The sequence below is a fragment of the uncultured Methanobrevibacter sp. genome (assembly GCF_902771435.1).
Taxonomy (GTDB): Archaea; Methanobacteriota; Methanobacteria; order Methanobacteriales; family Methanobacteriaceae; genus Methanocatella.
This window is the reverse complement of the sequence record NZ_CACXXB010000005.1, coordinates 1-88,498: the sequence shown is the minus strand read 5'-3', so window position 1 is coordinate 88,498 and position 88,498 is coordinate 1. Positions and strand designations below refer to the sequence as shown.

Here is an 88,498-nt window from a genome sequence, read left to right as displayed (position 1 = left end):
ATGCAAAGTGAGAGTATACAGGAAATTACAACAGACTTTGAGTTTTAGTAAAATTCACATCAATAAAGTTAATATTAAGCAAAAAATAGATTTTTTTAAGATTGAATAAGGATAAATTTGTTAAACAAATTTTGACACATCCTCATTCAAGTAAGGATACTGAAGATTCTGATATTGGTATTTTAATAGTTTATGATTATTGGGAAGAAATTGATTCATTATTTACTGATATGTTGGTGATGTTGTTTTACTGATTTGATATTTAATATTTCTGAATAGAATATTTTTCTTTAAACGGGAATATTATTTTTTTCCTGATAGCACTCTATAAACGCCATAGAAAATTAATAAGATTGGAAATATAAATGTAGTAACTTTTTTAGTATAATAAAATCCAACAATTGCAACAATTAAAGCCAATATTCCGCCAATAAGCCATTCCATTCCTCTATCCATTTTTCAACCTCCATATATATGATGTCTTGTTATATTATATATAAATTTTTCTTAAAGTTTAATGTCGATCATTTTTAATCATAATTTCTTTAGATAATAATCACATTTTGAATCATTTATTTTTAAAACATTAAACTAAATCTTAAATTTTATTATATATTATATTCAAATATTTTAATATGAAGTTTAAATACCTGTTTATAATGAGTTTAATCCTAACTATTCTTATGGTTGGTGCAGTTAGTGCAACTGACACCATTTCTGAAGATATCGTCTCGGATGCGGATGATATTCCTTTAGAAAGTACAGACAATGATGTTTATACGACAGGAGAAAGTTCATTCAGTAACTTGACTGATGAAATAAAAAACACGGGCACGTCTTTAGATTTAAATCGGGACTATGCTTTCAACAATGAAACTGACAACAAAAACGGAATTGCTATTGCTAAGGACAATTTTGTACTTAATGGTAATGGCCGTACAATTGACGCAAAAAATCATTCAAGAATATTCAACATTACTGCAAACAACGTGACAATAAACGATTTAATCCTAATCAACGGTAATGCCGAAAAAGGTGGGGCAATCTATACATCTAAATCATTAACATTAAACAATGTCACATTCATAAACAACTATGCAAGTAAAAATGGTGGTGCTGTAGCACTCTACGAAGATATGGCTATTAATTGTAACAATTCCAAATTCATTGACAATTATGCTGGTGAAAGCGGATCATCAATTGCAGTTGCGACAGGAAAACTAAATCTTTACAATTCATACATTACCTCAAAAATATATGCTAAAGCGGGTCAGGTCATGGGCACCCTTGCCCAATTGTATCTCGAAAACATTACCTTTGCCAATACCACTGCCACATATTCGCCGGCAATATATCTTGTAGGTTCCAAGATTAGAATAATTGATTCCAGATTTATTAATTTAAAAGCTAATATTACTGCAGGTGCAATGAGCCTTAGGGAAGGCGGTGAACTCTACATTAAGAATTGTGAATTCATAAACACTACATCTTCCAGAAATGCTGGTGCCATCTATGCAGATATTACTGGATATGTGGCGAGCAATGAAGGTAATGTGACAATAATCGATTCCAAATTTAAGGATGCCTCTTCTGAATTTGCTGGAGCATATGTCCAATTGGGTGGACAGTTCTGGCTAAACAATTCAGAATTCATAAACAATCATGCTACCATCAATGGTGGAGCAATTTACCTTTCATTTACAGCAACTGAAATCAACAACTGTACTTTTGAATCAAATGGTGTTGACTTGATTGACGATTATTCAAGTTATGGTGGAGCAATATTCTCCGATAACTCTACACTAAATATAACTGACTCCAAGTTTTTCAATAATGTTGCAGGTGCAGGAAATGCAATCTATGCATATGATACCTCATTCAACATTAAAGGTTCAACATTCAAAAACAATACAAATGCCATTTTCAGCGTCTTTACTAAAAAATACAATATAGATGCAAGCAATGTTTTCAATAATGATACTGTTTCAACCAACAATACATTCTATGCAACAATAATGGTTGGAGAAGGTATGCAGTTGACTCCGGTTAACAATAGCATTAATGTTAATGTTATTCCAAGCAAATTTGATTTGCGTGACTGGGGATGGGTGTCACCAGTCAGAGATCAAGGATGGATGGGTGCATGCTGGACATTCGGAATGTCTGCAGCATTAGAATCAGTATTATTAAAAGCCACAGGAATTCCATTTAACGTTTCTATGAATAACATGAAAACTGTTATGAGATATTCCCCTTATGGAGCTATGGATGTATTTGAAGGGGGAGCCAATCTTGCTTCTGTTGGTTATTTATTGAGCTGGCTTGGAGCAATTCCATATGGCGTAGATACTTATGATGAGCTTGGAAAAATTACAATGCCAATCACAACAGGCAAGGACATTCATGTTCAGGACGTGATATTCATACCTAATAATGAAATTCCTAACGGTACACAAATTAAATTGGCAATCCTGAAATACGGGTCTCTGGATGTGTCCTTTTTCGGACAAGCTTCATTCGATGATGAAGCTCAGTATTATAATCCGAAAACCTGTGCACAATATGCCGATTTGCCTGAAACTGCAAACCATGAAGTATCCATTATCGGATGGGATGATAATTTCCCAAAAGAAAAATTCCTATACACTCCTCCGGGCAATGGGGCATGGATTATCAAAAACAGTTATGGTTCTGACTGGGGAGACAACGGAGTCGTCTATGTTTCATATTATGACAGATCACTTCTGGCATATAAGCCGGGCAAGGTCACTGATTACGCCGCCATACCTATAATCGAAAATACTGTACCATACAATAAAAACTATCAATATGACATTACATGGCTCTCTCATTTTGCGAAAAGCAATGGAACTATAAGTTATATGAATGTCTTTGAAGCATTGGATGACGATTTGATTGCCGGTGTTGGAACATACTTCAATGAGAGCGGCGTCAATTATACAGTCAAAATTTTTGTAAACGATGAATTAAGATTGACTCAAGAAGGAGTGTCTCCATATGTTGGTTATCACACTATCAAATTAGGTAGTTACGTACCAGTCAAAAAAGGTGATGTATTTAAAGCGGAAATAACATCAAATTGGGCGCCATACACTCTTTTAGAAGATACTAGGGTTCATTATACTCAAAATATTTCATTTGTCTCATTTGATGGAAAAACCTGGAAAGATGCTTATGACTTAGGTTATATTGCTTGTCTAAAAGTCTACACCGTTGCTGATGACACCAAAATCATCAACAATAAGGACATTTCTGTTGATTATGCGGGTGGCAAATACTTCTCTGTTAAAGTTGTAACTGCTGACAGTCGTGTTGCTGTTGCAGGTGAAAAAGTCACATTCACAATCAACAAAAAGACAAAAACAGTAACAACCAACAAAAACGGAATAGCTAAAATTAAAATAACAGACATTCCTAAAAAATACACAATAACAACCAAATTCAAAGGTAAAACCTACAAAAACACTGTCACTGTAAAACAGGTACTTAAAACTAAGAAAGTCACTGTCAAAAAGACAGCCAAGAAATTTACCTTACTTGCAACACTTAAAATTAATGGAAAACTCATTAAAGGTAAAGTCATTAAATTCAAATTTAACGGCAAAACCTACAAAGCTAAAACCAACAACAAAGGTGTAGCAAAAGTTACCATTAAAAAGAATGTTATCAAAAAGCTTAAAAAAGGTAAAACATACACTGTCAAAGTGACTTACGTTAAAGACACAATTAAAACAACTGTTAAAGTTAAGTAGATAATTTTTATCTACTTCTTTTTTTTATTTACAGTATATTTCATTCTTCTACATTAGAGCTATATTCTGATGCCGTTTCATGGTGGATGGGTGTATTATCGTGTAGGGCTAAAAGTACATTTTCTCAAAGGTTAAAATAGTAAAAAGTAGTATATGTGTTTAGAATTTTTCTAAAATTCTGGCATACACTGCTTTTAAATCATCATCTGATTTTTCATATATTCTTTTTAGAATCAATTCGGGGGTACTTTTTGCAAGGAAATTCATTTTGGGTGTTCTATCAACAATTAAATTGTAATCTTCATCCAGTCCCTTAGCTTCAATACCGTCTACTCGGATATCGGTGTAATTCATCAGCTCTCTGGCCATATGAGTTACAATAACTCCGTAGGAATTGGATTCTTTTATCATATCTATGAATGTTGATATGATTTTAACTGCCGCATCAAGTTCTGTTATTCCTTCAAGTTCATCTAGTAATACTAACTTTTCACTATTGGTGGTGACGATTGGTATGAACACATTTAAGAATGATTCAAATGCACCTGCATCGAGGGAACGTTTTTTAGAGAAATGATAAATTTCATCAAATAATTTTATCTCAGCACTGTCTGCACTTACAGGAAGTCCCATCTGCGCCATTATGGATATTTGTGTCAATGTTTCAAGAAGGGTGGTTTTTCCTCCACTGTTTGCTCCGGTTAAAAGTGCAATGTTTTCATCTTTTGTTAGCTGATAGTCTACTGTCTGAACATAATCTTTGTCTTTTTTAAGCGCAAGCTCCAGATGTAGAGCTCCGTTTAATTTTATTTCATCGCTGAATTGTGGTCTGCATAATCCGTATTCATATGCAAAGCTTCCCAGACTGAATTCATAGTCGAACCTTATTGCATCTTCAACTTCCTCAATTGCTTTTTTCTTAATGGAATTAAGTTGTATTGCAGCACTTTTCTTGATGTCAAAAATGTCGTTTTCCTTTTTGGATGACTGTTCCAGAGTCACCCTTTGGATTTCTGTTTCATCAATTTCAATCGGATATGTTCGAAGATATGGGTCAAAACTTATGCCTGTTTTTTCACGGATTATATCTTTGCGTTTATTTATAATTTCATCAAATATTTTACTTATCTTTGGAGGGAAGTTATTGTTTAATAAGTTAAGTATTTCATCTCCTTCAAGATCAATATTTTTTATAGATTTTTCCAACTCTTCATCCATCTCATCTTTCAGGGATAAGACAAGTTCTTCAATATCCACTTCCCTTTTGTCGATGATATTCAGTTCATCGATGATTGGGATTATGTCGCCCAGGACACTTTCCTTATTTCTGATTTTTTGAATTTCATGAACCCTGCTGAACAGGTCCTTGTTCTGGATAAAGAAATTGATTATTTTTTCTGGAACGATTTCATAATCATTTTCCTCAATGTTGATCATTACGAGATTTGGCATGCCTTCAAAATCAAGGATTCCCTGTGAGTAGACATAAAATACCAAATCGTAATTCATCATTTCTTCCTGAAGCAATGGTGAATCGCTTGCAGTAATGATTGGGTAGTATTGGTTCAGGCCGAGGTCTGTAAGGTAGGAATTATCCTCTTCACGTTCAACCAGAATGGCTTTGCTTGGATCATATTCGGGTTTGGCTTCTTCAACTTCCCTTAAATTTTTCATAAGGCCTCTTAATTTGATTATTGGAAGCTGTGAAACGTGTTTTTTGGCATCCATTACAAAATCAAGCTGGGAATTGATTTTATCAATGTCTTTTGTAGGAGAAAGCAGCAATATTCTGTTTTTTGAATATGTTGTATTTGAATAGGACAGGATTTTGTTAATAATGTCTTCATAAAGCTCCATAGCCCTTTCACTTTTAATGAATTCATAAGTTGGATTGTTCAGCAGTTGGTTCATTATTTCAATTGCTTTTCTCTGACTTATTCCTTCAATGTTAGCTATTTTTTCAACATCAACATTATCAACTATTTTTTGGAGTTCTTCCTCTCCTCCAACGCTGTTTAATATTTTTTCAGAGATTTTATCTCCTATTCCTTTTATATTTTGCAATGTGATTCTTTCTCCTTGCATTTTTACCAAACCCTTTTGTAATATAATTTAGTATTTAAGTATATATTCAATATTTGCCGAGAGCATTTGATGAGTATTATTTGTAGTTTCCAAATGTATTTTTTGGACTGTATTTCGGCAGTTCTTTTTTGCCAATATTTCCGTTCAATGCCTGTTTATAGATGTCAATAATTTTATAATGATTTTCATCTTTGTACCTGCCGTCAATTGCGAAATTGCAAAAACCGATGCTTTTAAGATGACTGATTTCATCCAGAAGTGAGAGCTCGCTGTCATTGAAGATAATTATCTCCTCATTGGATATGCTTTTGTGAATCGGGTATATGTTGTTTTTCCGGTCAATCAATTTGTTTTCATAGTTCCTTTTAAGTTCGTTTTCATTTAATAGGGCATATCTGCTTTTCATCAGCTCTACTGATCCCTGAACCAGAATTTCAATTTTATTTGGATTGCTGCAGCAGGTAATGATGTCCTCATAGTCCTTTTTGGTAAGTTCAGGTGACAATGTCACAATCTTGTAGTTTTCAAGGCTTTCAATGGTCTGTGTGTTTGTAATGTTCATGGAATAAGGTCCGTATTCTCCGTTGAATGCATTGCTCATGATTGGGATGCTGTAGTGCATCTTATTCAGTATTCCTCTAACTTTATTCAATGCCTTTATTAACCTGTCGTGGGCAATGTCGGGCCATTTCCAGATTAGTTCATAGTCCTTTACAAGTGATATTTCATAGGCTTTCCTCAAAAAGCTGATCATATAATTCAGATTATAGCTTTCCTCGAATTTCATGTCCAGATTGTCGTTGCCGTTTGGAATTTCCAGATAAACTCTTTTTATGCCTGAAATATTTTCCAAATCTTTCAGACTATTTGTATAATAGCTTATGTTTGTCTGATTGCAGTCGTTAATGTTGGTTTTATTTTCCAGTTTTATTTTCTTGGATTTGTGCCTGTACAGCTCATTTACTCCGTTTTCCAGGCTTTTAAATAAGTTTCTCCTAAGTTCATTTATCTTGCTGATTGGGATGAATAATGTTCCGTCATAGTTGACGTTAATCTGTGTGATTTCATACGGATAACTGTCGGTTTTTGAGAGCTGCTTTTTAATTGTATCCACATCGACTGCCTTTTTAAGGGGCTTTTCAAATGGGGTGTTTCCCCTCACTTCACATTGTATTTCCTTCCTGTTTGCCAGCGTCAGCCTTCCTTTAAGTACAGGAAACCTGTTTTTAACAGAAAAAGTAAGAATCAGTTTGGATTTGACAAAACTGTTGCCTTTGCTTTCTATTTCCTTAACCTTTTTGGCAAGTTTGTTTCTTTTGGTCAGGTACACGTCAGACTCATTTAAATTAAAATTACTTTTTTTGTTTTGCCATACCTTTTTAACAATCATGACTCTGTCTTTTCGATTCAGGTCTTTTATTTCCTTATTCTTGCCTTTTTTGAAGTGGTTCAATGTTGTTATTGTCGGGTTCTGGGATATCTCAAGGCCGTAATCCTGATTATTTTTCACAATCAGAAGGCCGTCTCCCTTTTCTGGAATATTTTCAAGCCTGTCATTCAGCCTGATTGCAATCCTGTTTTTATGCGAATCAATGACACGACCTATTTTCAGCCCGATGTGGCCTGCCCTCAGGCTCCTTTTTGATTGGTGGCTGAATTGACCTTCGATAAATCCTCTGTTAAACACCAAACTTATTTCTTCACTTTCTAATTCTTTTTTGGCTTTTAATTTATTTAGAGCCTTTCTGTAATTACTTATTGTGATGGCAAGATATTCCTTGCTTCTCATTCTCCCTTCAATCTTGATGCATGCTATATTCAGCTCGGCAATTTCTTTCAGTCGGTTGAATAGGCTCAAATCGCAGGGGGAGAGATAATAATCCTCTCTTTTGATACCGCCTATCCTGTATTTTTGACGGCATGGTTGTGCACATGTTCCTCTGTTTCCGCTTCGCCCGCCCTTAAAGCTGCTCATGAGGCATTGTCCTGAATAACAGTAGCATAAGGCTCCATGGGCAAAAATCTCAAGTTCCATATTTGTCTTGAGTTGCATGATTTCCTCTTTTCTCATCTCACGGGGGAGGACAATTCTTTTAATTCCCTTCTCTTCAATGTAATCAAGTTTAAGCTGGTTTTCAGCGGTCATCTGTGTGGAGGCGTGAATATTTAGATTGGGCAGATGTTTTCCTATCAAGTCGACCAGGCCCAAATCCTGAACTAAAACCGCATCAACTCCCATTGCATACAGCTTGGAGAGATAATTCATGACGTCCTCAAGCTCATCCTGCTTGATTAACGTGTTCACGGTAACATAAACCTTAACGTTGTGCAGATGGGCTATATTCACGGCTTCACTGATTTCATCTAACGTGAAGTTGGCTGCATATTTGCGGGCTCCATAATCCTTTCCGGATAAATAGACGGAACTGGCTCCGGCATTAATCGCCACTTTCAGATGGTCCATTGATCCTACCGGCGCCAACAATTCGGGAATTCTCATTATTTGTCCTCGTGTAATCTTCCTTCAATAAAATTGCCTTTGTTAATGTATGATTGTGAGAAATCCATAATCTGATATTTGTATTTGGTCAGTTCTTCGTCGTCCTTGTTTTTAAGGCTTTCATTATAGATTGATAAAATTTGGGTGGTATACTTTTCATTTGAGTATCTGCAGTCAAGTATCAGTGAATCAAGACCCATTTTTTTGATTTCATTTATCTCCTCAATTAAACACAGGCAGTCCTTGTTTATGATGTGGCTTTGTTTGTTGTAGTCGAAAAATATTTTGTACTTGAATTTTTTCCTTTTTTTATCTTCTAGGGTCGCATAATCAGCATCATTTGAAATTATGAAGTCCTTGCCGTCATTCAGGTTGGTAAAGTCATCCTTGCTTACAATAACTTCCAGGTTTCCGTTTACAATCATTTCCAAATCAATGTTTCTGTCGTGGTTTCTCTGAACCAGCTGTTTTATCTCGTTGCCTGAAAGCTCTGATGAGAGTATCAATGACTTGAATCCTGAAGAGTTCAGGTTTCTCACACAGAAGCTGTTCCACACGTTCAGATTATGATTCCCATAAATCGGACAGTCGAATATCTCTTTCATTCCAGGAAAATCGCCCATTACTGAGATGATGATTCCTTCATTTTCCAGCTCTTTTATGATTTCATTGCATTTTACGGCTTCCTCTTCAGATATGAATGATGATAGGACCCAGACGAATTCTGTCGGGGCGGCCATCAGGCTGCCTTTTTTCAATGTTTCCTTTATGTTTTTGAAATAGTCATCGGGGTTGTTGTAGTGGCAGTTTCCATCAAAGTAAATTCTTTTCAAATCAAAGCCGGATGTTGCCTTAATCTGGGCAAGATCATCTATGAATACTGACAGTTTAGGTGTTTTTTTCTTGATTTTGCCGGGATTGTTCTCATAGTCTTCAAAGAATTTGGTCAAATCTTTGCGAACAGCTTTGACGGATTTTTTGGTTGGGGTGTAGTGATTCTCCAGCAGTTCAGTGGTGGTATCCAATATTTCACGCCTGATCTGGTTGATTTCACGAATAGGTATGAAGATGTCGCTCGGCATGTTGTTGAATTTGATGCTGTCAATGTAAAACGGTGTTCCTCCAGTCTTGTTGAGCTGGTTTTCAATAACCTCTTCGGTTACCGGTTTGTTTTTGGCCTTTTCGAATTTACCCAAAGTCTTATGTCTGAAATTGATCAGCTCATCGTCAATGTTGAATTCCACTTTGGTAAAAAGGTTCAGATTTTCATCCCATGTCATGGACAGATTAATTGGAACATTGTTTTTGACGGTTTCCTTTTCAAACTGTTTTAGATAATCGTGGGTGGCTTTGGAATAGCTGATGAATACTTCTGTTCCGACCTTGACGAGACGTGTTGTGTCAATGATGATTTCATTTTCATCCTGTTTTATGATGTTTTCCAAATAAATCCCTTTGATTTTTCCGTTGTATTTGAATGCAATGCCGTCACCAGGCTCCAGAATGACTGGAATTTCCTTGTTTTTGATTTCAATTGTGACTTTGGTGTTTTCAATGTTTGTGATGTCTCCAATGTAGAGGCCTTCATGGCCGGAATGGCCTCTTCCCATCACATCTCCAGGTTTGTCTCCCATCATGTATCCGTCAGTGAACTGTCTGTTGAAGACAAGGTGAAGGTCCTTTTTATAGTCTCCCGGATTTCCGTCGATGAGATTTCTGTAGCTGTTGACTATGGTTCCTATATAGTCTCCGGATTTCATTCTGCCTTCAAGCTTAAGGGATTTCACTCCCGCATCAGCAATTTCGTCCAGATGGTTGTAGGTTGCAAGGTCATGTGTTGAGAGAAGATATCCGTTTCCAATATTGTATCCTCTGTATTTGAGACGGTATTCCCTTCTGCATGGCTGTGCGCAGGCTCCTCTGTTTCCGCTTCTTCCGCTGTTGTATGATGACATGTAGCATTTTCCGCTGACACAGTAACACAGTGCCCCATGTCCGAACACTTCAATGTCCATATCGATATTGTCTTTTTTAAGCTGTTCGGTGGTTTGTCTTATTTGTTCGATGCTTACTTCCCTTGGAAGCACCACTCTTTTTATGTTGTTTTTGCCAGCCCATTTTATTGATGAATAGTTGTTCAGTCCCATCTGTGTTGATGCATGAACTTCCAAATTGGGAATGAGTGTTTTCAAAAGCCATATCAGACCAAAATCCTGTACGATGACCGCATCAACCCCAATTTTGTACAGTTCAAAGAGATATTTCATCACATCGACAATTTCGAAATTGTTTATTAAAGTATTTACAGTAACGTGGACTTTAACGCCATTCAAATGAGCATATTTGACAGCCTTTTCAATCTCATCCATCGTGAAATTTTTTGCATAAGCTCTTGCTCCATAATTCTGACCTGCAATATAAACAGCATCGGCACCTGCATTGACAGCAATCACCAACACTTCATAGGAACCTGCCGGAGCCAATAATTCTTCTAAAACCATTTTATTTAAACACCTTGCATTGATTTATTCATTTATCTTTTTGTAATTAATTATATATTAAATTAAAACATATTCTATTTTATGTATATAGTATTTGAAGGAATAGACGGTGCTGGAAAATCAACCCAAATTGGAATGCTTAAGGAATGGATTGAAGCTAACGGATTTAAAGTTGAGCTTCAGGTTGAACCGACAGATTCTGAAGTCGGAAAACTGATTAGGGAGATTTTGCAGCGTCCTGATGCAAACACTGAGAGGGTTCAGAGAGTATTGGGGCTTCTTTTTGCAGCAGACAGGCTGCTGATAATGGATAAATTGGAAGACAAATCAAAAATAATCCTTTCAGACAGGTCATTCATATCATCCCTGGCTTATCAGGGGGATGCTGAGTGGATTGAAATTTTAAACAGATATGCCAAAAAACCGGATCTGTTGATTTTGCTGGATTTGGATGTTGAAAAATCCGTTGCAAGAACTTCAGGTGAAGACACATTTGAAAACGTGGAATTTTTAACAGGAGTCAAAGAGAACTATCTGAATTTGGCTAAAAATTATACCTCTGAAGTAATTGATGCAAACAACGGTATTAACAAAGTATCTTCAGATATCAAAAAGGCAGTGGCACCATATCTTGGAATCTGTCCTGACTGCATACCTTAAACGGGATGCGAAAGTTGGGATTTGCAATACTCTCAAGCAGATTTAAAAAGCCAAAATATAACTTAAAATGAGAAAAAATAGATAAAAGAATAATTAATTAAATAATTATTCTCCTTCAAGTTCATTCAATCTTTCCTGAATTGCATTGGCCAGGAATTCCTTAACTTTTACAAGCTCATCATATTCTCCAATTAGCATTGGACCGAATTCGGTCTGTTCCAGTTTTATGTCGAATTTCTCATATGCATGAGCAAGCATCTGTTCGCCAACACCATTCGGCAAACCCATTTGGTATTCTTCTTTTTCTTCCATTTAATTTTCCTCCATGAATTGCCTTACAGGAGCAAAGAACTCAATTAAGAAATCTTTAATTCCATTTTTCAAATCCATCGGGTGCAGGTTTCCTTCACTGAAATCCTTAATAAGTTCATCATGTGTAAGTTCAATGTCCCCTCCGAATTTTTCAGGTCTTTTGATAAGTAAAGTATCTTGATTTGGGAAAACGAATGTTTCTGCAATCTCAATCATAGGGTTTCCTTCAACTTCTCCCTGAGGACAGAAACTTTTCTTGATTTTTTTGGTGATTTCTTCAACGGAATCATCCACAGCAATGTAGTTTCCTTTACTTGAAGACATTTTAGCATCACCGTCAAGGCCGTGAAGCAGTGGAGTGTGAATGCAGACAGGCACATTTTCACCTATCTTTTCCAAGTTTTCACGTGCAAGCATTTGGATTTTTCTCTGTTCCATTCCACCAAGTGCAATATCAACTTCCAAGGCAGCCATATCTACGGTTTGCATAATTGGATAAAGTACGCTGGCCACTTTTGGATTGTCATCTGCACGGCTTACCTGGTCCATACTTCTTCTTGCTCTTTTTAAAGTGGTCATTGTAGCCAACTGATAGACCTTGTCTGTGTAATCTGGTTCCAATTGGAAAGATGATCCTAAAACAAATTCAGTTGTTTCATCAAGGCCAAGTGCCTGGAAACATTTTTTGTTGTATTCAGCGGTTTCGGCTATTTCTTCAATAGTTCCTTTTCCATTTAAAAATGCATGATAATCTGCTAAAAGGATTTTAATTTTAAAGCCTAAGCTCTGTAATTGTTTTAATTTTTGAACGGTTACTGCATGCCCTAAATGGATTTTTCCAGAAGGTTCATAACCTGTATAAGCTATAGGTTGTTCCTTTTCAAGAACATCTTTCAATTCTTCGGTATCTATAACTTCCAAGGTTCCATTCTCGATTAACTGAATTTTTTCTTCAATATTCATTTTATCACTTAAATCAATAAATAAACGTTGTTGTCAATTCTGATGAGCTTCACTTCCCCACCAACATTCAAATCCGCATATTCCTCTTTCATGTCCAAGTCAACTGCGGAATAATCAACAGGATCCAAAATCTGTATGAACTGTGGAGATTTTGAAATTATTGATGCGGTTTCAATCTCTTCCGCTTTTTTGACAAGTTCAATGTCCTCCATGTTCTTCATTGGAATGTTGTGTTTCTTATGGGTTGTAATTTCCACTCCGACAAGACTGTTTTTGCTTATGCTTTTCACCTGCATTGTCTTGCCTTCATATCTGATGAAATCTCCGATTTCAAACTCTGGAATTCTGACTGAAATCCAGATTCTGTAAAGTCCCTTTCCGGTGGATTTGTCTTCACTTATGAGTCTTGGAGATTCCTTTATGATTCCTCCAAACTCTTCCTTCAATGCTTCAGCCACTTTTTTACCGGTTTTAAAGGAACCTATATAGTAATCATGTCCCTCTTTGAGCTTGGCTATTTGAGGGCAGTATGCCAGTTTGTCCACTTTTGACTGCTTTATGAGTGTTCTTTCAACAACCTCATCTGCTCTGGCATATTCTTCAGCTTTTATTTCTCTTTTGTCTGCCCTGAACTGGATTACTGTTTCGTAATATCCTGCCTGAATTTTACTGCAGGTTGGACAGACTGTTTTTTTAATCTTGACCTGGCTGTCATGTGTCTCTTCAATTCCAACACCATGAACCTCGCCTGTGACTTCAACAAAACATTCGGCTATTGTGCCTTTAATCTGGTCAATTTCAAGGTTGATGATTTCATTTGAAACTTCATCTGCGATTTTTATATTTCTCTCAAGTGCTCTGTATATGATTTCGTCTTCAGGAATGAATTCGTCACTCCACTTTCCTTCTTCCAGTTTGCTGTTGCAGTGACTGCATATCTGAACTTCAATGTTTTTAGGTATTTCAATCATTTGAAATTCCTTTAAAAAACAGTCGATACAGATATCGCCAACCATTTCCTTATCTGTACTTCCACACTCTGGACAAAACATAGTATCAATAAAAATAAAATAAAAAAAGTAGAATTATAATGATTTTAAAGGTGCTGTAGCACCGCAAGCAGCACATTTAAGCAAGAATATTCTACCTTCTCTGATAATTCTGGTATCTGGTCTGTTGCACTCGTGGCAAATTACATATTTGTCTACGTAATCTTCAATTCTTTCGTTGATTAGGTAATGTGTAAATTTACCCTGCAATATTGCTCTTTGACCTTCGATGTTTCCTGCAGTACCTAACTCTCTCATTAAGAATTTTAATAGATGTTGTGGGTCTCTGTTTAAACCTTCTGCAACATCCTTGAAGTTTTTAATAAAGGTTCTATTACCTTGGATATCTGAATAAGCTTTAGGAATTTTGAATCTTTTATGTTCAAATACTTCAGGAGGTAATTGGTCTATTGCTCTTTCTAATAAATCTTCATATTTGTCCATGTTATCTCTCCTTAAAAAATCAGTATAAGTATAATATATTAATTTTAGTTTTAATCCTTTATTAATGTATTGTATTTTTGGGATTTTTCATGAAATTTTTAATAGGATATGAAACTAATGTTTAGACATTAATGTCTGAAGAATTTCAAAACTGAAGAAAACTAATGGCTTTTGATTATAATGTTTTGTCGGGTCACATTAACATTAACGGCAGCCATTTGTTGTTTAAAACTTGTTTTTGAAAATGGCTATTTTCACATTTTTTCTATTGGTCTTAAAAAATAATGGGGAAAGATTAAGCACGCTTAAGATATCCTGTGCTTGGGAAGTAAATCAATCCTTTTTGATTCAAGTTTCTAACAATTGTTTCGACCTTTTCTTCACTCATGTCGTATTTGTCTGCCATATTGGAGACCAGTACGTTCATCGGTGCCTGGTCACCGTATTCCTCTTCCAAAAGGCCGACTTCTTCCATTACCTTTTGCATTTTTTCTCTCTCGGAAGTAGGTGTTCTTCCTTCCATAACTTCGATATCGATTTCTCCGGTTTCAGGATCCACTCCAACTTCCCTAAGACATGCCAGTTGTAGTCTTACAGCTTTTTCAGCATCCTCTTTATCGACGGTGTCTTTAAGTTTGATTTTGGCGCTCGCTTCAGCCAGACGGATGATAGCTTCCAGCTGTCTTGCAGTAATCGGAACTGGAGCCTGCTCTTCTGAATTGCTGTTTCTTGTGCTTACGTAGAATTCCCTTAAGACAGTATTTGCATCATCGGTTAGTTTCGGATTGACATTTTTACGGGCATAAGCAATATATTTTCTGAGCAGTTCCGGTTCAATTTCATAATCGACAGTATTTGACTGGTGTATTTTCAAAATGTGGTCTGCTAATTTTGTATCTCCTTCGACACTTGGTTTGTCTTCAATTACAAAAATCAAATCAAAACGGGAAAGGATTGGTGAAGGCAAGTCAATCTGTTCTGCAAGCACTTTGAACCTGTCAAACCTTCCGAATTTAGGGTTTGCAGCTGCAAGAACGGAACACCTTGAATTTAAGGTAGCCATGATTCCGGCTTTTGCAATACTTACGGTCTGCTGTTCCAGCGCTTCGTGAAGTGCGGACCTGTCTTCGGCCCTCATCTTGTCCAATTCGTCAACACAAACATTACCCTGGTCCCCAAGTACCAGTGCACCTGCTTCTAAGGACCATCCTCCGAGTTCGTCCCTGACTGCCGCTGCGGTCAAACCTGCACCACTTGTACCCTTACCACTGGTATAGATACTTCTTGGAGCAAGCCTTGAAACGTATTTCAATATCTGGGATTTACCAATACCTGGGTCCCCTACAATCAAGATGTGAATGTCTCCCCTGAGTTTGGTTTCATCTTCAAGCTGTTTTGCAGCTCCTCCAAATAACTGAAGAGCAATAGCTTCTTTTACATCGCGGTATCCTCTAATTGAAGGTGCGGTTGATTTGATTATCTTATCGTAAATGTTAGGGTCTTTGGACAGTTCGATAATCTTTTCTTCATCCTCTTCTGAGAGCTGAAGTTCTTCAAATTCCTGTTCCAAAGGTTCGATATGATTTACATAAATGTAATTTTTAAATTTGCCGCTTCTCTCTTCCCTGAAGGTTTTCAATGTCCCGGTAATTCTTACTTTGTCTCCGGGATTCAGTTCATCCACCAAATCGTCTTCAAGAACCATCAGCATCTGTTTAGGTTCGGTTCCTCCGGATAGATTTTCCAGAGGTTCCTGCATTCTGGCGGTCTGTGTGTCAATGTATTTTGATTCCTCCTGAAGCAGTCTGAATGATCTTCCACCACATTCACTACATAGTGAAGGTTCTATAATTCTATTTCCGGAACTCTGTTCGACCTCATGCAATCTCATACATCCTCTACATTCAAAAACACCTGTCTCTATACGAGGTCTTATCTCATCAGTTTTTCTAACGATTCCGTCTGCTGCAACAAAGGTCCCGATATATTTGCTTAACAAATCCTTTAGCTGGATTACGTTGGAAAGATTTTCGAAACGGATGTTTAAATCGGCATCCTTCACCAGGGGGTCTATGTTTTTGATGGCTGTTTGAGCGGCCTCAATAACCTCTTCAGGTTTTTCTATCAATAAATCCGCCAAGTCAGGATCGAACAATTCCAGTGTATTGTAATCCACATTGAGTGAACGTTCATCGGGGTATTTTTCCAGTATTTCGAACACATCATCCTTGTATGATGTTGCGAAAAATTCTTCAAATTTTCTTATTGATGTTTGAGATTTTGCAGTAGAATTCATTATATTCTTATTAATATTTCACACTATAAAAAAATATTGTATGATGTATTGATAGGTAAAAAATATATACTTAGAGTAATAAAGTTAATAGTTACATAAACCATATGTAAAATTGAGGTTATTATGAGAAAATCAAGATTAAGCTTATTCAAATCCACTTCTATGTTAATTTCTGTTGTTGGAATTATCATGATAGTTTCAACAATCATAGTTGTAGCGTATGTGGGTTATAGTACTGTTTCATCAGGAATCACTAATGAAATATCTTCCGGAAATCAATATGATGAGCTTGCACAGCTGAAATCATCATATTCAGACCTGGCAGTTAAGTTTGATAATGTTAAGGCCACTTATTATTCCGGCAGTGCTGATGATGTACAAACATACAACAATGCTAAAATCGAATTGACTCGAGCAGAATCTGCAATTGAAAACGTTCAAAGTGCATTGGATGCAGGAAAACCATCCAATGAAGTAGACAGCAGAATCAGTTTTGCTAAAGAGAAATTGGATGCAGCCAATACCGCATACAATAATCTTTAATTTTTATTTTCTTTTCTATTTTTTTTAGGCCTATATCCAAGGCCGACAACGTACATTTCAGAACTTTTTTTACGTGATGATGCTGGTTTTGTAGTTTTAACCTGTCTGAATTTGCCTTTCAGTGAATCCAACATTGACTTGTATTCAGGGCCCTGAAATACTTTCATTACCAGGTTTCCTTTCTCTTCAAGGATATTTTCGGCAATTTCAATGACTGCATTTGTCAAATCGATTGACCTCAGCTGGTCGATATTTTTAATTCCGCACAGTGACGGCGATGCGTCAGACATTACAACTTTTGCTTTTCCTCCAATCAGTTCGATAATTTTTTCCTGAACTTCCGGTGTTGTAAAGTCTCCTCTGATTCCATAATAGTTCTCTTCATGGAATTTTTTAAACCTGTTTAAATCAACGCCGACAACGATGCCGTCTTCACCAACTTTTTCCAAAGCCACCTGTGACCATCCCCCTGGGGCGGCTCCTAAATCTACAACAGTATTTCCCTGTTTTATGAGTTTAAACTTCTTGTCAAGTTGTTTAAGTTTATATGATGCTCTTGAACGATAATCTTCCTGTTTTGCTCTTTTATAATATGGGTCCTTATGCTTTTCCACTTGCCATCTGCTTCCCATTTCAATCCCTCTTGAATTTGTCAAAATCCAGTGCACTGCACACTGGTGATCCGATTTTAACGATTTGCACGTCCACTTCCTTGTTGTGTATTTCAAGAAGCATTACTGTCCTGTCGGCAAGTCTTGGAACAATCGGACTTCCAGGATTAATCAGCAGCACTCCATCTGTCTGCTCGATTTTTGGCTGGTGTGAGTGACCGGAGACTAATATGTTAACGTCAAGTTGCTTTGCCAAATACACCAGCTGTTGTGTGTCTGCTCTCGGATAGACTTCTCCATGAACCATTCCGATTTTCACACCTTCAACCTCCAATGTTTTGGCTTTTGGCAGATTAATTCCATTGGCTCTGTCCATATTTCCCTGAACGGCCATGACCGGTGCAATATTTTCCAATTCTTCGATAACGTCAAGTGAAGTTAAATCTCCTGCATGTAAAATCAAATCAACATCGCTGAATGCATCAATAACATTTTGTGGTATTATTCTGGCCCTGTCCGGGATATGGGTATCTGAAATTAAACCGATTAACATAATTATCTTTTCCTTAATAATTCAATTTATTATTTGTTTATTATCATTTTTAAATTTAAATAAAAAATATTATAAATTCATAAAAACATATATAATATCATCATTCTTTTAGGAGAGATATAATGGGAGAAGTTAAAAAGGAAGACATATTGGATATTTTGGCTAAATACGACAAAAGCGAAATCACAATAGCCACCCTTGGAAGCCACACTTCTTTACACATTTTGCAAGGTGCTAAGGAAGAAGGATTTAGAACAGCTATTGTTTGTGAAAAAGGAAGAGAAGTTCCATATCAACGTTTTGGTGTAGCTGATGAATACATCATAGTTGATGAATTTAAAGACATTGTAAATGAGGATGTACAGCAACAGCTTAGAGATATGAATGCAATTGTCGTCCCTCACGGATCTTTTGTTGCATATGCCGGACTTGATAATGTTGAAGACAAGTTCAATGTTCCGATGTTCGGTAACAGGGATGTACTCAGATGGGAAGCTGAAAGGGATAAAGAAAGAGCACTTCTTGTAGAAGGAGGCGTAAGAATCCCATTCAAATACAACGACCCTTCAGAAATCGACAGACCTGTAATGGTTAAATTCCCAGGTGCAAGAGGTGGAAGAGGTTACTTTGTAGCATCATCTACCGAAGAATTCGATGCAAAAATCGAAGCAATGAAAGCACGTGGATGGTTGGAAGACAGCGATGTAGAAGCAGCACACATTGAAGAATATGTTTCAGGATGTAATTACTGTATACACTATTTCTACTCTGCACTTGACGATAAAGTTGAATTAATGGGTATGGATACAAGATACGAATCAAGTATTGATGGTTTTGTAAGAATGCCTGCTAAAGATCAGTTAGACATTGACTTAAGCCCATCTTATGTTGTTACAGGTAACCACCCTGCTGTAATCCGTGAATCTTTACTCCCACAAGTATTTGACATTGCTGATAAATTAACAGAAAGTGCTAAAAAATTAGTTGCTCCTGGATTAAACGGCCCATTCTGTATGCAAACCTTAGTAAACGATAATTTGGAAGTAATCTGTTTTGAAATCAGTGCAAGAACTGATGGTGGTACAAACACATTTATGGACGGTTCTCCTTACTCCTACTTAACCTACGGTAAACCGATGAGTATGGGTAGAAGGGTAGCTGTTGAAATTAAAAGAGGAATAGAAAGAGATGAATTAGAAAAAATAATAACATAATTTTGTTATTATTTTTTAAATATTTTATCTACAAAAGTTGTTTTTTCATTTGTTTTTTGAACTTCAGCTTTTTTCTTTTTCTTTTTATTTTTATTCTTGCCGATTTGTTGTTGTTTTTCAAATTCTATTTTTGCTTTTTCACGGCTTGCTCTTGTCCATGCGCCAACAAGACCAACCATTGCCCCAACAAGAATAATTAAACCCACAACGGCATATATTCCGTTTTCACTCACAAAAAATCCGGTAGGTTGGCCAAAGTATCCTTCCAAATATAATATTGCAATAGGTGTTGATGCAAGTGCACCCATCAATGTTCCCATTTTAAGGTTTCCTTGTCCATATCCTGCATATAAAAGTCCTATTGCTGAGAATGGGTATAACCAGTCATTATATTGATATCCGAATAGTATAAATGCCGCAGCTATTGCTGCTCCGAATACCAATGCCTTCATATTTAATCCTAAATCATATTTCATTATATGTCTCCACGAAATTTAATTTCTATTTTTAGAGGATATTGCTCCTCCGATTGCTCCTGTAATTCCCATGACAATTGCATAATAAATCAGTTCAGATATGACTGCAAATAAACTGGAAATTCCTGCGATTGTAAATCCGGTAATGCCTCCGAAGAGTCCGAATAAGCTTCCGCCTAATGTTGCAGATAAGACAAATAATATTGCACAGACAATTGTGCCGAACGCTCCTGCAACGGCCGCATTCCACATTCCTCCAAAAATTCCGCTTTTGGCAATATATCCTGTGATAAATCCTACAATCAGCAATCCTACAAATTCGTAATGTGAAAAGAAAGATTCCACAATCACTGCCAATATAAATCCAATGATTACTGCTCTCCACTTTGTCATGGTATCACTTAAAAGATAAATTTATATTTGTATTTATTCATTTATTATTATTACTCTTTTGTTTTTTTGTTCAGTATATGTCTTTAAGTTTATCTTTTATCTGTTCAAGTATGGCCTGATGCATTCTTTTTGTAAATTCTCCTCGGTCATTCTGATTTAAAACATCAAGATATCCCTGTGAAACCAAATTAAATGCAAAAGGACTTGGTATTACTGTATCTATTGTTTTTATTTCCATTTCTTCATTTGCAACCATTTCAATTACTTTCAGGGCATTTTTTATGTCCATGTAATCCTCAAGGGCTTCCCGCCTTGCTTCGTTTAAAATCGGAAAGTCATCATCCATATCCTGAACAAATTTAAGCAGGATTTTTCCTCGAACCTGCTGGCGACCCACGGACTTGGACTCTCCCTTGTATCTTCGAAGTGTCATCAGTGATCTTCCTGCGCAATGCCTAAATCTGGAAGCGAGTGTTTCGGTTTTATTCAGGGATTTTGTAAGAATCGTTTCGAAATTTTCTGGGGTTAATTCCTTAAATGACTCCAGACCTCCAATTTTACCGTCTGAACTTAAATAAAATCCGTTGTCAGAAATGGATATTGTAACGTTAATGTTGTATCTTCTTGCAGCTACATATGCGACCGCACGGGACAGGGCATCATTTACTTTTCTTCCAAACAGGGAATGGAATATTACGAATTTTCTTCCTCCGAATCCCTTGTAGTATTCGATTAGCAGTCTTCGGTTGCTTGGAATGTGGGCATATTTGAATTGCTCCACAAAGTATTCATAAATGGAGTTTGCTGCAAAGTCATCGACATACAGGTATTCATAAATAAATTCCATTATCTCTTCTTTGCTTCGACCATATCTGAATTTAGCATCCATATGTGCTCTGAATCTTTGAATATCCATCGCAAGGTCGAAAGCCAGCGGAAGCTGTTGTGAAAACCATGAAGGTATTGTTGGAGGTCCGCTTGCGGGGGTTACATTGATGGTCATTCCCTTTCCGTAGTTGAATCTGTAGGTTCGACCTCCCAAAACGAATGTGTCTCCCTTTTTCAATCGTTCCATAAATGTTTCTTCTATTTTTCCGACGGTTTCCCCATCACATTTTACCAAAACACCTGAAGAATCTGGAATTGTTCCGATATTTGTTGAATAAAGCATTCTGGCTAGTTTTCCACGTTTTCCAAATGTGTTCTCTTTATAGTCAATCCATATTTTCGCATATACGTATCTCTCTTCCAGTTCAGGATATTCTCCGGCCATATAACTTAAGACGTCCTCGTAATCGTCCCTTTCAAGGTCCTTATAACAATAGCTTTTTCGTATCACGTCATATGCATAATCAATGTCCCACGGATTTTCAATGCTCATTCCGTAGATGTGCTGTGCAAGGACGTCCAAACAGTTTGTTGGTATTGAAATTTTATCTATCTTTCCCTCTTTTGCATTTTTTAAAAGGACAGAACACTCCACTAAATCGTCACGGTCAGTAACGATGATTTTTCCTCTTGATTTTTCATGCAACCTGTGTCCGCTTCTTCCGATTCTCTGAAGGGCTCTTGCAACGGATTTCGGGGAATTGATTAAAACAACCAGGTCAATGTATCCGATATCTATTCCGAGTTCAAGGGATGTTGACGAAATCACTGCTTTCAGTTTTCCCTCTTTCAGCTTATTTTCAGTTTCAAGACGCACTTCCTTTGAAAGTGATGAATGGTGAGCCATGATGTTTGAGTCATTGTAATGCATTGGATACATTTTCTTTAAATTGTAGACAAAGCGTTCCGTTCCGCTTCGGGTATTTGTAAATATCAGGGTGGTTTTATTTTCCCAAATCAAATCATCCAGCAGGTCATACATTCCAAGGCGGGTGTCCTCTTCATCAGCCAGCACGATATCGCTTACAGGACACATCACCTCCATGTCCAGTTCCTTTAGATAGTTTATGTTGACGATTTTGCAGTTTCTCTCAACGCCATATTCATATCCCACCAGATATCTTGCAATCTCTTCAATAGGACTTACTGTTGCTGAAAGACCTATTCTTGTATAATGGCCGATTAAATGCTGCAGTCTTTCTAAAGATAAGCTTAAATGAACTCCCCTTTTATTTTCCGCCAGTGAATGGATTTCATCAACAATGACATATTTGACGCCGCTTAGCTTTTCCCTGAATTTTGGAGCCACAAGCAATATTGAGAGTGTCTCTGGTGTTGTAATCAGGATATGCGGTGGCTTTTTAAGCATCTTCTGCCTTTGGTACTGTGAGGTGTCTCCTGTTCTGACAGATTTTCTGATGCCCAGGTCTTTTCCAGCTATTTTTTCTATTCCCTTCAAGGGTTCGTCCAGATTCTTTTCGATATCATTGTCCAATGCCTTGAGCGGCGAGATGTAGATGCAATAAACCTTGTCCTCCAGCTGGTCCTTTTCGGCAAGGGTTGTAAGTTCACTGATTATTGATAGAAATGCTGTTAATGTTTTTCCTGATCCTGTTGGTGATGAGATAAGTATGTTGTTCTTTTTGTGAATGTCTATGATTGACTTTTTTTGTGCTGGAGTAAAATCATCGAATTGTGAATCAAACCATTTTCTCACCCAAGGGTGTAGTGTTTTAAAAATTTGCTTTTTTGAGTAACTTTTGGTTTGTTCTTCAATCATATTTACCACACTTTTTTTGTTAATCTGTAAATAATATTTCTAGTATATTTTTTATTTTTATTTTTTTATAATTTATTATAATTTTTGTATCAAATTAGTGTACAGTTTTAGTATTTTATTTAGATAATTTGACCAGTTAAATTAACATTATTGGATATTTTTTATAATTTTATATAATTTTTTGAAAATATATTAAAAAAATCATATGATAATAGTTAAATAGTTTATTTTTTAATATATTTAATTATAGGCTCATGCCTAAGGTGGTTATAAATATGAAAAACTATTTTGATATTAAAGACAAAGTTGCAGTTGTAACTGGTGCTTCTTCTGGTCTTGGTTGGCAAATTGCTCAAGCATACGCAAGCCAAGGTGCAAAATTAGCATTATTTGCAAGAAGAGAAGACAGACTACAAGAAAACGTTGCTGAAATTGAAAAAGAATTCGGAACTGAAGTTATCTACGCAGTTTGTGATGTTGGTGACTACGACAGTATCACCGCAGCAGTTCAAAAAACTATGGATGCTTACGGAAGAATTGATATTTTAGTTAACGCAGCAGGTATGGGAAACAACAAAATGGTCACCGACCAATCCAACGAAGAATGGGAAAGACACATCCACATCGACTTAAGCGGTGTATACTACATGTGTAAAGCTGTCGGTGAAATCATGATTGAACAAGAATATGGTAAAATCATTAACATCGGATCCATCCACTCCAGAGTAATCTTCCCTGGTGGTGGAATTAGTGCATACTCCTCAGCTAAAGGTGGTGTAATGAACTTAACCAAAAACTTAGCTGTAGAATGGGCAAAATACAACATTACTGTAAACGCAATCGGTCCTGCAGTATTTGAAACCGAATTAACTGTAGATTCAATTGAAATGGAAGGATTCATGGACCTTATTGCTGCATACTGTCCTGCAGGTAGATTAGGTAAACCTGGTGAATTAGACGGTATTGCAATTTACCTTGCATCTGATGCATCCAGTTTCTGTACCGGTCAATTAATCTGTATTGACGGTGGTTGGACTGCTATTTAAATAAGAGATTTTTTCTCTTATTTTTATTTTATTTTTTTCATCAATTATTTTGATACTTGTTTTGTTTTCGATGATATTTTTTTACTGGTTTTTACATTAACGTTTGCCATTCTGTTTTTTGAACCTATTTTTTCAGGAGGATATACATCTGCATTAATTTTTGGAATCATGTTGTGAAATCGTTGATGTTAATGTAAAAAGATTATATATGCTTAAAATCTAATTAATATCATGACAAATTTAAATGAAGCTATTAACAATTTATCAGATGATGATGTTAAAGTTAGAAAAGAAGCTGTTGAATCATTGGTTGGAACTACCGATGAAGAAGCTATTGAACCATTAATTAAAGCAACTACTGATGATAATGCTCAAGTCAGATTCAAAGCGGCTGAAATTTTAGGTAGCATGGGTGATGTGGCTGTTGATAAATTAATTGAAGAATTTAAAAATGCCGAAGGTAAAAATAAACGTTTCCTGGCTTTTGCACTTAAAGAAACTGAGGATGAAAAAGTCATTCCTTATTTTGTTGAAGCATGTGAAGATGAAGATTTTGGAGTTAGAAAAGTTGCAGTACGTTCACTTGGAGAGCTTCAGGCGGAAAACGAGTTGGCCACCATCGAAAAATGCCTTGAAGATGAGGATTGGGGTGTAAGATTGGCGGCAATTCAGGCTTTGGGTGATATCGCCACTGATGATGCAATCGATTTAATCAAAAAAGCAAGAAAGGCTGAAGATGATAAGGACTTCAAAAAATCTTGTAACAAAGCAATTAAGAAAGCTCAAAAAAGACAAAAAGCCAAAGCTTCAGGTGAATCTGTTGTAAAACTCATTCCTATGAGCACACTTAAGGAAATGGAAAAAACCAATGTGCAAAAGGCTATTAAAGAATATGAAAGGTATGTTGAAACAAAACAGAAAAAAGATGCACCATATAAAAGATTATGTATTCTTTACAGAAAAGCCAACGATAGGGACAATGAAATTAGAGTTATAGAAACTGCAATTGAAGTATTTGACGGTACCAAAAAGGTCGATTACTTCAAAAAGAGATTGGAAAAGCTAAAATAATTACTTTTCAATGACTTCGTAGAGATCTTTCCTTTTGTTTTTCAAAAGCGGAAGTTCTTCCCTTACTTTTTTTATTTCATCCAAATCAATTTCACAAAATATTATCTCTTCTTTTTGACCGGCTTCAGCCAGTACTTCTCCCCAGGGATTTGTAACGATTGAATGACCGTAACTGTGATAGCTCGCCGCTTCATTCAATGCAGGAGCAACGCCAACACAATAGACCTGATTGTCAAGTGCTCTTGACCTGAAAAGCAGTTGCCAATGTGCGGGACCGGTTGTCATGTTGAATGCTCCGGGATAAAATAGAATTAAAGCACCATTTTCCACCATAATTCTTGCCAGTTCAGGAAAACGGACATCGTAGCATATTCCAATACCTATTTTTCCAAATTCAGTATCTGCCAAGGTAAATTCATTTCCTGCAGTCAGCACATCAGATTCCTTAAAAGTGATTTTATCTTTAACGTCAATGTCAAAAAGATGCATCTTTCTGTGTTTGGCTATTATTTTTCCACATTTATCAAAAAGATATGATGTGTTGAACAGTTTATCATCTTCCTTTTCGGGAATGGAACCCGCTAAAATATAGATATTGTTTTCACAGGCAAGTTTTGAAATTTCATTCAAAGTATGGCCGCCATCTTCTTCTTCACCATATTCAATGAATTTATCATTGGAATATGGACAGTTAAACATTTCAGGCAAAACAATAAAATCAGCTTTTTTTGATGCGTCAGAAATCATTGAAATGGCTTTTTTTATATTTTCCAGCTTATTATCAATAACATTCATCTGACAAAGAGCAAGTTTAAGTTTAGTCATAATAACACTTTAAAAAATAGAAAATAAGTATGAATTGAATCATACTTAAGCAATATCTGCTGAATTTATCACATTATTAATGCTGTCTGATGTGATTGAGTTAATTGAGTCTCCAGTTACTTTGAAAACATACAATTTACCATCAGTAAACATTGAAACGTATCTTGTGTAATTTCCATCAGCATTTTCCATAATTATATTTGAACCATTTCTTCCATCTAATGTTACTGTTTCAACAAGTTCAACTGCATCGCCATTGCTTATTGCGTTGCTGATCCTTTGTTGATTTATATCTTTCAGAGATGTAGCACTACTGCTAATATTATAGTGCTCAATGATTGTATTATTATCATTTTTGAAAAATATTGCAGTTTCATGGTCTGTATCGGTGAGATTTACCTTTTCCCAATTATTAGGATATTTAAATGAGAAATCTCCTGCGTTATATTCAGCCAAATCACTAGATTGGATTGGTGTGCCGGTTTTGTTTGAGCTTGTGAGGACAATTCCACAAATAACAATTAAAGTAATAAGCAATATGATTCCAATAATAAGTTTCTTTTCTTTGATAATATCCATTACACTTGGTTCATTGGAAGGTTTTTTCACTTTTTGTTTCTTTTCTACTTTAGGTATTTCTACTTTTGGTCTTTTTTCGACAATTGGCTCGCTATCAAAGATACTTCTTTCTCTTTTTTTACCGCCAACCTTTGGTTTTGGGAATTTATATCCACAATTTCCACAAACAGGAGCACCATCATAACTAGGATTTCCACATTCTGGACATTTTTTCACAGCCTAACCTCCATTGAAATTTACATTTTTTTTAAAGAATGTATATTTATAATAATGTTTTTATTATTATAAAAATATATTTATATCCGTGATAGCATGTCAAATGATGAAATTGTTAATGTTAATGATATAAATTATGCAATCTATAAAATTGGTGATTGGAAAAATGACTATGAAATAAATCAGATTGGGTTATCAAACGAAATTCCGGTCACAAAAAACACTGTATTTCATGTTAAAATGTCTATGGACGAAATTAGAAAATCTGAGTTTGCCTTTTCTGACAAGACTGTCAATGGATTTGTTGCAATTGCAACTCAATTAAATCCTAAAATCCTGGAAATGGATGTTGATGACATCATTTCTCTTGAAAAAAAAGAGTATGACAATATAATTAATGAATTGGATGGTTTGGAATTGTTAGCGGAAGATGACACCATTCCTCTTGACAGTGAGGAGTATCTCATTTATAAGTTACAGAAAGAATGTCATGTCACAACAGCCACACCTGCCAATGAGTACACTTTAAAGTTCCATGCAAATGAACTTAAAAAAATTGAAGATGCATTGAACTAAAATGCATCCAATGTTACTTTTTTGTCTCTTTTTAACTCGCGGGGAGGTTCAATTGAAACAAACTCAATGCCTTCCTCTTCAATCATTTCCTGAGCATCCTCCATTATGGAAGGTGCAACAAGTAATCCTCTGATTTTTTTCTTTTGGGCTTTGCAGTCTTTCAGGTAATCGTTTTCGGTATTTTCAAAGTCCTGAATATATCGTTTCAATTGCTTTACTGCATTAACGCCGGCTTTACGGGCTTTAAGCTCAAGTATCATTAAGTTATTGTCACTGTCCTTACCTAAAATGTCAATGAATCCATGTTCCACACTGTATTCTCTTGCGGTCGGTGTAAATCCTTCTTCAATCATGTGTGGCTTGTCCATTATCATGTCGCCCATGTCCTTTTCATATCCTGCCTGTTCAAGCTCTTCAAAGTCTTCGATATTGGCGAAATTAATGAATTGGATTTTCTTAACTTCAACAGTCAACAGCTCTTTAGGTGTTCTTCTGTGGCTTTCCAAAAAGAGATTGTCATTTTTAATGTATGTTCTTGTTCTTGATTTTGGAGGCTGCCAGTTGACGGGTTCCACCTTTTTTTCCTGATGGATTAAGAATGCTCCATCTGGTTTTATCATAATTATTCTTTCTCCCCAGTTTAATTCACTTAGTGCACGGCCTTCATAGTTGACTTTACAGCATGCAAAAATCAGTATTGTGGCCTTTTTTCTCAAAGCCTCCTGAACTAAATCGTATGCTTCATCACAACTAGGTTTTTCTAAAATTTTATATTTCATCACAATAACATTGTTTAGTTTAATTTAAATACTTTGTTTTTAATTATATTAATTAATCAATCAAATAGATAGGAGGGAATTTAAATGTTTGATGAAGAATTTTTTGAAAACGAAAAAAAGCAATTTATAATGGATTCATTCAAATTTCAAAATGGTGAAGTACTGAATGATGTTACAGTAGAATACATGACTTACGGAACTCCAAAATATGATGAAGACGGTTTAATCACTAATACAATTCTTTATTGTGGTGGTTCTCTGGGAAGTTTTGCAGGAATCAGCAAAATTTTGCCTCTGACATTCGAAAATTGTCCTTTTGATGCTGAAAAATATTTCTTTGTAAGTATGACTGCTTTAGGTTCATCAGGTTCATGTTCTCCATCATTGACTGGTTTGAAAAATAAATTCCCCGAATATACTATGGTGGATGTTGTCAATTTCCAAAAACAGTTTTTGGATGAGAAATTTGGCATTAATCATGTATTGGGATTGGTGGGCAATTCAATGGGGGGTTTTGTAGGCCTGACCCAAGCTATTGAATATCCCGAATTTCAGGACTTCATTATCTGCGGCGTAAGCAGTTACAAGGTTGCAGGTCATGATTTCATTCTTTCAAGGTTTGTAGATGAAATAATAGAGTCAGACCCTGATTACGCTAGGGGTGAACTGACCTACTCATTAATCAGGACATTGAGAATAGCCTGTCTTGCAGAATTCAATTTCGGCCTTTCAAAGGAGGCAATGAGAGCCAAAACTAATGAGGAATTAAGTTGTGAGTTTGAGGAATTCGGAAATGAAATGATTGAAACTGATATCTATGATTTAAAATACTGCAACAGGGCAAGCATGAATTTCAATGTTGAGGATGATTTGGGCAAGATTAAATCCAAGGTTTTAATCATTGCATGCAACCAGGATCCTCATTTCCCTCCTGAACTGGATGCGATTCCAATGTCTGAAATGATTGAAAACTCTGAACTTTTGATAATGGATTCTGAATTGGGTCATTTATGCTTCAATGAACTTGAAAACATATCTTATGAGCTAAAAGATTTTTTAAGTGGTTTTGATGATAGTTAACATAACAGATTACGGCAAAACGGACAGCAGCAATTTTGTCGAATATTCAGTAAGCGACTTGACTTTGAGTCAGATGGAATTTTTAAACGATAATTTGGGTGAGGAAACTGAAATAGATGGCAATGTTTTCAAATTAAAAATGTATTTTGATGACCGATTATATCCTTTTCAAAGCGATGTTGCCCAATTTAGGTTAGATGACTTCATAGCACGTGAAGAAATAGAAATGAATGTGTTTTTGTCTAGTTTTTTAGAGGATATGTGATGAAGCATTATTCGTACATGTCCGAATTTTACTAAAATTTATATAGTTAATTTAGATTAACTATTATATGCTAGGTGATTATTATGAAGTCTGATGCGGAGCATGGCATTCATGTTATGGAATCGTTTGAATTTGAATCAGGACAAATTTTGAAAAATGTCAATGTTGAATATATTACTTCAGGGTTCCCTAAATACGATGAAGAAGGAAATATTATCAATGCAATCATCTATTTCCCTACTTTAAAGGGAGGTCACTCCATTTTAAACAATTTTCATAACATTATTTATAATAGTCAGAAAGATGAATATTTTTTTATTAAAGTTACTTCACTTGGAACTCCAGATTCATGTTCTCCGTCTTCAACAGGCTTAAAACATGAGTTCCCATCATATACGTTTAGGGATAGGGTTAATTTTAAAAAACAATTTTTGGATGAAAAATTTGGCAATATTAAAAAGATATTGGGGTTAATTGGTGAAGGTACTGGTGGATTTGATGTTTATACATGGGCTAGCGAATATCCTGATGACATGGAATTCATTATCATTTTAAATTCAACTCACAGTAATTACGGGCACCGTTATGTCATGCTTAAGGCTGTAGAGTCAATGATTGATTCTTGTGATGATTTTTATAATACCGAGGAGTATAGTGTTTCAGTATCCAAACTTATTGTAGCAATTGCGAGAATAATGTTCATGACAATTCATTCAAAAAGGGTTTTCGATGAGTTGTCTAATGATGAAATAGATGTTCTGTTGGAGGATTATGTTGATGAGATATTATTCATGGACATATATGATTTCAAAACAAAAAACGACTGTCTTTTATCGTATAATGCTTATGATAAGTTATCCAATATTAAGGCAAAAGCATTGATTATAGGAATTGAGGATTATTTATCATTCAACACTAGTAAGGACATTTTGCCTTTAAAGGATATTATAAAAGATTCAAGAATAATTACAGTTGAAGGTGAAGAAAGCTTTTATCAGGAATCTGATTATTCAGAGGTGGGTTCAGAAATAGTTTCATTTTTAAAACAGTTTAAAACAAATGATGCATAGTTTATTTAATTATTATTTGAAGCAGTTTTCTCATGATTTTTTATATTGTGGAGTTATTCATGAGTTAAACTCGGATAATCTATTTTTTGATTATAAAAATGATTTTGTATAATGGGGGCATTTTTTGGAGTTTGATGAGTCATTTTTAGGGTATGGTATGTATACATTGGAAAGCTTCGAATTTGAAAGCGGTGAACAGTTGGATGATCTGGATGTGGAATATTTCATTTCAGGCACACCAAAATATGATGATGAAGGCAATATAGTTAATGCGATTGTTTTTTTCCATTCATATATGGGAACCTGTTATTCGATTAATGAAATGTATAATATGACATCTCAATGTGGTCCTTTTAATAAAGATGAATATCTTCTCGTATCAGTAACTGCTTTAGGTGTTCCAGAATCATGTTCCCCATCAAAAACAGGTTTAAAACAGCATTTTCCAAAATATTCTGTTTTGGATTGTGTAAATTTTCAAAGACAATTTTTGAAAGAGTTTTTGGGTATTGAACATGTTTTTGGAGTTACAGGTAGGGGAATGGGAGGATATGAAGTTTATACATGGGCTTGTGAATATCCCGATGAGATGGATTTCATTATCGTTTCTGACAGTTGTTATAAGACTGGCGGTTATAGGTATGCAATTTCAAAAGTTGTAGGAAGCATCATCGACTCTTCCGATGCGTTCTACTCTGACACTTATGACAGTTCATTATCCCAATCAATGGTTTCCATTAATAAATTGGTCTACTCAAATTTCTTTTCCAGAAAGGTTTTTTATGAAATGACTAATGATGAAATCGATGTTTTAATGGATGATTTTGTGGAAGAGGGTTTATTCATAGACATTTATGATTTGAAATTCAGAAACGATTCTGTTTTAGAATATAATGTTGAAGATAAGTTAAAAAACATAAAGGTCCCGACATTGATTTTAGCCAATGATGATGATATCTATTATTATCATGAGTTTGATACTCTTCCCTTAAATGATTTGATTGAAAACTCGGAGATTGTTTTATACAAATCCCCTGAAAATCCTGAAGAGTATTGGGACGTTGAATTTTTCATCGAAACCTTTGATAATTTTTTAAAAAAAGTAAAAAATAAAAGCTAGTTAAACTAGCTATTTTGATGCGTTAAGCATGTGTTCAACTGCTTTTCTGGATTTGTCTGCAACTTCTTTAGGCAAGACCACTTCAGGAGCCTCATTGGCAAGTGCATCCCTTATTTTTTCCAGTGTATGAAGTTTCATTGTATTACAAATAGCTCCTTCAAGCAGAGGATACAATTTTTTTCCAGGAACTTCGGAGTTGATTCTTGTAATCATGTCTATTTCGGTCCCGATTACAAATTCCTCCTTGTCGCTTTGGGCGATGTATCTTAACATTCCTCCGGTGGACATTACTTTATCGCAGGCATTCTGAACTTTCATGTCACATTCAGGGTGGCAGATGATTTCTGCATTAGGATACTGTTCCCTTTTAAGCTCTACATCTTCAACGTGGAATAATCTGTGAACATAGCAGTGGCCGTCTTTAGGGACGTGGATAATTTCCTTATCTAATTTTTCTGCCACATGGTTTCCCAGGTTTTTATCAGGTCCAAACAGTATTTTGTCATGAGGTAAACTTTCAGTAACTTTCACGGCATTGGCAGATGTACATAATGTGTCTGCATGCTGTTTGGCTTCGGCAATACTGTTCACGTAAAGAATTACGCCGGCATCGGGGTGTTCTTTTTTAGCTTCCAGGAGAACATCTTCAGGCAGCATATGTGCCATCGGACATTCGGCTTCCAGTGTTGGTATTACAATTTTTTTATCCGGATTTAGGATATATGCAGTTTCTGCCATAAAGTCAACACCACAGAATACCACCAAATCCTTATCATCAATTTCTGATGCTTTAATACACAATTCTAAAGAATCTCCAAGAAAATCAGCTATTTCCTGTACTTCTTTTGGCTGATAGTTATGTGCCAGTATTATTGCATTTTTTTCTTCTTTCAACTTTAAAATTTCTTCTTGTATTGTGCTACTCATTTTTTTTCACCAACCGTACGTATGTATTTTCTAATATCGTTAACAATTATTAATTTATATTTGTCTCTAGCATTTATTATTAATTGCCATCTGTTTTCACTGTCAACATCTTTTACCCAAAATGATACTTTAACTTCAACTTCCCAAAAGTCGGTTTTATTTGCAAAAACCAATGGTCCGCGAGTGTTGTCTATTGCATCATAGGTTACAATTTTCTTAGTAATGTATTCTTCAAAGTCCACCACGTCAACGTATAAAGGCAATCCTATACAAACATCAACCCGACGCAGTTCGTCAGGTTTAAATTCATAATATGGATTATTTGTTAATGTGGAGTTTGGAATATGATCCCTTACTCCTAAATTATCGACGATAACTGTTGATCTAAATGCAATACTCTCGACAGTTCCTTTTTTACCATCAATTTCAATGGTATCTCCAACTTTAATGCTTTTTCCAAGTATTAATATGATTCCTGAAAATAAATTGGAAATTATGTCTTTGGCTGCAAAACTCACAGCGATACCTACAATACCTAAACTCAACAATGTTCCTGCAAGGTTTACTCCAAAGAACTGCAAAATATACATTAATGCAACAAAATATATGCTGTAAGTTATAATGTCTTTAATGAGATACGCCGCAGTCATATCTTTGTCATGGGTTTCCCTTCTTTTCATAAAATAGGAAAGAATGTGTGTCATGACGGTAATTAAGACAATAATGATTATTATATAAAATATAATTTGTAGCTCTTTATTTGTTATAATGAAGTCCATAGTATCATTTAAGTTCAATTTCCATTAAATCGTAAGCGATTTCAGTATTTTCAAAAATTTCTCGTGCTTCATTCAATAGGATTTCAGAAAATTTCCCGTTATAGCGTGTGCTGATATGTGTCAATACTAACTCTTTGCAGTTGGATTGCTTTGCAACATATGCAGCATCAGCCGCTGTTGAATGGCCATGCTCTTCAGCATTCTCTTCATCCTGACATGTAAATGTTGATTCATGAATTAGAAGAGTACTGTCTTTTGCAAGATTAATCATTTCCTCACAGGGTCTGGTGTCCCCGGAGTATGTGAGTTTAATTCCTTTTCTAGGTTCACCGAGAACCTGTTCGGGCTTTATGATTTTCCCGTCAATTTCAACTTCTTCTCCGTTGTGCAATTTGCCGAAAAGAGGGCCTACGGGAACTCCCAATTCAATGGCTTTTTCCCTTAAAAACCTTGGCTTTTTCTTTTCTTCAATTGAATATGCAAGAGAGGGAACATTATGTCTGACGGATTGGCATTTGATAATGTATTCTTCAGTCTCGTTAATGATTCCTGATTCTATTTCAACGAATTCAAGAGGGTATTCATATTTGCAATAACCGAAGTTTAATATTGCATTTCTGACTTTATGCAATCCTTTGGGACCGTATATTGTTAATTTTTCTGTTCTTCCATGCAGTCCAAGGGATTGTATGAGTCCCGGAAGGCCTAAAATATGGTCTCCGTGAAAATGTGTGATAAATATTTCGGATATTTTCATGGGGCTTACTTTTGTGTGGAGCATTTGTCTTTGAGTTCCTTCTCCGCAATCAAACAGCATCACTTTTCCGAATGCCTTAACGGCAATTGAAACTTGATTTCTCTCTTTTGAGTGAACTGCTGAAGAGGTTCCTAAAAATATTATTTCCATATAAATCACTTAAATTATATTATAGATTAGATATATATTTTAAATAATATTAAAGTTTAGGTGATTTTTTGGATAAGATTATAGAATACATGTTGGCCGAAGATGAGGGATTTGGTGATATTACTTCAAATGCTGTTGTTGAAAAAGGTTTGGTAATATCTGCTCAGATAGTTTCAAAAGATGAAGGAATTTTAGCAGGAATGGACGTAATCAGAGACGTATTTGAAGAATATGGTGTTAAAGTCAATTTCTGGTTGAAGGATGGTTCATCAATATCTAAAAATGATTTGCTGATGTCAGTTGTGGGGGATGCAAGAACTATTCTGCTTCTGGAAAGGACAGTCTTGAATTTATCCATGAGGATGAGTGGGGTGGCCACTGCAGCCAGTCATTATGTTAAACTTGTTGAGGATTATGATGTGAGGGTTGCCGGAACACGCAAGACTTCACCCGCAATCGCCAAATTTGATAAATATGCGCTTCAGGTTGGGGGTGCAGATACCCATCGCTTTAGTTTGGATGACATGGTTTTAATTAAGGACAATCACATTGCTACATGTGAAAGTCCTTTGGATGCTTTGTTAAAAGCTAAAAAGAATACCAGTTTTTCTAAAAAAATAGAAATTGAAGTGGAAACATTGGATGATGCAATCGAATGTGTAAAAAATGGGGCAGATATTGTAATGCTTGATAACATGAATCCAAATGAAGTCAGTGATGTTATTGACAGGTTAAATGAGTTAAATATTCGTCAAAATTCATTAATCGAAGTGTCTGGAGGCATTACTGACGATACTATTGCAGATTATGCCAAGTTAGGTGTGGATATCATCTCAATAGGTGCTCTGACACATTCTTCAAGAAGTCTTAACTTCAGCATGAGGTTTTAAGACTTATAATCTTAATTTTAAAACTTCTTTCAGCTCTTCGTTGGTCATTTCAGTCAGAAATGTTTCATCGCTTACGATGGATTTGCTTGCCAGATCGGTCTTATGTTTGCTTATGGCATCAATTGTTTCTTCAAGGGTTCCCTTTGTAATGAATCGGTATACCATGACGTCGTTTTCCTGACCGATTCTATGCACCCTGTCTGTTGCCTGATTTTCAACCGCAGGATTCCACCATAAATCATAATGGATAACATTTTGAGCAGCGGTCAAATTCAAACCGGTTCCCCCAGTTTTAAGTGTCGCAACCAGGATTTTATAGTTTTCATTCTCCTGGAATGTATCAATTACGTTTGCCTTTTCAATCCTTGTCTGTGATCCGTGCAGGAACAGTACCTCTTGCTTGAACTTTTTGGAAATTAATTCTTGAATGAGCTTGCCCATTTCAACATATTGGGTAAAAATCAGAACCTTTTCATTGGCATCTAAAATATTGGACAGTATATCAACTAAAAGTTCCATTTTTCCGGATTCTGATATTTTGGGATTTTTAATGTCTAAAAACTGTGCAGGATGGTTGCAGGTCTGTTTCAGTGCAGTCAATATCTTAAGGATTATTCCTTTTCTCTGAATACCTTTTGAATTTTCAATATCAAAGAATATCTCGTCTAGAATCGCATTATATAGTTTTATCTGCTTTTTGGATAATGTGCAGTAAATGTCATTGATGAATTTCTCCGGCAGTTCCTTTTTAATGTCATCATCGGTTTTCAAACGCCTTAAAACGAATGGTTTGGCTATTGTTCTCAAATCATCTAAAGTCTCTTCATCTTCCAGTTTTTCTATTGGCATAACATATTGCCTTTTGAAATCATCCTTTGTTGACAAATATCCTTTATTTGTAAAATCAAATATTGACCAGTAATCCATAAGTTTGTTTTCGATTGGAGTTCCGGTCAATGCAACTTTTGACCTTGCATCAACGCTTTTGATGGCTTTTGTCTGTTCGGTATTTGGATTTTTAATATTTTGGGCTTCATCTATGATGCATAAAAACCATCTTTGGTCAACAAACATATCCAAATCAAGCCTGACAACGCCGTAGGAGGTCAATATGATGTCATATGTCTCCAGGGGAAATGTTCTGTTGGACCCGTGATAAATGAAATATGTCAAATCAGGTGTGAATTTTTTAATTTCATTTTCCCAATTGGATATTAGTGTTGGCGGAACGATTATCAAAGCTGTTTTGTCTTCCAGGAGATTATTTTCCTTATAATAAAGGATTGCAGATAAAATCTGTATTGTCTTTCCAAGACCCATGTCGTCAGCCAATATGCTTCCGAATCCATATCTGATGTTTTGAACCAGCCATGAATAGCCAATTTTTTGATAGGGCCTTAAATCCCCTGTCAAGCTATGCGGGACATCATAAATTTTATTTTCCCTGATTAATTTTTTAAATTTGGCAAAATCCTTTGCATTCAAATGTTTTTTAACTGAATCTTCTAGTTGGTTGGCCATTTTATATTCTCTTCAGATTTAATTAGTGATATTTTGTTGTTAATCGAATATTAATTTATGTTTCACTTTTAATTATATTCAAATATGATGATTTTTTTTCTTTAATTTTGAATATTTGTCTGAAAAACAATAATTTAATAATATAGTAAAATGATATATATTAAAGATAGAGATTATATTTTTTTATAATGGTGATTTAATGGTAAAAATAGCTAAATTGGCTTTGGAAGATGGAACAATTTTAAAAGGGGAAGCTTTCGGTTATGAAACCACCAAATTGGGAGAACTTGTTTTCTCTACTGGTATGGGTGGATATACTGAATCTTTAACCGACCCGTCTTTTAAAGGAGAAATTTTAATGTCTACTTATCCTTTGGAAGGAAATCATGGGGTAAGTGAGAAGTGGTATCAATCTGATAACATTCAGGTTGAAGGATTTGTTTGTCGTGAAGTTTGTCGTGAAGTATCCAACTTTGGACCTCAAAAAACTTTGGATGAGTTTTTAAAGGAATTTGAAACTCCAGGAATCAGCGGAATTGACACCAGAGATTTAACATTAAAAATTCGTGAAAGAGGTTCACTAAAAGCAGCAATCACAACAGAAGACATTGACGATGATAAATTGTTGGAAATGGCAAAGTCACAACCAAGCATTGAAGATAGGGATGTTGTACCTTTAGTTTCAACAAAGGAGATTAAAATATTCAATGAAGATGCCGACAAGAAAGTTGCATTGATTGATTGTGGTGTTAAAAAGAATATCATTAACTCATTTTTAGAAAGGGATATTGGTGTTGTATTATTCCCTTATGATACTGATTATAAAACTGTCCTGGATTACTCCCCAAGCGGTCTGATGATTACTTCCGGACCTGGAAACCCAGACAGAGTAACTGAGACAATTGAAACCATGAAAAAACTCTCCAGCAGATTGCCGATTTTCGGAATTTGTATGGGACAACAATTGATTGCTAAGTCTTTTGGAGCAAGGTCTTACAAAATGAAATTTGGTCACCGTGGTGAAAACCAGCCGGTTAAGGATTTAGCTACTGGAAAAGTGTTTATCACATCTCAAAACCATGGTTTCACAATTGATAAGGAATCTTTAAAAGAGACAGACTTAGAATTAGCTCAAGTTAACTTAAATGATGGAACTCCAGAAGGAATTTCCCACAAGGAATTACCTTTAAAATGTATACAGTACCACCCTGAAGCGGGCCCTGGTCCAAATGATACAAAAAGCATTTTTGATGAGTTTAATCAGATGATGGAAGATTATTAAAAAATTAATGAGGATTATATATGCCAGTTGATAAGGATATTAAAAAAGTATTAATTATTGGTTCAGGACCTATTCAAATCGGACAGGCAGCAGAGTTCGATTATTCAGGTTCACAAGCATGTAAATCACTAAGAGAGGAAGGTATTGAAACTGTTTTGGTTAACAGTAATCCGGCTACAATCCAAACTGACATTGACATGGCCGACACAGTTTATACTGAACCATTAACTCCAGAAGTCGTTGCTAAAATTATAAAAGAAGAAGAAATTGACGCTATTTTACCAACTATGGGTGGACAAACCGGATTAAATATTGCAACAGGTCTTGGAGATTTGGGATTGCTTGAAGGAATTAAGGTCATAGGTTCTGATGTTCAAACAATTAAAGATGTGGAAGACCGTGATTTATTTGCAAACCTGATGGAAGAAATTGGAGAACAGATTCCGAAATGTCAGGCTGTAGAAAGTGTAGATGCAGCACTTGAAGCCGTAAAAGAAATAGGTTATCCTGTAATTGTAAGGCCAGCATTCACCTTGGGTGGAACTGGTGGTGGAATTGCACACAATGAAGAGGAATTAATTGAAATCGCAAATCACGGTTTGGATATGAGTTTCATCAATCAGGTTCTCATTGACGAATCTGTTTTAGGATGGAAAGAAATTGAATTTGAAGTAATGAGAGATAAGGAAGACACCTGTATCATTGTATGTACCATGGAAAACATAGATCCTATGGGTATTCACACAGGAGACAGTGTTGTAGTTGCTCCAATTCAAAACCTATGTGACGAAACCATTCAAAAAATGCGTGACGCATCAATCAAGATTATCAGAGCATTAGGAATTCGCGGTGGATGTAACATTCAATTTGCGCTAAACCCTGAAACCGACGAATACAAAGTTATTGAAGTAAACCCTCGTGTATCAAGAAGCAGTGCGCTTGCTTCAAAAGCGACAGGTTATCCGATTGCAAAAATCTCATCAAAAGTTGCATTAGGAATGACTTTGGATGAAATCAAAAACGACATTACCAAAGAGACTCCTGCATCATTTGAACCTGCCATCGATTATGTTGTTATTAAAATCCCAAGATGGCCGTTTGACAAGTTCAAAGGAATAAGCCGCCAGGTAGGAGTTCAAATGAAAGCTACCGGAGAGGTAATGGCTATCGGAAGAACCTTCGAAGAAGCATTCCAAAAAGCATTAAGATCTTTGGACATGGGCTTTGACGGATTTGAATATGTTGAATGGACAGAAGAAGACTTGTCAAATCCGACTGATTTAATTTATTTCCAAATCTATTCCGCAATCAAGGACGGAATGGACATCGATAAGATAAGGGAACTTACAAAAATCGATAATTTCTTCCTATACAAAATCAGAAACATCGTTAACTTTGAAAATGATGTCACTGTTGAAAAATTGGATGATGAATACTACTTGAGAAAAGCAAAACAGTTAGGATTCTCAAATAAGAGATTAGCTTCACTGACTGGCCAGACAGAAGAATATGTCAGAAACTTGCTTTCAAGATACAACATCAAACAATCATATAAGATGGTAGATACCTGTGCTGCAGAATTTGAGGCAAAAACCCCTTACTACTACAGCAGCTATGATGTTGGAAACGAACTGGTATCAACCACTAAAAAGAAAGTTGTTATTCTTGGAGCGGGTCCGATCAGAATTGGTCAGGGTATTGAATTCGATTACTGCTGTGTACATTCATCTTTGGCTTTAAAAGAGGATGGAATCGAAACAATTTTAATCAACAACAACCCTGAAACCGTAAGTACCGATTACGATATTTCGGACAAACTGTTCTTCGAGCCATTGACCTTTGAAGATGTAATGGGTGTCATCGAACAGGAAAAACCTGATGGAGTCATCGTGCAGTTCGGTGGTCAGACATCAATTAATTTGGCAGTACCTCTGGCTAATGCAGGTGTTAAAATTTTAGGAACTCCTTATGAAAGTATTGATAGGGTAGAAGACAGGGAATTATTCGCTGAACTTCTGGAAAAACTACACATTCATCAGGCACCATATGGAACTGCAAACTCTTTTGATGAGGCAAAGGAAATTGCAGAAAGAATCACATTCCCAGTGCTTGTACGTCCATCATATGTTATTGGTGGAAGAGCAATGGAAATTGTTTATGATGTAAATGAGCTTGAGGAATATATGAAAGAGGCAGTAAAAGTTTCACCTGACCACCCGATTTTAGTGGACAAGTTCCTCGAAGATGCAATTGAATTGGATGTTGACCTTTTATGTGACGGCGAAGACGTATTCATAGCAGGTATCATGGAACACATCGAAGAAGCAGGTGTTCACTCAGGTGACTCTGCATGTGTAATACCTCCTCAAACCATTCCTGCACATATTTTAGATGTCATTCGTGAAAACTCCACTAAATTGGCTCTGGAATTGGATGTAAAAGGTTTAATGAATATTCAATATGCAGTCAAACTTGATGAGGAAATGGTATACATTATTGAAGCAAACCCTCGTGCAAGTAGAACAGTTCCATTTGTAAGCAAAGCTATTGGCGTGCCTTTGGCAAAAGTGGCTACCTGGATTATGCACGGAGCAAAATTAAAAGACTTCAATTTAACCAAAGAAATCAAGATTGACCATGTCGCTGTAAAAGAGTCTGTATTCCCATTCCTTAAATTACCTGAATCAGATACTATCCTTGGTCCTGAAATGAAATCCACTGGTGAAAGTATAGGTATAGATGAAAACTTCGGAATGGCATTCTACAAATCCCAACTTTCAGCGGGAATGGAACTTCCTAAAGAAGGAAAAATATTCCTCACTGTTAAAGAACAGGATAAGAAAAAAATCAGGCCTATTGCAGAAAAGGCTGCCAATTTAGGATTTGATATTGCCGCAACTAACGGTACTGGCCAGGCCACAGGTTTGACAGATATTGAAATAATCAAAAAGGTTTCACAGGGATCCCCTAACATTAGGGATGCAATACTTAATAAGGAAATTGATTTGATTATCAACACTTCTGAAGGAAAACAATCTGCTAAAGACGGTTATATTATCAGAAGATTGGCTATTGAACTTGGTATACCATATGTTACCACATTGGCTGGTGCAAGAGCAGCTTTAAATGCTATTGCGGCTGTACAAAACAGCGAAATTAATGTAAAATCATTAAACGACTATGCGGATGGAGAATAATATTTCTTTATCCTTTTATTTACTTTTTTTTTTTAAAAATAGAATTTCAATTATTGCATTCTCTATGATGAGTTCAGTAATTGCCGAATAGGTATTCTTTGATATTGATACCGCAGGATGGACATTCCTCTTCGCCGATTTTTAACCTTGTTTTACATTTAGGACAGAAGTTTAATTGAACTTCATATTCTTTGTTTTGATTAATGACGATATTGACGTCAATTCTTTCAGTGATGTTGCTTTTAAGGACGCTCATGTCCCAGGCATTGTCCATCAGGAGTTTTTTATAGTAAAACGCTTCTGTCATCGTATCGTAATAGCCGATAATCTCACCCATTCTTTTGATATAAAAACCTTTAACCTTATGATCAAAGAGGATTTCCCCTTCTCTTTCCTTTTTGTTAAATTTTGTTCCCTTTATACGTCCTCTTGGCCGTTTTTCGGGAAAAGGAGGCAATACCATATTTTCATACTTGTTTTCAAGGTCGCATTCAACAAGCAGGTCATAGTCGAAATTACAAAAAAATAGCGCATCTCGCTCATATAATGCATCAGACAATTTTCTAAACTCTCCATAATCTTTATTATTGTGTTTAACTCTATATACATCACCAGTTTTCACAATGTTTCGGTAAAAGTATCTTATTTCTTGAGAGTTAATTGAAATCATCTCCATTATCTTAAAAAAGCGAAGTGTTGAATTTGTGCAAAAATCTTGATTGCACTTGGTTTAATATTATTTTTTTAAATCTAATAAAGTTAATGAAAAATTATTTTAATAAAAAAAATTAGATTCTAGATTAATGTTTACTATATCAAACGGAATCATTTTAAAAGGTCAGAATTTAATTCCATCAAAGGAAAACATCGTTGTAGATGACGGTAAAATCATTCAGATAAAAAAAGATGCAAAAGAAGGTAAAATCATCGATGTTGATGGTGCTGTTGTCTGCCCTTCATTTATCAATGGCCATATTCACATTGGCGATTCGATAATTAAGGATGAAGGGTATGGTTTGTCCTTAAGTGAAATGGTCAAGCCTCCGGATGGGGTTAAACATAAGGCACTGGCAAATGCAACCGATGAAGAGCTAATCCATGCCATGCAGGAGTCAATGTGGGATATGGTTAACTCAGGAACAACCCATTTCATCGATTATCGCGAAGGTGGAATTAGGGGAGTTGAACTTTTAAGGGAGGCTAGTAAAGATATTCCGATTAAACCGATTATTTTAGGTCGTGACGATAGTTTTTATGGGGACGATCCTGATTTGGGTAAAGTCAAAATAGCTATTAGAAAGCTTTTAAAGGTTGCTGATGGAATTGCACCAAGTGGCTTTGGTGAAATTACACAGGACGTTGCAAATCTGATTGTCGATGAATGCAGTAAACAGGGTAAGATTTCATCAATTCATGTTGCGGAATCAGAATCAAATCAAATAGAATCATTGAATGAATTTAATAAAACCGAAATCGAAAAGGGCATTAACAGTAACTTTTCCCAGCTGGTTCACCTTACAAATCCCAAAAATAATGATTTGGAGCTGGTTTCAAAATCAAGTTCCAACATTGTAGTTTGTCCGAGGGCCAATGCAACATTGAATGTGGGGGTTTGCAGACTGAATGAAATGCTGGGACTGGGAGTAAGGCCGCTACTTGGAACTGATAATGTAATGCTAAACTCTCCAAATATGCTTAGGGAGTTGGAATTTACCTTAAAATTAATGTCTGTTTATTATAAATCTTATATTAGTCCGCAGCAGTTGTTACAAATGGCTACAACTAATGTCTGCAGCAATGATGTAAATAATATTGTACAAAAATCCTTTATAGATGAGGGTTATTTCGCCGAATTTATAATTTTCAAATCTTTTTCTAAAAATCCATACCTTAATATATGCAATAGGCTAGAAACGAAAAATATATTATATATCATTAATAAAAAATGTATTGTATAATATCATGGATATAAATCTATATGATATGGGAGTTGATAATGATGTATAAAAAAATATTGGTTCCGACTGACGGATCAGAATTTGCAAAGAAAGCTCAAAAGCATGCATTATTTTTGGCAGGTGTCACTGGCGCTGAAATAGTTGCCGTAAGTGTCACAGAGAACAATTTTGTCAACGGACTTCCATTGGATGATGAAGTGTACCAGTTAAATCAGGTCTTAAAGGAAAGATCTCAAGAGAATCTTGAAGAATTTGACAAATTAAATGCAGATAATATAAAAATATCTCATGTAATTAAAGAAGGTTCTCCTGCAAGATGTATTTTAGAAGTGGCAGCTGAAGAAGATATTGATTTAATAGTCATGGGAAGTTCAGGTAAATCTGGATTTGATAGATTTATAATGGGTAGTGTAGCAGATAAGGTTGTAAATTCGGCCAAATGCGCAGTACTTGTAATCCATTAGATTATTATTAATTTATTATTATAATTTTGTTAATATAGGTGTTTTTATGTTAGTTAAAAGAACAATGTCTAAAAATGTAGTCAGTGTTTCCGTACCAGGTAACAGAGAAAAAGTTTTAGACTTAATGAGAAAAGAAAACAAAGCAGTACTTCCTGTAGTTAAAGAAGATACTGATATTTTAGTAGGACTAGTAACCCGTTCTGATTTAATTAATAATCCTGACGAAGAACAAATTGCAATGTTGATGACTAGAGATTTAGTTACTGCAAATCCTAGTGAGGATGTAATAGATGTTGCTCGCAAAATGATTGAAAATAATGTAAGAAGGGTTCCTGTAGTAAATGATGACGGTGAACTTGTTGGAATTATCACATCTTTCGATTTGGTGTCCAAAGCATTAACTAAACTTACAATCAATGATGCTGTTGAAAATTATATGATTACTACTGTTCCAACTACATGGGATAAAGCTCCATTAAACGTTGCTTTCGAATCCATGAATCAATTCGGTTTAAAATCTATTTTGGCATTGGATGACAATGCAAAATTATCTGGTATTTTAACTGAAACTGATTTCATCTCTGAAATTGAAATTATTTCAGAAAGAAGTGAACACAGTTCCACTGTAGGTACTGAAGGAGATAAATGGTCTTGGGATAGTACTTCCATTTTATACATTGAGAAAAACCATTTGAAATTCACAGACAAAGTAGTTGGCGATGTTGCTATCGGCAATGTTGAAGTAGCTAACTCCAAAACTAAAGTTTCTGACTGTGCTAAAAAAATGAAATCCTTAAACATTGAGCAAATTCCTGTCATCGGTGTTGAAGGAGACTTAGTCGGTCTTGTCAGAGCTAGTGATTTGATTAAAGCTTTAGTAGAATAGCTGTGATAGGATGGCTGTTAGTCCGGTTTTAGTGATTAAAACAGTTGACGATAGTGTTGTAGGTGTTCGTGCAAGATTATATGATGATTTTGTCGAACACGAAATTGTTCTTAATTCTGTTCTTACTTATTGGTGGGCTAATAATATGTCCCCTGCTTTAAAATTTTTGGAACTTTTCGAATCAGTTATCAAAAGAACGATTAATGAATTGATGCCTCATAAGAATTTGAAACTTAAATATGAGGTTAAAGCCGATGATGTATTGGAAAAGGCTTCTGAAATAGAGATCAGTTTAATTGAAATAGAAGCTGATGATGTTGGCTTTAAGATCGAGGGTAAACAAGTGATTTTGAAAGGTTTAGTCAAAACAAGCGAAGATTTTGAAGCAAATGAGTTTGCTAAAACTATTGAAAAGACTATTGAGACTCCAGACATTGTTTTAAAAAAATACTTGGAAATGAACAAGTGAATTTAATTGCGTGATGTTTGATGGTAGTGTTAACACTTTCATTAACATTGATACTCAATCAATTAAATTCATAGTTTTATCTTATTTTTATAATTTAATTTAATGAATTTTTATTTTGATTTGTTTTGATTAAAAATTCCAATAAAATGGTTTGCCAAATCTATATCTCATTTTTAATACAGTGCAATAATTTTTTTGCATCTTCTTTTTTAATGTCTGGGGATTGGCGTATGAAATCAATGAGCTTATCCTTTTTGGAGGCATCCAGATTTGATGCACTTAAGGTTTGGGCATAGTTTCTTTTCGGATAAAACGTTTCTTTAGCAATTGCAAGTAATTCATCCTTTTCATCTTCAGTTATGATGTTTTCTTCAACTGCATTTGTAAAAACGTATTTCATATTTATCAGAGGTTCTGAAAGTGCCTCTAAGGTATCAGAATCAAGCATTACTGCAACATCATCATCAGAATCAACTTCACCGCTTGCATACTGGTTGTAGACATAACCTATTCCAGTCATTCCCAAAACATCCAGCTCGGATGCTCTTAAAGCACCCATGCTTGAAGCACCATAAACTTTGATGCCTTTTTTAATTGCATTTAAGATTTCCTTATGTCCGACAGCGGAGCTTTGGTGAAATACTCCGTCAATTATTCCGATAATGTCGGGATTTTCTTTTAAAGCAAGATTCAAATCTCCTCTTTGAATAGGTCTTTTATAGATTACTTCAACATCTCCGTGGGAGTCCAAAATCTCCTTCGCTTCGCTGAATGGAAGGGACAGTCCAGTATAAATTATGATTTTTGTCATGGTATCATACTTTTAAAAATCTATATCCTGCTCTGCTTTGGTCAAGTGCATAAAGCTCCATTTCCGGAATGATGACGCGAACAACGCTGATGTCCAATTCGGGTCGTGTCAAATCAGTGTATAGAATTTTACTGATGTCATTGGATATCAGTTCATCCTTAACGATTTCAATATCTTCTGTGATTGAAGTTGTAGCTTTATTTTCAATATCTGACAAGTTGATTTTATTTTCCTCTTCTTTGAAATAATACTTGTTGATTCTTTTCATTCGCTCATAGCCAGCTTCACGTGCAAAATCAGCTCTGACAGTATCTTCACGTGCGCCATTTATTTGGGTTGCCCTGCTTTGAGCTACTTCTGTCAATGCTCTGAGGATTGCAACTTCAGGATCAAGGTGCGTTCCCATTCCCAATGTCAGAAGTCCGGCATCTTTTGATACTGTATCGTCTGCTGAAGCTGCTATTGTTGGAACATTGATATCTGCAGTAAAATCCATTAGTTTTATCTTTATCCCTTCGGATTCGAACTTGTCAACGGTGTCATTAACGATATCACTTTCAATAGTGTCCAAATCTATTTGGGCATAATTTTTATGGGTTAACTCAAATATGCTCCATGCATCTCTTTCAATTACTTCAAACATTCCATGCAGAATAGCTTCATCAAGTACATTTCCTGATGCCAAACCGTTGGTATTTGATTTAAACAGTCCGTCAATGGAGTCCTCATGGATATAAGGGTGGTATACTGCATTTGACGGAACATAATATTCCTCACCTGAAATTATATCGAATGCCAGATTCCATTCCAACTTAAATTCGCTTAAATCCTGCTTTTCCAAATTCTGACCTAAATTCAGTGATTTCGGGTCAATATAGTTTCCTTTTTTAGCTATTTCATCCAAATTTGCTATTACTGTATCATCACTGTCTTGCTTTTCAGCAGAATACCTTTCAAATCCTTCCATCATTGCAGAGGCTTTGGCATGGTCTTTTGAAATTCCCTTTCCTCCGTAAATGCTGACTGCACCATCTTCTGCGGTCGGTCTGATGGCGGTATATATTGGTAGTCCGACCCTGTCCAAATCGGTAATGTCTGCAATACGGGTAATTCCTGCTGTTTTAAGTTTGTCTTGATTGATTTCAATAGTCTTTTTAGGAGCAATTACTCTATGAGTTCCCTTAAAGTATGTAAGTTTTTCAGTCATTTTAAATTCCTATAATTAGTCTAATAATATTTTCCACACCAATTGTCATTGACATTAATGTCATGAGTCCTGCAATAGCGAATATGATAAGCCAAATTCCGATATTCCATCTCAATACTTTTGATCCGTCAAGGTTTCCAATTGGAAGCAGGTTGAATGCTGCAAGAAAACTGTTGATGGAGTAACCCAAAGCGCAAATATTCAATATTAACACTGAAGTCTGTGAGTGGAATGCGGATGGGTAAATCGCAATGCATATCGCTAAAAAGATTAGTGCAAGAAGTATATTGACAATCGGACCTGCAATTGATATTTTACCGTTTATTTCATCGGTCATGTAGTTTGCATATGTGTAAACTGCACCTGGGGCAGCAAATACAAATCCGAAAAATGATGTAATGAGTGCAAATATTAATCCCTGAGGCCATAATTTGAATTCTGCCCAGTAACCATATTTCATTGACACAAATTTATGTCCGAGCTCGTGCAATATGAAACCGGCACCCACTCCAACCATAATCATTGGCAATAGGTAAAGTATTGCATTGATATCTCTTCCTGCATTTGCTATTGCAAAACAAAGTGAAATAACAATAAATGCAATTATTAAATCTCTTACTTCACTAGCTGTAAATTTAAACATAATTTTAAAGTATCTATTTTGACTTTAATAAAATTATCTTTTTTTTGATTTGAACGGATGTTTAAACTTTTTTTTGTATAATTCAACAAATAGTTTTTTATAGTTCGTTGAATTTAATTTAGTTTAGGGGAGTAGTCTATGCCATTAATGAAATTGAAAAAAGTGCTTGAATATTGCAGTTATGATGTGGTATTTTTCATATTCATATGTCTGATAATATTTCTTTTGAATTTGATTCCTGATTATTCTACGAATTACTTCGATTCAAATATTCAGGGCATAATTCGAATCCTTGTTCTAATATTATTGAATGGTTATGGTATGGTGATTGCTCGCGATAGGATAAACCATGGTTACAGATTGCCTAAAATTATTCCTGGTGATGTCATTAATCTTGGTGTAAAATCAACTTTTGTTTATGGATTTTTTGTTCTTTTACAAACAGCCCTTTTATATTTGACAGCATCTGCATTTGATTTGCCCCTATTTGATTTGCATCACCTGCTGTTGAACTTAGATGAAACAATTGAAATGTTCTTTGTCAACAGCCCGGAATTTATGCTGACGTTTATACTTGCAGGAGGTCTTGTATTTTATTTCACCACATTTTTTGCAGAGGTGTCCCTGGCAAGACTTGCAGACACTAAAAGTTTCTTTGCGGCATTTGATTTTATAGCTATTTGGAGAAGCATTAAGATATTTGGCTTTAGAAATTATATTCTGGATTATACCAGTCTTATTTTGGCAATTGTGTTTTTAACGGTCCTTCAATCCGTTAACCTTCTTCTTGATATTATGCTTGATAACTTATGGGAGATGATTTTCGGCTTTTTAATATTTGCAACTCAATATCTGGGTATTGGTGCAGTATACTGTGATATAAAGGATGCTGAGATTAAATCAAGACAATCTGAAGAATACTCCTAATTTTTTTATAATACCTCTTCCAAATAATTAATCATGGATTTGCATGTAAATAATATTTTAAATGATTTGGAAAAGGATGATTTTCAAGCTTATCTTCTTACTCAATTTACCAACGTGGAATATGTTTCAGGATACAGGCCCACCAGTTTTGCCTTTTGCATTATAAAGGAAAATCCTATTGTCTATGCATCAGGAATGGATATGGAATTGGCTAAAAACACTTCTTCAATTGAAGTGAAGGAGTATGAATCATATGACGTGATGATTAATGAGCTGAAGGAAGAGGGAATTAAATGTTTGGCTATTGAACCGGCACTGCCTTTCAGCACTTTTGTTCGATTTAGGGACGATTTTGAAATTGATGCAAAAACCTACATCGACAAACAGAGGATGATTAAAATGCCTGAGGAAATCAAAAAGATTGCAAAGGCAACTGAAATAGCTCAAAAATCATTTCTGCAATTGGACATATTAAATAATCCCGGTACTGAAAAGGAAGTGGCATTTGATCTGGTTCGCCATATGATTGAAAACGGTGCTTCAAAGGAATCATTTGACACGATAGTTACCAGCGGTGCTTCCTCAAGCTTGCCTCATGCAATTCCAGAAGCCAAAAAATTATCTCAACCCATATTGATAGATTGGGGAGCTATTTTTGATGGGTATTGCTCTGATAATACCCGTACTATGGTTTATAGTGAGCGTCAGCAGGAAATTTGGGATATTGTTGCAGAGGCACACGACAAGGCAATAAAAGCAGTCAAACCTGGAATGAAATGCTGTGAAGTGGATAAGGTTGCACGAGATATTATATCTGGTTATGGTTATGAAGATAAATTTATACACTCAACAGGTCATAGTTTGGGTCTGGATATTCATGAAACTCCCGGATTTTCACTTCGCGATAAGACAATAATTGAAGAGGGCATGGTCATCACGGTTGAACCCGGAATTTATCTGGAAGGAGAATTCGGTGTTCGCCTGGAAGATACTATAAGCATTTCCAAAAAAGGTGAGGTCATAGGAGATTTGCCGTTAAACATAGAATGACATTGAACTGAATTATTATTGATAACTAATTAAGTTTCACTAGTATTTTTTAAATCAAATAGATTATTAGTTTTTATTCGTAAATTTAACGATGTATGTGGGCACTTGCATTCGAAAAACTTTATATATATTGTTAAATAGACTGATTAACAAGTGGGATTGATGAAGTCCCCACAAAAAATTAGGAGAATATAAAAATGAAAATGCATAAACTCTGTCCAAGATGTGGATCAAAAAATGTTGATTGGATTATTCCTCAAAATTGGTCACAATGTGTTTGCAGGGATTGTGATTACACAGGACCTATTGTTGAAGGGAATGACGAATTTGCAGAAGAAATTCGTGAAGCATATCTTGAATCTTTAAAAGATGAAGAAGAATAAGAAAATATTGGGGGTTTGGTAATGTGTTAAATATAGACAATGGTCCAAATGACAGTAACATTAAAAATATTCCAAGTGATGATTCATATCCAATGGTCTCCATTTTATTTGCAAAAAATAAGGAGATGGGAGTAAATTCATTGTCACTTACCATACTCGGTTTAATCAATAATGATCAAATCAGATGCGATATTGATTTGGATGAGTCCTATGAAGTGGGTAAGAAATTAACTCCTAAAGATATGGAAGTTATGAAAAAAATAACTCTTAGAATCGCAAATAAGGGTGAATTGAAGACTTCTGAATCATTGGCCATAAAATTGCTTAAGAATATGAATAAAAATAAAAAATTCAACTTAAAAGCTATGGCAAAACAAAGCAATAACTCCTCAATTGCAAATAAATTCGAAAAGGATTTCAATGAATTTGTCAGTGCTCTCAATACAGAAAATGAGTATGACGGTAAAAATTATAGGGATATCCTGCAAAATTCTAAATTAACAAACAAAGGAAAGGAAATTAAAAAAGAATGGATGGACTATCGGGATTATCTAAAATCAAAAGATTTAACTGAAAAGTATCCTCCGGAATCAGTTTTGGAAAATTCAACACAGGTACTTTATGGAGCATGCTTTGACATTGAAAAGGATGCTTTAAAAATAAGGGAAAATAACTCTCCATTAACAGATTTCATTGATAAGGATGGATATAAATTATTAAATATAATATTCAATAATGCATTATTGAATGTTACTGAAAAACGAAAAGGAGATGGGATATTTTATGGTGTAAACGATAAATATACCATTCCTGGTGGGGGATAATCCTCCACTTAAATAATTTTCACTGCTTTTCAAAAATAGATTTAAATATATGATAATGTTGCAGGACTCTTCAGCTTGCCGCTAACTTTTTAACAGTTCCTCAACGTTATATTCAATCAGATTTGCCACATCATAATGGCTTGCGGTTCCAATTTTATAGTTTTTGATATGGAACAGATTAAACTTTAAATTATCATTGTCATTTTTGAGTTTAATCTCATCTTCAATTATAATTTCAAAGCTATCTAACTCTAAGTTCATTCCCAGACCGGTATATTTCATGTAGCTTTCTTTCAAAACCCAATATTTGAAAAATTCATCAGGCCTGTTTTTCACATTCATGATATTTTCATATTCGGTGTTGTAGAAGTAATTTTTCGCTATGTTTAAATCAATTGTAGGGTCAATATATTCAACATCGACTCCAACTTCCTCATTGGATATTGCACATAAAACTATTTTATTTGAATGGCTCAAATTAAAATAAATATTTTCAAAGTTAGATATGTATGCCTTACCATATTTTCCAGTTTTAAAGACGGGATTTTTAATGTTTGATTCGGACAATAATTTTTTTAAAAGAAGGTAAGCTCCGGCACTCAGTTTTTTATCTTTTTCAAATCTGTAAAAATCAATTTTTTCTTTTCGATTTTGAGAAACCAAGTCATAAGCTTTCTTCAAATCCAAATTTTCCACATTGCAATAGGCTAATTTAATCATTTTATCTTTAAATTTAATAATGTCGTGTCCTTGTAGATTAGGTAAAGTTCTTCATGTCATTCAATAATGAAACGGGGGGTTTTTTTATGGAAGTAGAGTATCGATAACTGCCGTTAATATGAATGGAATTAATATTTTCTTTAGTTTATCTTATGGTTCCACATTTTTAATAATTTGCAAGTGGTTTTCACCATTAATATAATGGTATTTGAGATCATCAGCCAATTCTTCAGTTAAAAAGATTCCCAGCCCTCCGATTTCAGCTTCTTCAATGCTAGTTGGAGGAGTATATTTTTCTTTTAAAAGGGGATTAAATTCAATTCCATTGTCAATGAACTCTAAAGTCAATGTAGGTGGGTTATAGTTCACATTAACTGTGATAAATTCTGTTTTTGAATAATCCACAAGATTGACGAATACTTCTTCAACTATTAAATCGACTTTAAGATCTTCTTTTTGAATTTCTTTTAAAATAAACTCATTTAAAGTGTGTAATTCAGATAATTCGGGTTTAAGTGTTATTGAATTCATTCTATCTTAAGTATTTTATCAAAACCGGACATTCTAAATATTTCTCCGACGGTATCGTTAACGTTTTTAATGACAAATGGTATGTTTTCCAGTCGTAATTTCTTTTGAGTAGCAATTAAAACTCTAAGTCCTGCACTTGAAATGTATTTCAATTCAGTAAAGTCAATAATTAATGAGTCAAAATTGCCAAGTTCATCATTGATTTCCTGTTCCAGTTCTTTTGATGTAATTGTATCAACACGACCTTCAACGGACAATGTCAGTTCTTTTCCATTATAATTTTTGGTTATTTCCATATCAACGACTCCAATTAATATTCATTGTCTTCTGTAATTAAATGCTATTCAGAATTATGATGTTATTTTTGGATTTTTTAATACTAAAATATTTTCATGTGAAAATATTGGGGAGAATGAAAATTCTTTAGTAAACATTCCATCTTTGCAAAGATATATGATGGTCAAAATTTCAAGTATCTTACTAAATCAATCCATAACTCCTGTTTTTCCCCTATTTTCTTCTTTTTTCATTTAGTCATAATATTCCGCCCCAATCAGAATCGCTTTTTGGTTTTGGCAGGTATGGGATTAGGGCTTCAGCTAATTTGGTAATCGGCATAGTTTGTATCCATACTTTTCCAGGACCTTGTAGTTTAGCAAAAAACAATCCTTCTCCAAATAATATATTTTTAGCTCCCTTGACTCTTTCTATGTCGAAATCAACAGTAGATTCCATGGCTGCAAGGTGTCCAGGGTCAAGAAGTAATTTTTCTCCGGGTTGCAGATCCTTTTCAATAACTTCTCCATCGATTTCTAGGAATACCATTCCTGTTCCGTTGAATTGTTGAAGAATAAATCCTTCACCACCAAAGATTCCGGTTCCTAGTTTATTGCTGAAGTATATGTCCACATCAACACTTTCTTCTGCGGCCAGGAATGCACATTTTTGGCCAATGATGGTATTTGATCCGGTTAATTTTATTGGCATAATCTTTCCAGGAGTACGTGCTGAAAATCCTATTTGCTGATTATCGGATTGTGCAGTAAAGAAATTAAAAAATATTGTGTCTCCTGATAACATTCTTCCAAGACCCTTTAAAAGTCCTCCGTCGGTATTGGTTTCCATTTTTATATTTGAGGTCATGAAAGCCATTGCACCGGTTTCATTTTTCATAATCTCCCCTTTTTGTAATGTACATACTACAATAGGAAAGGCACCGCCTCTTATTTCATATTCCATATTTATCACCTGATGTTGTCGTATAATTTTCTATTGAATTTTAGTGTATAAATAAATTGATATGTTGTTTTTCATCAATTTAATGTTCATATTGGATAGAATCATGCAGGAAGTTTAAACAGGCAACTTTTTCATCAATGATTTTTTAGATAGTTTAACATTTTTTAAATAATCAAATAAATTATTCATATTTTTTTTAATTGGTTTTTGGCGAAATTTCAAAGTATTTCTTAATAATTTAAATATTAAATTGTTCAATATTTACATATAATTTTATTGGGCAGCATATGAGATTTGTAAATAAACATGATATATTGATTATTGCTAAGAATTCGGGCATGCTAATGGTTGGGATAGGATTGATGTGTCTAGTCCCGATTATAGTCGATTTATTGTTTTTTGAATTCAATGTAGTTGGGTATATCGTGCCTGCATTAATATCCATATGTTCCGGTTTGATTTGCATAAAGGCCCTGGAAAAATATGATTCCAATAGGATCCGCCTAAAACATGGGATGATTTTATCTGCCCTGATTTGGCTATGGGCATCCCTAATCGGCGGTTTGGTATTTTATTTTGTGACAGGCATAAATATCATTGACGGTATTTTTGAAAGTATGTCTGCTTTAACCGGAAGTGGAATTACAATCTATCCTGATGTGGAAGTCTTGCCTTATGGAATACTATTTTTTAGAGCATTTCAGCAGTGGATTGGTGGTTTGGGAATTCTCGTTTTGATTATATCCTTTTTAGCAAAACCTGGTGCTGTATCCTCCAGATTATATCAGTCTGAAGCTAGTGATGAACGTTTCAGACCTACTATCAGAACCACAATTATAGAAACTCTCAAGATTTATTTAATATATACAATTGCCGGAATTGTTCTTTATGTTCTTGCGGGAATGCCTTTTTTTGATTCGGTTTGCCATACATTCACCACCATTTCAACCGGAGGTATGAGTATAAAAAATGCCAACATAGGCTTTTATCACAATGACATGATTAATTTAGTTACTATTGTTTTGATGATATTGGGTGCAACAAGCTTTTTTGTTCATTATCACATTATAAAGTCACGTGGAAGAGCATTAATTGAGGATTTGCAGTTTAAAGTATTAATTACTTTGATTGCTGGTACAACTCTGCTGATATATTTCATATCAAATATTGTGCCTATGGATATTTTATTCCATATTGTTTCTGCAATTACAACAACTGGGGCAAGTATTCAAAGTTCAACCGTAATGGGGACCTGGCCTGCCAATGTGCTTATTATTATAATGACACTGATGATTATGGGGGGTTCCAACGGTTCCACTGTAGGTGCACTTAAGCTAATGAGGGTTCTCACATTTTTCAAAGGGATATATAAAAATTTACGGGAAGTGCTGTCTCCGAACAGTGTTGTTAATCTGGAAATTTCCGGTAAAAGAATCTCTGATGATCTTGTATCACAAAGCGGAAATTACATAACACTTTATTTAATCTTTATTTTGATTTCTTGGATATTACTTTGTTCATATGGTCATGACCCGTTCAATTCATTATTTTTTGCTATTTCAATGCAGGGCAATGTTGGTTTGGAGATTGGACAGATTTCACAGAACTTGGAATTGCCGTTAAAAGTCGTGGGCATATTTTCCATGTGGGTTGGAAGGCTGGAGATTATTCCTGTGTTGGTCACATTCAGGGCATTTTTTGAAATCTTTAAAAGATAGATATATTTAATTATTTTAAGACGATAAATTAAAAATTAGGAAAGTTTAATTGGAGTTTAACTTTCTCGAAATTAAAGGTGATTATATGAAATCTAAAATAGTATTAATGTCTTTGATAGTTTTGGTACTTGCGATAGGTGCAGTTTCTGCTGCAGTTATTACGGATTACAATTCTCCTTCCGGTTTTGAAAGGAGTGCAGCAACTTTTACAAATGACGATTTTGAAATGGATATGAGGAGTTATAGTGCATTTATTGATTATGAGGATTATTTTGTAAAAAATGACAATCGTGATGTAAAAATAATTAATGGCACTTATGCACAATACAATGATTCAGTAAAGGATAAGGTAGGTGCTTTGGAACTTCTTAAAATTGATGATGATGTTTATATTATTGATTGCTCATTTGATGATGCGGATAAGAATAAAACCGCTGATTGCCTTAAATATATCCAAGAATTCAATGATTTAAACAAATTCAAACCAATTAAAATCGACAAATCTTCTTAAACAGTATCAAAATACTGTTTAACTTTTTTTTGAGAAAATATTTGATTATGTTTCAATAATTTCATGTAATTATTGGGAGTTTAAAAAAGAATGTACAATCAAAATTACTCGTATTTTTAGTTAGATTCTGCATTATTTTTAAATAAAAAAATCAGTAAAATTTATTTATTTTGTTTTTTTAAAATAATGTTGAGGGAGATTCATGGCATTTTTTAAAATCAAATCTGTATGGGATTATTGTACATATGATAAACATTTCCTTCTACTTATTTTGATATTTTTCAGTATTTTGATGTATATTCAACTATCTTATGAGGATTCAAATTCCACAACTGCAATTTTGATCCTTTTGGGACTAGAGGTGCCATTATTCGGTTACGGCATGTTAATCACTCGTGATAAGTTGAATGGCGGTATCAAATTACCAGAAATGAAAATTAAAGAGGGTTTAATTTTTGGATTAAAATCCACTATTATTTTTACGGTTTTTCTGTATGTTCAGGGATTAATTTTGGATTTTGTATGTTCTCCATTGAATTTTCCGGAGTTTGATTTGGAAGATATGTTGGTGGATTTTCCCGAAACAATTCATACCTTATATTCACATAATCCTGTTGATACATTTGTTTTCATTGTTTTAGGAGTCATTTTATTTTATGTCACTACCTTTTTTTTAGAAATTGCATTAGCAAGGTTGGCAGACACGGGCAGCATTAAAGATGCTTTTAATCTGATGGGAATTAAAAGAGACATTGATGCAATTGGATGGTGGTATTATGTAAAAGAGTATACTGGTATTGTTCTAACTATTGTTATTTTTGCTTATCTTGTTTATATTGTTATCCCGATTGACTTTATAAATTATATCTGGAATGTTTTTTGCTATATGCTAATGTTTGCAACTCAATTTTATGGCATAGGTGAAGTTTATTGTACAATTAAAGAAAAAGAAAAGATTGATTCTTCTTAATTGACTTTGGAAGGTAATGTCTAATATTTTTTTGGAAAATTTAACTTTTTTAGTAGCATTTTTTGAACTATATTTGTTTTAATATGTAACTATTGTTTTTACTTGTAAAATTGCTTTGGAATACAACCAACTCTTTATATGCTTTAAAATCTAATTTTTGTTTATGAAATTTAAAATAATCAATGATTTAGCAATATTTTTGGACAATTTTATACCTGAAAAGCATTTATCAAAATTACAGGAATTTTTGATGAGTGGAGCTATTTTTACAGAGGCAAGTAAAGTTTTAGCTATACTTATAGTCTTTATCATTATCTTAGAAATTGCATTGGCATTAACATTAATGTTTATAAACCTGCCAGTATCAGTGTTAATTTTGCCGTTTTTCACAATTCCAATTCTTTTCACATATGTTATTGTCCAACAGGAAAGGCGAGCGCAGGAGATCGAAAAAACTGCGCCCGATTTTTTAAGGCAGCTTTCAAGCATGCTTCAGGTAGGGCTCAGTTTCGAAAATGCAATGGAAGACATGTCACAGTACGGCAAAGGACCACTCTATGATGAAATGAGAAGAACTATCATTGAAATTCGTATGGGTCGCAATTTCGATGAAGCCTGGAGAGCAATGTCTAGAAGATTAAAATCAAAGGAACTTGAAAGAATTTTTGGGATTATTCTTGATGGAAGAAAATCGGGATCCAGTATTTCAACAGTTCTTAGTGATGTTTCTGATGATTTAAGAGATTTGATGGCACTTAAACGCGAGAGAAAATCAACTGTGATGATGTCAGTAATGTTTTTGTTAATTTCAGCCGTTATTGCGACTCCATTCGCAATCGGTATGGTTGGAGTTTATTCTGGGTTTATGCAAAGCTATGGAATGGAATCGGAAATTGTTCTGACTGCTCCGGTAGCGGGGGAAATCTATCTGATAATTCACTCAATTTTGGTAGGTTTTATCATTAGTATTATTATGTATGGAGATATTAAAAAAGGATTTAAGTTTTCACTGCCTCTTGCTACTGCATCTTTTGCAATATTCTATTTCATTTCTACCTTTGGAGGAAGTTTGCTTATGGGGGGATTCTAATGGATAATAAGGGCCAGGCATCCGCTGAATTTATTCTGCTGTTTGGTGGAATCATGGTTGTAGTTTTACTGGTCATTTATATGTACAATAATTATATAAGTGATTTAAGTGGCGAAGTTCAATCAAAAGAATTTAAGGAATTTAATGATGAGTTAAAAACATTGGGAAAATATTTCAAATAATGTTGAAATTATTTTGGGTAAGTTCCAGCCATCGGTTTTCATTTGTTAAATGAGATTAAATTTAATGGTTTTTTCATCATTTTTCTATCTTTTTTTAGAAAATTGTATAATTTCAGATTGAATGCTTATATTTAAATATTATTGTTCATATATTATTTATTAAGCTCTCAATAAGGAGTTTTTTAATTAATTAAAATTCAAAGGTGAACAAAAAATGGAATTAGGTGAAATATTTACTGATGCTTTAGTTTATCCATTTAACAATATTAAAGCATTGATTCTTTATCTCGTTTTAGGTATTATTTTAGGAATTGCCTTATCCGGAACTATTGTAGCTATGGCTAGTGGTGTTGCCGTTAATAATTTATGGGCGGTTATTGGATCAGGTATTATAGGTTTTATTGTTGCTCTCGTTTTAGGATTTATGATTACTGGTTATGAATTGGATATTATTAAATTAGGTATCGAAAGAAGTTCTAATGGTCCTGAAATTGATTTAATAAGACAATTCTTCAATGGTATAAAAGTATTTGTTGTACAAATTGTCTACATGATTATTCCAATTATTATTGCTGCAATTTTAGCAATTATATTCCAGCACTGGTTAGCAGCTGTAATAAATTTCATTGTAAGTGTAGTATTTAGTTTAGCCTTAATGATGGCTCAATGCAGATTGGCAAAAACCGAAGATTTAAGCGATGCTTTAGCTATTGGTGAAGCAATTGGAGATATTTCAAAAGTAGGTATTGTAAATCTTCTTATATTCATCATTGCTGTCAGTCTTATTACTATAGTTTTATTATTCATTGGTGGTCTTATCGCTCAATGGAACTCCATTGTTGGTGGTATTCTAATTGGAATTGTAACCATTTACCTTGTATTCTTCAGCGGTAGAGCATTAGGTTTATTATACTCCAATGTATAAATATAACCTACTTTTTTCTTTTTTTTTAAATTGAGGTTTTTTAAATGAATAAAAAACTGATATCTGCATGTATTTTACTATTTTTTTTAATAATTTCTGTTGGCATTGTTTCTGCAGAAAGTGGCGATGTTAAATCGATACATGTGAGTGCAACCGGGGATATGCCGGAAGCAATTACAGTTTCTTTGTTGTGTAACGGTAAAATTGTCGACTCTGCAACATTGAGTAATGGAAATTCATGGTCAACAACCTTTAAGGTTAATGATGATGGAGATTACAGTATTGTTGCAAAAGACAATCCAAATTATTCAATGTCCGTTAGTGGAAGTGAGGATAATGGATTTGTTGTCCATTCAAAGCATATCGGTGAAAAATTAGCTGCAGGTAATGATGATCCAGTTAAAGAAAATGATTCATCAGATGATACTGTGGCAGCCAATAATGTCAGTGATGTTAATGTCACTGATGATAATGCTACAGAGGATAATGGCACTGATGATAATGCTACAGAGGATAATGGCACTGATGATGATACTGCCGATGATAATGGAACTGGCCCTGGTGATGTAATTGATAACTCCACTGATAAAAACATCAACAAATCCGATAAGGACACAAACAAGTCCAATATCAATAAAACAGTCATTAAAAATAAAATTGTAAAAAAGGAAACTAAAAAACCTGTCGAAAAAAAGGAAAATAAAACTAATAAAGTTAAATTAAGGAATACTGGTTTACCTTTAGTGGTTTTAGTTATTGCAGCATTTGTGGCAATATTTGTTCCTATAAGTCGTAAGAAATAATAAATAATGAAAATTAACTTTTTCTTATTTACTTTTTTTATTTTTTTAAAATATTAATGTCTTATTTTGATTTTTGAGCATTTTAAACTTTTTTCTTGAATTGAATTTTTTTCTAATAATTGTCATTTTCCGTTTGGATTTCATATATTGTGGCGGAAATCCATTAGTTTTCATTCAACAATGTTATTTCAAACGGCATTTTCATTTAATTAATTATTCACCAAATTTTTTAAAGGTTTATTTTTTGGTGGGGGAGAGTATTTCCAAATGCATTGCAGGGGTAATTATTTTTTTGGGGTGTAGTTTTTATCGATTGACTTTTCATGTTTTTTAAAAAATTGCCTTTTCATGGATTTTTCTTATTGAATTTATTTAATTTTAAAATTATTTATCAGTTTCTAGTCAGATTATATTTTAGAGGTTGATTTGAATTCAGTTTTTGATTTAAAGTTATATAGCAGATTTATTGTAATAGTTTTCATTGCCAGTAAGTCAGGATTTTTTTCACTTTTTTCCATTTCGAATAGCAATTTCCTCAGTTTGCAAATCAACGAATTGAAATTTAAAATATTGTTATTTAGGGGGTTAATAATGAAATAAAGTAAATATTTGTTTCTGTTTAAAAAAAATAGGCATCTCAGCCATTTACACTTGAAATGCACCTCTCTTTATGATAGATATGATTGGATTTTTGGAAGTAACCATAATCCTAAAATTGAAATGATGCATGATGCGATAATCGCAGGAGGATAAATGAAGTATCCGATAATGATTCCTACTGAAACCAATATTAGGGTTATATACATGGGATGATGATTGTTTAACGCAAGATGCAGTGCAATATTTCCTGGATCGGCTTCCATCAGGAATTTTCCAATTATTGCTGAGAGGATTGCGGTCACTATAAAACAAAGACCATATATGAACTGTGGGAAAAATAAGAAGAAGTTTTCGCCAACGAAAATTGTAAAGTATGGAAGGAGTGAAAATATCAGCAATGTAACTCCCATGCTCCAAATAACTTTGGAGTCAATTTTGTTCACGATACTGAAGATATTATTGTTGTAGTTCCAAAAGTTGAAACAAACGATAAAACTGGCTGCATAAATTAAAAAATCATATCTCAGTTCATAAAGTGCTTCCCAACCTCCACTGGCTGGTAAAGGTATCTCCAAAACAATGATTGTGATGATAATTGCCAGAATGGCATCAATCAATGCTTCAAACCTATCAGTTTCCATTGCTTCGCCTCCTCAATAATCTGCCAATTAAAATCCATAAAACAACAGACAATAAACAGCAAACATAAATTCCGGGAATATAAATTGTATATGTCAATATAAATCCTAAAATCAGCACTATTACTGGAGCATTCATGTAATATGAATCGAAGTTCATTTTTTTTAATTGTTCATTATATGGATTGCTTTTGTATATTGCCCTTGTAGCCAATGTATTTAGAATATGTGTTACAATGAATAACAATCCAAACATTGTTTCTGCAGGAATTGAATAAATGTTATTTGCAACCCAAATTGTAAAATATGGCAAAAGTGAAATTGCAAATGCCATAAACCCAAAAATCCAGACTGAATTGTTATCAATGGTGTCGGTAAGTTGGAATAGATTGTGATTAGCATACCAGATGTTATATAAAATCAGAAAACTGATTAAATAGGAAATAAAAATTGGGTTTAGTTGTAAAAGAGCCTCAGGAGTAGCTGATGTCGGCTGAGGGATTTTTAAAACCAAAACCGTAATGATGATTGCAATGATTGCATCGAAAAATGTTTCAAATCTGGTAGTTTCCATAAGTGATTATTTATTGGTTTTAGTATAAATATTAATTTAGGTGATAAAATGGACATGTTGATTGGTGGAAAACACATCTCAGGCGAAGATTTATCTGAAGTTAAAAATCCTTATAATAATGAAGTAATTGATACAATTCCAATTGCCCACAGACAAACTGCAGATTTGGCAATAACTGAAGCGAATAATGCTAAAGAATCTTTACAGGAAATGTCAGCATTTAAAGTTTCAAATAAGCTGTTCAATGTTGTTGAGAAATTGAAAGATAACCGAGAGGATTTCGCTCATTTGCTGACATTGGAAGTCGGAAAGCCAATTAATGAATCTTTGGTTGAGCTTGACAGGTCAATAGAAACATTAAAGCTTGCCGCTGAAGAGGCAAAAAGGATATATGGTGAAAGCGTACCTTTGGATGCGGGCTTGAACGGAAAAGGATTCTTTGCATTCACACAACGCCTGCCGTTGGGTGTAGTTGCTGCCATCACTCCATTTAACTATCCTTTAAATTTAACTATACATAAAATCGCACCTGCAATAGCCTGTAAAAACACTGTTATCATAAAACCGCCAACAGAAGCGCCGTTAACTGTAATGAAATTTGCGGAACTTCTAAATGAGGAATTTCCCGATGGGGTAATAAATACAGTCACAGGATATGGGTCCGAGGTTGGAGATTACCTTGTCACTTCAAATCAGGTGAATAAAATATCATTTACTGGAAGCGTAACAACCGGATTGATGATATCTCAAAAAGCAGGAATGAAAAAGGTTACTTTGGAGCTGGGAGGAAATGATCCTATGGTTGTTTTAGCTGATGCAAATCTTGACAAGGCGGTTAAAGGCGTCATCAACGGAGCATTCCTAAATGCTGGTCAGGTCTGCATGGGCGTTAAAAGGATCATAATCGAGAATGAGGTTGCGGATGAATTCGGCCAAAAGTTAGTTACTGAAACAGAAAAATTGGTGATGGGGGACCCGTTGGATGCAAAAACCACTCTTGGAACATTAATATCCGAAAAAGCTGCAATGCAGGTTGAAGAAACAGTAAACAATGCAGTCAATGAGGGTGCTGAAATATTGACAGGTGGTGTTCGTGAAGGAGCATTTTACCATGCTACCGTCATTGATAATGTGTCCATGGACATGGATTTGGTTGCAAATGAAACATTTGGGCCTGTAGCTCCAATCATTCGTGTTGGGGATGTAGAAGAGGCAATAAAAGTAGCCAATGGCACTGAATATGGGTTGCAGGCCGGAGTATTCACTTCGGATTATGCAAATGCAATGAAATGTGCCCAGGAAATTGAAGCCGGAACAGTGTTTATAAATAAGCAGTCCACCTTTAGAACAGACAACATGCCTTTCGGAGGATTTAAAAATAGTGGTGTTGGTAAAGAAGGAATAAAATATGCCGTAGGTGAGATGACAAAAACAAAACTGATAGGATTGAATTTGAGATAGTGAATGTCTGATTAATTAGTTTTTCAAAACATTGTTATTGGAGTTTCGTTTGAACTCGTGTTAAAAGATAAAAAGAGAAAATAAGTGTTTAAACTTATTTTAAATAGTTTTCAACTAGATTACGGGTTTCGTTTAGGGATTCCATTGGAATTCCTTTAGGCATGGATCCAAGTTCTCCTTCAACGTCCTTGAGGATACTTCCATTCATTCCTAAAAACATTCCTTCACTTACGATGTCGCTGAATGACTGTGGAGGAAGCAGGGATACTCCAACTTTGTTCTCATCTTTAACATTTAAATCGTTGGTAACAACAGTAATTGCACGTTTTCCCAAATTGACATTACAGATTAATAAATTTTCATTTTTAGGGTGTTTTGTAACGCTCATCACTTCTCCAACCTTGATGTCAATTCCTAAAATGGGGTCATTGATTGGGCCTAACGCAAGGCGGTCTTTAAGTCCGATGATTGTATCCAGGAAAAATCTCACTTTAGCAATGTTTTCTTGAGTTTTTTCTCTGTCTTCCTTTGGAGCGTTGTTTAAAAACTTTTTATTCCAATCATCACCGCCCAAATATTCAATAATTTTTAAAGCTTTTTCTTTTAGTGAAGCAACCTCTGGTGAATTTACCAATTCATCTCCTTCCAAATAGGAATAGGTCAATGTTTGAAAATCACTGTTCATTTGTTTTCCCAAATCAACTGCTTGTTTTTTATTCCAGCTTCCTCTAAAAGAAGCTGTTGGAATCAGATTCAGATAATTTTCTCTCGCTTTGCTTGCCACTAAAATTCTATAATCTTTTGTTGTATCCCACAATTTAAAGTCTCCTTGTAATCTAAATTATATTTTAATTATTTAATTTAATAAGTTTTTTGTAAAATAAGCGATTTTCAAGTTTAAAAAACAAAAACTATTTATATTAACAATTAAATAAAATTATACATATTTAATTTATTATTATTTTATATTGTGGTGTAAAAATGGTAGAAGTTTCAAAATTACGCAGTTTAGATATTTATACCAACACAGGTCATTATGTTGGTCGTGTAGAAGATGTTATACTTAATATTAGATTAGGAACTATTTCAAAATTACAAGTAAGAGCAATTGAACAAGAAAGGAGACCTACCGGTTCTTTAGTGGGTCAAATTTTTGGTAGTATTCGTGGTGAGTCACCGGAAGACCACGACATGAGATCTTTCCAAAATGATTTATTGACCGTGGACTTTGATAAAGTTCAAGCTATTGGAGACATCATGTTAATCAATCCTAGGGACATAAAAAAAGTAAACCCTGAACCACAAATCCCTGAGGCTGCAACTCCAAAACAACCTGAAACTCAACCACAAAATGAAACCCAAGTTCAATTCGACTAAAAGATTAGAAATAATCTTTTAAATTCTTTTTTTTATTTAATTTTATATTAAAGGCTTTTTTTAGGTGATACTATGAAAGTAGGTATTGTAGGTTGCGGAGCTATTGCTAATATCATAACAACTAGCATTGTTCCAGAGGATAACGGTATTGAAATCAAATACTTTTTTGATAAGGATGTTGAAAGGGCTGAAAATTTGGCTAGCTTGGCTGGCGGGGTAGCTGTCCTTGACTTTGAGGACATGTTGAATAATGTGGATTTGGTTTTGGAATGTGCATCACCGGATTCCGTTAAGGAGTTGGCACCAACAGTACTTGAACATGGTAAAGATATGATTATCATGAGTATCGGCGCATTTATGGATATGGAATTTTACAATAATGTTTTAAAAATAGCTAAAGAGAATGATGCTAAGATACACCTGCCTTCAGGTGCTGTCGTTGGTTTGGATGGAATTAAGGCTGTAGCCAAATTTGGTCTTAAAGAGGTAAATCTCGTAACACGTAAATCACCGAAATCCCTTGGAAAAGACATAGATAAGGAAGAAGTTTTATTTGAAGGAAAGGCATCAGAAGCGGTTAAGGAATTCCCATTGAACATTAACGTTGCAGCAACAATAAGTATGGCATGTAACAGGGATATTGATGTTAAAATCATTGTTGATCCGAAAGTTGACAGAAATGTTCATGAAATTACTGCAAAGGGTGACTTTGGTGAATTCAAAACAACCACTATGAATTATCCGTGTTCTTCCAATCCTAAAACAAGCATGTTGGCTGCTCTTTCAGCAATAAGATTGCTTAAAAGTTTCAATGAAACCATCAGTGTGGGTATGTAATGAAGGAATTTGAAGTTTATTCGTCTTTAAGAGTTCCTAAAAACTCTAAAATTATCATTCGTCTGGATGGCAGAAGCTTTCATAAGTTGGCCAATGATTTAAAGCTTGTCAAACCATATGATGATAATTTTTACAATGTAATCTCTGAAGTTTGCAGGGATTTGTTTGAAGAGTTTTCAGCACAGTTCGTTTATTCTTTTTCAGATGAAATAAGCTTGCTTTTAGATAATGTTCCATTTGATGGTAGAGTTGAAAAAATAGATTCGGTTATAGCCAGTTTTGCAGCAAGCTCTTTTGTAATGCATTATGATGTTGAATTTAAAAAGCCTCCCGCATTTGATTCAAGAATCATTCCGGTCACTGAAGGTAATATACTCGATTATTTCAGATGGAGGCAGGATGAGTCCTGGAGGAACTGTGTCAATTCACATGGGATTGCATACCTGAAATCTAAGTATTCAAATTCTCAAGCCAACGATAAAATAAAAGGTATGAACTTAAGTGACATTCATGAATTTTTATTCGCAAATGGCATTAACTTGAATGATGTCGATACTTACAAAAAAAGAGGAATTGCAGTATATAGGAAAAACAAAAAGGTAACTGGTTTCAATAAAAAAGAAAATAAAAATCAGGTTTCATACAGAAGTTACATCTACACCGATTGGGAACTTCCAATTTTCAGTGAAAAATTCTTTAAGGATATCGGAGTGATAAAATGAGCTTTATTTCTAAAATATTGGGAAATGATGATGAGGAATTCCGGGAAGTTAGAGTTGACAGGGAAGTTCTGGAATCTGTAATCTATTACGCAAAGCAGGCATATCCAAATGAATTTTTGGCATTCTTTGACGGCCAGATTAAAGACAAGATTCTCTACATCACCAGTTTGATATTTGTTCCAGGCGAAACATGTGAAACAGGTGCTGTAGTCCACACAGAACTGATTCCAATGAACACCAAATATTTCGGATCCGTTCACTCACACCCGGGACCAAGTGCAATGCCGTCTGCCGCCGATTTAAAAACATTTTCCCGACATGGATACTTTCACATGATTGTGTGTCTTCCTTATAGTCTCGATACATTCAGATCATATGACCGTTATGGTCAGCCTTTAGGCTACACTGTTGGAGATTACGGTTATCTGGCTGATGACAATCATGGCGAATTTTTTGACGAGCATGACGTTGTAACCGATGATGACGAGTTCAAACCTGGATTTTTCGATGAGGATGATGACGAATTTTTCAAAAGTCTTGATGAAGAAAGAAAATATCACTATGGTGATTTTGAAAAGCGCAATCAGCCGCAGAATCATGTAATAAAAATAGAAATTAACTCTGATGGCAGCATAAAAAGAATATCAAAAGAATTCAGAGAATAATTCTTTACTTTTTTTTTAATTTAATGGTTGAAAAAATAAAAAATAAAAAACAATATGGTGAAAATTGTTTTTTATAATTCTAATCCGTTAGCTTCATAAACATTGTCTAAAGCTTGGATTTCTTTTATAACTTCTTTTGGAATTTCTTTATCTAAAGTTAGAACCATGATGGCTCTTCCGCCTTTTTCATCTCTTCCAACTTGCATAATTCCAATGTTAACGTTGTGTTCTCCTAATTTGGTACCGATTTTTCCAATGCTTCCAGGAACGTCTTCATATTTTGCAATGAACATGTGTCCTTCAGGAATAACATCAACCCAATAATCATTTACTTTTAATATTCTTGCTTCGTGCAAGTGTGTTCCCACTGCAGAGAATTGATCATTTGCACTTTTTGCAATAACTTTAATTAATGAGTCGTATCCTTTTGCATTGTCTTTTCTACCTTCAGTAATGCTTATTCCTCTGTCTTTTGCAACAAGGGATGCATTTACTGCATTGACTGGAGAACTTAAGAATGGATTTACAGCACCTTGAATGACTGTTCTTGTCAATATTTCAAGATTGTCGATTTCAGCTAATTCTCCACTGTAAATAATTTCAATTTCTTTAATTTTACCGTTAACTCCCTGTGAGATGAAACTACCTAATTTTTCACATAATTCCATGAATGGAGCTACTTCTTTGTAGGTGTTACTGTCAATACGTGGCATGTTCAACACGTTTCTTGGAGCTTTTCCTTTTGCCAAATCGATAATTTCATCAGCCACGATAATTGCAGCATCTCTTTGAGCTTCTTTGGTTGAAGCTGCAATGTGAGGGGTTAATACGATATTGTCAAGTTCAAATAATTTTGAGTTTTCAGCAGGTGGTTCTTCTTCATATACGTCTAAAGCGGCTCCACCAATTTTATTGTTGACTAAAGCATCGTATAATGCATCTTCATCAATAATTCCACCACGTGCACAGTTTACGATATATACTGTATCTTTCATAAGATCAAACTGTTCTGTGGAAATTGAATGTTTGGTTTCGGGAGTGAGAGGTACGTGAATTGTAATGAAGTCAGCATTTTTAAGCACTTTTTCCAAATTGGTTAATTCAACGCCCATTTGTTTTGCGACTTCTTCAGGCAAGTATGGATCATATGCCATTGCATCCATACCAAATGCTTTACATCTGTTTACTACTTGGGAACCGATTCTTCCCATTCCGATTACACCGAGGGTTTTGTTTCTAAGTTCCACACCCATGAATTTTTTCTTTTCCCATTTTCCGTCTTTAACTGATTTGTCTGCAATGGAAATTTTACGAGCCATGCTTAAAATCAATCCCATTGTGTGCTCAGCTACAGTAACTGAGGTGGATTCAGGGGAATTTACAACCATAATACCTTTTTCGGTTGCGGCGTTTAAGTCGATGTTGTCTACTCCAACACCTGCTCTTGCGATAATTTTCATATTGTCTGCTTTTTCGATTAAATCAGCAGTTAGTTTTGTCCGACTTCTTACGATAATTCCATCATATTCATGGATGGTATCTGCTAACTCTTCAGGAGTGATGCTGGTGTCTACAACAACTTCAGCCACTTCTTTTAAGTTTTCAATACCCTTTTCATTAATTGCATCAGCAACGAGTACTTTCATATTTTCACCATATAATCAATTTTTAAAATGAATATTTAATAATAAATATTACTTAAATTTATATTTTTTATTATATTTAAAATTTAAATAAATCCTCGGTTTTACAATAATTTTAATATGATGAATTAAATAATTATTATTAAACTTGGTATTTTAATTGAAAATGTTAAATTAATTTAAAGAGGTTTAATAATGGTATCAGTAGAAGAATTTCCAATTTCAACAGCTAATGACATTCCTGGATTCAGGATAGTGGAAACAAAAGGATTTGTATACGGTTTAACCGTCAGAAGCAGAGGTGCAGGTGGTCAAATCGGTGCAGGCGTAAAATCTTTATTCGGTGGGGAAATTAAACAGTATGTGACAATGATGGAAGAATCCAGAGATGAAGCATTGGAAAGGGTAATAGACCATGCAAAGGATATGGGCGCAAACGGTATTGTTGCCATCAGATTCGATTCAAATGAAATATCTCAGGTAATGCAGGAAATTCTTGTTTATGGAACTGCCGTTGTAGTTGAAAAGGAATAGTGATACTATGTTTTTTGAGGATTTGGAATATAAGGATAAGGCAATTCCAAAAACCATTTTGGGATATGGTCCATTCATGGCGGAACTCTATTTTGGTCACAGGTCCAGACTTTATTTGGATGACCTGTATAGCAATCCTCAAAATATCGCTGATGTCATCGTTGAATCTTACAAACAAGGCGTCAGAGCCATAAATTTGGTCAATGATTCCAATTTGCTTGAAGCCTATGATCTTGCAGTCCAGCAGGGCTGTGAAATGAAAGTCATCGCAACAATAGGCAAGTCCGACGTTGACTATCTAAACCCTAATTATGAAGTTGCAAAAGAAGTGGACTGGGAAGATGAAATTGAAATGTTTAGTGAGTATGACTGTCCTTTAATGCTTGTTGACGAGTTCATTGTTGACGGTTATGACTGGAAATTAACTTCAAAGATATTGTCTGAAATCAACAGTACCGGTGCGCTTTCAGGTCTTGTTACTGCATTTCCATCAAGAACTACTGATTTGCTTCCGGATAATCTTGACATGGGTCTGTTTGACTTTTTCATGATTCCGTTTAACTCACTGTCCTATATGATGGACATCAATGCATTCAATGCCGCTCAAAGAGAAGAGTTTAAACAAAGACTGGTTAGATTGGATAAAAAAGTAATAGCTACCAGAGTATTGGCCGCAGGCATACTGCAGCCTAAAGAAGCTTTCGAATTTTTAAAAACAATAGATTATGTTGATTTGATTTCAATAGGTATTGGAAAGGTTGAAGAAGCACGTGATGATTTTTCACTTTTAAGGGAATATTAAAGTTTTACAACTTCATATTCTTCAAATGGAACGAATCCGTCTTCCTTTAAGGTTTTATTCAAATCGGCCAGTCCGTTAATCAAATCTTTTATATTTTTATTTGACGGTTTTTTGCCTGTAATCTGCAGATATTGTCTCGGGGAAATTTCACAGAGTTCACATTCGAAATTGCAGCATCTGTCTTTTTCTTCACACCCGTAACCTTCCTGAGCCTCATCGGTTCCGATTACGATGTCATCCAAAATTCTTGATACCCTCTCATCTGATGCAAACATTGCTATTTTTTGTGTTTTGCCGCAGATGCCAATAGCTTTTTGTCCTTTATAGTTGCAAACCCATTTGATAGGATAATCTTCCATACCTGTAATCTGTAAATTTTCCATAGTGTCCCTCTAATTTTCTTTTCTCTCTTTAATCATTTTCAATAGTTCCTTGGAATTTTCAAATTCTTTTAACTCCCAGGATTTTATAACTGGTATTGTGCCTATTGACTCCCTGATCTTGTCATTGTTGATTATAAAAACGGGTTCTGAAGTTGTAACCATTGACAAGTCTTTTAGGGGAATCGCCATTCTTTTCAATGTTTTTTCACTTCTGTTTTTCTCAACATTCGCCATTAATGGTGAATGCTTTTGTGAAGTTTTCATTTTTGCCACTGCATCGAATGGACTTTTGGATGTGGATAGAACACCATATCCCAGTTTTGATAAGTCATTAACGTCATCGCTGTATTCGATATCATCTTTTTGAGGTTGTTTCAGCAAGTCAATGTCCAGAGTAACTTTCGTATTGAGGATTTCCTCCAGTATCATTGCAGTTTCTGTATTTGCACGGACAATGCCGTTTTCATATTTGTACATTGTAGCACGTGAAACATGAGCAAGACTGGCCAAATCTTTTAAGGACATTGAATATTCTTCACGGTATTGTTTTATAACATTTCCATCAATTTTAACAAAATATCCTCCACGGTCAGCTAAGATTTCCGGAAATTCATTGTAGACAATCATGTTTTTGAATGTTTCAAAGCCTATTGTAGGAATATCGTATCTTTCGTATATTACTCCTTCCTCAAGAAGGCCGTTTCTTGATTTTTCTCCAATGATGATTGGTGAGGCCAAAAAGATATTGGCTAATTGTTTCATTTCATGTGCATTTTGTTCATTAATGCTGTCAATGTTTAAAAATGTTTTTAAAAGTAAAATCAATAAGTTTTTTCTAGCTACCAAATCAAATGAGCCTTGATCATAAATATCTGAAGTCTCATAACCTTGAGATTTTAGTAAATTTTCTATGTTTTGCAGCATTTGTCCTCTAGTCAACATTTGATAACCTCATTAATTAAACTATATATTGTTTTAACTCTAATATATGTTTATAATTTAAGGTGATTTAAATTAGTGTTTTATATATTGGAATAGATGATACTGATTCTCCTGATGGAATGTGCACAACATTCCTTGCAAGTCAGATTATAAACAGATTAAGGGAAAATGGGATTAAGCTTCTGGACTATCCAAGGTTAATCAGACTGAATCCGTTTGCCAGGTTTAAAACTCGGGGCAATGGTGGGGTCAGCCTTAAGATAGAAAATAATGACCAGGCCAATTTGGCAAAAGAGATAGTTTTAAGCGAAGTTGAAAAGCTGTCCATGTTTGACTGTGACAACACCAATCCTGGCGTTGTTTTTTATTCTGGTGAAATCACTGAAGATATGCAGAATTATGCATTCAGAGCGATTTATGAATTCATTACCATTGAAGAGGCAGAGGAGTTCGGTAAATCAGTTGGTTGTGAAATTCACAAATTCAAAAAGGGAAGGGGAATCATCGGATCTATTGCGGCCATCAGTCTTCCGTTGGATGATTGCACTTTTGAATTGCTTGCATATAGGGCTCCTGAAAACTATGGAACCAAAAGGCAAATTGATTACGAATCCGTTTATGAGATGGATAAGAGGACATTTCCGGATACCTTTGAAAATATTGACTATGGGGAAGGTTATATTGCAATTGAACCTAAAACACCCTGCCCTGTTTTATATGGGATCCGGTCCAATACTGTTGAAGCTTTAAAGACTGCAAAAGAAATAGTCAAAGTCAATGAACCTATTGTCGATTCATGCATTTTTAAAACAAACCAGCACACTGACATGCATATCCAAAAAACTCCTGACATTGCTTCCATGAAACAGTTCGGATGCTATGAAGTGATAGGTGAAGTGAAAAATAGACCTAAAGTCATTGACGGAGGGCACATGTTTTTCTATATCATGGATGAATCCGGTGAAATAGAATGCGGGGCATATGAGCCGACTAAAAATTTCAGGAATGTTGTATCTGATTTGCGTTCTGGTGATATTATAAGGGTATTTGGTGGAATCGGTGAGCAGAATACCTTCAACATTGAAAAATTCCAGGTTCTAAAATTAAATGATGTTGAATATAAAAATCCAATTTGCGAATGCGGAAAAAGAATGACCTCCGCCGGTAAAAACAAGGGATTCAAATGCAAAAAATGTGGCAGGAAAATAGAATCTGATGAAAAAGTTCCTATTATAATCAAGCGTAATTTAAAAAATTCTCAATTTTACGAAACACCGGTTTCTGCAAGGAGACATCTTTCAAAACCACTTTGTAGAATGTAATATTCAAAAAATACTTATTTTTAATTATTTTTAATTGAAAATAACATCGTTTTTGTCGGTTTTCACTGTTCACTTTTTGTGTAATATTTTTTAATTTATAACGATTTTTATTCGTATTTTTAGAACTTTTGAGAACTAAATCGTACTAATTTATATAGTACTTATTTTAAAGTAAAAATTAATTAACACACTTATTGTGTTGGGCGGGAGAGGGTATTATTTCAAATAATGATAATGAGACGAATGAGATTCAACATATATATCGTAATAAGACCGATAAGCGTATTTTAAAGAAAAATCCCTGGAAGGATTATGGTTTACATTTGTCTGTACTTCTTTTGGTAATTATTGCGGAATTAATCGGACCTATTGAAATAAATCTGACAAAAGGTGTTTCAGTTTCAATAATGCCGTTGTTGTATACTATGGTTTTAGGGCTAATTTTTTATCTTGCAAAACCAATTAAATGGATTCAAAGAAAACAATCTAGAGTTGCTGAAGGAGCAATGATGCTTTTTATTGGAGTTTTGATTGCTAAACTGGCTGTTTCCAGTGGACAATCAATACATTTGATTTTTGAAATGGGTCCTGCTTTGATCTTACAGGAATTGGGTCACCTTGCCACCATATTTATAGCACTTCCTGTTGCATTGCTTTTAGGATTTAAAAGAGAGACAATCGGCATGACAAATTCTATTGGTCGTGAACCTGAAGTTGCCGTTGTTGTTGATAAATACGGGTTCAATTCTCCGGAATCAAGAGGAATTTTTGCCCTGTTTATTGTCGGAACAATAATAGGAACTGTATTCATTAGCTTTTTGACAAGCATCTGTGTTTCTGTTCTTCCTCTGCATCCGTATGCTTTTGCTATGGCCAGTGGTGTGGGCAGTGCCAGTATGAATGCGGCATCTTTAGGACCTACTCTTGCGGCATTTCCTAGTTTGGAAACAAGCATTGAAGCATTTGCAGGATTCAGTAATCTGCTTTCATTTTCTATAGGAATTTACATTGTAATTTTCATTGCTTTACCGCTAACCGAAAAATTATATGGATTTTTAGAGCCAAAAATTGGTAAAAAAGATGCCATCAATGAGCAAGGAGGTAAATAGATGGATTTTATCGATGGAGCGGAAAACGTTTCAGTTCATGGAATCTTTAACTGGATTTTGCTTTTGGCCATATTTTCGATTATCACAGTTGTTGGTAACTACATAGGCTATAAACATCCTATTGGTGATTCTCTTGTGGGCATGGCGATGTTGTCCCTCATTACATTGTGCGGGGTTTGGATGGAGAGGGAACTTCCCTTTAACATTTCCTCCATTATTTACATTAGTGTAATAGGCATAGTTTTGGCTTTTCCGAGCATGCCCACATCCAGTGTGCTGCTGCATTATGTTTCTCAAGTTGAACTTTTATCTATTGTAACCGTATTTTTAGCTTACGTCGGTATAGGTATGGGTAAAAGTTGGAATGAGTTTAAAGCCCTTGGATGGCGTGCGATAATCGTAACCGTTTTAGTTATTGCATCAACATATCTGGGATCAGCTGTTGTTGCTCATATTATTTTGGTAATGACTGGTGTTCCAGTTTAACTTTTTCTTATTTTGTGAAATAGTATTACTATATTTTTTCTATTTTTTTCACATTTAGTGTTATTTTTAAATTTGAATGATATTAATTTAAATATTATGTTTTAAGTAATTAATATTATACAAATGTAAATTCATATTGCCTGGGGAGTGGATTTTTATTCCGGATAAGGATGGTCAGATAGAGCATATTTATCGTGAAAAAACTGATAAACGTATTTTAAAGAAAAATCCTTGGAGAGATTTAAGGTTACACGGTACAGTACTTGTTTTAGTAATAATTGCTGAGCTGATAGGTACAATTAGGATTCCAATTACTAAAGATGTAGCTATCACAATTATGCCTTTGATTTACACTATTATTCTTGGTCTTGCCTTTTATCTGGTAAAACCGATTAAATGGATTCACAGAAAGCAGGCACGTATCGCTGAAGGGGCAATGATGCTTTTCATCGGTGTTTTGATTGCAAAGCTGGCTGTTTCAAGTGGCCAGTCAATAAGCTTGATTTTTGAAATGGGTCCTGCTTTGATTTTACAGGAATTGGGGCATTTGGCAACAATTTTAGTGCTTCCGATTGCATTGCTTTTAGGATTTAAAAAGGAATCCATCGGTATGACAAATTCCATTGGAAGGGAACCGAACGTTGCAGTTGTTGTCGACAAATACGGTTTCAATTCTCCAGAATCCCGTGGAGTATTTGCGATTTTCATCATCGGAACTGTAATCGGTACAATATTTATCAGCTTCCTTGTTACATTCTCTTTGTCTTTCATACCGCTACATCCATATGCATATGCTATGGCCAGTGGTGTGGGCAGTGCCAGTATGAATGCTGCAGCTATTGGACCAACCTTGGCGGCATTTCCTGGAATGGAAACACAAATCGAGGCATTCGCAGGATTCAGTAATTTGCTTTCATTCTGTGTAGGTATTTACATAGTTATATTTATTGCACTCCCATTGACAGAAAAAATATACAACTGGCTTGAACCTAAAATTGGAAGGGAAGCATTAGTGCCAGAAAAGGAGGATGAATAATGCCTGATTTAATAGACGGTTCTGAAAATGTATCCGTTCATGGTATCTTCAATTGGATTCTATTGTTGATCATATTTTCAGTCATTACCGTGATTGCCAATTATTTGGGTTATAAGCATCCTATGGCAGATTCATTGGTTGGTATGGCCATACTGTCATTTGTAACGCTTATCGGGGTATGGCTTGAAAGGGAACTTCCGTTCAACATTTCATCAATTTTATATATCAGCGTAATCGGTATTTTAATAGCGTTTCCGGGCATGCCGACATCTGAATTTGTTCTGTATTATGTTTCTAAAGTTGAACTTCTGGCTATTGTGACAGTATTTTTAGCTTATGTTGGTATTGGTATGGGTAAAAGCTGGGATGAATTTAAGGCATTAGGTTGGAGAGCAGTTGTAATAACAGTTTTGGTAATTGCAGCAACTTATTATGGTGCGGCTATTGTAGCACATATTGTTCTTGTTTTAACCGGTGTTCCGGCTGCATAAATTCTTTTTTTAAAATTCATAAGTTAACTATTTAACACTATTTTTACATATATTATAGTTAGGTGTTTTATGTTTTTAAAAAATATTTCTAAATTTATTTCAAACTATCGTTATGAACAAGCAACTGTGGAATCCATCACCACTGTAAAAGCTGCTTTTTTAGATTTTTTTGGAGTAACCTACCGGGGAGCAGATGAAGAGGCTTCAAAAATAGCTTTTAATACAGTTGAAGAAATATTTTCAGGAAACTTTAATCTAAATTTAAAAGCTTCAGTTATAGGAAGAAATCTAAAAACCAATATGCTGAGTGCCGCTTTTTTGAATGGTGTTTCAGCGCATGTTTTGGAGTTGGATGATGGTCATAGGGGGGCTCAAATCCATTTGGGATCAGTTATTTTCCCGACTGCACTGGCAATTTCTGAAAGTTTCGACTTAAGCGGAAAGGAATTTTTGGAAGGAGTTATTGTAGGTTATGAAGTGGGGATTCTTCTTGGAAAAATTGTCAATCCTGAACACAGAAACAAGGGATTTCATACAACTGGGACAATAGGAGCCTTTGTTGCAGGAACTGTAGCTTCAAAATTATTAAAACTTGATGAGGAACAAATCTTAAATGCACTTGGTTTATGCGGAACTCAATCTGCAGGACTTCTGGAATCTGACCATGGCGGAACTATGGGCAAATCCCTGCATGTGGGAAAAGCTATCTATAATGGTATGCTGTCAGCATTTCTTGCAAGGAACGGATTTACAGGCAGCGGAACAATCTTTGAAGGAAAGGAAGGATTTTTGAAAACCATGGTCTATGGTGATGATTATGATGTTGAAGATTTCTCATTTGAAAATGTCTTGAAGGAGATTGGAAAAGTGAGAGTTAGGGACATCTACTTTAAAAAGTATCCGTTTTGCAGACATATTCACTCATCTATAGACACTGCCCTGAAGCTGAAGGCGAGCATAGGTGATGAATATGACCATATTGAGAACATTGCCGTCAAGACATATGATGTTGCTGCCGAACATAATAACTTCAATCCTAAAAACATTGAGGAGTTAAGGCAGTCACTGCCGTATGCCGTTGCGATTTCCCTTGTGGTTGGTGAGGTCACTGTCGATGACATCAATCAGCTGATTGAATATGGTCTTTTGGATAACTATTCAACTGTTGATAAGGTAAACAGCATCAAAAATCTTGCAAATAGGATGATAATCCTTTCTGATGACAAGTTAAATGAACTTTACCCTGACAAAAGGCCGTCAAATGTAATTATCAAATTGGACAAGACCTTCAGAAACGGCGTATTCCAGAATATCACCATGCTTCCACGGGGTGATTTTGAAAATCCGTTTAAATTAAGTGAATTAATCGATAAATTCAAATCAAACAATCCCCTTTATGATATAAGAAATCTTACGGTAATCGATTCTATTGAAGAGTATTCTATGAAATATGTAGTTCAAAAATTAAATGAGTAGATATTATGGATAGAACAAAGGAATTTTTAAAAAAGATTGGAATTGAAGAGACTTTCAGCGATTTCAAATCCTCCAAGAGATTTGATGATGGAGGACAGTATCGTTTTGAGGTTCCCGGAATCCAGTCTCCGAATACAATGAAAACTCTTTTAATCGAATCCCGCAAGCATGATGTTTTTATTCATAGGGTTACTCAAACTAAGGGGATCATGCTTTTAAGTGATGATGAAATAATGTCGATGGTTAATCTGGCCAAGGATTATGGCTGTGAGCTGTTTTTATCAGTAGGTCCAAGGGCGACATATGATACTTCAGCAACTGTACACACGGCTGAAGGAAGCAGAATAGGCTACAGGCTTAGGGGTTATGATAATCTTGTTTATGCCATTGAAGATGTAAAAAAGGCATGCGAGCTCGGAGTTAGAGGAATTCTTTTATATGATGAGGGACTGCTTTGGACCTTGAATAAGATGAGGGCTGAAGGTGAAATTCCCAAAAATACTCATTTTAAATTATCTGCTCATGCAGGCCATTCAAATCCTGCAGCTGCAAAACTGCTTGAAGAAAATGGTCTGAATTCTTTAAATCCGGTCAGAGACCTTCAAATTCCAATGATTGCAGCCATAAGAAATGCAGTGGATATGGCAATTGACTTGCACACCGAAAATCCAAAATCCACTGGAGGATTCATCAGGCATTATGAAGTGCCGAAATTCATCGATGTTGCAGCACCGGTTTATCTAAAAACCGGAGGTTCCGTTGCGGCCAATCATAATTGGGATACAACTGAAAAAGAAGCAAAAGCTCGTATAAAGCAGGTTCTTCTTGTTAAAAGAATGATTGAAAGCTATTGTCCGGAGGCTATTGCATCTCCAAATCAGAGTAATGATTTATCAGTTCCTGAGTGATTTTATGGAGATTATAGAAGAGATTTCTAAAAGTATTATAGAGGCATCAACCACACTGACTGATGATAAATTGGTTGCACTTGAAAATGCAATTGAAATTGAGGATAATGAGAATGCACGTTGGGCGCTCTCACAAATCCTGGAAAACTATAAGGTTGCTGAGAAAACCAGATTTCCCCTATGTGATGATACTGGAATTCCACATGTAATCATTGAAGCGGGCTGTGAAAGGGAAATTACTGGAGACTTATTGAATCAGATTCATGAAGGAATAGCTTTAGGTTTGAATAATCTTCCGGCAAGGCCAATGGCAGTCAAAGGCAATGAAATCCAGAGAATAGAACAAAGCATTGGACTATATGAAAAACCGGGAATGCTCAAGCCGGCTTCCATTTTGATTGATTGTGCAAATGACGAATCCACATATAAAAGGGAAATATCTCCCGATACTTTGAATCTCCACTTCATCCTTGAAGGCGGAGGTCCTGAAATCAGAGCAAAAACATATAGGGTTTACCATAAGAGGTCTTTTAAAAATGTCATCGATACCGCAATCGATTGGCTGAGCGATTCTCTTAATATGCTTGGATGCACTCCATCCATTCCGTCAATAGGGATTGGAAGAACACACTATGAAGCCAATGCGTTACTTTTAAAATCAGTTGCATACGGAAATTTGACAAATCAAAGCGACACTGAAATATATGTAAATTCAAGATTGAATGATACTGGAATCGGACCGTTAGGCTTCGGCGGAAAAACTACAGTTCTGGGATCTTATGTTAATGTAGGTAATCAAAGGGCAAGCGGTGTCAGGATAGTTGCGGTAAGGCCATCATGTTTTGTTGAACCAAGAGTAGCAACATTAAAATTATAAATTGAACATATTAGAAATTAACAATTAAAAAGGTACATGAAAATGCAAGAAAATAATTTTAGAGTTAATCCTCATTCTTTAAAAACAGCCATTTCCCGCGTAGAGGAAGATAAAATAGTAACTATGGGTTATAACCAAAGGGATTTAATCGAAAAAATCCGTTATAGTGATATGGTTTATTTGCTCATGAAAGGAAGATTGCCGTCTCCCAAAGAGGGGAAAATATTCAATCATGTTCTTGTTTCATTCTGTGATCATGGTGTGACTCCTCCAAGCACTCAAACTGCAAGGCTTGTTGCTTCATCAGGTTCCCCAATGAATTCCGCTGTGGCTGGAGCGTTATTGTCTTTTGGCCATAAGCATGCAGGCGCAATCGAAAAGACTATGCAGTTATATCAGTCTAGGATAAATTCAATATACCGTACAGGAGATTCAGGCCTTGACAATAAGCAGATTGCAAGTCTGGCCATTGATATTTATAACGAATTCATCAACGATAAAAAAATTCCTGGCTTTGGACACAGATACCATAAAGTTGACCCAAGGGCGGATAAGCTGATGGAGCTTGTAATAAAGGAAGGTTTTATCGGACCCCATATCAAGTTGGCATTGGCCCTTGAAGACTTGATTTATCAAAAAAAGGATATCCGGTTAAATGTGGATGGTGCAAATGCAGCTATCTTGTCTGATTTGGGATTCACTCCAGACTTGGGTTTGGGCGTATTCATAATAGGCAGGGTTCCGGGAATTATTGCCCATATCCATGAGGAAAATATGGAGGAAGAGGAATTCAGACGTTTTTGTGACCTTGATGACATAATCTATGAAGGAGGAAGATATGATGGAATTCATTGATGTTATAACTGAAAGATATAGTGTAAGAGGATATTTGGATAAGGAAGTTGAAAAGGAAAAGCTGGATTATGTTTTAAAGGCTGCCACATTGGCTCCGACAGGTGTAAATTACCAGCCATTCAAAGTTTATGTAATTGACACTAAAAAACATAAGGAAGAGTTGTCTAAAATATATGGGGCAAGATGGTTTGTAGAGGCACCTATCGTATTGTGTGTAGTGGCACTCAGGGATAAGGCATGGACAAGACCTTGGGACGGTAAAAATATAGCAGACATTGATGCAACAATTGTAATGGATCATATGATTTTAGCTGCACAGGATGTGGGTCTTGGAACCTGTTACATAGGAGCATTTAAAAAATATGAAGCTCATAAATTCCTGAACTTGGATGAAAACGAAGAACCTGTACTGTTCACTCCATTAGGATACGGCAATGCCGAACCTCGTGAAACTCCAAGAAAAGAATTCGATGAATTTGTAGTTTACATTGATTAAAAATGAAGTTATTTATCTTGCCTGCAGACAGTTCTAATGAAATGAACAGGATTTCAGAGGAATTGTTGCAGAAAAAATTTAAGATAATGGATCAGGAAGAAAATTTTATCCTGATGATAAAAAGAAGATATGGGAATATACTGATTCAGGTAGTTTGCCTATTGGTGGCTTTAACCTTTTTCTGGCCACTAATAATTGTTAATTTAGTGTATTTTACATATTCTTACTTATGGGCATCCCCTCATGTGTTGATAACCACAGAAAAGGTTTCAGAGGAAGGGGATCCTCTTGAATTCAGCAATATGGATGAAGTGTTGAACAAGGCTAATGCTATCTTATGATTTCATCAACACTATACTCCTCTATTTTTCGAATTATTAATGGATTTTTTGAGTTGACGTATTCTGACTCTTCACCTATTTTTGCATTGATGAATACTGCATCAACAGTTTCCTCACTGAATAGCGCTTCAATATCTGATACGAAATCCTGATAATCCGCCTGGACTTTTTCGTCACTGAATCCTAAACGGGGAATCTCTTCTGTCCAAATGTCTTCTCCTGGAGAGAATTTTTCATCACAAATTTTGCCGTCTTTTATCTCACTGTCCAGTGTTAGTGAGAAATTTTCATTAAGTATTATCCAAACTGCACGGTCCATGTATATCATTTGGAGTATAATGGTATAAATATTATAAAGTAAATATTAAGATTAGTGTTATTATGGCAAATGTAAAAATGTTTAAATTATTGGGAGTAATGTTGGCATTGATGTTAATTGTTTGGGCAGTTTCTCCATTTGTTACTCACAAGCCAATCACTACAGAAGTTATAGCTACTGCAATCATACTTATTCTGATAGCTGTTGCTTATTTGATAATACTGTATAATCCCAGCTGGACTAAAGCGGTATTTTTCTTTGAGGGTATTGTCATTGGTGTAAGTGGGTATATGTTGCTTGACTATCCCTACAGTGTAGAATTTGTAATTGTAGGTTTAATCATCATAATAATTGCAGTCCTTGCTTATTTACAAAAATTACCTCCTAAAATCTTGAAATGGTTCTATAGATAATTTAATTATCTTTTATTTATTTTTTTTAATCATTTTTTTATCTAAATTTTATTTTTTGAATACTTTTTTTTATTTAAATTTAAATTTCAGCTATTTTTACTCATATTAAATAGTAAAAGATATATATATTGCTCAACAAAAATAAATACACCATGGTGATTAATTATGGCAGAGATATCAGACGCAATCGCAATGATAAAAAAAGCTGAATCTGATGCTGAACAACTTATTGTTGATTCACAGGCACAATCAAAAGATTTGGTTGCTGAATCTAGATTAAAAGCTGAAGAAATAATTTCCGAAGCTAAAATCGCAGCTGAAGAAGAAGCTAAAAATACTGTTTTTGATGCAGAAGATAAGGCTAAAAAAGAAGCACAAACAATTGCTGAGCAGTCTAAAGGGGAAGTCTGCTTCAATTATTGTCAAAAATATTTTGTAGTGTGAGATTATATGTTCAAGACAGCTAGAATGCGTAAAATTAGAATTGTTACACTGGAAAAGTATGTAACTCCTACAGTGGATGCTCTCCACGAATCAGGACTCGTACAAGTCAGTGATATTTCTGAAAGCATTCAGCAAGATCCTGAATTAGCGGAATTAGTAGCTCCTGCAAAGGCTACTCCTTACACAGGTAAATTATCTTCACTTCTCATGAAAACAAATGGTATATCTGAACTATTGGGAGATTCTTTATCAGAAGGCCATGGGTTAAAAGATACTTTAATGTCTTTTATTAGTCCAGACATGCCTGTTCAAAAAGAAGTAGAGGCTTTAGATACCGAGGCTTTCATTGAAAAAGCTGAAGATACTTTAGCTCAAGTAGAGAGTAAAACAACTGTTATTGAAGGAAAACTAGCCGCACTCGACGCTGAAACAAGTGAACTCAAGTCTAATAAAAGTTTGGCTAATCGCTTATCTAATTTTGACATGGATTTAGCTCTTTTAAAAGATTCCAAGTACACTTCTACTACTGTTGGTAGGATTAACGCTGAATCTGCTTCAGAAATCAAAAATGAATTAAGTAACTTGACAGATGAATTAGAAGTATTTACTGTTCCTATGGATGATAAGGAAGGAGAAATTATCACTGTAGTAACATTAAAAGAATTTAGTGATGATGTTTATTCAACACTTCGTAAATTCGACTTTGAGAAAATTGAAATAGGCGATGTTGAAGGTACTCCTCAGCACATTATTTCAAAAGCTGATTCCAGATTGTTAACCATTGAATCTGAACGTGATTCCGTTAAAAAGGAATTAAGAGCAGTTGCAGAACAATGGGACGATGAGATTTTGGCTCTCAAAGAACAGTTAGAAAATGAAAAAGAAAAGAACGAAATCCTTTCATCATTTGTTCAAACCAATGATGCTTATGTTTTAGAAGCATGGGTGCCTGTTAAGGACACTGAAAAAGTTGAACAATTGGTTGAAAAAAGTTCCGACGGACATTGTGCCTTTGAAACAATAGAGGTTGAAGGTACAGATGATGAAGATGTTCCGGTTTTACAACAAAATGGATGGTATTCAAAACCTTTCGAATATCTCGTAGATATGTACTCTCCAGTACGTTATAATGCGATGGACCCAACAATATTTGTTGCAATTACTTTCCCATTCTTCTTCGGTTTCTGTTTAACCGATGCAATTTATGGTTTAGTTGTATCATTGATTGGTGTTGTATTGTTGAAAGGTCTTGGAAAAGTTAAAGAATCAATGCATTCATTTGGTTGGATCCTTATTTGGTCCGGTTTATGGGCATTCATACTGGGTATGATTACCAATGGTTTTATTGGGGACTTCCCGGAAAGAATAGCTGGTTTCCGTTTGCCAACCGTATTCGGACCTGTTGAAGCATTTAAAAATCCTCAAAACATTTTAATAATCGCTATTGCTATCGGTTTATTATATGTAAATATCGGATTTGTATTAGGTGCTATTAACAACTTCAGATACGGAAGGGTTAAAGAGGCTATTGGATCTCAACTTTGTTGGTTTGTATTTGAAGCCGGTATTGCCTTAATTGCATTAGGATACGTCATGCCTGCAATAGGTATGATTGGAATGGCATTAGGTGGAGTATTAGTTCTTATCACTATTGGATTGTTAATTTGGGCTAACGGTGCTTATGGTGTAATGGATATCTTCGGATTTATGGGAGATGTTTTATCCTTTGCTCGTCTTTTAGCATTATGTTTAGCTACCGGTGGTATTGCTATGACTGTAAACATTTTAGCAGTTATGGTTAATGGTATGGTTCCAGCTGTTGGAATTATTCTTGCAATCATCGTATTCATTGGTGGTCATATTGCAAACTTCGCTTTCCAAGTATTAGGTGCATTTATTAACGCTTTACGTCTTAACTATGTAGAGTTCTTCGCTCAATTCTTTGAAGAAGGTAAAGGCAAGTTCGAAGCTTTCAAAGCAAAAAGGACATTTACAAAACTTAAAAATTAAAAATTTTTCATTTATATCTTAAATTAAATTTAAAAATCGATATTATTTCAAAGGTGATTAAATATGGCAGATATTGCTTTAGGTACTGCTTTAGCAGCTATTGGTGCTGGAGTAGCAATTGGATTTGCTGGATTAGGTTCCGGTTTAGGACAAGGTATGGCAGCTGCTGGATCTGTAGGTGCAGTTGCAGAAGATAACGATATGTTTGCAAGGGGTATTATTTTCTCCGCATTACCAGAAACTCAGGCTATTTACGGGTTCTTGGTTGCAATCTTATTATTAGTATTCTCAGGTTTATTAGGTGGAGGAAAAGGCTTACCTACCGAAGCTGGTATTGTAGCTATTGGTGTAGGTGCAGCTATTGGATTCGCTGGTTTAGGTTCCGGTATGGGACAAGGTATGGCAGCAGCATCCTCTGTCGGTGCTATCGTAGAAGACAATGATATGTTTGCTCGTGGTATTATCTTCTCTGCATTACCAGAGACACAAGCTATTTACGGTTTCTTGATTGCTATTTTACTTATGGTATTCGGTGGAATCTTAGCTTAAGGAGGCAATTTATATGAGCTCAGGCACAGATAAAATTGTTTCAAGCATTATGTCTGAAGCCCAAGAGAAAGCTGATGTAATCATTCAAGATGCAAACGCAAATGTTTCAGAAATTACTGCAAAAGCTGAAAAAACAGCAGAAGCGGAAAAAATTAAAATTTTAGAAAATGGTAAAAAACAATCTGATATGAGATATCAGCAAATTATCTCTGAAGCTAAGATGAATGCTCGTAGAGCAAAATTAGGCGCTAAAGAAGAAGTAATCGAAGCGGCTTTCAATCAAGCAACTGGAGAATTAAAAGCAAAAGCAGCTGATAATGATGATGAATATAAAGATTCATTAAGCAAAATGATTAAAGAGGCTGCTGATGAAATTGGTTCTAATGATTTAATTATCCATTTAAACGAAGCCGATACAAATAGTTTCAAACAAGATTTACCTTCAGGCGACAGTTTTGAAATAGATGGTATTAAGTTTACATTAGGTGAACCTATCAAAGCTATTGGTGGGGCCATCTTAAAAACTAGTAATGGAGATATTGAAGTAAATAATACTATAGAAGCTAGATTAGAAAGATATAAAAGTATCTTACGTAGTGAAGTTGCTGAAGTTTTATTTAAATAATTAGGAGGATAAATATATGGCAGATGAAATTGCTACCTTAATAAGTTCTGTAGGACTTACATCAGAAACATTTCTTGTTTTCTGTATCCTAGCAATACTTGTTGTAGGTGCAGTAGTTGTAATCATTACATCTAGACCAATTTTGGACATTTATCCTTATCTTAACCCAAGTTCAAGAGTAAGAGCTAGAAAAGGAAGATTATTTGATGAGAAACAGATTTCTGAAATCGTTGAAACTAACAACATTGAAGAAGTTGAAAACTATCTCAGAGGCATTCCTGAATATGCTGATGTTTTAGATGAGTATCCTCTTGACAAAGCATTGGACGTTGAACGTGCAAACACTTATGACTTTGTTGCAAGATTAGCTCCTAAAGACATTAAAGATCCATTTGTTGTAATGTCTAAAAAAGCAGACATTGACAATATCAAAAGTCTCTTGACAGCTAAAGAAGTAGGTCTTTCAGCTGATGAAACAAAAGACTTATTGATTCCTTGCGGATCATTATATGATGATTTAGAATCTTTAGCCGAAGCTGATAATGTAACTGACATTGTCACAAGTTTGGATGGTACCGAATACGCTGCAGCTTTAGAAGATGCTCTTCCACAATATGAAGATACTAAAATGATTCTTCCATTAGAATCTGCTTTAGATAAATATTATTTGGGCAAATTATTACGTTCTACAGATGTTCCATCTGATGAAAATAAACAGATTTTATATTCTTATGTTGGAACTCAAGTTGATGTAGCTAATCTTAAACTAATTATAAGGGCAAAAGAAGATGGCCTTGATTATGATGCAATCGCTCCTTATATATTAGAAGAAGGATACCAATTACGTGAATGGAAACTTAAAGATTTAATGGAATCCCCTGATGTTACTAACGTAGTATCCGGATTGGAAGGAACAAAATATGCCGAAGCATTAACAGATGCAATGCCTGTATACAATGAAACAGGTTCAGTTGCAGTATTTGAAAAGGCATTGGACACTTACACTTCCGACTATTCAAAATCTAAAAAGAAAATGAAATTAAAAATTTAAAAATTATTGCAAGAGCAAAAAGAGAAGCAGACTTCCCTAATTCTAAAATCATGGAGATGTTAATATGAGTTCAGTAGCAGTTATTGGTGATATTGACACCGTTTCAGGATTTAGATTAGGCGGTGTCAAAAAAGCAGAAGTGGTTAATACTTCTGAAGAAGCAATCGCAGCTTTTGATAAATTTTTAGATGAAGAGATTTCAATTATTATCATTACTCAGTTAATGGCGAATGAAATTAGAGAACATATTAACAGAACAATCGGTTCTGACGTTTTACCTATGATAATTGAAATACCAGATAAAGATGGGTCCTCTGGAGGATCATCTGATCAAATAAATGACCTTATTAAACGAGTTATCGGGGTAGAGATGGTTAAATGATTATTGAAGGAAATATTATTAAGATTGCTGGGCCTGTTATTGTCGCAGATGGTATGAGAGGGGCTCAGATGCTTGAGATGGTTAGGGTAGGTGATGAAAAGCTCATCGGTGAGATCATTGAGCTTGAAGGTGACACCGCAACTATCCAAGTATATGAAGAAACAGCCGGTATCCAACCGGGTGAAGTAGTTGAATGTACTGGTGGAGCATTGTCAGTAGAACTTGGTCCAGGTATTATGAGTTCCATTTACGATGGTATTCAAAGACCTTTAAGAATCATCAGAGAAGAATCCGGTGATTTTATTGCAAGAGGTATTGATGTAGATTCCATTAACAAAGAGAAAAAATGGGCTTTCAAACCTGTGGCAAAAGTTGGAGATGTCTTACAAGCTGGAGACGTACTCGGTGAAGTACAGGAAACCACTGCAGTTTTACACAAAATCATGGTTCCTCCTTCCGTTGAAGGTGAAGTAACCGAAATTGCAGCTGAAGGCGAATACACAGTATTGGAAGACATTGCTGAAGTTGGCGGACAAAAAATCCAAATGCTCCAAAAATGGCCTGTAAAAAGAAGCCGTCCATATGTAAGAAAATTAGACCCTGATATACCTTTAGTAACTGGTCAAAGAGCACAAGACACTTTCTTCTCTGTAGCTAAAGGTGGGGCAGCAGCTATTCCAGGTCCTTTCGGATCAGGTAAAACTGTTACACAACAACAATTAGCTAAATGGGCAGACGCAGACATCGTTGTATACATCGGATGTGGAGAACGTGGTAACGAAATGACAGAAGTACTTACCGAATTCCCATTCCTTGACGACCCTAAAACAGGTAACCCATTGATGGACAGAACTGTTCTTATTGCAAACACTTCCAACATGCCGGTAGCAGCTCGTGAAGCATGTGTATATACCGGAATTACTATTGCTGAATACTACCGTGACCAAGGTTACGACGTAGCGCTCATGGCAGACTCAACCTCAAGATGGGCTGAAGCTATGAGGGAGATTTCAGGTAGGCTGGAAGAAATGCCTGGGGAAGAAGGTTACCCTGCATACTTAGCATCCAGATTAGCTCAATTCTACGAAAGAGCTGGAAGGGTTGAAACCATTGGTTCAGAACCACACATTGCATCCATTTCTGTAGTTGGTGCTGTATCTCCTCCTGGTGGGGACTTATCCGAACCTGTTACACAAAACACCTTACGTATCTGTAAAGTGTTCTGGGCGTTAGATGCATCCCTTGCGGATAAACGTCACTTCCCTTCAATCGACTGGCTACAAAGTTATTCATTATATGTTGACAGTATATGAGCTTATTACAAAAAGAATCTGAGTTACAAGAAATTGTACAATTAGTCGGTCCTGATGCATTACCTGAAACTGACCAAGCTACTTTAGAAACTACTCGTATGTTAAGAGAAGACTTCTTGCAACAAAATGCATTTGATGATGTAGATACATACTGTGCTCCTGATAAACAGTACAAAATGTTAAAAACAATCCTTTTATTCTACAAAGAATCTCTTGCAGCAGTTAACAGAGGTGCTCCAATCGCAAATATTGTAGCTTTACCTGTTAAAGAAGAAATCGGTAAAATGAAATACATACCACAAGATGAATTTGATGCAAAAATTGCAGAAATTCAATCAGCAATTACTAAACAATGCAGTGAGGCTTAAAAATGAATACAAATATTAAAACTAGAGAATATACTACTGTATCTGAAGTCTCCGGTCCTTTAATGGTTGTTGAAGGAGTAGAAGGCGTTGGTTACAATGAAATTGTAGATATTGAAACACCTACCGGTGAAAAAAGAAGTGGACAAGTTCTTGAAGTAACTAAAGATGTTGCTGTTATTCAAGTTTTCGAAGGAACTAATGATTTAAACACTAAAGATACCAAAACAAGATTCACTGGTCAAACCGCAAAAATCGGTGTATCTAGAGACATGGTAGGACGTATCTTTAACGGTATCGGTAAACCTATTGACGGTGGACCTGAAATCATCCCTGATGAAGAATTGGATATTAACGGGGCTCCTATGAACCCTGCTTCTCGTGAATTCCCAGAAGAATTTATTCAAACTGGTATCTCTACCATTGACGGAATGAACACATTAGTAAGAGGACAAAAACTTCCTATTTTCTCAGGATCTGGTTTACCTCACAACGATTTGGCTGTACAGATTGCGAGACAAGCTAAAGTATTAGGAGCTGACGATGAATTTGCAGTAATTTTCGCAGCTATGGGTATTACAAACGAAGAAGCAAACTTCTTTATGAGAGACTTCGAACGTACCGGAGCATTAGAAAAATTAACAGTATTCATGAACTTAGCAGACGACCCTGCTATTGAAAGAATCTTAACTCCAAAAATGGCTTTGACTACTGCTGAATATTATGCATTCACTTTAGGTATGCAAGTATTGGTTATCTTAACAGATATGACCAACTACTGTGAAGCTTTAAGGGAAATTTCTGCAGCTAGGGAAGAAGTACCTGGAAGAAGAGGATACCCTGGTTACATGTACACTGACCTCGCTGGTATCTATGAAAGAGCAGGACGTATTGATGGTAAAGAAGGTTCCATTACTCAAATGCCTATCTTAGTTATGCCTCAAGACGATATTACTCACCCAATTCCTGA

91 protein-coding genes and 2 pseudogenes are annotated in these 88,498 nt (G+C 35.1%); 56 read left to right on the top strand and 37 right to left on the bottom strand.

Features of this window, described 5'->3' with window-relative positions; genetic code table 11:
- Positions 1-303 precede the first annotated feature (303 nt).
- A complete protein-coding gene (locus QZU83_RS02515) occupies positions 304-456 on the bottom strand; it encodes a hypothetical protein (protein WP_295609385.1) in 153 nt (50 codons plus the stop codon).
- A gap of 179 nt (positions 457-635) precedes the next feature.
- Between QZU83_RS02515 and QZU83_RS02510 the strand changes: the two genes are divergently transcribed.
- Entirely contained in the window at positions 636-3,773 is a 3,138-nt protein-coding gene (locus tag QZU83_RS02510; RefSeq protein ID WP_295609384.1) for a C1 family peptidase, read from the top strand.
- Positions 3,774-3,932: 159 nt separating this feature from the next.
- On the opposite strand, the gene QZU83_RS02505 is transcribed toward QZU83_RS02510, so the two are convergent.
- Genes QZU83_RS02505 through QZU83_RS02495 form a run of 3 tightly spaced genes read right to left on the bottom strand, consistent with a single transcriptional unit; the run spans position 3,933 to position 10,859 of the window.
- Positions 3,933-5,885, bottom strand: coding sequence for an endonuclease MutS2 (locus QZU83_RS02505; protein WP_295609387.1), 1,953 nt, complete (start codon positions 5,883-5,885; stop codon positions 3,933-3,935).
- Positions 5,886-5,934: 49 nt separating this feature from the next.
- Positions 5,935-8,358 (bottom strand): U32 family peptidase, encoded by a 2,424-nt coding sequence (locus QZU83_RS02500; RefSeq protein WP_295609383.1) that lies wholly within the window; start codon positions 8,356-8,358, stop codon positions 5,935-5,937.
- Positions 8,358-10,859, bottom strand: a complete 2,502-nt coding sequence (locus QZU83_RS02495; RefSeq protein WP_295609382.1) for a U32 family peptidase — start codon at positions 10,857-10,859, stop codon at positions 8,358-8,360. Before QZU83_RS02495 ends, QZU83_RS02500 begins: the two co-directional genes overlap by 1 nt.
- 81 nt (positions 10,860-10,940) lie before the next feature.
- Here QZU83_RS02495 and tmk point away from each other — a divergent pair, with 81 nt between their 5' ends.
- Positions 10,941-11,519 carry a dTMP kinase gene (tmk, locus tag QZU83_RS02490; protein WP_295609381.1) on the top strand — a complete coding sequence of 193 codons (579 nt, stop codon included), beginning with the start codon at positions 10,941-10,943 and terminating at the stop codon, positions 11,517-11,519.
- A 105-nt stretch (positions 11,520-11,624) separates the two neighbouring features.
- Here the strand turns inward: tmk and QZU83_RS02485 are convergent, their stop codons facing one another.
- The 5 genes from QZU83_RS02485 to mcm form a co-directional block, all read right to left on the bottom strand.
- The gene (locus tag QZU83_RS02485; protein ID WP_295609380.1) at positions 11,625-11,831 is read right to left on the bottom strand and encodes a hypothetical protein; all 207 of its coding nucleotides are present in this window, start codon (positions 11,829-11,831) and stop codon (positions 11,625-11,627) included.
- Entirely contained in the window at positions 11,832-12,794 is a 963-nt protein-coding gene (locus QZU83_RS02480) for a tyrosine--tRNA ligase (RefSeq protein ID WP_295609379.1), read from the bottom strand. It lies immediately after the preceding gene.
- Positions 12,795-12,802: 8 nt separating this feature from the next.
- Entirely contained in the window at positions 12,803-13,846 is a 1,044-nt protein-coding gene (locus QZU83_RS02475) for a 60S ribosomal export protein NMD3 (RefSeq protein ID WP_295609378.1), read from the bottom strand.
- 33 nt (positions 13,847-13,879) lie between these two features.
- On the bottom strand, positions 13,880-14,287 hold the full coding sequence (locus QZU83_RS02470) for a translation initiation factor IF-2 subunit beta (RefSeq protein ID WP_067040760.1): 408 nt from the start codon (positions 14,285-14,287) through the stop codon (positions 13,880-13,882).
- 295 nt (positions 14,288-14,582) lie between these two features.
- Positions 14,583-16,583, bottom strand: coding sequence for a minichromosome maintenance protein MCM (gene mcm, locus QZU83_RS02465; RefSeq protein ID WP_295609377.1), 2,001 nt, complete (start codon positions 16,581-16,583; stop codon positions 14,583-14,585).
- A 123-nt stretch (positions 16,584-16,706) separates the two neighbouring features.
- Between mcm and QZU83_RS02460 the strand changes: the two genes are divergently transcribed.
- Complete coding sequence (locus QZU83_RS02460) at positions 16,707-17,126, top strand: hypothetical protein (protein WP_295609376.1); 420 nt, start codon at positions 16,707-16,709, stop codon at positions 17,124-17,126.
- On the opposite strand, the gene QZU83_RS02455 is transcribed toward QZU83_RS02460, so the two are convergent.
- Together QZU83_RS02455 and QZU83_RS02450 are read right to left on the bottom strand one after the other, a co-directional pair.
- Entirely contained in the window at positions 17,123-17,758 is a 636-nt protein-coding gene (locus QZU83_RS02455; protein WP_295609375.1) for an RlmE family RNA methyltransferase, read from the bottom strand. The genes QZU83_RS02460 and QZU83_RS02455 overlap by 4 nt on opposite strands.
- A 1-nt stretch (position 17,759) precedes the next feature.
- A complete protein-coding gene (locus tag QZU83_RS02450; protein ID WP_295609374.1) occupies positions 17,760-18,290 on the bottom strand; it encodes a metallophosphoesterase in 531 nt (176 codons plus the stop codon).
- A gap of 122 nt (positions 18,291-18,412) precedes the next feature.
- On the opposite strand from QZU83_RS02450, the gene QZU83_RS02445 reads away from it, so the two are divergent.
- A complete protein-coding gene (locus tag QZU83_RS02445; RefSeq protein WP_295609373.1) occupies positions 18,413-19,504 on the top strand; it encodes a formate--phosphoribosylaminoimidazolecarboxamide ligase in 1,092 nt (363 codons plus the stop codon).
- Between the two features lie 8 nt (positions 19,505-19,512).
- Here the strand turns inward: QZU83_RS02445 and QZU83_RS02440 are convergent, their stop codons facing one another.
- The 3 genes from QZU83_RS02440 to QZU83_RS02430 form a co-directional block, all read right to left on the bottom strand.
- Positions 19,513-19,980, bottom strand: a complete 468-nt coding sequence (locus QZU83_RS02440) for a hypothetical protein (protein WP_295609372.1) — start codon at positions 19,978-19,980, stop codon at positions 19,513-19,515.
- Positions 19,981-19,998: 18 nt separating this feature from the next.
- Complete coding sequence (locus QZU83_RS02435; RefSeq protein WP_295609371.1) at positions 19,999-20,373, bottom strand: DUF5518 domain-containing protein; 375 nt, start codon at positions 20,371-20,373, stop codon at positions 19,999-20,001.
- Positions 20,374-20,443: 70 nt separating this feature from the next.
- A complete protein-coding gene (locus QZU83_RS02430; protein WP_295609370.1) occupies positions 20,444-23,041 on the bottom strand; it encodes an ATP-dependent helicase in 2,598 nt (865 codons plus the stop codon).
- 275 nt (positions 23,042-23,316) lie between these two features.
- On the opposite strand from QZU83_RS02430, the gene QZU83_RS02425 reads away from it, so the two are divergent.
- Complete coding sequence (locus QZU83_RS02425; protein WP_295609369.1) at positions 23,317-24,087, top strand: SDR family NAD(P)-dependent oxidoreductase; 771 nt, start codon at positions 23,317-23,319, stop codon at positions 24,085-24,087.
- A gap of 44 nt (positions 24,088-24,131) precedes the next feature.
- Here QZU83_RS02425 and QZU83_RS02420 read toward each other — a convergent pair whose 3' ends face one another.
- A complete protein-coding gene (locus QZU83_RS02420; protein WP_295609368.1) occupies positions 24,132-24,257 on the bottom strand; it encodes a hypothetical protein in 126 nt (41 codons plus the stop codon).
- Positions 24,258-24,318: 61 nt separating this feature from the next.
- Between QZU83_RS02420 and QZU83_RS02415 the strand changes: the two genes are divergently transcribed.
- Positions 24,319-25,158, top strand: a complete 840-nt coding sequence (locus tag QZU83_RS02415) for a HEAT repeat domain-containing protein (RefSeq protein WP_295609367.1) — start codon at positions 24,319-24,321, stop codon at positions 25,156-25,158.
- Here the strand turns inward: QZU83_RS02415 and QZU83_RS02410 are convergent, their stop codons facing one another.
- Both QZU83_RS02410 and QZU83_RS02405 read right to left on the bottom strand, forming a co-directional pair.
- Complete coding sequence (locus QZU83_RS02410) at positions 25,159-25,983, bottom strand: carbon-nitrogen hydrolase family protein (protein ID WP_295609366.1); 825 nt, start codon at positions 25,981-25,983, stop codon at positions 25,159-25,161.
- Between the two features lie 45 nt (positions 25,984-26,028).
- Positions 26,029-26,778, bottom strand: a complete 750-nt coding sequence (locus tag QZU83_RS02405) for a PsbP-related protein (RefSeq protein WP_295609365.1) — start codon at positions 26,776-26,778, stop codon at positions 26,029-26,031.
- A gap of 96 nt (positions 26,779-26,874) precedes the next feature.
- Here QZU83_RS02405 and QZU83_RS02400 point away from each other — a divergent pair, with 96 nt between their 5' ends.
- Positions 26,875-27,354 carry a hypothetical protein gene (locus tag QZU83_RS02400; RefSeq protein WP_295609364.1) on the top strand — a complete coding sequence of 160 codons (480 nt, stop codon included), beginning with the start codon at positions 26,875-26,877 and terminating at the stop codon, positions 27,352-27,354.
- Here QZU83_RS02400 and nucS read toward each other — a convergent pair.
- Positions 27,351-28,133, bottom strand: a complete 783-nt coding sequence (gene nucS, locus QZU83_RS02395; protein ID WP_295609363.1) for an endonuclease NucS — start codon at positions 28,131-28,133, stop codon at positions 27,351-27,353. The genes QZU83_RS02400 and nucS overlap by 4 nt on opposite strands.
- Positions 28,134-28,217: 84 nt before the next feature.
- Here nucS and QZU83_RS02390 point away from each other — a divergent pair, with 84 nt between their 5' ends.
- From QZU83_RS02390 to QZU83_RS02375, 4 genes are all read left to right on the top strand, one after another.
- Positions 28,218-29,213, top strand: coding sequence for an alpha/beta fold hydrolase (locus tag QZU83_RS02390; protein WP_295609362.1), 996 nt, complete (start codon positions 28,218-28,220; stop codon positions 29,211-29,213).
- On the top strand, positions 29,203-29,478 hold the full coding sequence (locus tag QZU83_RS02385; RefSeq protein ID WP_295609361.1) for a DUF5750 family protein: 276 nt from the start codon (positions 29,203-29,205) through the stop codon (positions 29,476-29,478). The genes QZU83_RS02390 and QZU83_RS02385 overlap by 11 nt, the downstream gene beginning before the upstream one ends.
- A gap of 83 nt (positions 29,479-29,561) precedes the next feature.
- Positions 29,562-30,548 carry a hypothetical protein gene (locus tag QZU83_RS02380; RefSeq protein WP_295609360.1) on the top strand — a complete coding sequence of 329 codons (987 nt, stop codon included), beginning with the start codon at positions 29,562-29,564 and terminating at the stop codon, positions 30,546-30,548.
- Between the two features lie 124 nt (positions 30,549-30,672).
- Entirely contained in the window at positions 30,673-31,668 is a 996-nt protein-coding gene (locus QZU83_RS02375) for a hypothetical protein (protein WP_295609359.1), read from the top strand.
- A gap of 9 nt (positions 31,669-31,677) precedes the next feature.
- On the opposite strand, the gene nadA is transcribed toward QZU83_RS02375, so the two are convergent.
- The 3 genes from nadA to rnz form a co-directional block, all read right to left on the bottom strand.
- On the bottom strand, positions 31,678-32,595 hold the full coding sequence (gene nadA / locus QZU83_RS02370) for a quinolinate synthase NadA (protein WP_295609358.1): 918 nt from the start codon (positions 32,593-32,595) through the stop codon (positions 31,678-31,680).
- Positions 32,592-33,275: a mechanosensitive ion channel family protein gene (locus tag QZU83_RS02365; protein WP_295609357.1), complete on the bottom strand. Its 684-nt coding sequence runs from the start codon at positions 33,273-33,275 to the stop codon at positions 32,592-32,594. The genes nadA and QZU83_RS02365 overlap by 4 nt, the downstream gene beginning before the upstream one ends.
- Positions 33,276-33,378: 103 nt before the next feature.
- Positions 33,379-34,281 (bottom strand): ribonuclease Z, encoded by a 903-nt coding sequence (gene rnz / locus QZU83_RS02360; RefSeq protein ID WP_295609356.1) that lies wholly within the window; start codon positions 34,279-34,281, stop codon positions 33,379-33,381.
- A 68-nt stretch (positions 34,282-34,349) separates the two neighbouring features.
- Between rnz and nadC the strand changes: the two genes are divergently transcribed.
- Positions 34,350-35,171 (top strand): carboxylating nicotinate-nucleotide diphosphorylase, encoded by an 822-nt coding sequence (gene nadC / locus QZU83_RS02355; protein ID WP_295609355.1) that lies wholly within the window; start codon positions 34,350-34,352, stop codon positions 35,169-35,171.
- 3 nt (positions 35,172-35,174) lie between these two features.
- Here nadC and QZU83_RS02350 read toward each other — a convergent pair whose 3' ends face one another.
- The gene (locus tag QZU83_RS02350) at positions 35,175-36,692 is read right to left on the bottom strand and encodes a DEAD/DEAH box helicase (RefSeq protein WP_295609354.1); all 1,518 of its coding nucleotides are present in this window, start codon (positions 36,690-36,692) and stop codon (positions 35,175-35,177) included.
- Positions 36,693-36,891: 199 nt separating this feature from the next.
- Between QZU83_RS02350 and carA the strand changes: the two genes are divergently transcribed.
- Entirely contained in the window at positions 36,892-37,974 is a 1,083-nt protein-coding gene (carA, locus tag QZU83_RS02345) for a glutamine-hydrolyzing carbamoyl-phosphate synthase small subunit (protein ID WP_295609353.1), read from the top strand.
- Between the two features lie 20 nt (positions 37,975-37,994).
- Positions 37,995-41,171 carry a carbamoyl-phosphate synthase large subunit gene (gene carB / locus QZU83_RS02340; protein ID WP_295609352.1) on the top strand — a complete coding sequence of 1,059 codons (3,177 nt, stop codon included), beginning with the start codon at positions 37,995-37,997 and terminating at the stop codon, positions 41,169-41,171.
- A 73-nt stretch (positions 41,172-41,244) separates the two neighbouring features.
- Here carB and QZU83_RS02335 read toward each other — a convergent pair whose 3' ends face one another.
- Entirely contained in the window at positions 41,245-41,841 is a 597-nt protein-coding gene (locus QZU83_RS02335) for a zinc ribbon domain-containing protein (RefSeq protein ID WP_295609351.1), read from the bottom strand.
- Between the two features lie 133 nt (positions 41,842-41,974).
- Here QZU83_RS02335 and QZU83_RS02330 point away from each other — a divergent pair, with 133 nt between their 5' ends.
- Genes QZU83_RS02330 through QZU83_RS02315 form a run of 4 tightly spaced genes read left to right on the top strand, consistent with a single transcriptional unit; the run spans position 41,975 to position 44,948 of the window.
- Positions 41,975-43,129: an amidohydrolase family protein gene (locus tag QZU83_RS02330; protein WP_295609350.1), complete on the top strand. Its 1,155-nt coding sequence runs from the start codon at positions 41,975-41,977 to the stop codon at positions 43,127-43,129.
- Between the two features lie 41 nt (positions 43,130-43,170).
- The gene (locus QZU83_RS02325) at positions 43,171-43,593 is read left to right on the top strand and encodes a universal stress protein (RefSeq protein WP_366925375.1); all 423 of its coding nucleotides are present in this window, start codon (positions 43,171-43,173) and stop codon (positions 43,591-43,593) included.
- A gap of 46 nt (positions 43,594-43,639) precedes the next feature.
- Positions 43,640-44,479, top strand: a complete 840-nt coding sequence (locus QZU83_RS02320) for a CBS domain-containing protein (protein WP_295609348.1) — start codon at positions 43,640-43,642, stop codon at positions 44,477-44,479.
- Between the two features lie 10 nt (positions 44,480-44,489).
- Positions 44,490-44,948, top strand: a complete 459-nt coding sequence (locus tag QZU83_RS02315) for a hypothetical protein (protein ID WP_295609347.1) — start codon at positions 44,490-44,492, stop codon at positions 44,946-44,948.
- Between the two features lie 160 nt (positions 44,949-45,108).
- Here the strand turns inward: QZU83_RS02315 and QZU83_RS02310 are convergent, their stop codons facing one another.
- From QZU83_RS02310 to QZU83_RS02300, 3 genes are read right to left on the bottom strand one after another with little or no spacing between them, the layout of a single operon-like run.
- Entirely contained in the window at positions 45,109-45,759 is a 651-nt protein-coding gene (locus QZU83_RS02310; protein ID WP_295609346.1) for a TfuA-related McrA-glycine thioamidation protein, read from the bottom strand.
- A gap of 4 nt (positions 45,760-45,763) precedes the next feature.
- A complete protein-coding gene (locus tag QZU83_RS02305; RefSeq protein WP_295609345.1) occupies positions 45,764-46,966 on the bottom strand; it encodes a YcaO-related McrA-glycine thioamidation protein in 1,203 nt (400 codons plus the stop codon).
- A gap of 1 nt (position 46,967) precedes the next feature.
- On the bottom strand, positions 46,968-47,609 hold the full coding sequence (locus QZU83_RS02300; RefSeq protein ID WP_295609344.1) for a site-2 protease family protein: 642 nt from the start codon (positions 47,607-47,609) through the stop codon (positions 46,968-46,970).
- Between the two features lie 138 nt (positions 47,610-47,747).
- Here QZU83_RS02300 and QZU83_RS02295 point away from each other — a divergent pair, with 138 nt between their 5' ends.
- The 4 genes from QZU83_RS02295 to QZU83_RS02280 all read left to right on the top strand — a co-directional run bounded on the left by QZU83_RS02295 (position 47,748) and on the right by QZU83_RS02280 (position 50,793).
- Positions 47,748-48,536: a DUF4013 domain-containing protein gene (locus QZU83_RS02295; RefSeq protein WP_295609343.1), complete on the top strand. Its 789-nt coding sequence runs from the start codon at positions 47,748-47,750 to the stop codon at positions 48,534-48,536.
- Between the two features lie 33 nt (positions 48,537-48,569).
- Positions 48,570-49,586 carry an aminopeptidase P family protein gene (locus QZU83_RS02290; protein ID WP_295609342.1) on the top strand — a complete coding sequence of 339 codons (1,017 nt, stop codon included), beginning with the start codon at positions 48,570-48,572 and terminating at the stop codon, positions 49,584-49,586.
- 197 nt (positions 49,587-49,783) lie between these two features.
- Positions 49,784-49,969 carry a hypothetical protein gene (locus tag QZU83_RS02285; RefSeq protein WP_295609341.1) on the top strand — a complete coding sequence of 62 codons (186 nt, stop codon included), beginning with the start codon at positions 49,784-49,786 and terminating at the stop codon, positions 49,967-49,969.
- Between the two features lie 23 nt (positions 49,970-49,992).
- Positions 49,993-50,793, top strand: coding sequence for a DUF2207 family protein (locus QZU83_RS02280; protein WP_295609340.1), 801 nt, complete (start codon positions 49,993-49,995; stop codon positions 50,791-50,793).
- A gap of 81 nt (positions 50,794-50,874) precedes the next feature.
- On the opposite strand, the gene QZU83_RS02275 is transcribed toward QZU83_RS02280, so the two are convergent.
- The 4 genes from QZU83_RS02275 to QZU83_RS02260 form a co-directional block, all read right to left on the bottom strand.
- A complete protein-coding gene (locus QZU83_RS02275) occupies positions 50,875-51,513 on the bottom strand; it encodes a 4'-phosphopantetheinyl transferase superfamily protein (protein ID WP_295609339.1) in 639 nt (212 codons plus the stop codon).
- Between the two features lie 150 nt (positions 51,514-51,663).
- Positions 51,664-52,044 (bottom strand): ATP-binding protein, encoded by a 381-nt coding sequence (locus QZU83_RS02270; RefSeq protein WP_295609338.1) that lies wholly within the window; start codon positions 52,042-52,044, stop codon positions 51,664-51,666.
- Entirely contained in the window at positions 52,041-52,340 is a 300-nt protein-coding gene (locus QZU83_RS02265; protein ID WP_295609337.1) for an STAS domain-containing protein, read from the bottom strand. Before QZU83_RS02265 ends, QZU83_RS02270 begins: the two co-directional genes overlap by 4 nt.
- 238 nt (positions 52,341-52,578) lie before the next feature.
- Complete coding sequence (locus tag QZU83_RS02260) at positions 52,579-53,283, bottom strand: TIGR00266 family protein (protein ID WP_295609336.1); 705 nt, start codon at positions 53,281-53,283, stop codon at positions 52,579-52,581.
- A 287-nt stretch (positions 53,284-53,570) separates the two neighbouring features.
- Here QZU83_RS02260 and QZU83_RS02255 point away from each other — a divergent pair, with 287 nt between their 5' ends.
- From QZU83_RS02255 to QZU83_RS02225, 7 genes are all read left to right on the top strand, one after another.
- On the top strand, positions 53,571-55,001 hold the full coding sequence (locus QZU83_RS02255) for a TrkH family potassium uptake protein (protein ID WP_295609335.1): 1,431 nt from the start codon (positions 53,571-53,573) through the stop codon (positions 54,999-55,001).
- Between the two features lie 85 nt (positions 55,002-55,086).
- Positions 55,087-55,512, top strand: a complete 426-nt coding sequence (locus QZU83_RS02250) for a hypothetical protein (protein ID WP_295609334.1) — start codon at positions 55,087-55,089, stop codon at positions 55,510-55,512.
- 202 nt (positions 55,513-55,714) lie between these two features.
- A complete protein-coding gene (locus QZU83_RS02245) occupies positions 55,715-56,482 on the top strand; it encodes a DUF4013 domain-containing protein (protein WP_295609333.1) in 768 nt (255 codons plus the stop codon).
- Between the two features lie 163 nt (positions 56,483-56,645).
- On the top strand, positions 56,646-57,572 hold the full coding sequence (locus QZU83_RS02240; RefSeq protein ID WP_295609332.1) for a type II secretion system F family protein: 927 nt from the start codon (positions 56,646-56,648) through the stop codon (positions 57,570-57,572).
- Positions 57,572-57,754, top strand: coding sequence for a class III signal peptide-containing protein (locus QZU83_RS02235; protein ID WP_295609331.1), 183 nt, complete (start codon positions 57,572-57,574; stop codon positions 57,752-57,754). Before QZU83_RS02240 ends, QZU83_RS02235 begins: the two co-directional genes overlap by 1 nt.
- A gap of 214 nt (positions 57,755-57,968) precedes the next feature.
- Positions 57,969-58,679 carry a DUF4013 domain-containing protein gene (locus QZU83_RS02230; protein ID WP_295609330.1) on the top strand — a complete coding sequence of 237 codons (711 nt, stop codon included), beginning with the start codon at positions 57,969-57,971 and terminating at the stop codon, positions 58,677-58,679.
- A 44-nt stretch (positions 58,680-58,723) separates the two neighbouring features.
- Entirely contained in the window at positions 58,724-59,482 is a 759-nt protein-coding gene (locus tag QZU83_RS02225) for a Cna B-type domain-containing protein (protein ID WP_295609329.1), read from the top strand.
- Positions 59,483-60,150: 668 nt separating this feature from the next.
- Here QZU83_RS02225 and QZU83_RS02220 read toward each other — a convergent pair.
- Positions 60,151-60,723 carry a TMEM175 family protein gene (locus tag QZU83_RS02220; protein ID WP_295609328.1) on the bottom strand — a complete coding sequence of 191 codons (573 nt, stop codon included), beginning with the start codon at positions 60,721-60,723 and terminating at the stop codon, positions 60,151-60,153.
- The gene (locus QZU83_RS02215) at positions 60,713-61,294 is read right to left on the bottom strand and encodes a TMEM175 family protein (protein WP_295609327.1); all 582 of its coding nucleotides are present in this window, start codon (positions 61,292-61,294) and stop codon (positions 60,713-60,715) included. The genes QZU83_RS02220 and QZU83_RS02215 overlap by 11 nt, the downstream gene beginning before the upstream one ends.
- A 48-nt stretch (positions 61,295-61,342) precedes the next feature.
- On the opposite strand from QZU83_RS02215, the gene QZU83_RS02210 reads away from it, so the two are divergent.
- The gene (locus QZU83_RS02210) at positions 61,343-62,755 is read left to right on the top strand and encodes a lactaldehyde dehydrogenase (protein ID WP_295609326.1); all 1,413 of its coding nucleotides are present in this window, start codon (positions 61,343-61,345) and stop codon (positions 62,753-62,755) included.
- Positions 62,756-62,849: 94 nt separating this feature from the next.
- Here the strand turns inward: QZU83_RS02210 and QZU83_RS02205 are convergent, their stop codons facing one another.
- Positions 62,850-63,572: a tRNA-binding protein gene (locus QZU83_RS02205; RefSeq protein WP_295609325.1), complete on the bottom strand. Its 723-nt coding sequence runs from the start codon at positions 63,570-63,572 to the stop codon at positions 62,850-62,852.
- Positions 63,573-63,736: 164 nt separating this feature from the next.
- On the opposite strand from QZU83_RS02205, the gene QZU83_RS02200 reads away from it, so the two are divergent.
- The 4 genes from QZU83_RS02200 (at position 63,737) to QZU83_RS02185 (ending at position 66,356) form a co-directional block, all read left to right on the top strand.
- The gene (locus QZU83_RS02200; protein WP_295609324.1) at positions 63,737-64,132 is read left to right on the top strand and encodes a PRC-barrel domain-containing protein; all 396 of its coding nucleotides are present in this window, start codon (positions 63,737-63,739) and stop codon (positions 64,130-64,132) included.
- Between the two features lie 72 nt (positions 64,133-64,204).
- Positions 64,205-64,969, top strand: a complete 765-nt coding sequence (locus QZU83_RS02195; protein ID WP_295609323.1) for an aspartate dehydrogenase — start codon at positions 64,205-64,207, stop codon at positions 64,967-64,969.
- Positions 64,969-65,691 (top strand): tRNA(His) guanylyltransferase Thg1 family protein, encoded by a 723-nt coding sequence (locus QZU83_RS02190; protein ID WP_295609322.1) that lies wholly within the window; start codon positions 64,969-64,971, stop codon positions 65,689-65,691. Before QZU83_RS02195 ends, QZU83_RS02190 begins: the two co-directional genes overlap by 1 nt.
- Positions 65,688-66,356, top strand: coding sequence for a Mov34/MPN/PAD-1 family protein (locus QZU83_RS02185; RefSeq protein WP_295609321.1), 669 nt, complete (start codon positions 65,688-65,690; stop codon positions 66,354-66,356). Before QZU83_RS02190 ends, QZU83_RS02185 begins: the two co-directional genes overlap by 4 nt.
- Before the next feature lie 71 nt (positions 66,357-66,427).
- Here QZU83_RS02185 and serA read toward each other — a convergent pair whose 3' ends face one another.
- Positions 66,428-68,002 (bottom strand): phosphoglycerate dehydrogenase, encoded by a 1,575-nt coding sequence (gene serA, locus QZU83_RS02180; RefSeq protein ID WP_295609320.1) that lies wholly within the window; start codon positions 68,000-68,002, stop codon positions 66,428-66,430.
- Positions 68,003-68,194: 192 nt separating this feature from the next.
- On the opposite strand from serA, the gene QZU83_RS02175 reads away from it, so the two are divergent.
- Entirely contained in the window at positions 68,195-68,533 is a 339-nt protein-coding gene (locus tag QZU83_RS02175) for a heavy metal-binding domain-containing protein (protein WP_295609319.1), read from the top strand.
- Between the two features lie 7 nt (positions 68,534-68,540).
- Complete coding sequence (locus QZU83_RS02170) at positions 68,541-69,335, top strand: hypothetical protein (protein ID WP_295609318.1); 795 nt, start codon at positions 68,541-68,543, stop codon at positions 69,333-69,335.
- On the opposite strand, the gene QZU83_RS02165 is transcribed toward QZU83_RS02170, so the two are convergent.
- The gene (locus QZU83_RS02165) at positions 69,332-69,718 is read right to left on the bottom strand and encodes a hypothetical protein (protein ID WP_295609317.1); all 387 of its coding nucleotides are present in this window, start codon (positions 69,716-69,718) and stop codon (positions 69,332-69,334) included. The two genes, QZU83_RS02170 and QZU83_RS02165, sit on opposite strands and share 4 nt — an antisense overlap.
- 9 nt (positions 69,719-69,727) lie before the next feature.
- Positions 69,728-70,660 (bottom strand): transcriptional regulator, encoded by a 933-nt coding sequence (locus tag QZU83_RS02160; protein ID WP_295609316.1) that lies wholly within the window; start codon positions 70,658-70,660, stop codon positions 69,728-69,730.
- Positions 70,661-70,731: 71 nt separating this feature from the next.
- Between QZU83_RS02160 and QZU83_RS02155 the strand changes: the two genes are divergently transcribed.
- From QZU83_RS02155 to QZU83_RS02105, 11 genes are all read left to right on the top strand, one after another.
- On the top strand, positions 70,732-71,982 hold the full coding sequence (locus QZU83_RS02155) for a DUF1743 domain-containing protein (RefSeq protein ID WP_394350256.1): 1,251 nt from the start codon (positions 70,732-70,734) through the stop codon (positions 71,980-71,982).
- A 215-nt stretch (positions 71,983-72,197) separates the two neighbouring features.
- Positions 72,198-73,091, top strand: coding sequence for a DUF3100 domain-containing protein (locus QZU83_RS02150; protein ID WP_366925373.1), 894 nt, complete (start codon positions 72,198-72,200; stop codon positions 73,089-73,091).
- Positions 73,092-73,577 (top strand): hypothetical protein, encoded by a 486-nt coding sequence (locus tag QZU83_RS02145; RefSeq protein ID WP_295609313.1) that lies wholly within the window; start codon positions 73,092-73,094, stop codon positions 73,575-73,577.
- Positions 73,578-73,713: 136 nt separating this feature from the next.
- The gene (locus QZU83_RS02140; RefSeq protein ID WP_295609312.1) at positions 73,714-74,613 is read left to right on the top strand and encodes a DUF3100 domain-containing protein; all 900 of its coding nucleotides are present in this window, start codon (positions 73,714-73,716) and stop codon (positions 74,611-74,613) included.
- Entirely contained in the window at positions 74,613-75,104 is a 492-nt protein-coding gene (locus QZU83_RS02135; RefSeq protein WP_295609311.1) for a hypothetical protein, read from the top strand. Before QZU83_RS02140 ends, QZU83_RS02135 begins: the two co-directional genes overlap by 1 nt.
- A gap of 69 nt (positions 75,105-75,173) precedes the next feature.
- Entirely contained in the window at positions 75,174-76,580 is a 1,407-nt protein-coding gene (locus QZU83_RS02130; RefSeq protein ID WP_295609310.1) for an MmgE/PrpD family protein, read from the top strand.
- A 5-nt stretch (positions 76,581-76,585) separates the two neighbouring features.
- Positions 76,586-77,488: a peptidase gene (locus QZU83_RS02125; RefSeq protein ID WP_295609309.1), complete on the top strand. Its 903-nt coding sequence runs from the start codon at positions 76,586-76,588 to the stop codon at positions 77,486-77,488.
- A 4-nt stretch (positions 77,489-77,492) separates the two neighbouring features.
- Complete coding sequence (locus QZU83_RS02120; protein ID WP_295609308.1) at positions 77,493-78,365, top strand: fumarate hydratase; 873 nt, start codon at positions 77,493-77,495, stop codon at positions 78,363-78,365.
- A 42-nt stretch (positions 78,366-78,407) separates the two neighbouring features.
- A complete protein-coding gene (locus QZU83_RS02115) occupies positions 78,408-79,220 on the top strand; it encodes a citryl-CoA lyase (RefSeq protein WP_295609307.1) in 813 nt (270 codons plus the stop codon).
- Positions 79,207-79,716, top strand: a complete 510-nt coding sequence (locus tag QZU83_RS02110) for a nitroreductase family protein (RefSeq protein ID WP_295609386.1) — start codon at positions 79,207-79,209, stop codon at positions 79,714-79,716. The genes QZU83_RS02115 and QZU83_RS02110 overlap by 14 nt, the downstream gene beginning before the upstream one ends.
- Before the next feature lie 2 nt (positions 79,717-79,718).
- Entirely contained in the window at positions 79,719-80,057 is a 339-nt protein-coding gene (locus QZU83_RS02105; RefSeq protein WP_295609306.1) for a hypothetical protein, read from the top strand.
- On the opposite strand, the gene QZU83_RS02100 is transcribed toward QZU83_RS02105, so the two are convergent.
- On the bottom strand, positions 80,047-80,376 hold the full coding sequence (locus QZU83_RS02100; protein WP_295609305.1) for a hypothetical protein: 330 nt from the start codon (positions 80,374-80,376) through the stop codon (positions 80,047-80,049). The genes QZU83_RS02105 and QZU83_RS02100 overlap by 11 nt on opposite strands.
- Before the next feature lie 62 nt (positions 80,377-80,438).
- Here QZU83_RS02100 and QZU83_RS02095 point away from each other — a divergent pair, with 62 nt between their 5' ends.
- From QZU83_RS02095 to QZU83_RS02055, 9 genes and pseudogenes are all read left to right on the top strand, one after another.
- A complete protein-coding gene (locus QZU83_RS02095) occupies positions 80,439-80,789 on the top strand; it encodes a hypothetical protein (RefSeq protein ID WP_295609304.1) in 351 nt (116 codons plus the stop codon).
- 165 nt (positions 80,790-80,954) lie between these two features.
- A complete protein-coding gene (locus QZU83_RS02090; protein ID WP_295609303.1) occupies positions 80,955-81,233 on the top strand; it encodes a V-type ATP synthase subunit H in 279 nt (92 codons plus the stop codon).
- Positions 81,234-81,239: 6 nt separating this feature from the next.
- Positions 81,240-83,243 (top strand): V-type ATP synthase subunit I, encoded by a 2,004-nt coding sequence (locus QZU83_RS02085; RefSeq protein WP_295609302.1) that lies wholly within the window; start codon positions 81,240-81,242, stop codon positions 83,241-83,243.
- A gap of 63 nt (positions 83,244-83,306) precedes the next feature.
- Positions 83,307-83,792, top strand: a complete 486-nt coding sequence (locus QZU83_RS02080; RefSeq protein WP_295609301.1) for a V-type ATP synthase subunit K — start codon at positions 83,307-83,309, stop codon at positions 83,790-83,792.
- A 13-nt stretch (positions 83,793-83,805) separates the two neighbouring features.
- The gene (locus QZU83_RS02075) at positions 83,806-84,417 is read left to right on the top strand and encodes a V-type ATP synthase subunit E (RefSeq protein ID WP_295609300.1); all 612 of its coding nucleotides are present in this window, start codon (positions 83,806-83,808) and stop codon (positions 84,415-84,417) included.
- A 16-nt stretch (positions 84,418-84,433) separates the two neighbouring features.
- Positions 84,434-85,536: pseudogene (gene ahaC / locus QZU83_RS02070) on the top strand (ATP synthase A1 subunit C).
- On the top strand, positions 85,533-85,850 hold the full coding sequence (locus QZU83_RS02065) for a V-type ATP synthase subunit F (protein WP_295609299.1): 318 nt from the start codon (positions 85,533-85,535) through the stop codon (positions 85,848-85,850). Before ahaC ends, QZU83_RS02065 begins: the two are co-directional and overlap by 4 nt.
- Positions 85,847-87,531 (top strand): annotated as a pseudogene (locus QZU83_RS02060) (V-type ATP synthase subunit A). Before QZU83_RS02065 ends, QZU83_RS02060 begins: the two are co-directional and overlap by 4 nt.
- A gap of 2 nt (positions 87,532-87,533) precedes the next feature.
- The coding region (locus QZU83_RS02055; RefSeq protein ID WP_295609298.1) for a V-type ATP synthase subunit B at positions 87,534-88,498 on the top strand (965 nt) is incomplete at its 3' end.

What these genes read in the sequence shown, in the direction of transcription:
- QZU83_RS02210 (WP_295609326.1), top strand. Translation starts at nt 61,343, where the DNA reads ATGGACATGTTGATTGGTGGAAAACACATCTCAGGCGAAGATTTATCT.
- QZU83_RS02510 (WP_295609384.1), top strand. Translation starts at nt 636, where the DNA reads ATGAAGTTTAAATACCTGTTTATAATGAGTTTAATCCTAACTATTCTT.
- QZU83_RS02200 (WP_295609324.1), top strand. Translation starts at nt 63,737, where the DNA reads ATGGTAGAAGTTTCAAAATTACGCAGTTTAGATATTTATACCAACACA.
- QZU83_RS02125 (WP_295609309.1), top strand. Translation starts at nt 76,586, where the DNA reads ATGGATAGAACAAAGGAATTTTTAAAAAAGATTGGAATTGAAGAGACT.
- rnz (WP_295609356.1), bottom strand. Translation starts at nt 34,281, where the DNA reads ATGGAAATAATATTTTTAGGAACCTCTTCAGCAGTTCACTCAAAAGAG.
- QZU83_RS02195 (WP_295609323.1), top strand. Translation starts at nt 64,205, where the DNA reads ATGAAAGTAGGTATTGTAGGTTGCGGAGCTATTGCTAATATCATAACA.
- QZU83_RS02100 (WP_295609305.1), bottom strand. Translation starts at nt 80,376, where the DNA reads ATGGACCGTGCAGTTTGGATAATACTTAATGAAAATTTCTCACTAACA.
- QZU83_RS02065 (WP_295609299.1), top strand. Translation starts at nt 85,533, where the DNA reads ATGAGTTCAGTAGCAGTTATTGGTGATATTGACACCGTTTCAGGATTT.
- QZU83_RS02275 (WP_295609339.1), bottom strand. Translation starts at nt 51,513, where the DNA reads ATGATTAAATTAGCCTATTGCAATGTGGAAAATTTGGATTTGAAGAAA.
- QZU83_RS02265 (WP_295609337.1), bottom strand. Translation starts at nt 52,340, where the DNA reads ATGGAAATAACCAAAAATTATAATGGAAAAGAACTGACATTGTCCGTT.
- QZU83_RS02420 (WP_295609368.1), bottom strand. Translation starts at nt 24,257, where the DNA reads ATGATTCCAAAAATTAATGCAGATGTATATCCTCCTGAAAAAATAGGT.
- QZU83_RS02455 (WP_295609375.1), bottom strand. Translation starts at nt 17,758, where the DNA reads ATGGGAAGCAGATGGCAAGTGGAAAAGCATAAGGACCCATATTATAAA.
- nadA (WP_295609358.1), bottom strand. Translation starts at nt 32,595, where the DNA reads ATGAGTAGCACAATACAAGAAGAAATTTTAAAGTTGAAAGAAGAAAAA.
- QZU83_RS02270 (WP_295609338.1), bottom strand. Translation starts at nt 52,044, where the DNA reads ATGAATTCAATAACACTTAAACCCGAATTATCTGAATTACACACTTTA.
- QZU83_RS02255 (WP_295609335.1), top strand. Translation starts at nt 53,571, where the DNA reads ATGAGATTTGTAAATAAACATGATATATTGATTATTGCTAAGAATTCG.
- QZU83_RS02430 (WP_295609370.1), bottom strand. Translation starts at nt 23,041, where the DNA reads ATGATTGAAGAACAAACCAAAAGTTACTCAAAAAAGCAAATTTTTAAA.
- QZU83_RS02385 (WP_295609361.1), top strand. Translation starts at nt 29,203, where the DNA reads ATGATAGTTAACATAACAGATTACGGCAAAACGGACAGCAGCAATTTT.
- QZU83_RS02160 (WP_295609316.1), bottom strand. Translation starts at nt 70,660, where the DNA reads ATGTTGACTAGAGGACAAATGCTGCAAAACATAGAAAATTTACTAAAA.
- QZU83_RS02315 (WP_295609347.1), top strand. Translation starts at nt 44,490, where the DNA reads ATGGCTGTTAGTCCGGTTTTAGTGATTAAAACAGTTGACGATAGTGTT.
- QZU83_RS02110 (WP_295609386.1), top strand. Translation starts at nt 79,207, where the DNA reads ATGGAATTCATTGATGTTATAACTGAAAGATATAGTGTAAGAGGATAT.
- QZU83_RS02380 (WP_295609360.1), top strand. Translation starts at nt 29,562, where the DNA reads ATGAAGTCTGATGCGGAGCATGGCATTCATGTTATGGAATCGTTTGAA.
- QZU83_RS02075 (WP_295609300.1), top strand. Translation starts at nt 83,806, where the DNA reads ATGAGCTCAGGCACAGATAAAATTGTTTCAAGCATTATGTCTGAAGCC.
- QZU83_RS02485 (WP_295609380.1), bottom strand. Translation starts at nt 11,831, where the DNA reads ATGGAAGAAAAAGAAGAATACCAAATGGGTTTGCCGAATGGTGTTGGC.
- QZU83_RS02475 (WP_295609378.1), bottom strand. Translation starts at nt 13,846, where the DNA reads ATGTTTTGTCCAGAGTGTGGAAGTACAGATAAGGAAATGGTTGGCGAT.
- QZU83_RS02320 (WP_295609348.1), top strand. Translation starts at nt 43,640, where the DNA reads ATGTTAGTTAAAAGAACAATGTCTAAAAATGTAGTCAGTGTTTCCGTA.
- QZU83_RS02230 (WP_295609330.1), top strand. Translation starts at nt 57,969, where the DNA reads ATGGAATTAGGTGAAATATTTACTGATGCTTTAGTTTATCCATTTAAC.
- QZU83_RS02105 (WP_295609306.1), top strand. Translation starts at nt 79,719, where the DNA reads ATGAAGTTATTTATCTTGCCTGCAGACAGTTCTAATGAAATGAACAGG.
- QZU83_RS02170 (WP_295609318.1), top strand. Translation starts at nt 68,541, where the DNA reads ATGTTTTTTGAGGATTTGGAATATAAGGATAAGGCAATTCCAAAAACC.
- QZU83_RS02400 (WP_295609364.1), top strand. Translation starts at nt 26,875, where the DNA reads ATGTCAAATGATGAAATTGTTAATGTTAATGATATAAATTATGCAATC.
- carA (WP_295609353.1), top strand. Translation starts at nt 36,892, where the DNA reads ATGGTAAAAATAGCTAAATTGGCTTTGGAAGATGGAACAATTTTAAAA.
- QZU83_RS02335 (WP_295609351.1), bottom strand. Translation starts at nt 41,841, where the DNA reads ATGATTTCAATTAACTCTCAAGAAATAAGATACTTTTACCGAAACATT.
- QZU83_RS02295 (WP_295609343.1), top strand. Translation starts at nt 47,748, where the DNA reads ATGCCATTAATGAAATTGAAAAAAGTGCTTGAATATTGCAGTTATGAT.
- QZU83_RS02260 (WP_295609336.1), bottom strand. Translation starts at nt 53,283, where the DNA reads ATGGAATATGAAATAAGAGGCGGTGCCTTTCCTATTGTAGTATGTACA.
- QZU83_RS02090 (WP_295609303.1), top strand. Translation starts at nt 80,955, where the DNA reads ATGGCAGAGATATCAGACGCAATCGCAATGATAAAAAAAGCTGAATCT.
- QZU83_RS02450 (WP_295609374.1), bottom strand. Translation starts at nt 18,290, where the DNA reads ATGTTAATCGGTTTAATTTCAGATACCCATATCCCGGACAGGGCCAGA.
- QZU83_RS02220 (WP_295609328.1), bottom strand. Translation starts at nt 60,723, where the DNA reads ATGGAAACTGATAGGTTTGAAGCATTGATTGATGCCATTCTGGCAATT.
- QZU83_RS02365 (WP_295609357.1), bottom strand. Translation starts at nt 33,275, where the DNA reads ATGAAAAGAAGGGAAACCCATGACAAAGATATGACTGCGGCGTATCTC.
- QZU83_RS02130 (WP_295609310.1), top strand. Translation starts at nt 75,174, where the DNA reads ATGTTTTTAAAAAATATTTCTAAATTTATTTCAAACTATCGTTATGAA.
- QZU83_RS02235 (WP_295609331.1), top strand. Translation starts at nt 57,572, where the DNA reads ATGGATAATAAGGGCCAGGCATCCGCTGAATTTATTCTGCTGTTTGGT.
- QZU83_RS02435 (WP_295609371.1), bottom strand. Translation starts at nt 20,373, where the DNA reads ATGACAAAGTGGAGAGCAGTAATCATTGGATTTATATTGGCAGTGATT.
- QZU83_RS02410 (WP_295609366.1), bottom strand. Translation starts at nt 25,983, where the DNA reads ATGACTAAACTTAAACTTGCTCTTTGTCAGATGAATGTTATTGATAAT.
- QZU83_RS02495 (WP_295609382.1), bottom strand. Translation starts at nt 10,859, where the DNA reads ATGGTTTTAGAAGAATTATTGGCTCCGGCAGGTTCCTATGAAGTGTTG.
- QZU83_RS02415 (WP_295609367.1), top strand. Translation starts at nt 24,319, where the DNA reads ATGACAAATTTAAATGAAGCTATTAACAATTTATCAGATGATGATGTT.
- QZU83_RS02300 (WP_295609344.1), bottom strand. Translation starts at nt 47,609, where the DNA reads ATGTTTAAATTTACAGCTAGTGAAGTAAGAGATTTAATAATTGCATTT.
- QZU83_RS02185 (WP_295609321.1), top strand. Translation starts at nt 65,688, where the DNA reads ATGAGCTTTATTTCTAAAATATTGGGAAATGATGATGAGGAATTCCGG.
- QZU83_RS02085 (WP_295609302.1), top strand. Translation starts at nt 81,240, where the DNA reads ATGTTCAAGACAGCTAGAATGCGTAAAATTAGAATTGTTACACTGGAA.
- QZU83_RS02390 (WP_295609362.1), top strand. Translation starts at nt 28,218, where the DNA reads ATGTTTGATGAAGAATTTTTTGAAAACGAAAAAAAGCAATTTATAATG.
- QZU83_RS02470 (WP_067040760.1), bottom strand. Translation starts at nt 14,287, where the DNA reads ATGGACAAATATGAAGATTTATTAGAAAGAGCAATAGACCAATTACCT.
- QZU83_RS02120 (WP_295609308.1), top strand. Translation starts at nt 77,493, where the DNA reads ATGGAGATTATAGAAGAGATTTCTAAAAGTATTATAGAGGCATCAACC.
- QZU83_RS02290 (WP_295609342.1), top strand. Translation starts at nt 48,570, where the DNA reads ATGGATTTGCATGTAAATAATATTTTAAATGATTTGGAAAAGGATGAT.
- serA (WP_295609320.1), bottom strand. Translation starts at nt 68,002, where the DNA reads ATGAAAGTACTCGTTGCTGATGCAATTAATGAAAAGGGTATTGAAAAC.
- QZU83_RS02460 (WP_295609376.1), top strand. Translation starts at nt 16,707, where the DNA reads ATGAGAAAATCAAGATTAAGCTTATTCAAATCCACTTCTATGTTAATT.
- QZU83_RS02445 (WP_295609373.1), top strand. Translation starts at nt 18,413, where the DNA reads ATGGGAGAAGTTAAAAAGGAAGACATATTGGATATTTTGGCTAAATAC.
- QZU83_RS02250 (WP_295609334.1), top strand. Translation starts at nt 55,087, where the DNA reads ATGAAATCTAAAATAGTATTAATGTCTTTGATAGTTTTGGTACTTGCG.
- QZU83_RS02135 (WP_295609311.1), top strand. Translation starts at nt 74,613, where the DNA reads ATGCCTGATTTAATAGACGGTTCTGAAAATGTATCCGTTCATGGTATC.
- QZU83_RS02115 (WP_295609307.1), top strand. Translation starts at nt 78,408, where the DNA reads ATGCAAGAAAATAATTTTAGAGTTAATCCTCATTCTTTAAAAACAGCC.
- nucS (WP_295609363.1), bottom strand. Translation starts at nt 28,133, where the DNA reads ATGAAATATAAAATTTTAGAAAAACCTAGTTGTGATGAAGCATACGAT.
- QZU83_RS02190 (WP_295609322.1), top strand. Translation starts at nt 64,969, where the DNA reads ATGAAGGAATTTGAAGTTTATTCGTCTTTAAGAGTTCCTAAAAACTCT.
- QZU83_RS02165 (WP_295609317.1), bottom strand. Translation starts at nt 69,718, where the DNA reads ATGGAAAATTTACAGATTACAGGTATGGAAGATTATCCTATCAAATGG.
- QZU83_RS02240 (WP_295609332.1), top strand. Translation starts at nt 56,646, where the DNA reads ATGAAATTTAAAATAATCAATGATTTAGCAATATTTTTGGACAATTTT.
- QZU83_RS02310 (WP_295609346.1), bottom strand. Translation starts at nt 45,759, where the DNA reads ATGACAAAAATCATAATTTATACTGGACTGTCCCTTCCATTCAGCGAA.
- QZU83_RS02325 (WP_366925375.1), top strand. Translation starts at nt 43,171, where the DNA reads ATGTATAAAAAAATATTGGTTCCGACTGACGGATCAGAATTTGCAAAG.
- QZU83_RS02080 (WP_295609301.1), top strand. Translation starts at nt 83,307, where the DNA reads ATGGCAGATATTGCTTTAGGTACTGCTTTAGCAGCTATTGGTGCTGGA.
- QZU83_RS02440 (WP_295609372.1), bottom strand. Translation starts at nt 19,980, where the DNA reads ATGAAATATGATTTAGGATTAAATATGAAGGCATTGGTATTCGGAGCA.
- QZU83_RS02515 (WP_295609385.1), bottom strand. Translation starts at nt 456, where the DNA reads ATGGATAGAGGAATGGAATGGCTTATTGGCGGAATATTGGCTTTAATT.
- carB (WP_295609352.1), top strand. Translation starts at nt 37,995, where the DNA reads ATGCCAGTTGATAAGGATATTAAAAAAGTATTAATTATTGGTTCAGGA.
- QZU83_RS02500 (WP_295609383.1), bottom strand. Translation starts at nt 8,358, where the DNA reads ATGAGAATTCCCGAATTGTTGGCGCCGGTAGGATCAATGGACCATCTG.
- QZU83_RS02225 (WP_295609329.1), top strand. Translation starts at nt 58,724, where the DNA reads ATGAATAAAAAACTGATATCTGCATGTATTTTACTATTTTTTTTAATA.
- QZU83_RS02245 (WP_295609333.1), top strand. Translation starts at nt 55,715, where the DNA reads ATGGCATTTTTTAAAATCAAATCTGTATGGGATTATTGTACATATGAT.
- QZU83_RS02305 (WP_295609345.1), bottom strand. Translation starts at nt 46,966, where the DNA reads ATGACTGAAAAACTTACATACTTTAAGGGAACTCATAGAGTAATTGCT.
- mcm (WP_295609377.1), bottom strand. Translation starts at nt 16,583, where the DNA reads ATGAATTCTACTGCAAAATCTCAAACATCAATAAGAAAATTTGAAGAA.
- QZU83_RS02425 (WP_295609369.1), top strand. Translation starts at nt 23,317, where the DNA reads ATGAAAAACTATTTTGATATTAAAGACAAAGTTGCAGTTGTAACTGGT.
- QZU83_RS02285 (WP_295609341.1), top strand. Translation starts at nt 49,784, where the DNA reads ATGAAAATGCATAAACTCTGTCCAAGATGTGGATCAAAAAATGTTGAT.
- QZU83_RS02215 (WP_295609327.1), bottom strand. Translation starts at nt 61,294, where the DNA reads ATGGAAACTACCAGATTTGAAACATTTTTCGATGCAATCATTGCAATC.
- QZU83_RS02350 (WP_295609354.1), bottom strand. Translation starts at nt 36,692, where the DNA reads ATGGCCAACCAACTAGAAGATTCAGTTAAAAAACATTTGAATGCAAAG.
- QZU83_RS02175 (WP_295609319.1), top strand. Translation starts at nt 68,195, where the DNA reads ATGGTATCAGTAGAAGAATTTCCAATTTCAACAGCTAATGACATTCCT.
- QZU83_RS02145 (WP_295609313.1), top strand. Translation starts at nt 73,092, where the DNA reads ATGGATTTTATCGATGGAGCGGAAAACGTTTCAGTTCATGGAATCTTT.
- QZU83_RS02330 (WP_295609350.1), top strand. Translation starts at nt 41,975, where the DNA reads ATGTTTACTATATCAAACGGAATCATTTTAAAAGGTCAGAATTTAATT.
- QZU83_RS02095 (WP_295609304.1), top strand. Translation starts at nt 80,439, where the DNA reads ATGGCAAATGTAAAAATGTTTAAATTATTGGGAGTAATGTTGGCATTG.
- QZU83_RS02480 (WP_295609379.1), bottom strand. Translation starts at nt 12,794, where the DNA reads ATGAATATTGAAGAAAAAATTCAGTTAATCGAGAATGGAACCTTGGAA.
- tmk (WP_295609381.1), top strand. Translation starts at nt 10,941, where the DNA reads ATGTATATAGTATTTGAAGGAATAGACGGTGCTGGAAAATCAACCCAA.